Source organism: Micromonospora sp. WMMD1120 (assembly GCF_029626235.1).
Taxonomy (GTDB): Bacteria; Actinomycetota; Actinomycetes; order Mycobacteriales; family Micromonosporaceae; genus Micromonospora.
Genome location: NZ_JARUBO010000005.1, coordinates 5,134,070 through 5,247,003 on the forward strand (window position 1 = coordinate 5,134,070; position 112,934 = coordinate 5,247,003).

Here is a 112,934-nt window from a genome sequence, read left to right on the forward strand (position 1 = left end):
GGACCGTCCAACCGCTACGGTCAGATGATTTTCGGCACCCCGCCGAACCAGTTCACACGAGAGGGCACGACGTGCAACGTCATGGCTGCGTGATCCGACTCCGTCCGGAGCAGCGGGAGACCTACCTGCGGCTGCACTCCGCGGTGTGGCCGAGCGTCGAGAAGACGCTGCGCGAGGCGAACTTCCGCAACTACACCATCTTTCTGCACGGCGACCTGCTCTTCGGCTACTACGAGTACGTCGGTGACGACTACGAGGCCGACCAGCGGTTGATCGCCGCCGATCCGCAGACCCAGGAGTGGTGGAAGCTGACCGACCCGTGTCAGGAGTCGATCGCCGAACCTGGCTCGGGGGACTGGTGGGCCCCGATGCGGGAGGTCTGGCACCTGACCGACGAGGCGGTCGGAGAGGGGTGACAACCCGGCCCCCGTATTGAAGACTATCTTCATCTCGCCGAGATGGATCGGTCAATCTTTACGGAGGAAGCGTGGTCACGAGAAGAGCCCTGCTCGTCGCCGCCGGCGCGGCGGTGGTCGGTGCCGCACCGCTGGCCGGCCCGGCCGCTGCCGCGTTGCCGGAGCTGGACATGGAGGCGCTGATCAAGGCGGCGCAGATCGACCCGCGTCGGCCGGACACCGCGCTCACCGCGGGCGCCAGGGACAGCGTCCTGCTGGTGGAGCGCGCACTTGAGGCGAGAGGGCTGCTGTCGTCGGCGTACGTCGACGGGCACTTCGGCACCAGCACGGTCGCCGCGTACGCGGCGTACCAACGGTCCCTCGGCTACACCGGCCTCGACGCGACGGGTCTTCCCGGTCCGTCGTCGCTGCGCTCGCTCGGCGAGGGGCGCTACACGGTGGTCAGGGCGATCTCGCCCGGCAGCGTGGTGACACTGCGCGGTGCGCAGGTCAACACCCGCACCAGGTCGATGTTGTTCGAGGCCGAACGCCTCCTCGGTCGTCAGCTCGTTATCACCCAGGGCTCGTACAGCAGCGGTGTGGGCGCGTCCGCCGGAACGCACGACGGCGGCGGGGCGCTCGACCTCTCGGTCAGCAACCTGTCCTCCGCCGTCCGGACGGACATCCTGCGCCGACTGCGCACTGTCGGCTTCGCCGCGTGGCTGCGCACCCCCGAGCAGGGGGACTGGGGCTACCACATCCACGCCATCGCGCTCTCCGACACCGACCAGTCGACGGGCGCGCAGAACCAGGCGGGAGACTATTACCTCGGTCGTAACGGCCTGGCCAACCGGGGTGCCGACGACGGGCCGGTGGTCAGTCCCAAGCGGACCTGGGAGGAGTATCAGCGCGCCCTGGGATGAGGGTGGTCAGCCGTGAAGGGTTCTCCAGACGGCCCAGTCGCTGGCGGCGCGCAGGCTGGCCCGGTTCCGGGCGCCGGCGTGGACCTGCGTGCCGACGGGCGCGTGACCCGGCTCGTGGTCACCACTGGTGGGCCACGTCGAGCACGATCCGGCTGTGGGTGCCCGGTCCGGCGAGCACGAGCACGCGGAACGGCAGCCGGGCCCGTACGCCGACCGCGAAGGTGCTGTAGCCCTCGAAGCTGCCGCCGAACACGATGTCGCGCAGCGTCGGGTAGCGCAGCAGGTTCGCGACGTGCTCACCGACCGCGTAGGGCACGGTTGCCTGGTGTTCGTCGTCGTAGCCCGGGGCCCGCAGCGAGACGCGCAGCAGCGCGCCCCCGGCGGTGTACGGCGACAGGGGCAGCCCCTCGCCCTCGGTCCACGTCTCGCCGTAGCCGATCGCGTAGCCGTCGACCGGGCCGGCGAACTCGAACACCACCCGGTCGTAGCAGTCGTGCCGTCCGGTGCGTACCTCGGTCAGCGGGGCGGTGCTCAGCGCGCCGGCCGCTTTCTCCGCGCTGCCCCAGGTGATCCCGCAGTACGGCGCCGTGGTGGTGCCGGCCGCCGCGGTGCTGGCACCCGCGCCGGCGACCAGCCCGGCGAGGACGACCGTCAGCGCGGTCAGTGCGCTCCTGATCCTCATCGTGGTTCCTCCGTTCGGTGGTCGGGGCCACGTCGCGGCGACGGCGCCGGTGACCCTCTGCCGCCACCGTCGCCCCACCCCGGCACGGGAGTTTCGCCGTGGCGTAACCGCCGGGTAACAGCCGCCGGCGGCCGCGGCTGAGGGCGCAGTCGGACTTCCGACTGCGGATACGGAGCGAGCGCCTGATCGCGGACAGACGAGGTCTTCCTCCAGTCATAGCCTCCATTGCCGACGGACCGCGTGCGACGCACGCCGACGATCCGCGAAGACCGAAACGGGGGAGGAATACTGTGCGCAATTCCAGCGGGCGAAGGCTCGCGACCGTACTGGTGATCACAGGGTCTCTTGCCATTCCTGGCGGGGTTCCGGCCCGGGCCGCCGCCGCGGAGACGGCGGTGTGTCCAACGCCCGGCGCTCTTGTGGCCGCTCTGCGGGACGATCCCCTCACCGACGAGGCGGCCGGCAATCCGGCAGTGCTGGAGGGCGTGAGCTGCGCCCTGCCCTGGGCCACCGCTGTCGTTCCGGCGGAGGGCGAGTACGACGCCTCGTTCGTGCTGTTCCGCTACGAGGACGCGGGGCAGCGATGGCAGCCACTCAACGTCGGTTCGGGCGGGGTCTGCGACGAGTCGGTGCCGGCCGAGATCGCGGCCCAGCTCGACGGATGCCAGTTGAACGACCCCGGGGACGAGCTGCCCGACGACGATCCGGTGGAGGAGACCGAGGAGCCCTCGGCGCCCGAGGCGTCCCAGGGCTCCGACGGCGGCTTCTCCACCCTGGCCTCGTCGATCGGCGGGTCGATAACCCGTGCCGAGGTCATGCAGCGCGCCCAGGGTTGGGTCGACCATCAGCCCGGCCCGTACAGCCAACGTGCGTTCTCCTGGGATCCCCCGCGCACCCGCAAGTACCGGCGTGACTGCTCCGGCTACGTGGGCATGGCCTGGCACCTCAACGCCGACCCGAGCACACGGACGCTGCACCAGTTCTCGACCCAGATCAGCAAGGCGGACCTGCAGCCGGGCGACATCCTCAACCTCGCCGCGAAGCACGTCGTCCTCTTCAAGAGCTGGAAGACCGACCGCCGGCACTTCACCTACTACACCTTCGGGTCGACGCCGGTGAAGATCCGGACGGCGGCGATCGACGCCGGGACCATCGACAGCCACCGGGCCACCAGCTACGTGGCGCGGCGGTACACGAAGATCGTGAAATCCTCCACGCCGCCCGCCCCGCCGAAGCCGGCCGGCCGGGCAGCTCCGACGGTCGCGTACGACCAGGGCGACGGCACCATGCGGATGTACCGGTGGTTGTCCGATGGTGATTCGTTCAACCGCACCAGTGACTACGATTCCGGCGCGTTCCGGCTCAGCGTGGTGGGCGATCGGGTGGCGTCCGGTGATGTGGATGGTGACGGTCGCGACGACATCGTGATGGCGTACCAGCAGCCGGACGGGACGTTCTCCTACTACGTGTGGCGCAACGGTAATTCCGCTGCCCGGGTGTGGTACGACAGTGGGCCGTTCAATCTCGGTAATGTCGACGGCCGCCTCGTGCTCGGTGATTTCAACGGCGACCGTAAGGCCGAGCCGGCGATGGCCTACGACCAGGGCGACGGCACGATGCGGATGTACCGGTGGTTGTCCGATGGTGATTCGTTCAACCGCACCAGTGACTACGATTCCGGCGCGTTCCGGCTCAGCGTGGTGGGTGACCGGATGGCGTCCGGTGATGTGGATGGTGACGGTCGCGACGACATCGTGATGGCGTACCAGCAGCCGGATGGGACGTTCTCCTACTACGTCTGGCGCAACGGCAATTCCGCTGCCCGGGTGTGGTACGACAGTGGGCCGTTCAATCTCGGTAATGTCGACGGCCGCCTCGTGCTCGGTGATTTCAACGGCGACCGTAAGGCCGAGCCGGCGATGGCCTACGACCAGGGCGACGGCACCATGCGCACGTACCGTTGGCTGTCTGACGGTGATTCGTTCAACCGCACCAGTGACTACGACTCGGGCGCGTTCCGGCTCAGCGTGGTGGGCGATCGGATGGCGTCCGGTGATGTGAATGGTGACGGTCGCGACGACATCGTGATGGCGTACCAGCAGCCGGATGGGACGTTCTCCTACTACGTCTGGCGCAACGGCAACTTCGCCGCCCGGGTCTGGTACGACAGTGGGCCGTTCAACCTCGGTAACGTCGGCGGGCGCCTCGTGCTCGGTAACTGGTAGGCGTCGACCCCCTTCGGGCACGCCCACGGCGCGGCCTCCGCTGACCACGCGGAGGCCGCGCCGCCGTCTCGACAGCCGCCGGCCGCGCCGGTATGACGCTTCCGCTATGACACTCGTCGACTCTCCACGTCCTAGCATTGACACACATCAATGACCGGCGGCCGTGGGTCGCCGGGCGACCGCAGGGGAGTGCGCGATGGTTCGACGACAACTCAGACGTGTGGCGCTGGCCATGCTGGTGGCGACAGTGGCGGCGGCCGGGGTGCAGTTCGCCACCGGCGCTCCGGCCGCCGCCGTCCGGACGGTCTACTACGACGCGAGCCGCACCGGAGAGTTCCGCACCAACTTCGACCAGGCCGCGCAGATCTGGAACAGCCGGGTCAGCACCGTCCGGCTCCAGGCCGGCACCCCGGCCAGCATCACCATCTACGTCGATGACGGCTGGCCCCGCGCGCAACCGACCGGCCTCGGCTCGGGTCGGATCTGGATGGGCCGCACGGCCGTCAACCAGGGCTACGACCGCAACCGCATCGCCGCCCACGAACTCGGCCACATCCTGGGCCTGCCGGATCGCCGTACCGGCCTCTGCACCGACCTCATGTCCGGCAGCAGCGCCCCGGTCTCCTGCCGTAACGCCACCCCCAGCTCGGCCGAGGCGAGCCGGGTGAACTCGCTGTTCGCCGGCACCCTGGCCGCGCCGGCCAGCACGACGTACACCTGGGACGGCGCCTCGGACGTCGCCCCGATGGTGGTCGGCGGCCGGCCGGCCACGGAGAACTACCCCTTCATGGTGTACGTCTCCGGGTGCACCGGAACGCTGATCAAGGGCAACTGGGCGGTCACCGCCAGGCACTGCTCGACGCCGTCCTCGGTGCGGGTGGGCAGCGTCAACCGCACCAGCGGCGGCACCGTGGTCCGGGTGACCCGCGCTGTCAATCACCCGAGCGTCGACGTCAAGCTGCTGCAACTCGCCAGCTCGGTCAGCTACGCCCCGGCCCCGATCCCGACCACCTCCGGCGCGGTGGGCACCGCCACCCGGATCATCGGTTGGGGTCAGACCTGCGCGCCCCGGGGCTGTGGGTCGGCCCCGGCGGTCGCCAACGAGCTGGACACGTCCATCGTGGCCGACAGCCGGTGCTCGGGCATCAACGGCCCGTACGAGATCTGCACCAACAACACCAACGGCAACTCCGGCGCCTGCTACGGCGACTCGGGCGGACCGCAGGTGCGCAGCGTCAACGGGGTGTGGAACCTGATCGGCGCGACGAGCCGGGCCGGCAACAACAACTCCACCTGCGCCACCGGCCCGTCCATCTACGTCGACCTGCCCTCGATCCGCTCCTGGATCTCCACCCAGGTCGGCGGCCTCTGACCGGCAGCGACACCACGAGCCCGGGGGCGCGTCGGCGGCGCGCCCCCGGGCTGCCGTCCGCCGCTCAACCCGCCGAGTAGGCGCCCTCCCGGCGCGGAATCGCGTCGTCGTACGCCCCGACCGGCCCGCTGTAGCGGGCCCTGCCCTTCGGGTACGGCCAGGGGTTCGCGACACAGCCGTGCAGGCCCAGCGTCTGCTGCTGCATCACCGGCGCCGGCCGGCCCTTGCCCGGGCAGCGTTCGTGACCGAACCCGAGCTTGTGACCCACCTCGTGGTTGACCATGTACTGCCGGTAGGTGGCCAGGCTCGCGCCGTAGCCGGGCACGCCCTTGACCCACCGCGCCACGTTGAGGACCACCCGGGCCCCGTTGCGGCAGGAGGTGTAGCCCTCCGGTTGGTCCTGGCAGAGGGTGTCGCGGGTGCCGGGGGTCGCGAGGTAGATGGTGAAGTCGGTCGGGTCGTCGGCGCCGACCCGGCGCAGCCGCCACGCCCCGCCGGCCGTCCAGCCCCGTGGGTCGTTCAACGTCGCGGAGATCGCGCCGGCCACGTCCGCCACCGGCAGGCCGTGGATGTCGCGCTCCACGGCGACCCGGTAGCGCAGCAACCGGCCGGCGGTCCCGCTTCCCGGGGCCGTTTCGGCGCGGGCCACCGACCACCGGTTGCCGCCGGTGGCGGGGTAGCTGACCGGGACGGCAGGCGCGGCGCTGGTGGTGCGCGGGGCAGGCCTGGTCGACGGGGCGGACGCGGCGGGCACCGTGGACCCGTCGGACCATCCTCCGGCGCTGACGGGCTGCCCCGCGGCCGGTCCGGTGCAGCCGGTGAGCAGCGCCACCATCAGCAGCGACACCGCCGGGGCGGTTCGCCGCCGGCCGGTAACCTTCGTCCACATGTCTCTCCCCTCGGGCGTCGCACGGCGGCGGCGCAGGGAGGAAGACGGGTGACGGCGGCGAAAGGTTGAGGGGACCACGACTCAACCTTTCGCCGGTCTGACCCGTCTCAGGTGGTGTGGCACGGGGGAGGTTCCGCGGTGGCGCGCGATGACGCGGCGTTCGTCGAGTTCGCGCGGGCGGCGTCGGCGCGCCTGGTGCACGCCGCGTTCCTGATGACCGGCGACCACCACCAGGCCGAGGACGCCGCGCAGACCGCCCTGGTGCGCACCTACGCGTCGTGGTCGCGGATCCACGACGACGACGCCTACGGGTACGCCCGCCGCACCCTGGTCAACCACCTGGTGGACGGGTGGCGACGCCCGTTGCGGGAGTACCCGACCGACGAGGTGCCGCAGCAGCGGCGCGGTGACGTGGCCGACGAGGTGGCCACCCGACGCTGGTTGGTCGCCATCCTCGGCGCGCTCAGCCCACGGGAGCGGGCCATCGTGGTGCTGCGCTACTACTTCGACCTTCCGGAGGCGCAGGTGGCCCGGGAACTCGCCGTGTCCGTGGGCACCGTGAAGAGCACCAGCTCCCGGGCGCTGGAGAAGTTGCGGAGCGCCGCGCCCCGGACGGCCGACGAGGAGGCGCGCCGATGAACGAGCTGGAACGGCTCCGCCACGCCATGCGGGCGACAGAGCGGCCCGACGCCGTGCTCGATCTCGACATCGTCATCCGGAAGGGGCGGCGGCTGCGTACCCGTCGGCGGGTGGGCGCGGCCGCGGCGGCGACGCTCGCCGTCGGGCTGGCGTCGGCGGTCGTCCTGGTCGCTGTCGACGCGTCCGGGCCGGGCACGGGGGTGCCGTCCGCCGAGCGTCCGCCACCGGTCGCCGTCGCCCCGCCGTCGGTCGGTGTCTCGCCGACGACGCCGGAGCCGACGCCCCCGCCCACGGCGGCCCGCGACGTGCCGGCGCCGAAGACCCTGGGCCAGGTGATCGACAGTGGTGTGCGCTACGGCGTCGACCAGCGGGTCTTCTACGTCGTCCAGGTGTCGGTGCCCGGCGTGCCGAAGGTGACCATCGGGCTGGCCGCCGGCCGCCGCGCCCCGGACGGCTTCCTGACGACGGACATCCTGGTCAACGACGTCGAGGGGGCGGACCGTAGCGCGGGGTTCCACCAGATCGGCTACGACGAGAGCTCGTCGACGACGCCGGTGCCCACCTTTGGCTACTTCGTCGGCCCCGCCCACCGGGTCATCGGCACCGTGGACGGTCGACAGGTCGACGCCCGGCTGGCGCGCTGGAGCTTCGACAAGGAGGTGGTGATCTTCTGGTTCGACCCGACCGAGTTGAAACCGGGGCAGCGGCTGGACGGCATCGTCGCCCAGGACGCGCGCGGCCGCCGGCTCTGACGAGGCGTCGGCCGGACCTGCCGGTCAGGCCAGCCGCCGCTCGATGGTCACCGTCGTCCCCTCGGCGGTGGAGACCAGCCGCACGTCGCCGTAGGCGTTCATCAGCAGCGCGCCGCGGCCCCGGTCCATCGCCGGTCGGCGGTCGCGCCAGGTGCCGAAGTCCCGTACCGAGATCCGGATCAGGCCACCGCCGACCTGGACCCGCAGGCTCACCTCGGGGCGGCTGGGCCGCTGCGCGTGCTCCACGGCGTTGTTCATGGCCTCGGACGCGGCGAGCAGGAGATCCTCCAGCACGTCCGGGTCGGCGTCGAGGTCGCCCAGCGCCTCGCGGACGTCGCGACGCATCGTCGCCGCCGAGGTGGGCGCGGACGGGTAGGTCCAGCGGCGGTCCAGGACGTCGCCCAGACCGTCCGGGTCGTCCGGCGCCTGGGTGGCGGCGGACGGGGCACGGACGGGTTCGATCGCCGGGCCCGCGGCACCGGCCGGGGCGGGACGCGCGGTGGCCCCGGTGGCCGTCGGACCGTCGCCGCCGACCGTCGTGGTGCGGGAGCGGTCGCGGGCGCGCCGGATGCCGGCCCGGACCCGGGCGATCAGCTCGGCCGCCGCGAACGGCTTCACCAGGTAGTCGTCGGCGCCCAGGTTGAGGCCCTCCACGCTCGCCTCCCCGCCGGCGCGGGCGGAGAGCACCAGCACCGGCAGCCACCGGGTCGCCGGGTCGGCGCGCAGCCGGCGTACCAGGTCGAAGCCGTCCAGGACCGGCATCATCACGTCGGTCAGGACGAGGTCGGGCGGGTGGCTGTGGATCTCGTCGAGAGCCTGGCGGCCGTCGCTGACGGTCCGCACCCGCCAGCCCTGGCCGGTGAGCAGGCGGGTCAGGTACGCCCGCATGTCGGCGTTGTCGTCGGCGAGCAGGATCTCCGCGCCGGCCAGCTCGTCGACGGGCGCGACGGACGCGGGGTCGGGCTCGACCGGAGCGTCCCCCGGCGCGGTGAGCCACCCCATCGCCTCCGCGACGGCGGCGCGGGCCGCGTCGCCCCGTCCGTCCGCCGCCGGGCCGGCGAGCGGGTTGCGCCGGGCCGCCGACCAGGGCAACGTGACGGTGAACGTGGTGCCGACGCCCACCTGGCTCGTCACCCGGACGTCGCCGCCCTCCAGCCGGGCCAGCTCGTGCACCAGGGCCAGGCCGATGCCGGTGCCCTCGTGACTACGGGAGCGGGCGCCCCGTACCCGATGGAAGCGTTCGAAGAGTTTCGGCAGGTCCCGTTCGCCGATGCCGATGCCGGTGTCGGCGACGGTGAGGCGCAGCTCCTCGTCGTCGGCGTCGAGGGCGACCCGGATCCGACCGATGAACGTGTACTTCAGCGCGTTGGACAGCAGGTTCGTGACGATCCGTTCCCAGTTGACCGGGTCGACGGCGACCGGCCGGGGCAGGGGCCGGCAGCTCACCTCGAGGGTCAGCCCGGCCCGCTCGACGGCGGCCCGGAACACCCCGGCGAGTTCGGCGGTGAGCGCTGCCAGGTCGACCATCCGGGCGTCGCTGCGCGCGCGCCCGGCCTCCAGGCTGGAGAAGGTGAGCAGGCTGTTGACGAGCGTCAGCAGCCGGGTGCCGTTACGCCAGGCGGTCTCCACCCGCTCCCGCTGCGTCGGTGTCAACGGTGCTGTGGCGTCGGTCAGGGCGTCGCTGAGCGGGCCGAGGATGAGCGTCAACGGCGTACGGAACTCGTGGCTGACGTTGGCGAAGAAGTCGGTCTTCACCCGGTCCAACTCCGCCAGCGCCTCGGCCCGGCGCCGTTCCTCCTCGTACTCCTGGGCGTTGCGCAGCGCCACCGAGATCTGCTGGGCCAGGAGCTGGTGGAAGGACCGGTACGCCTCGTCGAGGCCTCGGCTGGGGCTGACCCCGGCGAGCAGCACCCCGAGCGGCTGGTCCTCGTCGGCCGAGGGCAGCGGCAGCGCCAGCGCGGTGCGCACCGGGTCGTCCCACGGGCCGGCCGGCAGTGTCAGCCGGTCGGCGACGTCGGTCACCTGGGCGGCCCGGCCCTCGGCAGCGTCGCGCAGCCCCCAGCCGCTGGCGACCGGACCCGGTCGGGTCAGCTCCACGCTGCCCGGCAGCGCGGTGGCCAGCCTCGGGTCGCCGCCGGCGACCCGCCGCAGCGCCGCGCCGTCGCGCAGGTAGACGGCGGCGAACGGGACGTCCAGCGGGTGGCCGCCGATCACGTCGAGCAGTCGAGCGGCGGTGGTGTCCACGTCGACGGTCCGGCCGTCGCCGAGCACTGACAGGTCGCGCAGCAGCCGCAGCCGGCGTTCACCGACGACCTGGTCGGTGACCTCGCTGCACACCGTCAGGACGCCGACCGTGCGACCGTCGTCGTCGCGGGCCGGCGCGTGCGAGACGCTGAAGTACGCCTCCTCGCGGTAGCCGGCCCGCTCCAGCAGCAGACGCAGCGCGGGCACCCAGCTCGCCACCCCGGTCGCCATGGCCTGCTCGATCAGCGGGGCGAGCACGTCCCAGCCCTCGGCCAGGGTCACCCGCACGTCGCCGCCGAGGGCTGCCGGGTGCTTGTCCCCGATCAGGGCGGAGTACGCGTCGTTGTAGAGCTGGGAGAAGTTCTCGCCCCAGAGCAGCAGCATGGGGTAGCGGGAGGAGAGCACCATCCGGACGGCGCTGCGCAGGCTCTGCGGCCACCCGTTCACCGGGCCGAGCGGTGTGCGGGCCCAGTCCAGCTCCGCCATCAACCGCCCGGTCTCACCGCCGCCGCTGAACAGGTCGGTGCTGGGTCGTGTCACGCTCGATCCGACCCCATCGCAAGCCCCCGTTTCCGGGCCTGATGACCCCTGCCGCATTACCTACCCATCCTGACACTTCTACTCACCTGTGCCGACGCCGGTACCCACCGTCGAACCGCTGGTGGTTCGGGACGAACGACCGATGCTGCGAACATCGATATCTGTAAGTGTCTCGGGTATCCCTCCGACCCCGAGGAGCCCCCATGAGAGGCAGAACGCTGAGCGCGGGAGTCGCGCTCGCCGTGTTCGCCACGATGACGGTGACGCTGGCCGCCCACCCGGTGACCGCAGCACCCACGACCGCGTCGACGCTCGCCCGGCCGATCGCCGCGACGGTGGCCGCGTTGGCCGCACCGGACATCTCGGTCACCAACGTCCAGGCGCACCTGACCCAGTTCAACTCCATCGCCAGCAGCAACGGTGGCAACCGGCGGGCCGGCTCGGCCGGCTACACGGCCTCGCTCAACTACGTCAAGAGCAGGCTTCAGTCGGCCGGCTACACGATCACCGAGCAGTACTGCTCCAGCTGCACCTACCCCTCGAACAACCTCATCGCGGAGTGGCCCGGCGGGCCGGCCGACCAGGTCGTCATGTTCGGCGCCCACCTGGACGGGGTCTCGGCCGGTCCGGGCATCAACGACAACGCCACCGGCTCGGCCACGCTGCTGGAGAACGCGCTGGTCCTGGCCGCGCGGAACCCGACGGTGACCAAGCGGGTCCGGTTCGCCTGGTGGACCGACGAGGAGCAGGGGCTCAACGGCTCCCGGTTCTACGTCAACTCGCTCAGCTCCACCCAGCGCGGCTACATCAAGGGCTACTACAACTTCGACATGGTCGGCTCGGTCAACGGCGGCTACTTCATCAACCGGGTCTCCTCGACCACGGCGGCGCCGCTGAAGGCGTACTGGGACTCGCTCGGTCTGCAACCGGAGGAGAACGTCGAGGGTCAGGGCCGCTCCGACGACTACTACTTCCAGCAGGCCGGCATCCCGACCTCGGGCTACGCGGCGGGCGCCAGCGCCCGCAAGACCAGCTCCCAGGCGGCGAAGTGGGGCGGCACCGCCAACGCCGCGTTCGATCCCTGCTACCACAGGTCCTGTGACACCACCGCCAACGTGAGCGCGACGGTGCTGAACCGGGCGGCCGACGGTGTCGCGTACGCGCTGTGGCAGCTCGCCGTGGGTGGTGGCAGCGGCTGCACCGGGGGCCAGGTGGTCGGCAACGGCGGCTTCGAGAGCGGCAGCACGCCGTGGACCGCGTCCTCCGGAGTGATCACCAACGCCAGCGGTCAGCCGGCCCGGACCGGGTCGTACAAGGCGTGGCTCAACGGCAACGGCCGAAGCGGCACCGAGAGCCTGACCCAGTCGGTGACGCTGCCGTCCGGGTGCGCCAGCTACACGCTGTCGTTCTGGCTGCACATCGACACCGCCGAGACCACCAGCTCCACGGCGTACGACCGGCTGACAGTGCAGCTCGGCTCCACCACGCTGGCGACGTACTCGAACCTGAACGCGGCGTCCGGCTACGTCCAGCGCAGCTTCAACGTCGCGGGCTCCGCCGGGCAGACGGTCACGCTGCGCTTCAGTGGCACCGAGGACTCGTCGTTGCAGACCAGCTTCGTGATCGACGACGTGACGTTGCAGGCCAGTTGAGCGCGTCGGGTGGGGCGTGCGTCGCACGCTCCCACCCGGCCTCTAGTCAGGTCCGTCTATCTCTGGTAGAAATCTTTCAAGGCCGGCCCCTGATTCGCAAAAATCCGCCTCACGCGAACGGGAGTGCCATGTCACCCACTCGATCCACCCTGCGCCGCCGCGTGCTCACGCTTCTCGTGGCCAGCCTGGCGTCGGTCTGTGTCACGTTCGGCCTGGCCGCTCCGGCCTTCGCCATCAGCCACTCCAGCGCCACGTCGCAGCTACGCGCCGCCGGCATCTCCTGGACCTCCAGCGGCAACTGCAGCGACCGCTACGTGTCCACCTGTACCTCGTTCGACGGGGTCCGGCAGGCCACCATCGACGGCATCATCACCTTCAAGCGGGCCAGTGGCTGCGCGATCACCATCACCGCCGGAACCGAGGTCGGGCACGCCTCGGGCACCTACAGCCACTGGAACGGCTACAAGCTCGACATCGCGCTGAGCACGTGCATCCAGAACTACATTTCGGCGAACTACACCTATGTCGGCTACATCTCCGGGTTCGGGTACCAGTATCGGGCGCCGTCGGGCAACCTCTACACCAAGGAGGGTAGCCACTGGGACATCCTCTTCTACACCTGCGGCGGCTGCTGACCGCGGATGTGCCGGGGTGCGCGGCGGGAGCTGACCGCGTAACCCGACAGGGGCGGGCCGCCGCCGGCACGTGCCGGCAGCGGCCCGTCGCGGGTCAGGAGAGCTGCGGGTAGAGCGCGGCGACGCCGCCGGGGAATCCGGCCTGCACCCGCCGGCTGACGTCGTCGGCCACGATCTCGTACGCGTCGGACTCGATGCCGTCGACGGCGATCCGGGCGATCTCGGCCGGGTCCGACTTGGGGCTGGTGATGGTCGCCGCCATGTCGGTGTCCAGGTAGCCGACGTGCAGACCGGCGACGCGGACGCCCCGCTCGGCGAGCTGGAGGCGCAGCGCGTTGGTCATCGCCCACTCGGCGGACTTGGCGGCGCCGTACGCCGCGTGCAGGGGGAAATTCACCCAGGAGAGCACGGAGAGGACGTTGAGGATGGTGCCGCCGCCGTTGCCGGCGATGACCGGCGCGAACGACCGGATCACCGACAGCGTGCCGAGGTAGTGGGTCTCCAGCTCCAGCCGGATCTGGTCCATGTCGCCGTCGAGCAGGTCCGTCCGGGTGTCGATGCCGGCGTTGTTGACCAGCAGGTTCACGCCACCGGCCAGCTCGGCGGCGGCGGCCACCGAGGCGGGGTCGGTGAGGTCGAGCCGGACCGGCGTCACGCCGGGCAGGTCCACGCTGTCGGGGTTGCGGGCGCCGGCGTAGACGGTGGCGCCCCGGGCGGTGAGTTCGGCGGCGAGGTGGCGGCCGAAGCCACGGTTGGCGCCGGTGACGAGGGCGGTGCTTCCGGAGATCTTCATGCCGGCCAGGCTATCGGGCTGACTTTTGTTAAGCAAAGTCAGATGGGTCACCAGGGCGACCGTCGGCGACGGGAATACGACCCGGATGCGACCGCACGGCGCCCGGTGACGACTCGTATCCTTTCCGCGAACATCCGAACGAGCCGAGAAGGGAGACGGTGTGAGCAACCAGGCCGAAACGTTGGAGTTCCAGGCCGAGGCGCGGCAACTCCTCCAGTTGGTGGTCCACTCGATCTACTCGAACAAGGACGTCTTCCTGCGGGAACTCATCTCGAACGCGTCCGACGCCCTGGACAAGCTGCGGCTGGCCACCCTTGTCGACAAGGACCTCGTCGCCGACACCGACGACCTGCACGTCGCCCTCGAGGTCGACCGGGACGCGCGCACCCTGACCGTGCGGGACAACGGCATCGGCATGACCCGGGACGAGGTCGTCCAGCTCATCGGCACGATCGCCAAGTCCGGCACCGCCGAGCTGCTGCGCCAACTGCGCGAGTCCGCCGACGCCCACGCCAAGCAGGACCTCATCGGCCAGTTCGGCGTCGGGTTCTACGCCGCGTTCATGGTCGCCGACCGGGTCACCCTGGTCACCCGCAAGGCCGGCGAGACCGGCGGCACCCGGTGGGAGTCCACCGGCGAGGGCACCTACTCGATCGAGGCTGTCGACGAGGCGCCGCAGGGCACCGCGGTGACCCTGCACCTCAAGCCCGCCGACACCGAGGACAACCTGCACGACTACACCGCCGAGTGGACGATCCGCCAGATCGTCAAGCGCTACTCCGACTTCATCGCCTGGCCGATCCGGATGACCGTCGAGCGGCCCGGCGCCGAGGGCGAGCCCGCCACCAGCGAGACCCAGACCCTCAACTCGATGAAGGCGCTCTGGGCGCGGCCCCGAGACGAGGTCGACGCCGCCGAGTACAACGAGTTCTACAAGCACGTCAGCCACGACTGGGCCGACCCGCTCGAGGTCGTGCACATGAAGGGCGAGGGCACCTTCGAGTACGAGGCGCTGCTGTTCCTGCCCAGCCACGCCCCGCTGGACCTGTTCTCCCCGCAGGGCCGCCGCGGTGTCCAGCTCTACGTCAAGCGCGTCTTCATCATGGACGACTGCGAGGCGCTGGTCCCCACCTACCTGCGCTTCGTCAAGGGCGTCGTCGACGCGCACGACCTGTCGCTGAACATCTCCCGGGAGATCCTCCAGCAGGACCGGCAGATCCAGATCGTCCGCCGCCGTCTGGTCAAGAAGATCCTCTCCACCGTCAAGGACCTGAAGGCCAACCAGCCCGAGCGCTACCGCACCTTCTGGACCGAGTTCGGCGCGGTGGTCAAGGAGGGGCTGATCGACGACACCGACAACCGCGACACCCTGCTGGACATCATCTCCGTCGCCTCCACCAACGACCCGGCCGAGCCCACCGACCTGGCCGGCTACGTCTCCCGGATGAAGGACGGCCAGAACGACATCTGGTACGCCACCGGCGAGTCCCGGGCCGCCATCGAGAACTCCCCGCACCTGGAGGCGTTCCGGGCCAAGGGGCACGAGGTGCTGCTGCTCACCGACCAGGTCGACGAGGTGTGGGTCGAGCGGGTCGGCACGTACGACGGCAAGACGCTGCGCTCGATCGCCAAGGGCGAGATCGACCTGGACACCGACGAGGAGAAGAAGCAGGCCGAGGCCGAGCGGGAGCAGCAACGGCAGGAGTTCGCCAGCCTGCTCGAGTGGCTGGGCACCACCCTGACCGACAGCGTCCGGGAGGTCCGGTTGTCGTCCCGGCTGACCACCTCACCGGCCTGCGTCGTCGGCGACGCCCACGACCTCACCCCGACGCTCGAGAAGATGTACCGGGCGATGGGGCACGAGATCCCCCCGACCAAGCGGATCCTGGAGATCAACCCGGGTCACCCGCTGGTGTCCGGGCTGCGCAAGGCCCACGAGCAGGGCAGCGATACCGCTGCCCTGACCGAGACCGCCGAGCTGCTCTACGGCCTGGCGGTGCTCGCCGAGGGCGGTGAGCTGGCCGACCCGGCCCGCTTCACCCGCACGCTCGCCGACCGTCTGGCCCGTACGCTGTAGTCGACGCTCCGGCCGACGGCCACCCGCCCAGCGGGAGCCGTCGGCCGGAACGGTCGACGCCCGGCGATGACGCCGTCAGGCCGCCGAGGCGGACGCCCGAGGTTCGCGCGGCGACCCCACCGCCCCGGCGGAGCGCGCCCAGCGCGACGCCGACACCGCCTCGCCCGGCCAGCCCGTGCGGCTCTCCGCCTCGACTGTCAACTCGACCGACGTGGGCGTGTCGCGGGCCAGCCGCAGCGACTGCTCCGCGCTGGTGCGGGCCGCGCAGGGCCAACCCTGGCCGGCGCACTGGAGGTTGCGGCAGTGGCCCTCGTCGTCCGGCTCGTGGGCGTTGAGCACGTCGATCGCCAACTGCCAGAGCAGCGGATCGGTCACGTCGTGCGGACGCTCGGTCGTGCGGCTCGGCCGGTTGCTGCTGTCGTCGGACATCGTGGGCCCCCCTCGTCAGGCTGTACCCGACAAGGGTCACCCGTGAGCCGCCGGCTAAACCGCCGACCTGCTGTGATGTGTTTCCGATCGCAGGAAATCCGGCCGTCAGTCCGGCAATAGCGGCATCTCGACCCCCGGGTCGCGGCCGAGCAGCACGGCCCGGGTCAGCGCCGCCGAGCCGAACCGGTCGCGGACCGCGTCGACGGCGGCGTCCAGTTCGGTCCCCGGGTCGGGGCGGAACGGGAGTTCCGGCTGGACCGGGTTGTCGTCGAGGTTGCCCACCGACACGCCGATCAGGGTGACGCCCCGCCTGTCGATCTCGGGCTGGGCTGCCCGCAACAACGCCCGTGCCGCCGCGAGCACCGGCGCCGTGTCCGCAGTGGCCTTTCCGATGGTGTGCGAGCGGGTGGCCCGGGCGTAGTCACCGAAGCGTAGCCGCAGCATGACCGTCCGCCCGGCCCGCCCCGCCGCCCGCATCCGTCGGGTGACCCGGTCGACGAGACCGGCGAGGGTCGCGTCCAGTTCCGCAGCGGAGCGCGGGGCCCGACCCAGCGCGTGTTGTGCGCCCATCGAGCCGCGTCGCCGGCCGACCTGCACCGCGCGCGGGTCGCGGTTGTGCGCCAGGGCGTGCAGGTGCCGGCCGGCGCCCGCGCCGAGCAGCGAGACCAGCGCCGCCTCACCCAGGCGAGCCACCTCTCCGACCGTACGGATCCGACGTTCGCGCAGCCTGGCGGCGGTGACCGGGCCGACGCCCCAGAGCCGTTCGACCGGCAGCGGATGCAGGAAGGCCACCTCGGCGTCCGGTGCGACCACCAGCAGCCCGTCCGGCTTCGCCACTGCACTGGCCACCTTGGCCAGGAACTTGGTGCGGGCCACGCCCACGGTGATCGGCAGGCCGACCTGTTCGCGGACCTCCCGGCGCAGCCGTTCGGCGATGTCGGCCGGCGGCCCGACCAGCCGGCGCAGACCGCTGACGTCCAGGAACGCCTCGTCGATGGAGAGCCCTTCGACGAGCGGGGTGGTCCGCCGGAAGATGTCGAACACCGCGCGGCTCGCCGCCGTGTACGCCGACATCCGCGGTGGCACGACTATCGCGTCCGGGCACAGCCGGCGGGCCTGCTGACCGCCCATCGCGCTGCGCACCCCGCGCGCCTTCGCCTCGTAACTGGCGGCCAGCACCACGCCACCGCCGACGATGACCGGCCGCCCCCGCAGGCGCGGGTCGTCGCGCTGCTCGACCGACGCGTAGAAGGCGTCCAGGTCGGCGTGCAGGATGCGGGCACCGGGCGACACGTACACATGTTCGCATGACGGCCGGTCGTCACGGCGGTGAGCTGCGCGAACGCCCGATCAGTCGAGGCAGAACTCGTTGCCCTCCGGGTCGGCCATGACCAGGTGGCCGGCGCCGAGCGGGGGAGCGGGCTCGTGTCGGCTCAGCCGCCGGGCGCCGTGCCCGACCAGCCGGTCGGCCTCCGCCTCCAGCGCCGCCATCCGCTCGTCACCCTGCAGCCCCGGGGCGGCCCGCACATCCAGGTGGACGCGGTTCTTGACCTGCTTACCCTCCGGCACCCGCTGGAAGAACAGCCGGGGCCGCGAGCCCTCGGGGTCGACCACCGCCGAGGCGTCGTTGCGCTTCTCCGGTGGCACGCCCATCGCGTCCAGTGCCTGCTCCCACGACGCGAACCCGCCCGGCGGGCCCTGCATCTCGTAGCCCAGCGCCTCGGCCCAGAAAGTCGCCAACCGGGCCGGGTCGGCGCAGTCGATGGTGATCTGCACGTCGCGTACCACCGCGGCCTCCTGCCTGCTGATCTGATCGGTCATGGTGCCAGCCTGCCCTGGGCATCTGACAGTTCGGGCCGGACGGTGAAGTGTCGCACCGACACCGAGCTGCCGTCCGGTGCGGTCCACGAGGCCGTACGGGTCCCGGTGTGGTGCCACCCGGTGCGTTCGTAGAGAGCGACGGCCGCCGTGTCGCCCACCGCCACCTCGAGAACCAGGTCCGTCGCACTGTCGGTCGCCCACTGCCGGGCTCGGGCCAGCAGCGCACCGCCCAACCCCGTTCCCCGGGCGGCCGGCGACACGAAGAGGCGGGCCACCTCGGCGGTCGGTCGGGCGGACCGCCCCTGCGCCGGGGCGGCAACCCGATGCACGGCGATGTGCCCCACGATGGCGCTGGCGGCGTCGACGGCGACCCAGGCGCGTGTCGGGCGCGGCTCGCACAACCAGCGGCGCGGGTCGACGGGCCAGTTCATCGGGTACCCGTCGAGCCGGTGCACCTCGGCGAGCACCGCGACGCATTCGTCGAGGTCGGCGTCGTGCCGACGGCGGATCAGAGGTGGGCTCACAGCTCGTCGAACGGGCGGGCGTAGCGGAACTCGCCCCGGATCGACCTCCGCCAGGCGTGCATCGGACGGGCCATGAAGTACTGCGGGCCCCACGGCTGCGGCGGCGTGACGCCCAGCTCGACGGCGGGCCCGAACCCGAAACGCGGGTAGTAGTCGGGATGCCCGAGCAGCACCACGAGAGGCTCCTCGCGGGCGTCCGCCGCGCCGAGCACCGCGTGCATCAGGGCACTGCCGACGCCGCGCCGCTGCCACTGCGGCAGCACCCCGAGCGGGCCCAGGCCCAGCGCCACCGGCTCACCGCCCACCCGGCCGCGGGTGGCCACCACGTGCCCCACCACCTGGCCGTCCGGATCGACAGCCACCAGAGAGTACGCGGGCAGCCAGCCCTCGTCGGCCCGCAGCGCGTCGACGAGCGTCGCCTCCACCGGCACGCCGCCCCCGCCGTCAGTGGTGGCGAAGGCGGCGGAGTGCACCGCCCGGATCGCGTCGACGTCGGCGGGTGTCTCGCGTCGGATCAGCACCGCGCCACGATACGGCCGCGCCCGCCGGGGTCTCCACGTGTTTATCGCACCGCCGCACGGCGACGCGGTCGCCTCGCCCCGGTGCCCGGCCGAGGCTCAGCCGACGGCGGTGGCGGACGGTGGGGCGGTGCCGCCCCGGGGCGCCTCCGGCGCCATCAACCGGATGATCTCGGCCTGGTCGGCGGGCGACGGCAGTCCCCATCCCGGCCGGTAGCCGTACACCTGGTGCAGTGGGGTGGAGCCGGTGCGGCCGTCCAGGATCTCGACGGCGTCGGTGTCGATCAGGCCGGGGTGTTCGACGCCGCACGCCTCGGCGACCTTGGTCAGGTCCCGGCGCAGCGTGGCCAGGTAGTTGGCGGCCCGGACCGACTTCAGTGCCGGGTCCAGGCCCCGGGCCAGCCAGGCGTTCTGCGTCGCGACGCCGGTCGGGCAGGTGTCGGTGTGGCACTTCTGCGCCTGGATGCAGCCGATCGACAACATCGCTTCCCGACCGACGTTGACCAGGTCGCAGCCGAGCGCGAACGCGACTATGGCGTTGTCCGGCAGGCCGAGCTTGCCGCCCCCGACGAACACCACCTGCTCGTGCAGGCCGCGCTCGGCGAAGACCTTGTAGACCCGGGAGAAGCCCTGCTGGAACGGCAGCGACACCGAGTCGGTGAAGATCAGTGGCGCGGCGCCGGTGCCGCCCTCGCCGCCGTCGATCGTCACGAAGTCGACGCCCCGGCCGGTGTCGCGCATCAGCGTGGCCAACTCCTGCCAGAACGTCAGATCGCCGACCGCGGACTTGATGCCGACCGGCAGGCCCGTCTCCGCGGCCAGCAGTTCCACCCAGTCGAGCAGGCTGTCGCAGTCGGAGAACTCGGCGTGCCGGGAGGGGCTGACGCAGTCCTGACCGGCCGGGATGCCCCGGGTGGCGGCGATCTCGGCGGACACCTTCGCCCCGGGCAGCAGACCGCCGAGGCTCGGTTTGGCGCCCTGGCTCAGCTTGATCTCCAACGCGCGTACGGGCGCGCCGGCGACCAGGTCCTTCAGCCGGTCGAGGCTGAACCGGCCGTGCTCGTCGCGGCAGCCGAAGTACGCGGTGCCGAGTTGGAAGACCAGCTCACCGCCGTTGCGGTGGTACGGCGACAGACCGCCCTCGCCGGTGTTCTGCAGGCACCCGGCGAGCGCCGCGCCCTTGTTGAGCGCGGCGATGGCGTTGCCGGAGAGCGAGCCGAAGCTCATCCCGGAGATGTTCACCACCGACTCCGGCCGGAACGCCCGGGGTCGTCCCCGGGCCGCGCCGAGCACCTTGGCGCAGGGCAACCGCACGTCGTGCCCGGCGGTCGGCGTGGACGGCGGCACGGCCCGGCCGAACGTGCGGTGCTTGATGATGGGGTAGCCGGGGGTGTACTCGATGTCGTTGTCGGTGCCGAACCCGAAGTAGTTGTTCTGCCGCTTCGCCGACGCGTACACCCAGCGGCGCTGGTCCCGGGTGAACGGCCGCTCCTCGTTGTTGCCGGCCACGATGTACTGCCGCAGCTCCGGGCCGATCGACTCGAGCAGATAACGGGCGCGACCGAGCACCGGGAAGTTGCGCAGCAACGCGTGGTCGCGCTGGATCAGGTCACGCGCGGCGAGCGCCGCGAGGGCGGCGGCAGCGGCGGGTACGGCTCGACGGGCCCAGGTCATGTCGGGGACTCTTTCCGCCCACGCGGCGGCTCAAACCGGCAGTGCCGCGTACCCGCTGGTGGTGGGCCTGGCGGCGGCGCGGGCCGGACCCGCGCCGCCGCCGGTGCAACCTCAGCGGTGTCGGTACGACTGGCGGACCGACCCACCGACCAGGACGCACCACGTGCTCGTGCTGACCTTGCCGTTGCGGGGCAGGCCGTGCAGCGCCTGAAGGTCCTGCACCGCGGCCCGGGTGGCATGGTCGTACGCCCCGGTGACGGTGACCGCGTACCCCTTGGTGGCGAGCATCTCCTGCACCGCGGTGACCGGCGCTCCGGTGGCGTGCTGGTCCAGCTCCGGCGCCAGGGTTTCCCAGGTCGGCGGGGTGAGCGTGGCGTCGACGTCCACCGGGATGCCGTTGCGGGCCTGCCAGTCCTGCACGGCGGCCACCGTCGCGGCGTCGAACGTGCCGCTCACCGTCACCGCGTAGCCCCGCTGCACGAGCAGGTGCTGCACCACCCGGACCGACGGGGAGTTGACGAAGCGCCACAGGTCCGGCCAGCGACGGGCCGGCACGTCACCGAGCGCGGTGCCGAGGGCGGCGTGCACCCGCCGGCGCAGCTCCGGGAACTGCCGGTAGAAGGCGGCGCCCGGGCACTCGGTGGTGCGGAAGTCCCAGTGGCCGAAGATGTCGTACGCGTGCAGCCCGTACTGCCGGCAGATCGCGACGCAGAGCTTGACGAGTGAGTCGGTCAGCGCCTCCGGCGGCGTCTCGGTGACGTAGGTGCCCTCGTTCTCGATGCCGATGGCCCGTCCGTTCTCGCCTGGGCAGTGCGCCGCGATCATCTGCCGGTCGCCGGCTTCGAGGCGTTCCAGGCTGCCCCGGCGGCCCTCCAGCACGTAGCCGCCCCGGCTGACGGTGAAGTGCTGGCCGGTGTCCGACCAGCCGTTGCCGTCCATGTGCAGGTCCTGGCAGTCGTGGGCCAGCTTGACGGCCTGCTCGCGGGAATAGTCGGTGACGTTCGGAAACGCCATGTGGTGCACGATGATCTTGTTGGTGGCGATCGCGCTCACCGACAGCGGGTCCTTCGGCGGGCGGGCCGCCCACTCGTCGCAGCTGATGATCCAGTCCAGGTCGGTGCCCGGCGCGGCCTGGGCCGTGCCGGCGAAGGCGAGTTCGCTCCCGACGACGGCGACGGTGGCGGCGCCGAGACCGGCCCGCAGCAGCGTCCGGCGGTCCAGTTCGGAACGATCGACGTGCATCACATCTCCTCCTGCGGCCGACGGCGGGGGTGAAAAGTAACTCCAATGGCCGCACGCTCAACGAAGAATATTGCCAACCACCCTCGCGCGCCAGACCCCGCCCGGCACGAGTGGGCGGCGTTTACCGGTCGCGCCCGACCACGAAGGTCGGCTAGCCTGACCGCCGATTCGGGGGTGGACCATGAAGCTTGGTGAGGCGCTGGCAGATCGCGCCGAGGCGGTACGACGGGTCGAGCAACTGCGGACCCGGATCAACGGCAGCGCCCGCTACCAGGAGGGCGAACTGCCCTCGGAGGACGCCGCCGCGCTGCTGACCGAACTGGACCAGGTCCTCGACGACCTGGAGACGCTGATCCGGCGGATCAACCGGACCAACGCCGCCGTGCCGGTCGACGGCGTCGGCACGCTCACCGACGCGTTGGCCCGGCGCGACGTCCTGCGGTTGCGGCACTCCGCCGTCACCGCCGCCGCCGACGCGGCGGCCGGCAGTGGACGCGGCCACGTGACCCGGCAACTCCGCTCCGAGCTGAAGATGCTCGCCGCGCTTCCGGTCGCCGAACTCCGTGCCCGCGCCGACGGGCTCGCCCGGGACCTGCGCGAGCTGGAGGTACGGATCCAGCGCACCAACTGGGAGGCCGACCTGCTGGACTGACCGAGGCGGGAAGCACTGTGGAGCAGGTAGCCGTCGTGGAGGCGTGTACACCCAGGGTCGGGCTGTAATCCCGACACCTCTCCTGGCGCGCGGTGGGCAGCGCGGGGTTCGACTCCCCACGGTACGACGCAGCCCCGCACCGAGGACAGGTGACGCCGCAGCACGCACCACACATCACCACGTACAGATCCACGACGGCGAGGGTGGGCTCGGGGCACTCCACAGCCGCGGGTCGGCGTTTCCCCGCGAGTCACGCTGGGTAGGTCGGGACCGACCAACCCGACTGTCCCGCGTAGAGGAATGACCAATGAGTGACAAGGTCAGCGACGCGGTGGGCGACGCCCTCCGCTCGGTGATGCTCTTCCTGCCCAAGGCCGTCGCCTTCGTGGCGATCCTGGTGGCCGGATGGCTGATCGCCAAGGCCGTCTTGAAGATCGTGGAAAAGGTCCTGGAGCGGGTGGGCTTCGACCGCGCCGTCGAACGCGGCGGCGTCCGTCGGGCGTTGAGCCGCTCCCGGTACGACGCCAGCGACATCGTCGCGAAACTCGTCTACTACGCGGTGCTGCTGTTCACCCTGCAACTCGCCTTCGGCATCTGGGGTCCCAACCCGATCTCCGACCTGCTCGGCGCGGTCATCGCGTGGCTGCCCCGCGCCTTCGTCGCGATCGTCATCGTCGTGGTCGCCGCCGCCATCGCCAGCGCGGTCAAGGACATCATCAGCGCGGCGCTCGGCGGCCTGTCGTACGGTCGGGTGCTGGCGAACATCGCCTCGGTGTTCATCCTCGGCCTCGGCGTCATCGCCGCGCTGAACCAGATCGGGGTGGCCACCGCGGTCACCACCCCGGTGCTGATCGCCGTGCTGGCCACCATCGGCGGCATCCTCGTCGTCGGCGTCGGTGGTGGGCTGATCCGTCCGATGCAGAGCCGGTGGGAGGGCTGGCTGACGCGCGCCGAGCGGGAGTCGCGGCTGATCGCCGAACACGCCGAGGCGTACCGGGCCGGACGCCGCGACGCCGAGGCCGAGCTGGCCCGCGCGTCCACCGCCGGCAGCGCGCCGGCCGCCGCGCCCGCCGCGCCGTCGTTCGCCGACCCGGAGGCCACACAGATCGTGACCCGACCGGTCGACGCCGACACGACGCAGGTGGTCGGTCGACGCGACGACGCCGACACGACGCAGGTGGTCGGTCGACGCGACGACGCCGACACGACGCAGGTGGTCGGTCGACGCGACGACGCCGACACCACGCAGGTGGTGGGTCGGAGCGACGACGCCGACACGACCCAGGTGGTGAGCACCGGCGGTGTGGTGCCCGGTCAGCGCGTCAGCGACGACACCGAGGCCACCACCGTCATCCCGCCGGTCGACAGGCGCTGACAACTCACGACGTCCGCGGGGCGGGGTCCGGTCCGGACCCCGCCCCGCGGACGTCGTCCGACGACCGCAATGCGCTGGCTGGCGCCGCGGCGAGCGTCTAGCATCGCGGCATGACCTGGCGACATTGATCCCGCACCCGATCCCGTGGGCCACCGCGGGCACCGCACGTCCGGTGTCCGTCTCCGCTCCCACGGGAAGGTCCCATGATCCAGCTCGCCACCCGCGTTCCCGACCCGGCGGTCCGCCGGCTGACCACCACCCTCTACGGGTACGCGTTCTTCAGCGACGTCGTCCTGCTCTACCCGCTGTACGTGGTGTTCTTCGCCGACACCGGGCTGTCGGTGGGGCAGATCGCGTCGCTCTTCGTCATCTGGTCGGCCGCCGGCATCCTGTTCGAGGTGCCCTCCGGCGCGTGGGCCGACGTGGCGTCGCGCCGACTGCTGCTGTGCCTCGCCCCGCTGGTGAGCGCTGCCGGCTTCGCGCTCTGGGTGCTGGCACCCTCGTACCCCGCCTTCGCTCTCGGTTTCCTGCTCTGGGGCGCCGGCGGCGCGCTCGCCTCCGGCGCCCTGGAGGCGTTGGTCTGGACCGAGTTGGACCGGCTCGGCGCCGCCGGCCGGTACGCCCGGGTGCTCGGGCGGGCGCGGACGGCGGGCGTGCTGGGGGTGGTGGTCTCCGGGGTGCTCGCCGGTCCGGTGCTCGCCGCCGGGGGCTACCCGGCGGTGGGCGCGGCGAGCGTGCTCGCCGGCCTGCTCGCCGCGGCCGTCGCCGCCCGGTTCCCGGAGCACCGACCGCCGGCCGGAGTCGTCAGCGCAGTCGCCGACCCGGACGACGACGGGGACCTGGGATGGTGGGACACGCTCCGGGCGGGGGTGGGGCAGGTGCGTGAGCGTCCGCCGGTACGGTCCGCCGTGCTGCTGGTCGCCGTGGTCGCCGCCGACTGGGGCGCCCTGGACGAGTACACCCCGTTGGTGGCCCTGGACACCGGGGTCGGTGCGCAGGCCGTACCCCTGCTGCTCCTGCTGCTCTGGGCCGGGGTGACCGTCGGTGGGCTGCTCGCTCCGGTGGGGGAGCGGTGGGGCGTCCGGGGGTACGCGGCGCTGCTGGCCCTGGTCGGCCTCGCACTGGCCGGCGGCGCGCTGCTGCGGCACCCGGCGGGGTTCGTGCTGCTCGCGGTGGCCTTCGGCGCGGCGCAACTGGCGACAGTGCTGGCCGACGCGCGACTCCAGGCGCGGATCACCGGCGACAGTCGCGCCACCGTCACATCGCTGGCCGGGATGGCCACCGACGTGCTGATCATCGTGACGTACGCCGGCTACGGCCTGCTCGCCACGGTGGCCGGCAACGCGGTGGCGTTCGCGCTGACGGCCGCGCCGTACCTGGTGCTGGCCCTGGCGCTGCTGACCCGCCGGCGGCGTCGGGCGGCCGTGCCCACCGGTGTCGCCGCAGCGCTGCCGGCCGGCCCGGACTGACGCCCCTCAGGGCTGGTCGCCGTCGAGGTAGACCCACCGGCCGTCCTCGCGGACGAACCGGCTGTGTTCGGTCAACGTGCCGGGCCGGCCCGCGTCCCGGTAGTGAGCGTGGAACGTCACGGTGCCGGCGGTGTCGAACAGGCCACCCCGCTCGGTCCGCACGATCTCCAGGCGGGTCCAGCGCTGCCCCGGGTCCAGGTCGAGGGAGGTGGGCCGGGTCGACGAGTGCCAGCTGCGCAGCAGGTAACCGGAATCGCCGAGGGCGAACGCGCTGAACCGGGACCGCATCAGGGCCTCGGCCGTCGTCGGGGCGTCGCCCGCGTGCATCGGGCCGCAGCAGTCCGCGTACGCCCGGCCGGAGCCGCACGGGCACACCCGTCCCGTCGTCGCGTCCGCCCGCCGGCGTCCCGCACCCTTGCCCACGTCGCTATCCTGCCGCACCAGCCCCGGGGCCCGGGTCGGAGCCCCTGCGCCGCAGCTCGACCGGGGCTGGGACACACGCCCTAATCCAGCGGCACCGGCAGCGGCACGGGCCGCTTGGCCACCCGGTCATCGCCCGACGACCGGCCGCGCAGGTGCCGGACCAGCCAGGGCAGCAGGTGCCGGCGGGTCCAGGCCAGCTCCGCGCCCCACACCTCACCCCGACGTCGCCGCACCGCCGTCGGCAACGGCCGCGTCCAGGAGTCGTCGAACCCGGGCAGACCCGCCGTGTACGCCAGGGCCGCGGCGATCCGCTCGTGTCCGGCGCTGTTGGCGTGCAGCCGGTCGTCGCTCCACAGCCGGGGATCGGAGGCGACGGGGTGGGCGCCCAGGTCGACGAGTGTGGCGCCGGTCCGCGCGGTGGCGGCCCGCAGCGCCTCGTTGAGCGCCAGTACGCGACCCCGGAGCGGCCGGGCCAGCGGCATCACGGGCGCCGGGTCCGGCATCGTGAACGTCAGCACCGTGGCACCCTGCTCGACGAGTGCCTGCTGCATCGCCGCGACATCAGCGGCGACCTTGCCCGCGTCGAAGGAGGGGCGCAGCACGTCGTTCATGCCCGCGACGACGGTGGCCAGGTCGGGGGCCAGATCGAGGGCGGGCTGGAGCTGTTCGGCCCGGATCAGCGCGGTGGTCCGCCCCCGGATGGCCAGGTTGGCGTACTCCAGGCCGCCCTGGGCGCGGGCGACCGCCAGGGCGAACCGGTCGGCCCACCCCCGGTAGCCGCCGAGACCGTCCGGGTCGTCGAGCCCTTCGGTGGTGCTGTCGCCGATCGCCACGTACCGCTGCCACATCACCCGCGCGAGGCTAGCCCCTCGTCGACCCGGGGTGGACCGCCGGTCACCTTCCTCTCCGCGCGCCGCTGAACGCCCGGGGCGGGCCTCAGAGCCAGCCGGAGCGGCGGAACAGCCGGTGCAGGGCCAGGGCCGTGAGCGCCATCAGGGCCAGGGCCGCGGCGTAGCCGTAGCGCCAGGCCAGCTCCGGCATGTGGTCGAAGTTCATGCCGTAGATGCCGGCGATGCCGGTCTGCGTCGCCGCGATGGCCGCCCATGCGGCGATCTTGCGCATGTCGTTGTTCTGCTCGACGGCGAGCTGGGCCAGCCGCGACTGGACGATCGAGGTGAGCAGGTCGTCGTACGCGGCCACCCGGTCCACGGCCCGGCTCAGGCGGCCGTCGACGTCGACGAACCAGCGGTGCAGGGCGCGCGGCGGGCCGTCGGGTTCGAGCAGCGTACGCATCGGCGCCTGCAGTGGCAGCACCGCACGTTTGAACTCCACCACCTCCCGTTTGAGCTGGTAGACGTGCTGGATGTCAGCGCTGCGACCGCGGGCGAACACCGCCTCCTCGACCCGTTCCAGGTCCCGTTCGACGTGCCCGGCCACTTCGAGGTAGGAGTCGACCATGCGGGCGCAGACCGCGTACGCCACCGCCCACGGACCGGTGGCCAGCAGCGTCGGGCGGCCCTCCAGGTCGGCTCGGACACTGGTCAGCGCCCCTGCCGCCCCGTGCCGGACGGTGATGGCGAAACGGTCACCGAGCAGCACCATCACGTCCCCGGTGTCGATCACCTCGGAGGTGTCGGTCAGCTCGTCGTGCTCCACGTACCCGGCGGTGCGCAGCACCAGCAGCGTCACCGGCCCGTGGCGCTGCACGGTGGGCCGGTGTCCGTCGGCGAGCGCCTGTTCGACAGTCAGCTCGTCGAGGCCGAAGGTCCGGCCCACCGCGGCCAGCACCGCCGGGCCGGGGTCGTGCAGTCCCAGCCACACGAACGCGTCGCGACCGCGCCGGGTCCGGGCGTACGCGTCGGCGTAGTGCTGTCGGCCGGGCTCCCGCTGGCCGTTGACGTAGACGGCGCAGTCGACGACGGCGTCCGGGTTGGACCGGCGAGGGCCGGGGGAGTCGTCCTCGACGCGTCCGAGCAGTCGACGGGCCAGGGCGCGTACGCCTCGACCGGCCCGCTCCCGTACCACCGGCTGATCCACCCCGTGCCTCCCCGTCGCCAGCGCACTGTCACCGCATTCTGCCGAGCGGGCTCCGGCGCTCGACAGTGGGGCAGCGCGACTCAGGCGGTACGGGTGGCGAAGACGATGATGTTGTCGACGTAGTTGCCGGTCGCGGCGTCGAACCGGCCGCCGCAGGTGATCAGGCGCAGCCCGGCGACGTCCGCCGGGCCGTACACCAGTGTGCTGGGGAAGTTCTCCTTGGGGTACGCGCGCACCTCGTCCACCGTGAACGTGGCGACCCGCGCGTCGGCGCGGGTGACCTGGATCTGCTGGCCGGCGCTCAGGCGCCCGAGGTCGAAGAAGACCGCCGGCCCGGACGGCGCGTCGACGTGTCCGACCAGGACGGCGTTGCCGGCCTCGCCGGGGCTCACCCCGTGCCGGTACCAGCCGGCGAGGGTGGGCCGGTCCAGGGGCGGCACCTCCAGCACCCCGGCGGTGTCCGTGCCGACCGACACGACGTCGGCGTGGACGTCGATGGCGGGGATCCGCACCCCGACCGGCGCGGCGCGGGGCAGTGGCGCCAGGTCCGGCGGGGGTGCGGCGCGTCTCGGCGCGTCGGCCGGCGGTCGTGGCGGCCGGGGCGGGTCGGCGGTGAGGCCGACCGCGATCAGCCCGAGCCCGCTGACGCCGAGCAGGGCGACCACTGCCGGTAGGGTTCGCCGCCACCACACGTGGGTGTCTCCGTTCGCGGTCGTCGGGTGCCCGCGCCGGTGTGACCGACGCGGGCACCCGTCTCAGGGATGGAACGGCCGCCGATCAGGCGACAGTGGACACCGGACGACGCCGGCGGATCAGGATCACCGCGCCGGCGAGGGCGGTGCCGAGCAGCGTGCCGCCGGCGGCCAGGGCGCCGGTGTCGCGGTCGTCGCCTCCGGAGCCGGCCGGCGCCGCTCCGATCGGGGTGACGGTGAACGTGGCGGTGCCGGCCGGGCTGCCGTCACCGCAGGTCGCCGCCACCGTGTAGGTGCCCAGGGTGAATCCGGCGGTGAACAGTTCGGCGCTCAGGCCGCCGCCCGCGGCGGCCGTGGTGGATCGGACGTTCTGGTCGCGGTTGGGGCCGGTGACCCGGAAGAGGGCGTCGCCCGACTTCGGGTTGCAGGTCGTCGCGGTGAGCACGACGGTCCCGCCGACCGGTGTGCTGGCCGGTGACACCGTGGTGTCGGCCAGTGCGGCGCCCGGCAGCAGGAGCGTGCCGAGACCCACGCCGAGCGCCGCCGAGCAGAGTGCTGTTGAGACCTTCATACGCGTCTTCCCTCACTTTTCGTCCGCTGAGTGCGTGGGACGTCGTTCGGGTGGCCAACTCCGTGACTAGCACCGGTGTGCCCAACACTAGGGGGGTTGGGCCCTCGATCAGGTGAAAATGAGAAATCCCCGTTGCCGTCACGTGTCCACCCGAAGGCGGGAAGAGCTGCGGAAAGACCCCCTCGTCGGGGATGCGCGGATCGACCGGCCTGAGCCGGGCCGCCAACTCAAGCCGCCGTGCTCCGTCGCCGCCCCGCCCCGGCACGCGCGCGCTGCCGTACCGTGTGGCAGCGTGGTGTCGTGACCGACACCGCGCCACTGGACGTCGACCTCGCGCTGCTCGGGGGTGGCGGCGCGGCGTCGCTGCTGCTCGCCGCGCTGGACCGGCACCGCGTCCGGGGCCTGCGGATCGCCGTCGTCGACCCGGTCCGTCGGCGCGGCCAGGACCGCACCTGGGCCTTCTGGGGCCGTCCCGACCCGGACCTGGAACCGCTGCTCAGCGCGAGCTGGTCGCAGGTCGAGGTCGCGACGGCGGCGCGCCGTCGTGTCCTGGACCTGGCCCCGCTGCGGTACGCCATGCTCCGCTCCGGCCCGGTCTACGACCGGGCTGCCGAAGCCGAGCGCCGGCTGGACGTCGTCCGGATCGCCGCGCCCGCCGACGAGGTCCGTGACGAGGGCACCCGGGTGCTGGTGCGTACCGGCGGCGGGGGCGCCATCCGGGCCGGCTGGGTGCTCGACTCCCGCCCCCGGCCGCCGGCCCGGGCGGGGCGGACCACCTGGTTGCAACACTTCCGGGGCTGGTGGCTGGAGGCCGACCGACCGACGTTCGACCCGGCGCGGGCGGTGCTGATGGACTTCCGTACCCCGCAACCGGCGCGGGGCGTCTCGTTCGGTTACGTGCTGCCGGTGGACGACCGCTACGCCCTTGTCGAGTACACCGAGTTCTCGCCGACGCTGCTCGACGACGCCGGATACGACGCGGCGCTCGCCGGCTACCGGGACCTGCTCGGGCTGGACCCGGCCGGGTTGCGGGTGCGCGAGGTGGAGAACGGCGTGATCCCGATGACCGACGCGCCGTTCCCGGCCCGACCCACCCCCCACGTGGTACGGCTCGGCACGGCCGGCGGCGCGACCCGCCCCTCCACCGGCTTCACCTTCTCCGCGATGTACCGCCAGGCCGACCAGGTGGCCCGCGCGCTGGCGGCGGGCCGGGCGCCGGTGCCGGCGGCCGCGTACCCGAGTCGGCACCGCTGGATGGACGCGGTGGCGCTGCGTGCGCTGGACCGGGGCGGGGTGGGCGGCCCCGAGTTCTTCGACCGGCTCTTCGACCGCAACCCGGCCGAGCGGGTGCTGCGCTTCCTCGACGGCATGACCACCCCGGCCGAGGAGGTGGCGGTCATGAACTCCACCCGGCTGCTGCCGATGATCGCCGCGACCGCCGGCGACGCCGCGCACCGCGTCCGCGACCGGCTGCGTACGACCCGGCCGGCCCCGGCCATCCCGCCGGCCGTGGTGGGGCACGCCGACGTGCCCGCGCCCCCACTGGCTCAGGACGACGCCCGCTCCCGGTAGTTTGCCGGGCATGGTGGACGCGGCGGCCGGCAGGGGCGTGCAGATCTGGACCGACGGGGCGTGCAGTGGCAACCCCGGGCCGGGTGGGTGGGGCGCGCTGCTGCGCTACGGCGATCACGAGCGCGAGCTGTGCGGCGGCGAGGCCACGCCCACCACCAACAACCGGATGGAGCTGATGGCGGCCATCCAGGCGTTGGAGAGCCTGAACCGGCCGGTCACCGTCGAGCTGCACACCGACAGCACGTACGTGCGCAACGGCATCACCGGTTGGCTGGCCTCGTGGAAGCGCAACGGGTGGCGGACCGCCGCCAAGCAGCCGGTGAAGAACGCCGACCTGTGGCAGCGGTTGGAGGCGGCCTGCGAACGGCACGAGGTCACCTGGCTGTGGGTCAAGGGGCACAACGGGCACCCGGAGAACGAGCGCGCCGACCGGCTCGCCAACAAGGGCATGACCGAGGCGCGGGCCGCCCTGGCGGGGCGCTGACCTCGACGTCAGCGGGTCGCGTCCGGGTGCCCCGGCATGCTCGACCCGCCGCCGCTGCTGCCGGACGAGCCACCGACGACACCCGAGCTGTCGGGCTCGGTCACGATGTCCGGGCGGGCGTCGGTGTCCGCCGGCGCGGGGACCTCGGTGTCCGCCTCGACCTGCACCAGCGGCACCTGGCCGGCCTCGTCCTCGCTGTGCTGCGGGTCGCCCGGCAGCTCACCGTCGCGCTTTCGGTAGCCCACGCCGTGCCCCCCGTCGATGCCGGTCAGCGTCGGCGCTGGCTACCCGGGGTCGTCCCGGCCGAAACCTCGCGGTCAGCGGCGCCGTCCCCGCCGGCCGGGTACGGGGGAGCGGGTCGGCTGACGAACCGGGGTGAGCGGCAGCGCCGTCCAGTGCGTCGGTCGGGTGAGCGTCCGCGGCAGCCTGGTGTGCGTGTCACCCCGTGCGGCGTCCAGTTGGCTCTGGTGCAGGAAGAGCGTGCGCCGCAGGTCCGCGCCCCGAACGTCGGCGCCGCGCAGGTCCGCGCCGGTGACGTCGGCCAGGCCGAGGTCCGTTCCGCGCAGGTCGGCGCCGACGAGCAACGCCCCGCGCAGGTTGGCCCGGCGCAGGTCGACGCGCCGCAGGTCCGCCCCGAGCAGATGCGCTCCCCGGTGGTCGACGCCGCCGGGGGCGCGGGCCTCGTCGCCGGCCCGGGACAGCAGCGGGTTGACCCGACTCCGGTGGCCGGCGACGTCGACAGTACGAAGCTGCGCGGGGTCCCCCTCGGTCAGCGTCAGCGTCTCGGCGTGGGCGCGTTCCAAGCCGGCGCGCAGATCGTCCGGCGGATGCAGCGCGATCGCCTCGGTGAGATACCAGAGCAGTTCGTGCAGCGGTCGCAGCACGGCGAACGCCTCCGCCATCGCCGGCAACGTCTCCGGCGCGTCCCGCCAGTCGCGCCCGCCGAAGGTCACCTGGGCGACCTGCTGCCCGGCCCCGAAGCAGTCGAACACCGTGCAGCCGGGGAACCCCCGTTGCCGCAGCTCCGAGTGGATGCCGCAGCGGTGGTCCGGGCCCAGGTTGGGGCAGGCGTGGCCGGCCGGCTTGTCGATCGCGAAGTCCGCCGACGCGGCGAAGGCGGGCACCACGCAGCAGAGGCCGAAGCAGCGTCCGCAGTCGGCGCGCAGCCGCGCTGCCCCGAACGGCGGCGCGGGGCTGGTCGACACGCCGGCGGCCCTCCTGGTGGTGACGGTCGAGCGCAATTGTTCCCCGCGCCGAGCAGGCGGGTCGGTCGGGGGTCCCGCGCTGATGCGTTGACGGTGCCGGTCAGACCGATCTCCAGTCGTCGTTCGTCAACGCCGCGGCCTGCGGGCCCATCAGCAGCATGCCCCCGTCGACGGGCCAGGACGCGCCGGTGACGTAGCCGGCGGCGGGAGAGGCGAGCAGCGCGACGACCGCTGCCACCTCCCGGGCGTCGCCGGGGCGCCCCAACGGCACGCCGGGCCGTTCCTGGGTGAACGGGTCGACATCCTCCTGACCGGTCATGGGCGTGGCGATCTCGCCCGGAGCGACGGCGTTGACGGTGATCCCGTCGGCGGCGAGCTCCTGGGCCATCACCCGGGTCAACAGCCCCAGCCCGCCCTTCGCGGCGCAGTACGCGGCGGAGCCCACCCGGGGCGCATGCTCGTGCACGCTGGTGATGTTGATGATCCGCCCGCCGGCCCCGGTGGCCCGCATCCGTCGCGCGGCCCGCTGGGCGCACAGGAAGGGCGCGTCCAGGTCGACGGCGAGCACCTCGCGCCACTGCTCCCACCCGGTGTCGACGAACGGAGTCGAGGCGCCGGTGCCGGCGTTGTTGACCAGCACCCCGATGCCGCCCAGCCGGTCGGCCAACTCGTCCACCACCCCGGCGGCGCCCGGCAGTAGGGTCAGGTCCACCTCGGCGACCTCGCAGCGTCGCCCCGTCGCACGGACCTCGGTGGCCGTCCGCTCCGCGCCGTCGGGATCGCCGTACCAGGTGATGCCGATCTCGAAGCCGGCCTCGGCCAGCGCCACCGCGCAGGCCTTGCCGATGCCCGAGTCCGCGCCGGTGACGACCGCCGTCCTCGGGTAGTTCTCGTATCGCTGCGCCATGCTGCCGCACTACCCCGACAGGGTCAGCCCAATCGCCGACGGGGCCATGACGAGCCCGTCGGCGAAGTACCGTCGGCGGGTGCGGATCACCCGGTTCACCCACTCGTGCGTCCGCGTCGAGCACGACGGCGGGGTGCTCGTCGTCGACCCGGGGACGTGGAGCGAGCCACGCGCGCTGGTCGGCGCGGACGCCGTCCTGGTCACCCACGAGCACACCGACCACGTGGATGTGCTGCGACTCGCGGGACTCGGCGTCCCGGTGTACGCCCCCGAGGGCGCCCGGCTGCCGAATCTCGCGCCGTTGCCGGTGACCCGGGTCCGGGCGGGCCAAGACTTCACGGCGGCCGGCATCGCGGTCAGCGCGCACGGCGGTCGGCACGCCACAGTCCACGATGGACAACCCGACTGTCCCAACCTCGGGTATCTGATCGGTGACCAGCTCTACCACCCGGGCGACTCGCTGCACGTGCCGGACGTGCCGGTGCGCACAGTGCTGGTCCCGGCGCAGGGCTCGTGGCTGCGCCTGGACGAGGCGATCCGGTTCGGCCGCGAGGTGGGCGCGGCGGCGGCGTACCCGATCCACGACGCCCAGCTCAACGAGCGCGGCCTGGCCGGTGTCGCCGGTTGGTTCGCCGAGACGATCCCCGGCTACCGCCACCTCGTCCCCGGTGACACCGTCTGACCAGGTCCCACCCGTGCGCCTAACGATCACCCAGGGCGAGCCTGGTGCTCGGCTACGCGGCCCGCACGGCGACCGAGATCGCGCAGGGCATTGCCGAGATCGCCGCCGCCCTCCAGAAGCGCGACCGGCCCTCCTGATCGACGCCGCCGCGTCGCCGGCGCAACCCGTCCGGCCGCGATTCGTTGGTGCGACGAGGAGCGACGTGAGGAGGGCGATGACGGCGGGACGCGGCGTCGAGTTGCTGCGCCCGCCGATGAGTTCGGGCCGCGCCACGTTCCTGGAGCTCTTCTTCGACCTGGCGTTCGTGGTGGCCCTCACCCAGGTCTCGCACCGATTCGCCGAGCTGCACGACGACACCGGCTGGGCGCTCGTGCTCGGGCTCGCGCGTACCCTGCTGCTGTTCCTGGCGCTCTGGCTGATCTGGTCACACACCGTCTGGATCACCAGCCGGTACGAACCGGAGCGGTCGATCATCCAGGCCGTCGTCATCGGCACCATGCTCGCGGGCCTGGTGCTGGCGGTGGCACTGCCGGGCGCGATGGAGGAGCGGGCGCTGCCGTTCGCCGTCGCGTACCTGGTGGTGATGCTGGTGCGGCCGCTGGTGGTCGCCGCCGCGCTGCGTGGGCACCCGCGGCGGCTGGTGCCGTTCCGGTTGGCCATCTGGGGGACGGTGAGCGCTCCGCTCTGGCTGGCCGGCGCCTGGGGGCCGGACCACCTTCGGCTGCCGCTGTGGGCCGCCGCCGTCGCCGTCGACTATCTCGCCTGGGCCCTGGGCTGGCCGGTGCCGCGACTCGGGGCCTCGACGGTGGGCCGCTGGCGGATCGCCGGGTCGCACCTCGCCGACCGTCACCAGCAGATGGTCCTCGTCGCCCTCGGCGAGTCGATCCTGGTCATCGGCGTGGTGTTCGGCGGTGCGGACTATTCGGCGTCACGGATCGCGGCCTTCGTCGTCGCGTTCGCCACCAGCGCGCTGCTCTGGCGGATCTACTTCCACCGCGCCGGTCTGCTGCTCACCGAGGCGCTGGACCGGGCGAGCTTGCCCGCCCGACTGGGCACGGCCTCGGAGCGTACCCACCTCTTGGTCGTGCTCAGCGTGCTGGTCACCGCCGTCGGCTACGAGATGGTGATCGATCATCCATTCGGGCCGGCGCGGCCGACCTGGCTGCTGTTCGTCATCGGGGGTCCGGCGCTCTTCCTCGCCGCCCGGATGCGATTGCAGAACCAGATCTTCGGTCAGGCCACCCGGCCCATGCGGATCGGCGTGGTGGCCCTGCTGCTGTCCACACCGGCGTTGTGGCGTGCGCCGCCGATGGTCGCGCTGAGCGAGGTGGCCGTGGTGCTGGCGCTGGTCGCGCTCCTCGACGCGCGGGGCAGCCGGCGACACCCGTTGGACGTCCCGGCCGGGCCGCCCGGTCCCGAGGGCTCCGCCGATCGGGACATCGAGGCGTGAACGGCGGCGCTGGCCGCTATCGGGTGGGCGTGGACGAGTCCCGGTCGGCGTTGGCGCGCAGCAGCCCGTCGACGCCACGGGTGAAGGTCTCGGCCACCAGCGCGGGATCGAACAGGCAGCCGGCCGCCATCGCGCCGTCGCGCAGCATGACGAAGTGGCGCGCGGACGGGTCGGCCGACTCCTCGTGAACCTGCGCCAACAGCCCGGTGAGGGTGCCCAGGAACCACTGCCGGTGGGCGATGACCTCCTTGTGCACCGGGTGGTCGGTGGCGGGGTACTCGGCCGCCGCGTTCAGGAAGGCGCACCCGCGGAACGTGGGGGACTGGATGTTTGCCCCGATGGCGTCGGCGATGGCGCGGAGCGCGTCGACCGGCGCGGGGTGGGCGGCGGTGGCCGCGTCGACCATGCCGCGCTCGAGCTGCCGGATCTCCCGCAGGTACGCCAGGATGAGGTCGTCCTTGCTGGGAAAGTGCCGGTAGAACGTGGCCCGGGTCACATTCGCCTCGGCGACGATCCGGTCGACGCCGACGGCGTGGATCCCCTCGGCGTAGAAGATCCTGCTCGCCGTCTGGAGCAGCCGCAGTCGCGCCGCGGAGGGCCGGGCCTCGGATTCGGTGCGCGTCATACCGCCATCTTATCGGGTAGAACGTTCGGTCCACCGGGTTGAGGCGCTCCTCACTCCAAAGGTAGAACGTTCGGTCTTGACGGTGCGTCGTGTCGCGGGCATAGTTGGCGAGACAGAACGATCGGTATCGCAAACCGCTGCCGGACGTTCGCCATCCCACGCCTCCGCCGGAAGGGTCATCGTGACCACCATCGCTGCTTCGCCCGGTCTCTCCCGCCCCGCCGCCGCCCTGCGGCGGCTGTACTTCACCCGCTTCGCCTTCGCCATCGTCTGGGCGCTCGTGACGATCGCGACCGCCAAGGAGATCACCCCGCTCACCGTGGTGCTGTTCGTGCTCTACCCGCTGTTCGACGTGGGCGCGGCGATCTACGACCTGCGCGCGACGCGGGCCACCGGCTCGCCGACACTGCTGTACGTGAACATCGCCGTCAGCCTGCTCACCGCCGTCGGCATCGGCGTCGCCAGCGCCTCCGGCATTCCCGCCGTGCTGCGGGTGTGGGGCGCCTGGGCGGGCGTGGCCGGTCTGGTGCAGTTGGTGGTGGGTGTCACCCGCCGCCGGATGGGCGGCCAGTGGCCGATGATCATCAGCGGTGGCATCTCGGTGCTCGCCGGTGGCTCCTTCATCGCCAGCGCCGCCGCGGCGGACCCGGCGCTGACCAACGCGGCCGGCTACGCCATCCCCGGCGCGATCTTCTTCCTCGTCGCCGCCATCCGGCTCGGCCGCACCGCGAAGGGCAACTGACATGACGACAATCGAGTACGACGTCGTCGTGATCGGCGCGGGTCCGGTCGGGGAGAACGTCGCCGACCGGGTGGTCCGGGGTGGCCTGACCGCCGCCGTGATCGAGCGGGAGCTGGTTGGCGGCGAGTGCTCGTACTGGGCCTGCATGCCGACCAAGGCGCTGCTGCGAAGCGCGTCCGCGCTGCGGGCGGCGCGTCACCTCCCGGGCGCCCGGGAGGCGGTGACGGGCAACCTGGACGCCGCCGCGGTGCTCGCCCGCCGGGACTCGTTCGCCGCGCACTGGAAGGACGACGGGCAGGTGTCCTGGCTCGACTCGGCGGGCATCGCCCTGCACCGCGGCCACGGGCGGATCGTCGCGGCCCGGGTCGTCGAGGTCACCGACGCCGACGGCGGCACCACCAGACTGACCGCGCGGCACGCGGTGGTCGTCGCGACCGGCAGTGGCGCGCTGCTGCCGGACATCCCCGGTCTGCGCGAGGCGGCCCCCTGGTCCAGCCGCGAGGCCGCCTCGGCCCACTCGGTCCCCCGCCGACTCGCCATCATCGGCGGTGGCGTGGTGGCGTCCGAGATGGCGACCGCGTTCGCCGCTCTGGGGTCCTCGGTGACGATGCTGGCCCGGGACCGGGTGCTGCCGACGGTCGAGCCGTTCGCCAGTGAGCTGGTGACCGACTCGCTGCGCGCTGCCGGCGTCTCGGTACGCGTCGGCGCGGCGGCCGTCGCCGTTCGCCGCGACGAGAGCGGGACGGTGCACGTCGTCACCGCCGAGGGCGAGCCGGTGGACGCCGACGAGGTGTTGGTGGCTGTCGGCCGGACGCCGAACACCCAGGACCTCGGCCTGGAGACCGTCGGGCTGACCCCCGGCGCCTGGCTGCCGGTCGACGACACGCTGCGCGTCGTCGGCGGCGGGGGGTGGCTGTACGCCGCCGGTGACGTGAACCGGCGGGTCCTCCTGACCCACCAGGGCAAGTACCAGGCACGCGCGGTCGGCGACGTGATCGTCGCCCGGGCGACGGGGGAGGCGGTCGAGGACGGCCGCTGGGGCCGGCACGTGGCAACGGCCGACGAGCGCGCCGTGCCACAGGTGGTCTTCACCGACCCGGAGATCGCGTCGGTGGGGCTGACCGCGGCCGCGGCCGAGGCCGCCGGGCTACGGGTCCGCGTCGTGGACCACGACCTGGGCGCGGTCGCCGGGGCCGCGCTGCACGCCGACGGCTACCGGGGACGGGCCCGGATGGTGGTCGACGAGGACCGCGGGGTGATCGTGGGTTGCACGTTCGCCGGCCCGGACGTCGCCGAACTGATCCACGCCGCGACGATCGCCATCGTCGGCGAGGTCCCGCTGGACCGCCTGTGGCACGCGGTTCCGGCGTACCCGACAGTCAGCGAGGTCTGGCTGCGCCTGCTGGAGACCTACGGCCGGTGACGGTCAGCCCAGGAACACCTGGACGAGGACCAGCACGGCCAGCAGCGCCGGCCCCCGCGAGCCCTGCCGCAGCAGGTCGACGGGGATCATCCCGAACGGCGTGTTGACGGTCGCGCCACCGTAGTCGATCGGCGGGCGGGTGCCGGCCCGGAACGCGGCTGCCACCACGCCGAGCGCCAGCGTCGGGGCCAGCCACGCCGGGCCGGGGTCGACGGTCGGCACCGTCAGCAACCACCACAGGCCCGCGCCGACCGCCGGCACCACCACGTGGATCCCGCGCAGCAGCGCGTCGCTGCCGCCGAGGGCCCGGCGCAGCCCCGGCGACCGGCTGACCGCCCGCAGGCCGCCGGTCAGCCGGTCGGCGGCGAGGTACGCGAGGACCACCTGCGCGGCCCCGGCCAACCCCGGCAGGGCGAGCGCGGCAGCGTACTGCACGCCGAGCAGCGTCGCCCAGATCAGCACCGCGCTCGGGTGCCGGCGCAGCCGGCGGACGTCGGCCTGGATCAGCGCCCACCAGGCGGGGCCGGGCAGGAACCGGCGGCTGCGCACCCGGCCGATCCGACGCCACCGCCGGCTCTCCACCAGCCCGGCGAGCAGGCTCGGGTCCAGCAGGATGGTGGCCGTGGCGGCGGCGTTGGCGAACTGCGCGCCGGTGGTCAGCGTGGCGCGGTCGACCCGGGGCAGCGCGCGTACCGCGAGGATCGTCCCCACCACCGCCAGCGGCGCCGCGACCGCGACCAGCGCGAGCGTCGGCGTCGCCGCCGGGCGGGGCAGCCCGTCGCCGATACCGCCGGCGAGCACCACGGCGGCGGTGATCACCGCCGCCGCCACCATCGGCACCGCGCCGGCCAGCGTGGGCCACCGCCGACCCGACCGGCTGCTCTGGGCCACGACGCTGAGCGCCAGCGCGGACGCGCCCCACCCCGCGCCGGCCGCCGCCGCCCAGCCCAGGGCCGGCGCCTCGCCGACCCCGCCGAGCGCCGCCACGCCCACGCCGAGCCCGGCGGCGCCGGCCGCCGCCCCCAACAGCAGGAGGACGAAGCGCGGCGCCAGCCAGGCCCGCCGGTCCACCGGCGCGCTCGTCGCCCAGCTCTGCGTGGCCGGGGTGACCAGCAACGGGCCGAGCGCGCGCAGACCACGCCAGGCGAGACCGGCGCCGGCCAGCAGCGCGGCCACCACCAACCACCAGCGCACCCCCGGCTCCGCCTGCCCCACGGTGGGGGAGTTGAGCAGGTTACGGCTGGCGCTGATCGCGAACCAGCCGTACATGCCGGTGAACAGCACGATGACGTACGCGTCGCCCAGCACGTCGCCGAGCGAATGGTCGTGGTGCCGGCTGCGGGCCCGGCGCAGGCGTCTGCGCAGTTGCCGGGCGGTCGGCACAGCGGTGGGAGTCGCGGCGACGGTCGCCGGCGGGGCGCTCACCGGCCGATCTCGATGCGCTCGTCGACCACGGCGTCGATCAGCTCGGGGTCGTGCGAGGCCATCAGCACTGCCGTGCCGGCGTCCCGTTCCCGCAGCAGCCGGTCGGCGAGCCACTGCCGGCCCCGTACGTCGAGGCGCTGTTCCGGCTCGTCCAGGATCAACACCCGGCGGGGCCGGACGAAACACGACGCCAGCGCCAGCCGGCGGCGCTGCCCGCTGGACAGGGTCACCGGCAGTTGGTCGCGGGCCGGCTCCAGACCCAGCTCGGCGAGGACCTCCCCGACCGGCTCGGCGTCACCCCCGTGGGCGTACGCGACCAGCTCCAGGTGCTCGACCACCGAAAGGTCAGGAAAGAAGTCGATGTCGTCCAGGGCCGCCGCCACCATGGCCCGCACCTGCGGATCGGTCTCGTCGGCCCGGCGACCCTGCACCAGCACCTCGCCCTCGTCCGGCCGGTCGGCGCCGACGACGCAGCGCAGCAGTGTGGTCTTGCCGCTGCCGTTGGGGCCCAGCACCACGGCGATCCGGCCGGCCGGGAGCGTGAAGCTCACGTCGTCGAGCACGACCAGGTTCCCGAAGTTACGGCTGAGGCCCCGTACGGTGAGCGCGTCCACGATCACAGAGTCTCGCAGAGCCCCGCCAGCGACCAACCGGGGCGACCTAGGTCACGCGGTCGTCAGTGTCCACCTCCAGTCGCGCGGCGGCGGCGGCGCGGCTCGCGTCGTCGGCGACGTCCTCGGCGACGGACGCCGCCTCCTTCCAGTGCCGCCGCGCGTCGGTGTGCTCGCCCAGCGCGGCGCACGCGTCGCCCAGGTAGAGCAGGGTACGGGCCAGTCCGGCGGTCGGCTGCGTCTGCCTGCGCAGCCGACGGCTCTCGGTCAGCAGCTCGTGCGCCGTGCGCGCCTGCCCCGGGCTGCTGCGCAGCAGCGTCGCCCCGGCGTTGAGCAGGGCGGTGGCCCGGCTGGTCGGATCGTTCACCGACTCGTACTCGCGCAGCGCGGCCCGCCACGCCTGGGCGGCGTCCAGGTGCTCGCCGAGCGCGGCGTGCACCAGCACCAGGTTGGTCAGCGCCGCCGCGTACCCGCGCGCGTCACCCACCGAGCGGAACGTGTTCGCCGCCCGCACCAGGTGGTGGTGCGCCGCGTCCAGCTCACCCCGGGCCAACTGCGCCGCGCCCAGGCCCAGGTCGGTCAGGGCGTGCCCGGCCCGGTCGGCCCCGGAGCGGTGCCGCCGGGACATCTCCAGGTGCTCCACCGCGTCGTCGAGCTGCCCCAGGTCGAGCAGGGCCAGACCGAGGTTCATCCGGGCCTGGGCGGTGCCCCGGCGCCCCCGTTCGTTGACGGCGAGGGTCAGCGCGGCGGCCGCCCCCTGCGGGTCGTGCCGGCGTCGGCGCAGCACACCCAGCTCGTTGTGCGCCCACCCGGCGATCTCCGGACGGTCGTCCGCGGTCGGGGTGGCCAGCACGGTGCGGCAGACCTGCTCCCACTCGTCCAGCCGCTCGGTGTACGCCAGCCACCCGCACAGCGCCACGGCCAGCCGGAACCACCACCGGCGCACCCGCCGCGGCAGCGTCTCGGCCGCGCCCGCCGGCACCCCTACCACCGCCCGCAGCAGCTCCTGGTGCAGGTCGAACCAGCCGTACGGGTCGTCGTCCAGCGGCAGCGACCACTCCCGGTCCGGCGGGGCGCCGAGCACCGCCAGGTTGGCCGCGTGCCGCTCCGCCCGGCGCGCCAGGTGCCGGGTCAACCGGGCCTGGGCGGCGACCCGGGCCCGCACCGGGTCGGCGTCGCGCAGGTGCAGTCGGGCGCTGGCGGCGAGCAGGGGGCGGATCTCGTACCGGTCGCCGGGCGCGCCGTCCACGAACGCGGCGGCGGCCAACCGGTCCAGCAGGTCGGTCACCCGCTCGGGGTGCCGCCCGGCCAGCGCGGCGATGGTCGGACGGTCCACCGGGGCGGGAACCAGCGACATCAGCCGGTACAACCGGCGGGCCTCGCGGGGCAACGCCCGGTAGGCGGTGTCCCGCTCGGTGACCAGGCGGGCCGCCGGTGAGACGGCGAGCCGTTGGTGCGGTGGCGTCTGCACCGCGCGGCGCAGCGCGTCCAGCACGTCGGCGTGCCGCCAGCCGTGCTGGGCGGTGCGGTAGCCGAGGGCGCGGACGGTGCGCGGTTGCCGCCCGCACAGGTCGACGATCTCGGCCACCGCCGGATCGGTACGCGGGTCGGGCCGGTGTACCCGGGCGGCGGGCGCCGCCCCGCCCGCTGTCGCGAACAGCTCCACCGCCTCGGAGGTGCCCGGTTCGGCGATCCAGTGCGCGACGACGCCCTTCAGACCGACCAGCGCCGGACCGCCGGCGAGCAGCAGCCGGCAGGTGCGGGCGGTGGGCGGCAACAGCGGGCGCACCTGGTCCGGGCGGTCGACGTTGTCCAGCACCAGCAGGATCGCGCGCCCGTCGAGCTGGCCGCGCAGCGCGTCGGCGGCGGCGGCGAGCGCGTCCGGTCGGCCGGAGGTCGGTGCCGCGGTGCCCAGGATGCGGGCCAGCGCGGTGAGCACCTCTTTCGCCGAGCGGGGCCGACCACGGCGGCGCAGATCCAGGTAGAGCTGCCCGTCCGGGAAGTCCTCCCGGCACCGGTTGGCGGCCTCCACGGCGCAGGCCGAGGTGCCCACCGCCCGCCGGCCCAGCACCGCCACCGCGTGTTCCCGGGCGAGCAACCCGACCACCGTCTCGACGTGCTCGCCGCGACCGGTGAACTCGGCGGTGTAGGGCAGGGTCGGCGTACCGGTGGTCGGCGCGGCGAGCACGTCCGTCGGTTCCGGGTCGACCTGCCGGTCGGCCCGGCGGCGGCGCACCTCGTACACCAGGTAGCCGACGACGCTGCCGGCGGCCAGCACGATCGTCGCCGGCCCGAGCAGGTCGGCGGCCAGCTCGGACAAAAGGTTTCCGGCAAGGTTGCTGGCCACGTTGGCGAGGATGCTGCCGACCACCCCGCCGATGGCGATCAACGCCGGCCAGCGCGAGCCACCCCGCCCCCCGCCCGGCCGGGTCACCGCACGCCCCCGGAGACGAGCCCGGCGACCAGGTGCCGGCGGGAGAGCACCACGAGCACCACCGGCAGCACCGAGGCGAGCACCGAGCTGGCCGCCAACGTGCCACTGTTGCTCACGAAGCTGCGGGTCTGCTCGGCCAGGAACGGGCCGAGCGGCGACGCCCCCGACGCGCTGAACAGCCGACCCACCACCAGGTCGTTCCAGACCTGCACGAACTCCAACACGGAGACCGCCACCACCGCGGACAGGTTGTGCCGGGCCAACCGACGCAGGGTGTGCCACCATCGGCGACCACCCAGCCGGGCGTCGCGGACCTGCTCGACAGGCAGGTCGGCGAACGCGTTGCGCAGCACCAGCACCGCGAACGGCACACCGAGCGCGGTGTGCACCAACGCCAGCCCCTGTGCGGTGCCGGAGGAGAGCACCAGCCCCAGCACCTCGTTGACCGGCCCGGCGATCACCTGCACCGGCACGACGCTCGCCGCCAGCAGCAGCAGACCGGTGGCCTGCGCGGCCGGCCCGGTCAGCCAGGCCAACGGGTACGCGGCCAGCAGCGCGACCACCAGCACGGTGGCGGTCACCGCGGTCGCCAGCAGCAGCGTGAAGCCCAGCGTGCGCCACAGCTCCGTGCCGGCGATCAGCTCCCGGTAGGACTCGACGGCGGGTGGCCGCGACCACCAGCCGTGCGCGGCGGCGTCCACCTGTCCGTGCGCCGAGGTGGCGACCAGCACCACCAACGGCACCAGCCAGACGACCGCCGCGCCCGCCGCCAGCAGCCGGAACACCCGCCGGGGCGGGGCCACCGGGCCGGGCTGCGCGACCGGCTCGACCGGCGGTGGGGGCCACGCCTGTCGGACGAACAGGGCGGCCACCAGGATGCCGCCGACGACCGCGACCAACCACACCACCCCGAGCGCGGCGCCCTCGCCGGTGGTCGTGCCGCCCGACGTCTGCCAGATCCGCAGCGCGAGCACCGACGCCTCGTCGCGGACCGACCCGGGGGTCATCACCAGGATCAGGTCGAACGTGCGGCTGGTGCCGACCGCGACGAGCGCGAAGACCACTGCTGTCGTCCGCAGCAGCAGGGGACGCCACTGCGCGTCCCACAGCACGTGCCGGCGTTTTCCGCCGTACGCCCGGACCGCGTCGGCGAGACTCGGTGGCAGCGCGTCCAGCGCGGACCGGAAGACCAGCACCGCCAGCCCCACCCACGCCCAGACGAACGCCGACATCAGGGCGACGGTGACCAGACCCGGCCCGAGCATCTGCGGCGCGTCGTCGGCCGCACGCCCGGTCAACCGGGTCGCGACCAGTGTGGCCAGCCCCCGGCTCGGGTCCGGGTCGTACATCAGCCGGAAGATCACCCCGGTGACGACCAGCGGCAGCGCCACCGGCACCAGCAGGATCAACCGGACCAGCCCGCCCTCCTGCGAACGCCGGGACGCCACGGCCAGCAGATAGCCCAGTGCCGTCACCACTGCCGGCACCAGCAGCGCCCAGAGGACGGTGCGGCCGACCACCGCGCCGGTGTCCGGAGCGGCGAGCGCCGTGCGGAAGTGCGCCGCGCCGACCCACCGACCGTCGGTGGTGACGCTGGCGTGCACGGTCCGCAGCACCGGCCACAGCACCAACCCACCGAGCAGCACCGCGGCCGGCAGCAGCAGCGCCGATGTCGCCCCCGCCGCCGGGTACGCCCGCCCGCGCCGCGGCGGCCCGACGTCGTCGAGGACCGCCACCTCACCGAGGACCCGCCCCGGGCTCATCGGCCGCGCTCCGCCGTACGGGCCGCCTCGGCGAGCAGGCCGGTGGCGCGGCGGATCGCCTCGCTGGCGCGTACGCCGTCGGTGACGTCGGCGAAGAAACCCTGCATGATCCGCCAGATGCCCACGCCGTCCGAGCCGGTGAACGCGCCCGGCAACTGGTCGGACAGGTCGAAGCGCAGCGTGCCGGGCTCTCGCAGCTCCAGGGCCAGCCGCTGGCCGACCCGGCTCTGGTAGCTGGTGATCGTCACGTTGGTGTTGGGCGACAGGTAACCGCCGGCCCGCAGCCAGGGCTGGAACGAGTCGGCGCGGCTGAGCCACTCGACCAGCTCGACACCGCCCCGGTTGCCGGCGAACGCCACGGCGGCGTCGCCACCGACGATCAGCGGAGCGCCACCGGGCTGGTCACCGGGGAACCGGAACGTCGTCGGCGCCTCCGCCCCGCGCTGGAACGGACCGACGACGTCGGCGGTGAAGTCGGCGCCGACGAGCAGCACCGCCCGCCGGGCGTGCACCACCTGGATCACCGCCTCCTCGTACTGGGTGAGCAGGGCGCGCCGGCCGCCGCCGACGAACGCGCCCGGGATGCTCCAGAGCCCGGCGAGCCGGTCCAGGGCGTCGCGCACCGAACGGCCCTGCCAGTCGGCGCCGGGTCGGGCGAGAGCGGTGTAGTCGTTCGGCGCGACGTCGGCCAGGACGTTCTCGAACCAGTCGGTCAGCACCCAGCCATCGGCGGCGCCGATGGCCAGCGGGGCCGGCCCACCGGCGCGCCGCGCGAGCGCGCCGAGCCGCCGCGTCTGCTCGACCAGCGCGTCCCAGGTCGCGGGTTGCTCGGGCAGCATGGACGGCAGGTGCCACACCAGCGACTTGTGCGCCGCCTTCACCCACACCCCGTACCGCTGGCCGCCGGCCGTGAGCAGCTCGCCCAGCCCGGTGGGCACCGCGTACTCGGTCGACGGGCGCAGCGGGCTCAACCAACCCCGCCGGGCGTACTCGCTGACCAGGCCGGGGCGCGGCAGGATCGCCACGTCCGGGCTGGTGCCGGCCAGATGCCGGGCCCGCAGGAACGCGTCGATGTCGTTGCCGGCGCTGACCACCCGCACCGAGCCGGGATAGCCGTCGACGACCTGACGGAACCGGTCCAACTCGCTGGTGCTCCAGACCACCGCCACCTGCACCGACCGGTCGCCGCCCGTGCAACCGGCGGCCAGCGCGGTGGCGCCCACGGCGGCGGCGCGCAGCAGGGTACGACGGCTCAGCCGCCCGGTCGGCCTCACCGCGACGCCCCGCTCGGCTCGGTGACCAGCTCGTGCCGCAGCGGGATCTCGGCCAGCGTGGCCGGGTCGGCGGTGCAGACCAGCACCGCCACGCCCGGCGCGTCCGGCGGAGACAGCCGGGGCACCAGGTCACCGAGGCGGCTGTCCCCGGCCGAGCCGGCCGGCAGGTCGATCACGAGCACCTCGGGCAGGCAGGCCGCCGCCCGAGCGAGGGCCACCCGGAACCGCTGGGCGGCCGAGATCTGGTGCGGCAGCAGGGTCAGCGAGAGCGCCAGCTCCAGCCGGTCGACGACGGTGGCCGTCCAGTCGTCGGCCACCTCGTGCACCCGTTCGCGTTTGCGCTGGCCGTACTCGATGTTGCGGCGCACGGTGAGCTGCGGCAGCAACGCCCCGCCGGCCGGCACGTACCCGATCTGCCGGCGCGGTGGCGGCAGGGCGGTGACGTCGCGCTCACCGACCAGGACGCGCCCGGTCACCGGTGCGGCGAGCCCGGCCAGCACCCGGGCCACGGCGGTGCCGTAACGGGGTGGCGCCACCAGGGCGGCGAGCGTGCCGGCGGGGACGTCCAGGGTCACCGGCCCGGTGCCGGGGACGGCGACCAGTGCGTGTAGCCGTAACGTGACCCTCACCTCCGGTGACCGCTGCTGCCCGTCCCAGGGTGGCACACCGCGCCGACCGTCGATGTCATCGACCCTTCCACTGTGGAGATCAGGGCGGCTCGTCCGGGCGGACCGGGCGTTGCGGTGTTAGGGTCCGACCACCGCCCGGGGAGGGATGTCATGGCCTCCGACCACGTCGACGTGCTGATCATCGGCGCCGGCCTCTCCGGCGTCGGGGCCGCCTGCCACCTGCGCCGGGAGTGCCCCGACAAGACCTACGCGGTGCTGGAGGCGCGCGACGCCATCGGCGGCACCTGGGACCTGTTCCGCTACCCCGGCGTCCGCTCCGACTCCGACATGTTCACCCTGGGCTACTCGTTCCGGCCGTGGACCGCCCCGCAGGCCATCGCCGACGGCGCGGCCATCCGGGAGTACGTGCGGGACACCGCCCGGGAGTACGACGTGCCGCGGCACATCCGCTTCGGGCACCGGGTGCTGCGCGCCGAGTGGCACACCGACACCGCGCGCTGGACGGTGACCGCCCAGCGCGCCGACACCGCCGAGACCGTGGTGGTGACCTGCTCGTTCCTGTTCGCCTGCACCGGCTACTACCGCTACGACGAGGGCTACACGCCGCCACTGCCCGGCGTCGACGCGTACGCCGGGCGGGTGGCGCACCCGCAGCACTGGCCCGACGACCTCGACCACACCGGCAGACGGGTGCTGGTGATCGGCAGCGGGGCCACCGCGGTCACCGTGGTCCCGGCCCTGGCCCAGCGGGCCGCGCACGTGACGATGCTCCAGCGCTCACCGACGTACATCATGCCGTTGCCCTCCCGCGACCGGCTCGCCGACGCGCTGCGACGCCGGCTGCCGGCGACCGTGGCGTACCCGGTGGTGCGCGCCAAGAACGTGCTGCTGGCCACCGCCACCTTCCAGCTCAGCCGGCGCGCGCCCGCCCTGGTGCGGCGGGCGCTGCGCCGGGCCGCGCGGGTCCGGCTCCCGGCGGGGTACGACGTGGACAGGCACTTCGCACCCCGCTACGACCCCTGGGACCAGCGGCTCTGCGTGGCGCCCGACGGCGACCTGTTCACCGCCGTGCGGGAGGGCCGCGCCTCGGTGGTCACCGACACCATCGACACCTTCACCCCGCACGGCGTGCGGCTGACCTCCGGTGTCGAGGTGCCGGCCGACATCGTTGTCACCGCGACCGGGCTCAACCTGCTCGCCCTCGGCGGGCTGACGCTGCGGGTGGACGGCGTCGACGTGGACCTGGCGCAGTCCGTCGCCTACAAGGGGATGATGCTCTCCGGGGTGCCGAACTTCGCCCTGACCCTCGGCTACACCAACGCGTCGTGGACGCTCAAGGCCGACCTGGTCGCCGGCTACGTCTGCCGACTCCTGCGGCACCTGGACCGCACCGGAGCGCAGGTCGTCACCCCGCTCCCACCGCCCGGGGCCGAGCGGGCGCCACTGATCGACCTCCGCTCCGGGTACGTGCTGCGCGCCGCCGACGCGCTGCCCAAGCAGGGCGCCGCCGCGCCCTGGCGGCTGTACCAGAACTACGCCCGCGACGTGCTGCTGATGCGGCACGGCCGGCTCACCGACGAGGGTGTGCGGTTCTCCCGCGCCAGAGCAGAGGAGCCCGATCGTGCGGAGGTTTGACTTCGTCGGCGCGACAGCGGTGGTCACCGGGGCCGCCAGCGGCATCGGCGAGGCGTTGGCGCACGCGCTGGCCGGCCGGGGCAGCGACCTGGTCCTGCTCGACCGCGACGCCGAGCGGTTGGACGCCGTCACCGCCGCGATCCGCGCCGCGCACCCGGGGCGGCAGGTCGCCACGTACCTGGTGGACCTCGCCGACGCGAGCGCCACCGCCCGGGTGGCCGCGGAGATCCGCCAACGGCACCCACGGGTACGACTGCTGGTGAACAACGCCGGCGTGGGCCTCGGCGGCCGCTTCGACCAGGTGACGTTCGAGGAGTTCAGCTGGGTCGTCGACGTCAACTTCCGGGCCGTGGCGCAGCTGACCCACGCGCTGCTGCCCACCCTGCGGGCGGAGCCGGGCGCGCACCTGGTCAACGTCTCCAGCCTGTTCGGGCTGATCGCGCCCGCCGGGCAGGTCGCCTACTCGGCGAGCAAGTTCGCCGTACGCGGTCTCACCGAGGCGCTGCGCCACGAGCTCGTCGACGACGGCATCGGGGTGACCTCGGTGCACCCCGGCGGGATCCGCACCCGCATCACCGCGAACGCCCGGATCGGCAGCGGGGTGTCGCACGACGAGTACGCGGCCGGTCGGGCCCAGTTCGAGAAGCTGCTCACCATCGCGCCGCAACGGGCGGCCGAGGTGATCCTGCGCGGCGTCGAGCGGCGGCGGGGCCGGGTGCTGATCGGCTGGTCGGCGAAGGTGCCCGACCTGCTGGTCCGGCTTCTGCCCGGCTCGTACAACCGGTTGCTGGTCACCGGCCTGAACCGGGGGGTGACCCGCCCGGCGCCGCCGGCCTCCGCCGTTCCCGCGCAACGCCCCGGCGACGTCGGGTCGGCGCGCGAGGCACCGTGACCGGGCACCCGGTCACGGTGGGTTGCTGCCCCGCTTCTCCTCCTGCGCCAGCACCGCCTCGCGGTGCTCCGGCTGGTCGCGACGGGCCAGCTCGGCGGCGAGCCGCGGATCGGCCACCAACCGGGCCCGGTTACGGTGCAGGAAACTCTCGAACCCCCCGGTGTACGGGCAGGCCAGATCACCGAGCGCCCGCCCCGGCAGGTAGCGGCAGCCGGAGCAGTAGTCGCTGATCTCGTCGATGTCGCCGCCGTCCACCGCGTACGGTCGGGTGTCCACCCGGGCCAGGTCGGCGTACTGGCTCATGCCGACGACCGTCGCGTTCATCACCCAGTCGGCGCCGTCGACGAAGCAGCGCTGGAACCAGTCCGCCAGCTCGGCCGGGCGCCAACCGCGCTGCAACGCGTAGTTCGCCAGCACCAGCAGGCGCGGGGTGTGGTGGGTCCAGGCCCGGTCGCGCACCGCGCCGAGCACGTCGGCCAGGCAGCGGGCCTCCACGGCGTCGGCGTCCAGGTCGGCGAACCACTGCGGCAACGGTTCGGTCGCGGCCAGCCAGTTGGCCCCCCGGAAACCCGGCTCGACGTACCAGTAGAGCTGCCACAGGAACTCCCGCCAGCCGAGCAGCCCTCTGATGAACGGCTCCACCGCCGTACGCGGGGCCGCTCCGCTGCGCCACGCCTGCTCGGCGGCGCGCAGCACCGGCTCCGGGTCGAGCAGCCCCAGGTTGAACGAGGACGACAGCACGGAGTGCGCGAAAAACGGGTCGCCGACGCTCATCACGTCGACGCAGCGGCCGTAGTCGGGCAGCCGGTGGGTCAGGAAGTGCGCCAGCCGCGACTGCGCCTCGGCGTGCGTCGCGGGGTGCTGCCGGGGACCGTCCCGGCCGACGAACCGCACCCCGTCGGCGGCCCACCGGTCCAGATCGTGGCGGACCTGGGCGTCGATGTCATCCTCGACGATCGGCGGGGGTGGTGGCGGCGTCTCCGGCGCGTCGCGGGCCTCGGCCCGGGGCCGCCGTCCGGTCGCGGCGCTGAGGACGCCGTGCCGGCGGCGGGCGTGCCGGTAGAAGTCGGTCATCCGCAGCGTGCCGCGTCGGGCGCGGTCGGCCCAGTCGGCGAAGTCGGCCTGGCTGGTGACGAAGCCGCGCGGCGGCAGCACCGTCAGCCCCGGCACCGAGCGGGCGAAACGCAGCGCCGCCCGGGAGTGGGGATGACACACCTCCACCGGCTCGGCGACCCGCGCCAGTGCCTCCCGGAAGGTGTCGGTACGCAGCAGCAGCGCCCGGTCGCCCAACTCGGCCGCGCGGTGGCGCAGCGCGGAGAGGATCAGGTGCGCCTTCTGCCGGTGCAGAGGCCGTCGGCGGAAGAGTTCTCGGACCTCCACCAGCAGCACCGGCTGGTCGGGGTCGTCGAGGAAATGTGGCCCCAGTTGATCGGCCAACAACCATCGGCGGCGATACATGCCATGATTCTGCCCAAGTCCCGGCCCTCGCGCCCGCTGTTACGCCGGCGCGCTCGCCCCGGCGTCGCGGCGCCGCAACACCACGGTGAGGGTCACGAGCGCCACCAACAGGGCCGCCAGCACGTACACCGGGGCCGGCGCGAGCGGCGCGAGCAGCGCCAGCAGCGCGACGACCGGGAACGCGACGGCGACCACGCCGTGCTGCTGCCGACGGACGTGCAACACCCAGACCGTGAGCAGGAAGACGGCGACCGGGATCGCCACCGCGTACCCGGCGGCCCGCCCGGAGATGTGCGTCAGCCGCCGCTCCAGATCCGCCCAGACCGCCAGGCCGGTGCCGACCGCGGCGATGGCCGCGAAGATCAGGTAGTGGCCGTAACCCCAGATCAGGGAGTACGGCATCCGGTCCGGCGCCTCGCTGGGCCGGTCGAAGTAGAGCCACCACAGCGCGTAGACGATGACCGCCCCCGCCGCCGCGAGCGACCACAGGCCGGGCTCACCGGCGTCCAGTCCGCTCTGGATCGCCACCGAGATGGACAGCACCGCCTCGCCGAGCACGATCAGCGTGAACAACCCGTACCGTTCGGCGATGTGCCGGGGGTGCCACGGGGTCATGCCGGGACGTTCGGCGACCGCCGGCACCAGCAGGTCGGCGAGGACCAGCACCAGGAACGGCGCCAGGCCCCACCCGCCGGGCAACAGCAGCCGCAGCAACCAGCCGACCTGCACCACCGCCACGCCGATCGCGTAGCGCCGCGCCGCCGCACGGTGGGCGGGGTCGCCCGCCGCCGCCCGACTCCAGTGCGCGACGGCCGCGAGTCGCATCACCACGTACCCGTAGGTGATGACGGCGAAGTCGCCGTCGGCGAACGCGCGTGGCACGCCCGCCGCCAGGATCAGCGCCCCGGAGATCTGCACCAGCGTGGTGATCCGGTAGACGTCGTCGTCGGTGTCGTACGCCGAGGCGAACCAGGTGAAGTTCACCCACGACCACCAGATCGCGAAGAACACCATCAAATAGCTGACCACCGCGTGGCGCAGGTGACCCTCGGCCAGGTCGTGGTGCAGGCTGCTGCTCGCCTGCGCCACGGCGACCACGAAACACAGGTCGAAGAAGAGCTCCAGCGGGGTCGCCGTGCGGTGCGGCTCGTCCCGCCGACGGGGCCGCATCGGCCGGTAGAAAGGCCGCACCGGACGGCTGGTGGGCAATGCGGCTCCTCTGGCCCGGCTCAGTGCCGCCGGCGACCGTGGCTCAGCCCTTCCAGCACCAGGGTCAGCCCGGCCCCGACCAGCCAGACGTCCTTGGCCAGGCCCGCGCCCTGCTGCGTCGGGCGTATGCCGCCGGGTCGGCGCATACCCGGCGTCTTCAGGTAGAGCTGCACCAGGCCCGCGCCGAACGCGGTCAGGCCGAGCCCGACCAGGGGGGCCGGAACGATCGGCGCGATCAGCGCGGCGCCCAGGGCGATCTCGGAGTACGCCAGCAGCTTCGCGAAGCGCGCCGGCTCCAGTTGACCGAGCTGCGGCATGGCGGCAACCGCCATCCCGTGCATGCCCTCCGCGGCGGCGCCCTCCAGGTTGCGCTTGCCCAGGCCCGAGTCGAGGAAGTACGCGCCGATACTCACCCGTAGCGGCAGGTGCGCGAGTTTCATTGTCACTCCTGATGGCCGTGATCGACCGCGCTGGCGTACCCAGGACCGCCTGCGATAACCCCCCGCGGCCCCTGGGCTGGCCGTGGTGATCGCGGTAGGTTCGCCGAGGGCCCACCACCGATCCTGTGGCACCCGCCCACCCCGGCGCGCCGGCCCTGCCGCGCAGACCACCAGCAGGAGGCGAAGTGAGCCAGGAAGTCCGGGGAGTGATCTCCCGCAGCAAGGGCGCGCCGGTCGAGGTCACCACCGTCGTGGTGCCCGATCCCGGCCCCGGTGAGGCCGTCGTTCAGATCCAGTCCTGCGGGGTCTGCCACACCGACCTGCACTATCGCGAGGGCGGCATCAACGACGACTACCCGTTCCTGCTCGGTCACGAGGCGGCCGGGATCGTCGAGCAGGTGGGCGAGGGCGTCACCGACGTCGCGCCGGGCGACTTCGTGGTGCTCAACTGGCGGGCCGTCTGCGGCGTCTGCCGCGCCTGCCGTCGGGGTCGCCCGTGGTACTGCTTCGACACCCACAACGCCAAGCGGCGGATGACCCTCACCGACGGCACCGAGCTCGCCCCGGCGCTGGGCATCGGCGCGTTCGTGGAGAAGACGCTGGTGCACGCCGGGCAGTGCACGAAGGTGGACCCGGCCGCCCGACCGGCCGCCGTCGGCCTGCTCGGCTGCGGGGTGATGGCCGGACTGGGCGCGGCGATGAACACCGGCAACGTCACGCGCGGCGACTCGGTCGCGGTGATCGGCTGCGGCGGCGTCGGGGACGCGGCGGTCGCCGGCGCGGCCCTCGCCGGCGCCACCACGATCGTCGCGGTGGACACCGACGGCCGCAAGCTGGACTGGGCCCGCAGGTTCGGCGCCACCCACACGGTGAACGCCTCGGAGACCGACCCGGTCGAGGCGATCCGGGCGGCCACCGGCGGCTTCGGCGCGGACGTGGTGATCGACGCGGTGGGCCGACCGGAGACCTGGCAGCAGGCCTTCTACGCGCGGGACCTGGCCGGCACCGTGGTGCTGGTCGGCGTGCCGACCCCGCAGATGCGGATCGAGCTGCCGCTGCTGGACGTCTTCGGTCGCGGCGGCGCGCTCAAGTCCAGCTGGTACGGCGACTGCCTGCCCAGCCGGGACTTCCCGATGCTCACCGAGCTGTACCTGCAGGGCCGCCTCGACCTGGACGCGTTCGTCACCGAGGAGATCAGCCTCGACCAGGTCGAGAACGCCTTCGACCGGATGCACCACGGCGACGTGCTCCGCTCGGTGGTGGTGTTCTGATGACCGCCCGGATCGACCACGCTGTCACCTCGGGCACGTTCTCCCTCGACGGGCAGACGTTCGACGTGGACAACAACGTGTGGGTGATCGGTGACGACGACGAGTGCGTCGTGCTGGACGCCCCGCACGACGTGCCCGCGATCCTCGCCCTGGTGGGGGACCGCCGGGTCCGGGCGATCCTCGCCACCCATGCCCACGACGACCACGTACGGGTGGCGCCCGAGCTGGCCGAGGCCACCGGCGCGCCGGTGCTGCTGCACGCCGCCGACCGGGTGCTGTGGGACCTGGTCCACCCGTACCTGCCCCCGCACGGAGAGCTGCACGACGGGCAGAGCATCGACGTCGCCGGCACCACGCTGCGGGTGCTGCACACTCCCGGGCACAGCCCCGGCGCGTGCAGTTTCCACGCTCCGGAGTTGGGTGCGGTGTTCACCGGGGACACCCTGTTCGCCGGTGGTCCGGGCGCGACCGGCCGTTCGTACAGCGACTTCGACACCATCGTGGCCTCGATCCGCGCCCGCCTGCTGACCCTGCCGGCGGAGACGGTCGTGCACACCGGCCACGGCGACGACACGACGATCGGCGCGGAGGCCCCGCATCTGGGGGAGTGGCTGGCCCGGGGCCACTGACCCCGTCCACCGTGGAGTTAGGATCCAGCGCATGGTCGCCGAGCCGCCCGTCCCCGTCGTCCGCCAGTTGCGCCTCGTGGTGGAGGCTGACGACCACGAGGCCGCCGTCGCCTTCTTCCGGGACGCGCTCGGCCTGCCCGAGGAGGCGGAGTTCGTCAGCGACGGAGACGCCCGGGTCATGATCCTTCAGGCGGGTCGCGCCACCCTCGAACTGGCCAACCCGGCCCAGAAGCGCCTTATCGACGAGGTCGAGGTGGGTCGACAGGTCGCGCCGCGCATCCGGGTGGCCTTCGAGGTGGACGACGCCGAGGCGACCACCGCCCGTCTGGTGGCCGCCGGCGCGAGCGAGGTGGCCCCACCGACGCGTACGCCGTGGGATTCGCTCAACTCCCGCCTGGACGCGCCCGCCGGCCTGCACATCACCGTCTTTCAGGAGCTGGGGGCGCGGACCGGTCCACAGCAGGGGATGCCCGGTCGTGACAGCGACGACTGAGCCGAGCGGTCTGCGGGCCGGAGCGGTCACGCCGGCGCAGGCCGCCGCGTTGGCGTACGTGCGTGCGGTGGCGTTGCGCGAGCGACACACCGCGCTCACGGCCATCGCGCGGGAACTCGCCACCCGGCCGGATTAGGTGCTCGAGGCGGTTGTCCGACACGGCGGCGTTGGCCGACGACGGGGTCTATCTCAGTCAGTTCGTCACCGGGATCTCCAACGGGAAGCTCTCGGCGTACCCCGGCAGCGACCCTGACCAGTGGGAACGGCGGTGGACGCGGCGTTGGTCGGCCCGGCGGCGGCCTCGGCGGTCACCGAGCCGCGACGGTGGGCGAACCGAGGGCCGATCACCGACACCCTTTAGCACCTCAAGCAGGTGTGGCACGTCCTCGTCCGGTTCGGTGAGCCGCACGAACGCTTCACCGACCGTGATGGCTCGCACGTCCACTCACGGTAACGACAGACCGCCCAGCGCTCACCCCCCACCACATCACCCACCGCCCTTTGCTCTGCCGCCCTATCCGCACCACGGCAGGTGAGCTGCGACGGCACTGTTCCAACCGACTGGCCGGGCCTCGTGACCAGCGTGACGGACGGTAGCTGGCGCTCATAGGTAGGCAGAGCAAAGGGCGGGAGGTGGGGCTTTGGTACCGCGTCCGAAATCACCGAGAGCCACCATTGTTCCCGGCTGTCATCGGCTGTCACCGGCTGTCACCGGCGTCACGCCTCGTCCGAGCCGGAGTGCCATGTCCGAATCCACGCCGTGACCGGGGCCGCAGACCGCCGCCGGCCCGGCATTTCCGGAATGACCGACACGTGAACCTCGTTGTGTCCCCCGTACCGCCGGAGCCCAAACCCCTTTCCGCGGTCATCTCCCGAGGAGTGTTCACCCCGGAGCGCTCCGCACGATCGAAAGGGCAACCATCGTGAAGGTCGACTTCACTCGATGGCTCCCCGCCATCGCTAAGGATTCGTACCGCAAGACCGCGCTCAGCGTGGCGGGTGTGGCGGCCCTCGGTGGTCTGGCGCTCGCGCCGACAGCGACCGCCGCCCCGGTCACCACCGGCCCGCACCAGGGCGCCGTCTCCGCCATCGACCTCGCCACCGGCAAGGCCGCCACCCGGGCGCAGCAGGACGACCAACCCGTCGAGTCCGGGCTGACGACCGGCTCCGCCACCGGCAAGCCGCCGGCCGGCAAGCCGAGCCGCGCACAGCTCATCCCGCACGGCATCGAGGGCGCGCAGTCCCGCGTACCCCTCGACGACGCGCAACTCGCCAACGCCCGGGCGATCGTCGACGCCGCCAAGAAGACCGGCGTCGGTGACCGGGGCGCGGTGATCGGCGTCGCCACCTCGTTGCAGGAGTCGAAGCTGTACAACCTCGGCCACCTCGGCGCCTACAACGACCACGACTCGCAGGGGCTGTTCCAGCAGCGCCCGTCGTCCGGTTGGGGCACGCCCGAGCAGATCACCGACCCGGAGTACGCCGCCACGGCGTTCTTCACCGCCCTCAAGAACGTCGGCGGCTGGCAGGACCTGCCGCTGACCACCGCCGCGCAGACCGTCCAGGTCTCCGCGTTCCCCTACGCGTACGCGCAGTGGGAGGAGCAGGCCGCGGACATCGTCCAGCAGCTCTGGTGACACCCGTACACACTCGCCGGCCGGTCCCCACACGGGGCCGGCCGGCGTCGTCGTACCTTCTCCCTCAGCAGGCGGGGTAGAGGCGGCGGGTGCCGACGCCAGCGGCGTACGCCTCACGGTCGCTGAACCGGCACCCGTAGTCGGGCCGGGCCACCACCGCGGGATCGGTGACGGTGTCGCCGGCCGGGCGCTTGCCGGCGCGTACCCAGGACACCAGGTCGTCCCAGGCGGCGCCGGCCTCGGCCGGGGTGAACTCGCAGTGCTGCGTGGCCCGGATGGCCCGCTGGACCAGCAGCTTCCCGCGACCGTGCCGAGCGACGTCGGTGGCGTACGCCTGCTCCATGCTGAACGGCACGAACAGGTCGCCGAGCCCGTGCAGGCTGAGCACCGGGGCGGTGGGGCGTCCAGCGATCCGCGGCACCTCGGTCAGCGTCGGCAGGAGCCGCTGCACGACGTTCTCCGGGGCGACCCGCCGCACGCTCGCGTTGACGTCGACCGGGCTGTTCGGCGTGTAGCGGGTGAGCAGGTTGGTGGAGAGCTGCCCGGGTCGCTGGGCGGGGGAGTCGCCGCCACTGGTCACCGTGATCGAGAAGAGGAAGTCCTTCCAGAGCGCGAACGCCGCGTCCGCGCCCGGACGCGGTCCGCCGGAACGGTTCACCGTGATCGCCCGCAACTGCTTGCCCCGGTCCGTGGTGGTGTCCGGTCCGCCGGGGGCCAGCCCGGCCAGACCGAGCGCCGCCTGGATGCGGGGTACGGCGTTCGTCAGGTAGTCGGCCGGCGTCGGGTACGCAGGCACCCCGGCGAGGGCCTGCGCGACCAGGTTGTAGTCGAGGTAGAAGTCGAGCAACGTCTGGTCGCCCAGCACCCCGCACATCGGCAGCGCCCCGTCGTAGTAACCGGGATACTGCTCCAGCGAGCGGCCGATCACGTACCCACCCATCGACACCCCGGCGAGGTACGTGTGCTGCGGCGGGCGCACCGTCCGTGCGAAATGGTCGGCCAGCTCCCGGGTGCCCAGCACACCGGAGCGGATGTTGAAGCCGTTGCGGTCGTACGAGGAGGACGCCCAGGCGTACCCCTGCTCGAGGAGGCGCTGACGCAGCCCGAAGGCCGGCGGCTCGGGGGAGAGCACGGTGCCCTGCCCGCGGTAGCCGTGCGCCCACAGCACCAGGTCGCCGTTCCACCGCGCGGGAATCTCGATGAGGTAACCGGCATGGCGGTGCACGCCCTGGCGTACCGTCGTCGGCTTGCCTCCGACGACCAGCGGGGCCAGCGGCGGGTTCTCGATGGTGTAGCCGGGCAGCGGCTGGCCGCCGCTCGGGTCGCGACCGGTGGCGGTGGCCGGCGCGGTGCCGACCAGGCCGACCACGAGGGTCAGCGTCGCGGTGGCGGCGAGCAGTCGGCGGAGGGTGCGAACGGGTGCGGACAGCATCGATGCTCCCCATCGGGCGGATGTCGCCCTCCCGGGCGATCAGGCGGGACGGTTGCCTACCGGCCGGTAGCGTCCTGAACCTAGAACCGCCGTCGACCAGAGTCAATGGACTGGCTGACCGGTCGGTCAAGCGGTCCCTGTCCGGCCGATCAGGGTTGGACCCGCCCGCTGCCGGTCAGGTTGACTGATCGCCGTGAACGAGTCGATCTGGAGAGCGGCCCAGGTGTCGCGCGACTGGCTGGACGCCGCGAACGGCACAGGGCAGACCGAGTTGACCTGCCGCATCCTCAAGGTGACCGAGGAGGCCGGCGAGGCGTCGGCCGCCTGGATCGGTCTGCTCGGGCAGAATCCACGAAAGGGCGTCACGCACACCCGCGAGGATGTGGCGGCCGAGTTGGCCGATGTCGCCTTCACGGCGTTGGTCGCGATCGAGAGCCTGGGCCTGGACGCGCGGGCGGTCCTGGACGCCTGCGCCGCGAAGGTCCGCTCCCGCCTCGCGGCCTGAGCCCGCGGCTGGGCCCGCGTGATCCACTCGACTTCTTTGATGCCGGGCTGTCGCCGCGTCAGGATGCCCCGGTTTTCACGACGTCGAGTCGATCATGTAGGTCCGGACCGATTCGAGCGCAGCAGTGGCGGCCATCTGAGTGGTTTGCCCGGATTCGAAGGTTCTTGGGTGGTGACCGATGCCATCCGTGGGCCGGAATCGTGGCCGGGCCGGGGTCGTTACACACCCTGACAATCGCAGGACCACAGCCGGCCCCGCCGGGAGGTGGTCGCCCCCGGGAATGGCCCCGGTCGGCCGGTCGTTACACCTGGACCCCGGCGCCACGAGCCCCCGCTCGAAGGCCGCCGACCCCGGCGTGACAGGCCCCCGCCTGACCATCGCCCACCCCCGGCACACGTCGTGTGCCACCCCCAAGACTTTCGCAGCGCCGGACGAGGTGCTCACACCCCTGCCCCCAGGGGTGTCCCTACCCCCGAAGGAGCTCACCCCATGAACACGATCATGCGTAAGAGCGTGCTGTCCGTCGCCGGTCTCGCCTTCGCCGGTGGCATCTTCGCCGGCCCCGTCGCCGCCCACGCGGCCGGCCCGGTCGACACCAAGCCGGCCGCCGCTACCGCGGTCATCACGCAGGCGCCGAAGCCGCAGGGCGAGCAGTCGCACATCACTCTGAACGATGAGCAGACCGCCAACGTCAAGGCGATCATCGCCGCGACGAAGAAGGCCGGTCTGCCCGAGCGGGCCGCGGTGATCTCGATCGCGACGAGCCTGCAGGAGTCGAAGCTGGAGAACCTGGGTCACCTGGGTGACGCCAACGACCACGACTCGCTGGGCCTGTTCCAGCAGCGCCCGTCCAGCGGTTGGGGCACCCCCGAGCAGATCACCGACCCGGAGTACTCCACCACCGCGTTTCTGAAGGGCCTGAAGCAGGTCGACGGGTGGCAGGACATGCCGCTGACCGACGCCGCGCAGACCGTGCAGGTCTCGGCGTACCCGGACGCGTACGCCCAGTGGGAGCAGCAGGCCACCGACCTCGTCGCCCAGCACTGGAACAGCTGACCCCGGCACCACCGCACACCGACCGATGGCCGGCACCCCGCACCCGGGGGTGCCGGCCAACGGCGTCTGGCGACGTAGCGCAGTGGCGCGGTGGGCCCGGCGTGATCCGAACAGCGGACGGGTACGTACCTCCGAGCGGGGACCGGCGGAGGGATGAGGGATGTCCGCAGTGGGGTACGGCACGGACGGTGAACCGCTGGCAGAGCCGGAGCCTGCCGATGACGAGATTTCCGGTAGCCGGCGCTGGTCGGTGGGCGCGCGACTGCTGACGGCTGCCGCGGCGGTCGTACTGATCCTCGGCACGGCCGCAGTGGTCGTGATAATCGCCCAACCGCAGCGGCTCGGAATGACGTACTCCAGCACACCCGACGGAGGCCAGCCCGACGGCGCCCGACCCGACGGTGACGCTGCCGGTGCGGACGCCGAATCCACGGTCACCGCGCCGCTCGCGGGGTGGCGGACGGGCGCCTTCGTGCTCGCGGACGGGTTGACCTCGTTCGACCTGCAGGTGGCCGACCTCGGCGACGATCTCTACCGGATCAGCAGTCCAGCCGGTTCGGCGGTCGCGGCGCGCCCGGCGGTGCTGGGGGGGACGGTACGCCTTGGCGTGGTGGACACCGGCGCCTCCGGCGCGCGAACGGTACGGGTGCTGCTCAACGAGCGGGTCGAATGGCGTCTGCGGTTGGCCGGCGGGGTGGGCAGCCAGAGGTTGGACCTGACCCGGGCCCGGCTGCTGGGCGTGGAACTCGCCGGCGGGTCCGCCCGCACCGAGGTCCTCCTGCCACCGATCACCCCCGCCGCCGTGGCAAGCCCCGCATCCGCAGGGGGCCCCGCCACCGCCGGACGCCCCGCCGCCGCGGGAACGACCGCCGCCGCGCGGAACTCCGCCGGGCCGGGCAACCCCACCACGATGACCGTACGACTCACCGGCGGAACCAGTCAGCTGGACGTGCGGGTGCCCGGGGAGACTCCGGTGCGGGTCCGGGTGGGAGCAGGCGCGGGCTCGGTCTCGGTACGCGAGGCACGCTGGGACGGGGTGGCCGCCGGTACGCTGCTCGGCACCCCCGGATGGGACCGCGCGACCGAGCGGGTCTTCCTCGACCTGGTCGCGGGCGCGAACAGTGTGACGGTGACGTCCAGCTGAGGTGGAAGCGCCGCAGCCGCCGGTGGGCGTGAGCGTACAGTCGGGCGGTGGAGCGTACCGAATCGATGCTGGCGCAGACCCGACCGCCCGGTGTGGCCGAGGTCGATCCCGGCAGTGTGTTGTTGCCCGGCCACGACGTGCCGTTGGGTCGGTACACCACGGTGCGGCGGCTGCTGCCGCAGCGGGCGCGGCGGATGGTCGGCGCGTGGTGTTTCGTTGACCATTTCGGTCCGGACGATGTGGCGCAGCGGCCCGGCATGGAGGTGCCGCCGCACCCGCACACCGGCCTGCAGACGGTGACCTGGCTGCTGGAGGGGGAGATCCTGCACCGGGACAGCCTCGGCAACGTGCAGCCGATCCGCCCCGGTCAGCTCAACGTGATGACGTCCGGCAACGGCATCGCCCACTCGGAGCGGTCGCCGGCGGTGCACCCGCCGGTGATGCACGGCGTGCAGCTGTGGGTGGCGCTGCCGGACTCGGCGCGCGCGGGTGCGGCCGATTTCGCGCACCACGCCGACCTGCCGCGCTGGCGCGACGGCGACCTGGACGGCACGGTGCTGGTCGGCGAGTTCGCCGGGCGGCGCTCGCCCGCGGTGGTGCACACCCCGCTGGTCGGGGTGCAGCTCGAGCTGGGTGGTTCGGCGCCGGCGACGCTGTCGTTGCGACCCGACTTCGAGTACGCGGTGCTGGCGATGTCCGGCTCCGCGGAGGCTGCCGGCGTGGGTTTCGAGCCCGGTGCGCTGCTCTACCTGGGCTCGGGCCGCGACGAGCTGACCGTGCGGGGTGGGGCCGGGGCGCGGTTGCTGCTGTTGGGTGGGGCGCCGTTCGAGGAGCCCCTGGTGATGTGGTGGAACTTCGTCGGCCGCTCGCACGAGGACATCGTCGCCGCCCGGGAGGACTGGATGGCCGGGGCGCAGCGCTTCGGTGTGGTCGCCGACGATCCGGCGCCGCCGCTGCCGGCGCCTGCCCTGCCCACGACCCGCCTCAAGGCCCGCGACCGCACCGGCGGCCTGCACGGTTGACCGCGACGCCCCCGCGCGCCGGGCCGGCGCGACGCGCAGCGCCGCCCGGTTGGCCCGCTCCCTGCACGAGGACCGGGTGCGGGTGTTGCGGGCCAGTGGTCAGCGTGGTGACGTGGCTGCCCTGGCGGACGTGGTGGGCGACCTGGCGCGGACCGTGGTCGAGCGGTACCGGGGCGATCTGCGCCGGTTGCGGGCGACGGCGAAGCACGACCCGGCCCGGGAGCGCGGGCTCCTGGCCGAGCTGCCCGGTGTCGACGATCAGGTCGTCGAGCTGTTTCTGCGCGAGGCGCAGGCACTGTGGCGTGAGGTGGCCCCGGTGGCGGATCGGCGGGCGTTGGCCGCCGCCCGGCGGCTCGGCCTGGGCCGGTCGGCAGCCGACCTGGCCGGCCTGGCCAGCGGCGAGTCGGAGCGGTTGGCCTGGCTGGTGGGGGCGCTGGCGCGGGTGGATCTGGAGCGCCGGTACGCGGAGGTGACCGGTCGATCTTGACGTGTGGTGGCCCACATTTCGTCAAAGTCTAACCAAACGGAGGATGGTCTGTCGTATGGTTGTACCCGGCAGTGGTGGCCGCCTGGTTCAGGCAGCCCTCCACCGCCGGGTGATCGCGCCCGGTTCGGACGCGGTTCACCGCCTGGGCAGGCATGTGTGGCGCCCTGGGTCGCGGTTCGTGACCAGGGGCGCCCGCCTGTCCCGGCGATTCCCGCAGCCCGCGCGGCAACCCCGCCCCGGGTGGCTCAGCCGGCAAGGCCCGCCAGCAGGTTCACGGTCACGGCGATGATGAACGCGCCGAACAGGTACGACACCATCGAGTGCCGCAGCACCGTACGCCGCATCTCGTTGCTGGTCAGGTTGGTGTCGGAGACCTGGAACGTCGCCCCGATGGTGAACGCGACGTACGCGAAGTCGGAGTAGCGCGGCGGCTCGGGCTGGTTGAAGTTCACCCCGCCGTCCGGTCCCGTGTAGTAGATCCGGGCGTACCGGGCGGCGAACACGGTGTGCACCACGAACCAGGAGAGCACCACGCTGAGCACGCCCAGCCCGCTGTGCAGTTCCCGGTTCAGGCCGGCTGGCGCGTCCTGCGCGTTGGCCACCACCAACCCCACGGCCAGCAGGCTGGCGAGGCAGGCGACCAGCAGCAGCGCGTCGCGGATCGCCCGGTTCGGGTCCTCGTGCACGGCCAGTTGGGCGGTCCGCTCGGCGTCCATCGGCCAGAGCTTGTACCAGACCAGCACGAGCCAGCTCAGCGCGCCCACGTCCCATCCGGCGAGCGCGGCCAACGGCAGCGGGAGCAGCAGCGCGAAGGCGCAGCCGGCCACGACGCCGACCACCGCCACCACGGCGATCTGCCGCGCGGCGGGGAACCGCACCTCCGTCGGTCGGGACGAACCGCCGGTGTAGGTCATTCGCGCCGATCCCGTCGCCGGGCCGTGGACGTCACCGTTGCGGTCAGATACCGCGCAGATGCTGCGAGACCCGGTTGTGTTTCCTGTCCCGGGCCTGCTCGGCCCGCTGGGCCGGGCCCACCTCGGGGGCTGCCTCGATGCCGGCCGAGCGGGCCACCTCGGTGCCGTTGGCGTAGTCCACCGGCGGCAGGGCGCGCAGCGCCTTCAGCACGTCCGGCGGCGCGCCCTCGCGTTCGGCCTCGCGGACCACGTCGTCCTTCTCGGCCGGGTAGTCCAGGCTCGACAGGTACTGCAGGACGTCGGCGTAGCTCGCCATGGCGTGGGCTCCCTCGGGCATCGATGGGGTGACGACCGGCGGCGGTTACCCGTCCGCCGGCCGGTCACGCCCGTGCCGGCGTCGTTTTTCGACCGCCGCCGTGGGTACCCGCAGGCGCCGACGCGAGCCCGAGGGAGTACGCGATGAACTACGACACCTTCGTCGACCAGGTTTCCCAGCGCACCGCGACGTCCTCCGAGCGGGCGGTCGAGCTGACCCGGGCCGTGTTGGAGACGTTCGCCGAGCGGCTGACCGGGGGCGAGGTCCTGGACCTGGCCGCCCAGCTGCCCCGACCGCTGCAACTGGTGCTCAGGCCGAGCCCGAGCACCGAGCAGGCGGACCGGTTCGGAGCCGCCGAGTTCGTCGCCCGGGTCGCGCTGCGCGCGGACGCGCCGGAGCCGGCCGCGCGTGACGCCATCCGGGCGGTCTTCACCACACTGCGCGAGGCGATCACCGGCGGCGAGTTCGACGACGTGGCGACCCAGTTGCCCCGGGACTACCGGGACCTCGTGGAGCAGGCGATGGCGCCCGGCGCGACACTGCGCCGCTCGTGATCGTCGCCGTTCCGGCCTCGCACAGCGGTTTACCAGGGCAACCATCGATGTCCCGCTTGGCGTGGCCAATCTGCCTGGCCTAACCTTGTCGTGCGAGGGGAGTACTTCCCAAAAACCATTCCGGTCAGTACGGCACGCCCGGCGTGCCTCGGGTGGTTGCCCACCAGGTGGTGGGTGAAGGAGACCTCGAACATGACGGTGTTCGAGGAGACTCCAATGAGCGAACTGTCGTACCTGTCCGCCGCCAGTGACCTGTCGTCGGTCGGCACGCCCACGTTGTGGGCCGTCACCATCGCCGGCGTGCTCCTGCTGTTGGTGCTGGACTTCCTGGTCACCCGGAAGCCGCACGAGGTCTCCATCCGGGAGGCGATCGGCTGGTCGGCGTTCTACATCGCGCTGCCGCTGGCCTTCGGCGCCTGGATCTGGTCCCGCTACGGCTCCCAGCAGGGAGTGGAATACCTCACCGGTTACCTGGTGGAGAAGTCGCTCTCGGTCGACAATCTCTTCGTCTTCATGCTGCTGCTGGCCGCGTTCGCGGTGCCGGCGGTGCTCGCCCAGCGGGTGCTGCTCTACGGCATCGCCGGCGCGCTGGTGCTGCGGGCCGTCTTCATCGCCCTCGGCGCGGCCGCGTTGCAGACCCTCGACTTCGCCTTCCTGCTCTTCGCGATCATTCTCATCGCCACCGCGGCGAAGCTGCTGCGCGACGCCATGTCCGGGCACCAGCAGGAAGTCGACATCAACAAGATGCGCTCGGTGAAGCTGCTGCGCAGGATCATGCCGGTGGTAGACGACTACCACGGCACCAGGATGACCGTCCGGCAGGGCGCGAAGCGGGCCCTCACCCCCTTCGCGCTGGTGGTGGTCGCGGTCCTGGCCACCGACGTGGTCTTCGCCGTCGATTCGGTGCCCGCCGTCTACGGCATCACCGAGGACCCGTACCTGGTCTTCGCCACCAACGCGTTCGCCCTGCTCGGCCTGCGGGCGCTCTACTTCGTCCTGCACGCGGCGCTGAGCCGGCTGGTGCACCTCAGCTACGGCCTGGCCGTCATCCTGGCGTTCATCGGCCTCAAGCTGGGTCTGCACTGGGCGCACGGCATCTGGGACGGCGTGCCGGAGATCCCCACCCTGGCCTCGCTCGGTGTGATCATCGGCGTGCTGGTGGTGGTCACGGTGACCAGCCTGCGGGCCACCCGGGGCGGCGACCTGCCCGCCGACCGCGAGGTCGTCGCCGACCGGCACTGACCGCGCCGCGCCGGACAACCACGGGGTACGCGGGAAAGCTCCCGCCCCCACCGGCGCGGGTGGTACGACTGTGCCATGGGAATCGTGTCACCGGGCTTCCAGGGCCGGCCCCGCACACAGGAGCCGGCCCTGCCACCCGGTCAATACCTGACCGAGGACTTTCCGGTGCTCTCCGCCGGCCCGACGCCGCGCGTGTCACTGGACACCTGGGAGTTCGTCATCTCCGCCGAGAACGGCAGCGAACACCGCTGGTCGTGGCAGGAGATGATGGCCCTGCCGCAGGAGACGCCGACGGTGGACATCCACTGCGTCACCCGCTGGTCCAAGCTCGGCACCACCTGGCAGGGCGTCTCACTGGACACCCTGCTCGCCGACGTCGACACCGGGGCGCACTTCGCGCTCGCGCACTCCTACGGTGGTTACACGACGAACCTGCCGCTGGACGACCTGCGCGGCGGGCGGGCCTGGGTGGCGCACACCTTCGACGGCGCCCCGCTGCCCGCCGAGCACGGCGGTCCGGCCCGGCTGCTGGTGCCGCACCTGTACTTCTGGAAGTCCGCCAAGTGGGTACGCGGCATCCGGCTCAAGACGATGGACGAGCCGGGGTTCTGGGAGACCGCCGGCTACCACGACTACGGCGACCCGTGGCGCGAACAGCGGTACCAGGGTGACTGAGCGCGCCGTGGCCAGCCCGCCCCGCACTGCCAACCGCTGGCGGGTCGCCCGGCTGGTGGAGCGCCGGGTGGAGACGTCGAGCGCGCAGACGTTGGTGCTGGAGGTGCCGGACTGGCCGGGTCACCTGCCCGGGCAGCACGTCGACCTGCGGCTGACCGCCCCGGACGGCTACCAGGCGGCCCGGTCGTACTCCATCGCCGGGCCGGTCGTCGACGGCCCGGGAGGCCCGCGCATCGAGGTGACGGTGCAGCGCGTGCACGACGGCGAGGTGTCGCCGTACCTCATCGATGTCTTTGGCGCCGGGGACCCGGTGGAGGTCCGCGGCCCGCTCGGTGGCTGGTTCATCTGGCGGCCCGAGGAGACCGCGCCGGTGCAGCTCGTCGCCGGCGGCTCCGGGATCGTGCCGTTGATGGCGATGATCCGGGCCCGTCGGGCCGCCGGCAACAGGGCGGCGTTCCGGCTGATCTACTCGGTGCGCACCCCCGGCGACGTGATCTACGCCGACGAGCTGCGCCGGCGGGTACGTGACGACTTCGGCCTGGACGTGGCCTACGTCTACACCCGCGAGGCCCCGGAGGGTTGGCGCGGTGAGCCGCACCGGATCGGGCTGGCCGACATCAACACCCACGGGTGGCCGCCGGACCTGCAACCGCTCACCTACGTCTGCGGTCCGACCGCGTTCGTGGAGACCGTGGCCGACCTGCTGGTGGGGCTGGGGCACCCGGCCCGGCGGGTCAAGACCGAACGCTTCGGCCCGACCGGCTGATCCACCCACGCACTGTCGAGGAGACTTCGATGACCGAGATGTCGTACGTGGACGGCAACATGCTCGACGGCCCGATGCGCGAGCTGTTCACCGTCGACCTGAGCAGCGCGGTCGGCCGCTGCGAGAACTGCGGGATGACCGGCTCGATGGCCAGCACGCACGTCTACTCGCACGCCCCGGGTCTGGTCGCGCGCTGCCCGTCCTGCGAGGCGGTGATGATGCGTCTGGTCCGTGGTCCGGACCGGGCCTGGCTGGACCTGCGCGGCACGACCTTCCTCCAGGTGCCGATGCCGATGCAGCAGCCGTTCTCCGGGCCGCTCTGACGCCGGTCGCCCGTACGCGGTCGTCGGCTACTGTGCCGTGCCGGCGAGCAGCCACCGGTGGACCGGGATCTCCAGCAGCACCTGCTCGCTGACCGGCGTCACCTGCCGGCGGATGTCCCAACTGTCGTACTTGCCGGCGAACGCCGTCACCACCGGGGGCGGGAAACCGTCCCGGTGCACCCGGGCGGCGCCCTCCGCCACCACTGGCGCGTCGCCGCCCTCCAGCGCCACCGACACCCGGGGGTCGGCCGTGACGTTGCGCGCCTTCACGCTGCGGTTCCCGCAGCTGATCCAGAACGTCGCGTCGGCGTAGACGAACCAGACCGGCGTCAGGTGCGGCGACCCGTCGCGCCGCAGCGTGCACAGCCAGACGTTGCGTTCGGTGGCCAGCCGCGCCGCCACGTCGGGCGGGAGAGTCGGCGAGGTGGGGTCCATCCGCCCAGTCGACCACGACCGCGCCGGTCGGCCGGAGCCAGGTATCCGCTCCGCTGTCCGGTGCGGGTGTGATCATGCTGAGGTGAGATACCTGCGTACCGGTGGTCCCGCCGCCATCCGCCGGCCCCGACCCACCGACCGCGACGAGTTCGTCGCCGCCGCGCGGCGCAGTCGGGACCTGCACCACCCGTGGCTGGTCGCGCCGGACAGCCCCGAGGAGTACGACCGCTACCTGAGCCGGGTCCGTCGCCGCGACACCGCCGGTTACCTCATCTGTGACCGGGCCAGCGGGGCGATCGCCGGGTACGCGAACATCAGCGGGATCGTGCTGGGCGCGCTCCGCGGCGGTTACCTGGGTTACGCGGCGTTGCGGCCTTACAACGGCACCGGGCACGCCTCGGCGGGCGTCGCGCTGGTGATCGACCACGCGTTCACCGCCGTCGGGCTGCACCGGCTGGAGGCGAACATCCAGCCGGGCAACGAGCCGTCCCGGCGGGTGGCGCGCAAGCTCGGTTTCCGCTTGGAGGGGTACTCCCCGGACTACCTGTTCGTCGACGGCGCCTGGCGCGACCACGAGCGCTGGGCGATCACCGCGCCGACCTCCGGCTGACGACCACCGTCCGAGCCGAGCGGGTCACGGTGTCGCACGTTTGTCGCGCGCTGCGACGGGAAACGGCCCGCAATGACGAAACCTCGTGTGGTGATCGTGGGGGCCGGGTTCGCCGGTTACCACGCGGCGAAGACGTTGAGCCGGATCGCCCGGGACCGGGCCGAGATCGTGGTGCTGAACTCCACCGACTACTTCCTGTACCTGCCGTTGCTGCCCGAGGTGGCCGCCGGCGTGGTCGAGCCGAAACGGATCGCGGTGCCGCTGACCGGCACGCTCAAGAACGTCCGGGTGGTGATCGGCGAGGCCGACCACGTCGACCTGCAGAACCGCTGGGTGGGTTTCACCCAGGCGGAGGGCGACAAGAACCGGCTGGCGTACGACCGGTTGGTGCTCGCCGTGGGCAGCGTCAACAAGCTGCTGCCCATCCCCGGGGTGACCGAGTACGCGCACGGTTTCCGGGGCCTGCCCGAGGCGGTCTACCTGCACGACCACATCGTCCGCCAGATCGAGCTGGCCGAGCAGGCCGAGGACCCGGCCGAGCAGCAGGCGCGGGCCACGTTCGTGGTGGTCGGGGCGGGTTACACCGGGACCGAGGTCGCCGCGCACGGGCAGTTGTTCACCGACGCGCTGCACGCGCAGCGGCCCCGGCTCACCGTCCGACCCCGCTGGATGCTGCTCGACGTGGCGTCCCGGGTGCTGCCGGAGCTGGACAAGCGGATGTCGGACACCTCGCACCGGGTGCTCGACCGGCGCGGCGTGGACGTCCGGATGGGCACGTCGGTGGCGGAGGCGACGGCCGACGGGGTGAAGCTCACCGACGGCGAGTACGTGCCGACCTGCACCCTCGTGTGGTGTGTGGGGGTGCGCCCGGACCCGTTCGTCAACGAGTTGGGCCTGCGCACCGACCGTGGTCGGCTGGTGGTCGACGAGTTCCTGAACGTCCCCGGCTACCCGGAGGTGTTCGCCATCGGCGACGCCGCGGCCGTTCCCGACCTGGTGAACCCGGGGAAGATCTGCGGGATGACGGCGCAGCACGCGCAGCGGCAGGGCAAGCGCGCGGCGCACAACATCGCCGCGTCGTACGGGTTCGGCAAGCGCAAGCCGTACAAGCACCACGACCTGGGCTGGGTCGTGGACCTGGGCGGCAAGGACGCGGCGGCGAACCCGTTGCAGATCAACCTGGCCGGGCTGCCGGCCAAGGCGGTCACCCGCGCGTACCACCTGATGGCGATGCCGGGGAACCGTACCCGCGTCGGGGCGGACTGGGCGTTGGACGCCGCGTTGACCCGCTCGGCGGTCCAGCTCGGCCTGGTTCCGGCCAACGCGGTGCCGTTGGAGAGCACCACCCCCGAGGTGGCCACCCGGGCCCGCTGAGCGCCACTCAACGGCGGTCGCCGCCGGCGACGTCGTCATCGGTCACCGGCCGCGCGCCGGCGACGAAGGTGTCCAGCGCGCCGGCGTGCAGCAGACCACCGGGCACCGGGTCGCGCAGGGCGTCCACCGCCAGCCGGGCGACCGGCAGGCCGCTGGGGCGCGACGTCGCGGCCAGCACCAGGTTGCCGTAGCGCCGGCCCGTCCGGGGCCGAACACCGCACCGCCGACGCGATCCGCCGCACGTACTCGAAGTGCAGGTGCCGGGGATCCTCGACGTCCACGTACGACTGCTCGACACCGGCGGACAGCAGCGTTCGGCCGGTGCGCCGGACCGGGTCGACGACCAGCTCCAGCCGGTCGGCGGCGCGGTTCATGACCGGCACGCTAGCCGAGCCACCGGACCCGGCCCACCGCTGCCCCGGCACGGCCGGCGGGCCGGGCGGATCTCCGGTGTCGCCCGGTTCCGCGCCGGCCCGCCGGTGGCGTCGTGGCCGGTCAGCCGCCGGCCATCCCGGCCCCCACCTCGTCGATCGCGTCGTCGATCCGGTGGGCGAGGTCCACGTCGAGCGACGTCACCCCGTCGGCCTGGTTGGTCCGTACGGTCAGCACGGCGGCGGTGTCACCCGGGCGTCCGATGCTCGGGCCCCGCCCGGTGTCCTGGCGCAGCCGGTCGAGCCGGGCGAGCACCCGGTCCAGGTTGTCCGCCGGCAGCGCGACCACCCGGTGCAGGCCCTGGCTGTCGCCGGTCCAGTACGGCAGGTCGTCGAGCGCCGCGTCGATCTCGTCCGGGCTCAGCGTGGGCGTGGTGGTGGACGCGCCGATGAGGCCACCACCGGCCTCCGGCGGGTTCAGCAGGTCACGCAACCCGTCGGGCACGTGCAGCGACTCGACCAGGTCGCCGTCCTGCTCGGCGAGCGCGGCGATCGTCGCCTCCGCCTGGTAGCGGGCCTGCTCCGGGGTGTTGCCGCTGATCCGACCCACCTCGGCCAGGAAGCCGGGCAGGTCCTGGTGCCGTTCGACGCCGTCGACGGGCAGCACGTCGTGCAGCGACGCCGGCACCGCCGCGAGCAGCCGCTGCCGCTCGGCGGCCTCCAGGGCGAAGGCGAGGACCAGCACGGTGGCCTCGGTGCCCACCTTGGCCGTCCGGAAGTCGACACCGGCGCGACGCCGCACCCCGTCGACAAGGTCGTGGTAGCCCACGCCCCGCACCCCGGCCGCGCCACTCGGCGGGGACGGCTGCGGCCGCGGGTTGTCGGCGCTGCCCATCGGCGGGGGTGCCGGCCCGCCCCGCGTACTGTCCGGTTTGCGGGCTCCGGCCGCCGGTGGCCCGGCTCGCTTGCCCTGGTCGAGGCTCGTGATCTGCTTGGTCGCGCTCAGGCTGGCGCCGACCTCGCTGGGCTGACGGCTCTGTTCGCGGGCCTGCCGGGCCAGCGCCCGACGCCGCTGGTTGTCGCCCTCCATCTGCTTGCGCATGAGAGCATCCCTTCCGCTGGGGACAGTGGCTGCGGCCGTCGCGTTCCCACCGTCGTCGAGCACGAAACGGACGCCGCCGGCCCGGTCGGCCCGGGGTTCGGGACGCTTCATCCCGGCGGGGTGAGGGGTCGTCACCCGCACCGCCCGCACGATCGGGGTCAGGACCACAGTTCTTCCGAGGTACGCGGAAGGAAGGTCGTCATGAAGCAGATCGTCGAGATCGTCCCCGCCCGGCCCGGCTGGTACGCGCGCTGGCAGCTCACCCCGGAGGTCACCAGGTGCTATCCGGTGAGCCTGTGGGCGTTGCTGGAGGAGGCCGACGGGACCGGCCGTGAGGTGGTGGGCATGGACTGCATCGGCCAGTGGCCGGGTGCGGACGACAACGAGGCGGGTGGGCAGTTCGTCCGCTATCTGTACCAGACGCCCGATTCGGGACAACCCGCGGACGTCGACTCGGCGCCGACCGGCGAGCTGCGCGCGGACGGACCCCGACTCCAGCCGATGACGGCACCCTAGACATTGCTCCGGCCCCCGGCCCCAGGTCCCAGGGTCGGGGGCCACCCCGCCCCCGGAGGTGGCCCGTGGTGGCGGCCGGCGGGATCAGCCGAGGGCGCGCAGGTCGTCGTCGGTGTGTCGCTCGGTCAGCAACTCGGTCAGACCCGTGCGGTCGAGCATGCGCTGGAGTTGCGGCTTGACCCCGGTCAGCCGGACCGCCCCGGCGACGCGGTGCACCACCAGTAACGCGCTGAGCCCGGAGGAGTCGCACAGGTGCACGCCGGTCAGGTCGATGAGCACCTCGCCGTCGACGGGCAGGTCGGCCGCGGCGGCGATCAGCTCGGGCGCGGTGTCGTAGGCGAGCTCACCGGTCAGCCGAAGTCGGACGTGTCCGGCATCGAGCCGGATCGTCTCGATGGTCAACAGCTGCTCGGGCATACCACCATGCTCGCAGTTGCGGTGCCGAACGGCAAAGCGAAGGGCGCCGCCGGCGCGCCGCCAGGGCGCGCTGGTGGCGCCGACCGCCACCTGCCGCGAGATGCCACCGGACGCGTCCCGGCGTAGGGTGGGCGGAGAGGTTTGACCACAGACGCCGGTGCCGCAGCGGGATCGGGTGGACGACAAGGAGTGAGGCTCAGCTGGTGACTGCTTCCGACGTCAGGGACACCGACCCGGGCGAAGGACGGATCTCCACGCCGAGCACGACGCGGTCGACGGCGTGGTCCGCCAACGCTCCGTCCCGCCCCGCCTCCCTGCCGCCACTGTCCCCCGACCGGGACTCGTCCACCCCCGACTGGTTCGAGGTCGTCGAGCACTTCCGCGAGGGTCTGGTGGTCTGCGACGCCGACGGTGTCGTGCGTCACGTCAGCCCGGTGGCCGAGCGGCTGCTGCCCGAGGTGACGCCCGGCACGCTGCTCAGCGCGTCCGGGGTGCCGGGTCTCGCCGACGGTGACGCCGGCGCGTTCACCCACCACGGGCGCCGGCTCACCGCGCGCCAGGTGCCGCTCTCCGGCGGACGCTGCTGCTGGTACGTCGAGGACGTCACCGACAGTGTGGACAGCGCGGACGCGCTGCTCGCCGAACGGGCCCGTGCGGCGTTCCTGGCCGTCGTCGGTGACAAGCTGGGCAACCCCCTGCATCCCGACCGGGCCGCCGCCGCGGTCGTCCGACTCGCCGTGCCGACCCTCGCCGAGGTCGCCGTGCTGGTGCTCGCTCCGCGCGCCGGCCGGGCGCGCTGGTGGCGGGCCTCGCGGGCCGACGACGACACCCCGACCGTCGACACCGGCGTGTTGACCGGCGGCGACCTGCCGGCGGCCATCGGCGACGGGCTGGCCGGCGTCGAGCCGCACACCGTGGACTGGCTCGTCGAGCAGGCCGTCGACGCCGGTTGGCTGCCCGCGCTCGCCGGCGCCGAGACCGTCGCCCGGGTCGTGCCGCTGCCCGGCCGGGCCGCGCCGGTCGGCGCGCTGCTGGTGGCCCGCCGGGCCACCCGCTGGTACGACGAGACCGACGTCGACCTGGTCCGGGCGTTCGCGGCGCGGGCCGGCGCGGCGTTGACCACCGCCCTGCTCTACCGCGACCAGGCAGAGGTCGCCGACACCCTCCAGGCCAGCCTGCTTCCGGTCGAGCCGGCCGAGGCCACCGGTGTGCAGTGGGGCACCGCGTACCGTCCCGCGCAGGCGGGTTTGCGCATCGGCGGCGACTTCTACGGCTCGCACCGGCTACCCGACGGCGGCTCGGTCTTCTTCCTCGGTGACGTCTCGGGCAAGGGCGTCGAGGCGGCCGTCTTCACCGGGCAGCTACGCCAGTGCCTGCAGGCGTTGCACCGGTTGGAGTCGCGCCCGGCACGGTTGCTGCGACTGCTCAACGACGCGCTGCTGGAGACGACGCAGGCGCACGGGCAGGGTCGCTTCGCCACCATCGTGCTCGGCGTGGCCCGTCCGGAGCGCGACGGTGGCCTGACCCTCACCATGGCCGGCGGAGGGCACCTGGCACCCCTGGTGCTGCGCGCCTCCGGCGAGGTGGAGACGGTGCCGCTGCGCGGCATGCTGATCGGCGTGGTGCCCGACCCGCGCGTCGGCGAGGTGACGGTGCGGCTGGCCCCGGGCGAGACCTGTCTGCTCTACAGCGACGGTGTGACCGAGGCCCGGGGTGGCCGCCGGGGCGACGAGCAGTTCGGCACCGAACGGTTGGTCAGCGCGGTGACCGGCTGCCAGCGGATGCCCGCGCCGGCCCTAGCCGAACGGATCGAACAGGTCACCTGCGACTGGCTGGGCCAGGGCGACCACGACGACATCGCGGTGCTGGCGCTGCGCGCGGCCGGCCCCGGCGGGCGCGGCGTCCGGCACCTGCACGCGGTGCCCGCCCCGGCGGTCGTCGACGGAGCAGGGGAGGCGGACGCGTGACCGCCGCCGCGGCCGCCGTCGTCCCGAGCGAGGCGTACGCCGGTTACCTGGACTGTCTCACCGACGCCGACGAGTTCGCCGCCACCGAGATGGCGATCGACCTGCTCGACGCGGGCGTGCCGGCCGAGCGGGTGCTGCTCGACCTGGTCGCGCCCGCCCAGGCCGAGGTGGGCGAGCGGTGGGCCCGCAACGAGTGGAGCGTCGCCCAGGAGCACGCCGCCACCCACATCAGCGAGCAGGTGATCGCGGCGGTGGTCGCGCACGTCAAGCCCGCGTCCACCCGCGGGCGGGTCGTGGTCGCCTGCATGGACGGCGAGTGGCACGCGCTGCCGCCCCGACTGGTGGCCGAGGTGCTGCGGTTGCGCGGGTGGCAGGTGACCTTCCTCGGGGCCAGTGTGCCGGCCGCGCACCTCGTGTCGTACCTGCACCGTCACGACGCGCACGCTGTCGCGCTGGCGTGCGCGTTGCCGATGCGCCTGCCGCACGCGCACCGCATGATCGAGGCCTGCCGTCGCTCGGACGTACCGGTGGTGGTCGGTGGACGGGGCTTCGGCGCGGACGGTCGCTGGGCGCGGCGGCTCGGCGTGGCCTGGGCGCCGGACGCGCCGGCGGCGGCCGAGTTGATCGCCGACGAGCGGGCGCTGCGCGCCGTGCCCCCGGCGCAACTGGCCCACCTGGCCGACGACGAGTACACCAGCCTGGTCCGCCGGCGCGCCGAGCTGATCGACAGCGGGTTGGCGCGGTTGCGCGAACGGGTGCCGGCGGTGCGCGCCTACACCCCGGCCCAGGTCGACGCGACAGTCAGCGACCTGGGTCACATCGTGGACTTCCTGGCCGCGGCGGTCTACGTCGACGACGCGTCCCTGTTCACCGAGTTCGTCGAGTGGCTGGCGGAGATCCTGGTGAGCCGTGGGGTGCCGGCGGGCGCCGTCGCCCTGCCCCTGGAGCACTACGCTGTCGCGTTGCGGGACTTCCCCCGGGCCGAGCGGGTGCTGGCCCAGGGCCGTGCGGCGATCCGTCACTGACCTGGGTGTCCGCTGCCCCCGCGGTGGCCGGCCGGTGCCCGCCGTGGGCGACCACCGCGCTTGGCGGCGGCCGGGTCAGCTCTGCGTATACTTGCCGCACTGCAAACGTCCACCGGAGGGTGGGGCGAGGGGGAGACGGTGTCGTTCAGCGTCGGTTACGTCGAGCGCGACGGCGATGGCGCCGCTCTGCGACTCGCGGGTGAACTGGACCTGAGCACCGCCCCCGAGTTGTCCGCCGCCATCGACAGGCTGTTCGACGCCGGGGAGACCCGGGTGCTGCTGGACCTCACCGACCTGACGTTCTGCGACTCCACCGGCATGGCGGTGTTCGTGCGGGGCGACAACCGGGCGTCCGCCGACGGGGGCTGGCTCCGGCTCACCGGCGTCCACGGCCGGGTCGAGCGGGTGCTGCGCGTGACCGGCCTGGCCGACGTGTTGCGCTACGAGCCCGAATCGGTCGACCCGGGCGCTCACAGCGTCCCCTGATGGGCTAGATTTCCCCGCCGACGCGGTGACCGTCAGGTCCCGTCCCCGCCGAACCCGAGGCAGGTAGTGATGGGCCAAGACAGCACGCAGCCGGTACGCATCCTGGTGGTCGACGACGACCCGGGTGACGTGCTGATGATCGAGGAGGCGTTGGCGGACTCCGACGTCGACAAGGTCATCGACGTGGTCAGCGACGGCGAGGAGGCGATGGAGTTCCTCCGTGCCGAGGGCCGCCACCAGGGCGCCCGACGGCCGGACGTGATCCTGCTGGACCTGAACATGCCCCGGATGGACGGTCGGCAGGTGCTCGGCGCGGTCAAGCAGGACGAGGACCTGCGGACCATCCCGATCGTCGTGCTGACCACCTCCAACGCGGACACCGACATCGTCGGCAGCTACACGTTGCAGGCCAACGCGTACGTCACCAAGCCGATCGACCTGGACGACTTCAACGACGTGGTCCGCCGCATCGACGAGTTCTTCGGCCGGGTCGTCGTGCTGCCCAAGCGACCCTGACGCGGGTCCCGCGCCCGCGCGGATGCTGACCATTTTCCCCGAACCCGTCCGCCGGCCGCCGTCGCGGTCGAGGATCCAGGTGGGGGACGTGTCAGCAGCTGCCTGGGGGGCGACAACATGAGATTCTCCGTGGTGGAGGTCGGTTACGACCAGCGCCAGGTCGACCACTGCCTGGACGAGCTGGGAATCCGCCTGGCACGTCTCGCGGCACGGGCCGAGAGCGCGGCCGGGGCGGACCGCGAGTGGGAGGAGATCCGCCAGGAGTCGGCGGCGCTCAGCGGGCTCCTGCGACGGCTGGATCTGGGCGACGCCGCCGTCGCCCGGTACGCCGACGACGCGGTACGCCGCGAGGCCGCCCAGATCCTCGCGCAGGCCCGGGTCGCCCTGGACGAGGCCCGCGAGGAGGCGCGGCGGGTGCGCGAGCAGGCGTACGCGGACGCGGTGCAGACCCGACGTGACGTCGAGGCGGCGCTGGACGCCCGGCGACGGCGAGAGGTGCGGGTCGACGAGATCCTGGGCCAGGTGACGGCGGATCAGGTGCCCGCCGACACCCCGACCGCGGCTGCCGCCGTACCGCCGTCCGGGCGACGCTGACGGCTCGGCGACTCAGCTGGTGAGCGCCGCCGCGACGACGGTCGCCCGGTCCTCGTGCTGCGCGTACGCGTCGGGGAAGGCGGAGATCTGCACGGACTGGGCGGCGGCGGTGACGCTCATGTCCTGCCAGCCGGGGATCTCGTTCAGGGCGCTGTAGAAGGCCCGCGCGGCGTACGACGGGCGCATCAACTGCGCCACGGTGCCCCAGCCGCTGCTCGGCCGCTGCTGGAACAGGCCGACCGAGTCGTGGTCGGAGCCGCTGCCCTGGTTCGGGTACTCCGCCGACTCGGGGAGCACGTCGCTCGCCAGGTTGTATAGGTTGCTCTCCTGCATGGCGGTCGCCAGCGCCACCACCAGGGCGCGACGCGGCATCTTCATCTCCAGGCCGACGTCCACGATGATCTTCGCGTTGTCCATCTGCGCCTGGTCGAGGCCGGCGACCGGCCGGGGACGGCGGGGCTTGACCGGCTTCTTCGGCGCCTTGCGGACGGCGGTGGGGGTGGGTGTGGGGGTGACCGCCGGGCTGGGTAGGACCCGGGCGGGGGCGAGATCGCGGTCCAGCGACCGGGAGGCGCGCTCGTCGGCGATGGAGACACGGTCGGCGACCGCCTCGGCGAGTGGCTCCACGGTGCGGGGCGCGTCGTCGTCTCCCCGGGCGGAGGAGACCGCGACGAGGCCGAGACAGCAGGTCATGCCGGTGGCCAGCGCCACCCGGACCGGAGTCGAGCGCAGCAGGGGACGCCGGGGCGGCTCGGGGGCGCGGTGACGGCCTATCGTCCGTTCGGTTGATGCGGCGTCGACCGACAGGATCGTCGGGCGCGCGTCGGTCAGCTTCTGGGCGGAGGGGTCGTCGGGATGCACCTGACGAGGCTAAAGACCTGAATGCCCGATGCCACCGGCTCCTTCTGTGGCATGAGCCACATTTTGCCCAGATCATGCCGACTTTAAGGCGAAAAAGCCGGCGAAGTGATCTGACCTCGCGGATCGGGCCAGACGGTTATTTCCGATTTGCGGGGCCAGAGCGGCGCGATGGACGGCCGTGTGGCGGTGCCTGTGCTCGTCTCGTCCCCCTCGGCCGAACACCTGACGCCTCGTTCCGCCGAACGGACCGGTCGCTACGCCGGCTGCCCGACACCCTCTGGGCGAGAGGGCCTGCCCGAGCCTGATCAACTCGAGTTCACGGAAGTCGGGCCATCCCAGCGCACCCGATGCCCCGACTTCAGGAAACCCGAGTCGATCATGCGCGGCGGGGCGCGGCAGGGCGGCGCGCGGCGGGGCGCAACGCGGCGGCGCGGGGCGCGGCGCGGCGGCGCGGGGCGCGGCGCGGCGGCGCGGGGCGCGGCGGCGCGGGGTCAGTGCCGGCCGTTCTCCGCCGGCGTGACGGTCAGCCGGTGCCGGCTGGCGTCGGTGCTGGAGAAGGGCCAGAGCCGGTCCGCGTACTCGACCAGGTCGGCCAGCTGGTCCCGGCTCAGGCCGGCGGAGGAGATCTCGGCGTGCACGTCGGCCCGGTAGCGGCCGTCGTTGTCGCGTCCGAGCTTCGCCTCCGCCCGGACCTGCACGGTGTGTGCTTCGTCGGTGATCTCCCCGGCGACCTCGACCGCTGCGTGGTGCAGGCAGGAGGCGAAGGCCGCGGCCAGCAACTGTTCCGGGGTGAGCCCGGTGCAGTGCGGCGCCAGCGGTGACGCCAGCGCGGTGGAGAGGCTGCCATCGTCGGTGCGTACGTGACCGCCCTTGGCTGTCGCTGTGGCCTCACGCAGCCAGGAACTCTGATCCGGCATCGCGTTTCTCCCGTCGCTCACCGGCTCGGCTACCCGGCAGCCGCCCGGCGAAACGCCACTGAGCGCAGGGTCAGCCGGTACGCCCCGGCCCGTCCGCCGGCTCGCCGGCGCTGACCGTCTCCGGGACCGACATCGCCTCCGCCACCGCGATCGCCTCGGTGGCCTCGGCGGCGGCCCGTTCGGTCCACGGGGACGGCAGGGTCGGCTGGCGGGTCGTCGGCAGGGTCATCGGCACGTACACCCGGGCGTCGACGGCCTCGGCGAGCAGCAACGCCGCGACCAGGCTGGTGGGGCGGCGCTCGGGGTCCTCGGCGAGGCAGGAGTGGCACAGCTCGGCGACCTCCGGTGGGAGCCCGTCGATCGGCGGCAGCGGCTGCGGCGCCTGCCGGCGGCGTACGCCGAGGAGTTCGCTCGTGGTGGCCGCGTGGTACGGCAACCGGGCGGTGAGGCTGTAGTAGAGCAGCACGCCGAGCGCGTACATGTCGGCGGCGGGGGTGGCGGGAGCGCCGTCGAGCTGCTCGGGCGCCAGGTATGCCGGGGTGCCCACCACCATGCCCTCCGGCATCGGGTCGGGCGCGCCGGCCGGGATGGCGATGCCGAAGTCGAGCACCTTCACCCCGGCCGGGGTGAGGATGACGTTCGCGGGTTTGACGTCACGGTGCACGATGCCCTCGGCGTGCGCGGCGGCCAACGCCGCGGCGACCTCCGCGCAGACCCGTGCCGCTATGCGCCAGTCGAGCGGACCGGCCCGCAGGTGCACGGCGAGCGTCTCGCCCTCGGCCAGCTCCATCACGATGTACGGCACCGGCTGGCCGGACCGGGCGGAGGAGGTGCCGAAGTCGTGCACGCTCGCCACGTTCGGGTGTTCCAGGCGGGCCGCCCAGCGGGCCTCCGCGCGGATCCGCTCCACCGGACCCCGTCGCTCGTCCGGGCCGGGCGCGATGAGCTTCACCGCGACGGGTCGGTCGAGAACCTGGTCGTGGGCCCGCCAGACCTCGGACATCCCACCGACGCCGATGCGCTGCTTGAGCTGATACCGCCCGTCCAGCGTACGCATCGACCACTCCTCGTCCCCGCCCCGCCGGCGGCGGGTGCTCCGATCGCGGTACCCGGCCGCCGAACTGGGCAAACCGCCGTCCGACGCACTCACGGCCGGTAGCCCCGCACGTCGCTGCGCCGCGACGGTGGGTGCGGTAGCTTGCGAGCCAGGGCCGGCATCACTCACCGTGCTGGCACGGTCACCCGAAGGGCGGTGCGATGGGCGAGGTCACCGTACGCTTCGTCGGTGGGCCGGCGGACGGCCTGGTCCGGCGGCTCCCGGCCGGGTCGGACGGCGCACCGCCGCGACGGTGGATCATGCGCCATCCCGACCGCACCGGCCCCGTGCAGCCCGGCCCCGACCACCTCTACGAGCGCGACCGGCCGGACGAGGCGGGCGGGTGGAGTATGCGGTTCGTGCGCACCGACGCGTACGGGGTGTCCGAGTGACGGGGCAGGGCTGACCGGTGACGGCACGCCGGCCGGGCCGGGCGGCCGACGTCCAGCGGCAGACGGCGTCGCGGCGGCCGGGTCGCACAGCCGACGCACAGTTCCCGCAGGGCCCGGCTTCAGGGTCGCCGACGACGATGGCCGGCATGGTCATGAACGGGCAGATCGCGCCGGGCCGGATCGAGCTGCGTCGCCCCGACGGGGAGCCGGTGCGGGTGCTGGTGGTCGATGACGAGCCGACCCTCACCGACCTGCTGTCGATGGCGTTGCGGTACGAGGGTTGGCAGGTGCGCAGCGCCGGCGACGGCATGAGCGCGCTCAGCGCCGCCCGGCAGTTCCGGCCGGACGCCGTGGTGCTCGACGTGATGCTGCCCGACCTGGACGGCTTCCAGGTGCTGCGCCGGCTGCGGGAGGACGCCCCCACCGTGCCGGTGCTCTTCCTGACCGCCCGCGACGCGGTCGAGGAGCGCATCGCCGGGCTGACCGTGGGCGGCGACGACTACGTGACGAAGCCGTTCAGCCTGGAGGAGGTGATCGCCCGGCTGCGCGGACTGCTGCGCCGTTCCGGGTTCGCGGTGGCCGCCCGGGAGGACGCCATCCTCACCGTCGGTGACCTCAGCCTGGACGAGGACAGCCACGAGGTACGCCGGGGCGGTCAGGTGATCACCCTGACCGCCACCGAGTTCGAGCTGCTGCGGTATCTGATGCGCAACCCGCGCCGGGTGCTCAGCAAGGCGCAGATCCTCGACCGGGTGTGGAACTACGACTTCGGTGGCCAGGCGAACGTGGTGGAGCTGTACATCTCGTACCTGCGCAAGAAGATCGACGCCGGTCGGGCGCCGATGATCCACACGTTGCGCGGCGCGGGTTATGTCCTCAAGCCCGCCGAGTGACCGCCACCCGCTGCGGGGCGTCCGGCGCTGGCTGGCCGGGCGCTCCCTGCGTACCCGATTGGTCTTCGCGCTGCTCGCGCTGCTCGCGGTGGTCAGCGTCGCGATCGGCGGGCTGACCACCGTGGCGTTGCGGCACTTCCTGGTCGCCCGCCTGGACGCGCAGCTCGCGCCCACGACGATGATGCGGGGCCCCGGGCGGCCGGCCTTTCCCGGCAACGCGCAGGGGCCGGCCATTCCCGCCGGGTCGCCGTCCGGCACCGTGGTCGCGGTGATCAGCGACGGTCGGGTGACCAGCGCGCGGACCCTGACCGAGAGCCCAACGGGCGACGACCCGTTCCCGGACGAGCAGGCGGTGCCGGTGGGGGAGGTGGCGGTGCTCGCGGACCTGCCGGTCGCCGCCGAGCCCCGCACCGTCGACCTCGGGACGCGCGGTGAGTACCGGGCGGTGGCCCGGCAGTACTGGGACGGTCGGACACGCGTCGTCGCGTTCCCGCTGTCCGGCGTGCAGGAGACCATCTGGTGGCTGGTGGCCGCGCAGGCCGGGGTGGCCGCCGCCGGGCTGCTCGTCGCCGGCGCCGTCGGCGCGCTCATCGTGCGGGCCACGCTGCGCCCGCTGCACCGGGTGGCGGCCACCGCCACCCGGGTCACCGAGCTGCCTCTGGACCGGGGTGAGGTGGCGCTCGCCGTCCGGGTTCCGGCGCCGGACACCGACCCGGGCACCGAGGTCGGGCAGGTCGGCGCGGCGCTGAACCGGATGCTGGGCCACGTCGCCGACGCGCTGTCCGCGCGGCAGGCCAGCGAGACGCGGGTACGCCAGTTCGTCGCCGACGCCAGCCACGAGCTGCGCACGCCCCTGGCGGCGATCCGGGGGTACGCGGAACTGGCCCGCCGGGGCCGCGACGAGGTGCCCGAGGACGTGGCCCACGCGCTGCGTCGGGTCGAGTCGGAGAGCATCCGGATGACCCGCCTCGTCGACGACCTGCTGCTGCTGGCCCGCCTCGACGCGGGTCGCCCGTTGGCTGTCGAACCGGTCGACCTGACCGCCCTGGTGCTGGACGCGGTCGGCGACGCCCAGGCGGCCGGCCCGGAGCACCGCTGGCAGCTCGACCTGCCCGAGGTGGCGGTGGAGGTGCCCGGCGACGCCGCCCGGCTGCACCAGGTGGTGGCGAACCTGCTCGCCAACGCGCGGGTGCACACCCCGCCGGGCAGCACCGTCACCACCACGCTCGCCGCCGACGCGGGTCACGCCGTGCTCAGCGTCGCCGACGACGGGCCCGGGGTGCCCGCGCCGCTGCGACCGGAGGTGTTCGAACGCTTCGCCCGGGGTGACAGCTCCCGGTCCCGCTCGCACGGCAGCACCGGTCTGGGTCTGGCGATCGTCGCGGCGGTGGTCGAGGCCCACCACGGCACCGTCACGCTGCACAGCCAACCAGGCCACACAGTCTTCACAGTCCACCTCCCCCACCCCCCGCCCCCGCCCCCGCCCCCGCCCTCGCCCCCGCCCTCGCCCTCGCCCCCGCCCTCGCCGATCTTGCACTAACTGCGTCGACAAAAGCCAACTAAAGGGGCATTACGGCAACCCTTAGTGCAAGATCGACGGGGGCGGGGACGGGGGCGGGGGCGGGGACGGGGGGTGGGGTGGGGGCGAGGGGTTTGCGGCGGCCTCGCGTACCTGGCGGCGGGCCTCGGTCCGGGGCACTCCGCTGGCGCGGAGCAGGTCGTTGGCGACGGTCCGCAGCTGCGAGACCACCACCGTGCCGGAGAAGCCCAGCCCCTGCCGGCACGCCGTGCCCGCCTCGCGGACGGCGTGCAGCACCCGGGCGCGGGCCTGCACGGGCTCCTGCGCGGCGATGACATCGCGGTGCAGCAGCCGGACCGCCTCGCCCAGGTGCTCCACGGCCGCCGGCAGCGCGTCCGGCACCGGTTCGTCGTCGCGCAGTGTGGTGACGATCCGGCGGACCAGGCCGCGGCTGGTGCGCAACGCCCGCTCCAGGTGGGTCACCCCGCGCCGGTACGCGGCGATCGCGCCCCGGCGATGCCACCGTACCGGGGACAGCCGCACCACCTCCTCGGCGGCGGTGGCCACCTGGGCGAGCCCTCTGAGCTTCGGATCGGCGGCGCGCATCCGGTCCAGCGCCGCCTGCGCCCGGTCGCCGTTCGCCGTCGCGAGGGCCCGCGCCGAGGAGGTCATCTCCCGGGCGAACAGGTCCAGGGTGGGCTCGGCGACCCGGCGTACGGTGCGCAGCGGGTTGATCGGCAGGAGCACGAGCATCACCAGCAGCCCGGCCGCCCCACCGACCAGCGCGTTGATCGTGCGCGGCAGCTCCAGGTCGGGCGCGGTCGGGGTGAGGGTGGCGATCAGCACCGCCGTACCGCCGGCCTGGGTCATCAGCGCCCCGGTGCCGCGGACCAGCACCGCACCGGCGATCGCCAGGAAGACGATCACACCGGTCTGCCACGCGCCGGTGCCGAACAGGCCGATCAGCAGGTCGCCCACGCCGATGCCGAGGACGACTCCGACGACCAGCTCGAACGCGCGCGGCGCCCGACTGCCGAGCGACGCGGCGATCACCGCGACGGCCGCGGCGGGGGCGAAGGTCGGCTCCGGGTTGCCGAGCACGTTGCCGGCCACCACCCAGGCCAGCGCGGCGGCCAGGCCGGCCTGCACCGCCACGACGAGGTACGTCCGCAGCCGCCCGACGCCGGCGCGCACCGCCTCGGTGACCCGAGCGCGCCGTGTGCCCGTGCTGGTCATGCCGGGTGGGCCATCGTCGAGGTCAGCGCGACCACCCCCGGCAGCCGGGTGTCCTGGCGCAGGAACTGCGCCACCACCGGCACCGGCGAGCGCAGCAGGCAGCCGTACGGCCGGTCGAGGCGTACCGCCTCGGGGTCGATCAGGTCGTTGACCCGGACGTGCCGGATCCGCCGCGCGTCGACGCCGATGGCGTACGGGCCGACCGGCTCGGCGTCCTCGTAGAAGATGTGCATCTCCACGTCGGCCCGCTCGTCGCTGGCGTTGAGCAGGCAGATCTGGTCGAAGCTGGTGAATTCCGGTTCCGGGCCGTCGCTGGGGAACGGGATGTGCCCGCCGGGCACGACCCACAGGCGGGCGCCGACGTCGGGCATCAGGTTCCCTCCAGCAGTCGGGTGAGGTCGGGGCTGGCGAAGACGCCGTCCGGGTCGAGGCGGTGGCGAACGGCCTGGAAGTCGTCCCAGCGCGGGTAGAGCGGGCGCAGGTCGCGGGCGGTCAGCCAGTGTTTCTTGCCCCAGTGCGGCCGGCCCCCGTACTGGCGGAACACCGCCTCCATGTCCCGGAAGTAGTCCTCGTACGGCAGGGACGTGTTCTGCAGGCAGGCGATGGTGGTGGTGGGCCGGCCGTACGCGTTGCTGAGCCAGATGTCGTCGGCGGCGATCGAGCGCACCAGCACCCGCCAGCCGGCGACCCGGCGGTGCCGTCGCATGATCCGGTGGCGCACCTCGGCGAAGCAGGCCGGGAAAGCCTCGGACGGCAGCATGTACTCGATCTCCTCGAACCGCAGGTCCCGCGCCTTCGGGATGATGCGGTGCGCCGGTCCGGAGCGGATCTCGCGGGGCGCGCCGCCCGGACCGGGGTCGGGCGCCCTCGGCGCGGCCCACACCCGCCCGTCGGGTGTCTCGTCGGCGCGGTTCATGGTGCGGATCTGCGTCTGGTCGCCGCGCGGGTACCAGTAGAAGTCCATGTTCCGGTTGGTGTGCTGGAGTTCGGCCAGGTGGTCGAGAGTCCACTCCAGGTCCGCGCACCACGCCCGGCGACGCAGCTCGTAGTGCGGCTGCACGTCCAGGGTGAGCTGGGTGACGACGCCGAGCGCGCCCAGCGACAGCCGGGCCGCCGGCAGCAGGTGCGCGTTCTCGTCGGCCGAGATGTCCAGCACCTCCCCGGTGCCGGTGACCAGGCGGACGCCGGTGACCTGGGTGCTGAGGTTGCCGAAACCGAGGCCGGTGCCGTGCGTGCCGGTGGCGGTCGCCCCGGCGATGGACTGGTAGTCCACGTCGCCGAGGTTGTCCATGGCCAGGCCGGCGTCGTACAGGCCCTCGCCGAGAGCCTTGAGCTTCGTCCCGGCCCACACCCGCGCCCGCTCGTCGTCCTCGTCGATGACGCCGGCGAGCCGGTCGAGGCTGAGCAGGATGTCGTCGGTGCGCGCCAGCGGGCTCGACGAGTGGCCGGAGCCGACCGGGCGGATCGTCCGGCCCTCCCGCCGGGCCCGGACGACCAGGTCGCGCACCGCGTCCTCGTCGGCCGGCTCGGCGTACTCCCGGGGGGTGAACGAGAGGCTGCCGGACCAGTTGACGAACCGCCGCATGGCGGGGACTACCCGGCGGGGCGACCGGTAGTCGCCGGGTCGGCGTTCACCAGCTGACCCTGTGTCGCGGCTGGGAGTCCGCCGATGTGCGAGCGACGGCGACGACCACCGGCGTACGGTGATGGACAAGTCCGGCTTTCTGGGTTAAAAGCCTCACCGCTGCATGCTCGGGACGCCGGTGTCGAGACGGCGAGGGCAAGGAGCGATCGGTGGAACATCTGGCCTACCTGGACGCGGGATCCGGCAGCCTGATCGTGCAGGCGGTCGTCGGCGGGGTGGCCGGCGCAGCGGTCGCCGCCAAGCTCTACTGGCGACGGCTCGTCGACCGGTTCCGCCGTCAACCCACCGACCAGCGCTGAGCGGGCCCGTCCCCACGATGGCGATCTCACCCACCGGGGTACGCCCCGAGCCGGCCTCGTTCCGCGACCCCGCCAACCGGGTCTTCCACGTCGGCGACGAGGTGCTGCGCGGGCTCGACCCGCAGGCCGCTGCGCACTGGAGGGCACTGGCCGGCAGCACGTTCTTCCCGGCCCTCGTCGCCGCGCGCAAGGTCTGCGCCACCGAGGACGCCCCGCCGACGCTGGTGCCCGCCGCGACCGGCGCACCGTGGGCCGCCGTGCTGCGCCACGAACGCATCCCGTTCGTCTCCCACCCGTACGAGTGGTCGTTCGGCATGCTGCGCGACGCCGCCCTGCTGCACCTGGAGATCCTGCGCGCCGCGCTGGACGAGGGCTTCACCACCAAGGACGGCTCGGCGTACAACCTCCAGTGGCGCGGGGCCGAGCCGGTCTTCATCGACATCGGCTCGTTCGAGCCGCTCCGCGACGGCGAACCGTGGGCCGGCTACCGGCAGTTCTGCCAGACCGTGCTCTATCCGCTGATGCTCACCGCCCACCTGGGCGTCGACTTCCAGCCGTGGTTGCGCGCCCGGGTCGACGGCATCGAGGCCGACGAGCTGCGACCACTGTTCGGCGGGACCCGCCGGCTGCGGCCCGGCGTGCTGACCCACCTGCACCTGCACGCCGCCATGCAGCAGCGCAACGCCGCCACCAGCACCACCGACGTCCGCGACCAACTGCGGGCCGCCGGCTTCTCCCGGGAGCTGCTGGTCGCCAGCGTACGCGGCATCGAGAGACTGGTCCGCAAGCTGGACCGACGCCCGACCGGCAGCCACTGGTCGGACTACCAGAACGCCTGCCACTACGCGGTCCGCGACCGGGTGGCGAAGGAGCAGTTCGTGGCCGCCGCGGTGGCCGCCGGCGCCCGCCCCCGACTGGTGCTCGATCTCGGGGCCAACGACGGCCGGTACGCGCGGCTGGCCGCCGGGCACGCCGACTACGTGGTCGCCGTCGAGCAGGACCCGACGGTCGTCGACGAGCTGTACCGCAGGGTGCGCGCCGAGGGGCAGCGCCGCATCCTGCCGCTGGTGCTCGACCTCGCCGACCCGTCCCCGGGTGGTGGCTGGCGGGGAGTCGAGCGGGCCGGCTTCGCCGAACGGGCGTCCGCCGACGTGGTGCTGGCCCTGGCCGTGGCGCACCACCTGGCGATCGGGCGCAACGTGCCGCTGCCGGAGGTCGTCGACTGGCTGGCCGGCATGACCGCTCCCGGTGGCGCGCTGGTGGTGGAGTTCGTGCACCCGGAGGACCCGATGGCCGCCCGGCTGCTCGCCAACAAGCCCGCCGGTCTCTTCCCGGACTACCGGCGCGACGCGTTCGAGACGCTGCTCGCCGCCCGGGGGCAGATCACCGAACGACTGGAGCTGCCCTCGGGCACCCGGACCCTCTACCGGGTGGTGCGGAGTGCCTGATCCGGCTCCGGCCGACTTGGCTGGTTCGCCGGGCCGCGCCTCGCAGCCGGGGGAGCGGGGCTGGCGCGGGGAGCGGGGCCGGCTGCTGGAGATCGTCGCCCTGGTCGGGCTGGTGATCACCCAGCCGTTGCTGGACGTCCTCGGCCGCAGCCCGGACTTCTTCCTCTTCCACCGCGCCGACCGTGGGCAGATCCTGCTGCTGGTCGCGGTGGTGACACTGGTGCCCACCCTCGCGCTGGCGCTGCTCGGCGCGCTGACCCGACTGGCCGGCCGGACCGCCCGCGCGCTCACCCACACCGCGCTGGTCGGGCTGCTCCTCGCCGCGCTCGCGGTGCAGGTGGGCCGTCACGTGACGCCGCTTCGGGGCGTACCCCTGGTGGTGGTGGCGCTGCTGGCCGGCGCCGCGGGCGCGGTGGCGCACCGGCGGTGGCGGGCGCCGGGCCGGGTGCTGCGGCTGGCCGCCGCCGGGCCGGTGGCCTTCGTGGCGCTGTTCCTGCTCGCCTCACCCACCTCGGCGGTGGTGCTGCCGCGCGGCGAGGGCGGCGCGGCCGGCACCGCGCAGGGCGCCGGGGTGCACCCGCCGGTGGTCATGCTGATCCTCGACGAGCTGCCGCTGGTCAGCCTGCTCGGCGCGGACGGACGGATCGACGCGACCCGCTACCCCTCCTTCGCCGAGCTGGCCGGGGCGTCGACCTGGTACCGCAACGCGACGGGGGTCAGCGGGTGGACGCCCAACGCGCTGCCCGCGATGCTCACCGGCCGCTACCCGGCGCGGTCGGTGGCGCCGCACTACTCGCAGTACCCGGACAACATCTTCACCGCCTTCGGCGGCCTGTACGACATCCGCGCCGAGGAGAGCATCACCCGGCTGTGCCCGCCCAGCCGCTGCGAGCAGCCGGCCACCCCGGAGCAGGGGCTCGGGGTGCTGGTCCGGCAGACCGGCAGACTGCTCGGCCACCTCGCCGGCCCGACCGAGAGCGCCGTGGACCCGGAGGACTCCTACCGGGAGCAGACCCGCGCCGAGGCCGGCCTGGACGCCGCCGAACCCGTGCCGGCCGACCCGAAGTTCCGCTGGGACAGCCTGGACGACAACCAGCCGGCCCGGTTCACCAGCTTCGTGGCCGGGCTGAAGCCGACCGCCCGGCCCACACTGCACTTCCTGCACCTGCTGATGCCACACTCACCGTGGGCGTACCTGCCGTCGGGAGCCCGCTACGACGCCCCCGAGGACCTGCCCAACGACGGGGCCGGCTGGGTCGACCTGGCCCGACAACGGCACCTCGCCCAGCTCGGCTACACCGACCGGCTGATCGGCGCGACACTGCGTGCCCTGCGCGCCAGCGGCCTCTACGACCAGGCCCTGGTCGTGGTGACCGCCGACCACGGAGTCAGCTTCCGGCCGGGCGCGCAGGGGCGCGGGATGGACGCCGTCCGGGCCGCCGCCGGTGAGGTCGCCTGGGTGCCGATGTTCGTCAAGGAGCCCCGCCAGCCCAGCGGCCGGGTCGACGACCGCAACTGGGAACACGTCGACCTGCTGCCCACGATCGCCGACGAGGCCAACATCCGGCTGCCCTGGCGCGTCGACGGCCGCTCCGCCCGGCAGGCCCCGCGCGCCGACGGCACGAAACACTTCTACGACCGCCCCGGGGAACCGGTCACCTTCCCCGGCGGGGTGCCCACCGCGCCGCCGCCGCCGACGCCGCACCCGCTGGTCGGCACCGAGGTGCGCGCCGGCCCGACCGCCGGCAGCAGCGCCCGGGTCGCCGACCTGGCGGCGTTCACCGCCACCGACCCGGACACCGGCACCCTTCCGGCGCTCGTCTGGGGCGACGTCCCGGACCGCGTCCCGGACGGCACACTGCTCGCGGTCGCCGTCAACGGCCGGATCGGCGCCGTCGTCCCGGTGGTGCCGCCCGATCCGGGCGGACGCCGGTTCGCCGCGCTGCTCACCGACGACTCCCTGTTCCGGGCCGGAACCAACAGGCTCGACCTCTACCAGGTCGCGACGGACGGCACGCTGCGCCGCCTGACCCTGTCCTGACCAGCCCGGGGTACGGGTCCCGCCCCGCCCTTCGGGCTCGTCCCGACGGGTGGGAGGTTGGTTTCCCGGCGGTCCGGTCGGGAATCGGGTGACGCATACCTCACCGCAGAACCACGGCGGGCGTTGTCCCACAGGCCGCAATTACGGTAGAAGCGAAGGCAATTCAACGTAGATCTGCCGGCGAAGCGAGGAACCACATGACGGAAGTCAAGCTCGATCACCCCGGTGGGCAGCTGTCGATGCCGGTACATCCTGCGGTCGAGGGCCCCGCCGGTATCGGGGTGAGCAAGCTGCTGAAGGAAACCGGGATGACGACGTACGACCCCGGTTTCGTCAACACCGCCGCTGCCTCATCCGCGATCACCTACATCGACGGCGACGCGGGCATCCTGCGTTACCGGGGATACCCGATCGAGCAGCTGGCCGAGAAGTCCTCCTTCCTGGAGGTCTCCTACCTGCTCATCTACGGTGAGCTGCCGACCGAGCAGCAGCTGACCGAGTTCACCGAGTGGATCCGGCGGCACTCGCTGCTGCACGAGGAGATGCGCCGCTTCTTCGACGGCTTCCCCCGGGACGCCCACCCGATGGCGGTCCTCTCGTCCGCGGTGAGCGCGCTGTCCACCTTCTACCAGGACAGCCTGGACCCGTTCGACTCCGAGCACGTGGAGATCTCCACCGTCCGGCTCATGGCGAAGGTCCCCACCATCGCCTCGTACGCGTACAAGAAGTCGATCGGCCAGCCGCTGCTGTACCCGGACAACTCCCTCGGGTACGTCGACAACCTGCTGCGGATGACCTTCGGTGTGCCGGCGGAGCCGTACGAGGTCGACCCGGTGATGTCGAAGGTGCTGGACATGCTCTTCGTCCTGCACGCCGACCACGAGCAGAACTGCTCCACCTCGACGGTGCGCCTGGTCGGCTCCAGCAACGCCAACCTGTTCGCCTCGGTGTCCGCCGGCGTGAACGCCCTGTTCGGCCCGCTGCACGGCGGCGCCAACCAGGCGGTGCTGGAGATGCTCCAGCAGATCCACGCCGGTGACGGCGACGTCCGCTCCTTCGTCCGCAAGGTCAAGGACAAGGAGGACGGCGTCAAGCTGATGGGCTTCGGCCACCGGGTCTACAAGAACTACGACCCCCGGGCGGCGATCGTCAAGAAGGCCGCGCAGGACGTGCTGGGCCGGATGGCCAAGCCGGACCCGCTGCTGGACATCGCCATGGAGCTGGAGGAGATCGCGCTCGCCGACGACTTCTTCGTCTCCCGTCGGCTCTACCCGAACGTGGACTTCTACACCGGCCTGATTTACAAGGCCATGGGCTTCCCGACGAAGATGTTCACCGTCCTCTTCGCGCTCGGCCGGCTCCCCGGCTGGATCGCGCAGTGGCGCGAGATGATCAACGACCCGGAGACCAAGATCGGCCGTCCGCGGCAGGTCTACGTCGGCGCCGCCGAGCGGGACTACGTCCCCTTCGCCGACCGCTGACCGTCCGGCCCGTCGCACCACCGCAGGCCGTCGACCCACCAGGGTCGGCGGCCTGTCGCCATCGGGTCGAGTTGGCCGGTCCGAGGTGAGTCGGTGGTCCCTGGCCGGCTCGGCGGCTGCGCCTGGCCGCCTCCCGTCATGTGCCTGTAGAGCTGCCCCAAATCTGGGGCACGGCAGAGGCCCGTCCCGCGTCCCGCCCTCGGCTGAACCGCCGTTCGTGCCGTCTATCCCGCACCGTCTGCCTGGCAGCGCCTGTCCGGCACCGTCTGCCCCGCACCGTCTGCCTGGCACTGCCGTTCACGCGCCTCCTTGGCACTGCCCGTTCACGCGTCTGCTTGGCACTGCCCGTTCACGCGCCTGGCTGGCACTGCCCGTTCACGCGCCTGGCTGGCACTTCCCGTCCACGCGCCTGCCTGGCACCACCCGTCCACGCCCTGGCACCTCCCGTCCACGCGCCTGCTTGGCACTGCCCGTCCACGCGCCTGCTTGGCACTGCCCGTCCACGCCCCTGGCTGGCACCGCCTGCCCCATATCTGGGGCAGCTCTACAGCGCTTGCAGGGGAGACGTATGGCCCGCCGCCGCGCCTGGTCGGCGCGGTGCGGTGCGAAGGGGCAGTGGGCGCGGGGCCGCCGAACGGCCGGGCCGGGAACGAGCGGGCCGGGAACGAGCCGCGAACGAGCGCAGAACGGCTGGTGGGGGCAGAACGGCCAGGGTTCAGAAGGCGGAGACGTCCTGGGTCCGCTCGCTGCGGGTCAGGGCGCTGATCAGCGCCGACTGACCACGGCGGCGCACCGCCAGTCGGACCAGCAGGTCACGTACCGGGTCGAAGACCTCCGCCGGAAACTCCGGTGTGGCCACGCCGATGCTCACCGCTAGGTCGTCGGAGTGCACCACGATCTCCAGTTGACGCGTGAGCAGGAAATCCCCGCGCCGCAGGGCCCAGCCCTGCCACGGAATCGGTACGACGTCACGGGCCGCGACCCGCGCCAACAGGTTGCCCGCCTCCTCCACCGCGAACGCGGACCGGGCGTGCAGGTCGGCAGGCCCGCGTGCCGCGTCCGCCTCGTCGTCGCTCTCGGCTACCGACTTCTCGTCCGGGGTTCCCTCGCGGACCCAGGCGGCCCGCTCGTAGTGGTCGTCGGCCGACTCCAGCAGGGGCAGCTCGGTCGGCATCGGCAGCAACTCTGCCGCGCGGACCGCCTGACGGCCCAGGTGGCAGGCCAACCCGCCGACGGTCAGGTGCGGCAGGGCACTCGGGCGTGACCACTGATCCACCACCTCGGGGCGGCGGATCAGGTTTAGAGCGATCGAGGCGGCAACCGGGAACGCCGTATCCAGGGCGTCGACAGGACGAGACATCCGCACATTCTGGCACTGCCCGCCGGCCACCGCCGGGTGCCCAAACCGGAGTGTGATCGACTCGGGTTGCAGGAAGTCGGGGTATCGAAGCGTCTCCGATACCCCGACTTCACGGAAGGCGAGTTGATCACGCGCTCGGCGCGAGGGGCTGGGCGCCCGTCGGATCAGCGCAGGCCGGCGGCGGCCAGGAGGTTGCCGTCGGGGAGCGCGGGAAGGGTGCGGCCCTGGGACATGCGCCGCTCGGCGCGTTCGGCGGTGAACGCCGCGTCGGTGGCGATGGCGGCGGCGTAGCTGGCGGCGGTCCGCTGGGCGATGGCGGCCCAGCCGTACTGGTCGTGGACCATCCGGCGGGCGCGGCGGGCCATCACGCGGGCGCGCTCCGGGTCTGCCAGCAGCGCGTCGACGGCGTCGGTCAGGCTCTCCGGGTCGTGCGGGCGGAAGGTCATTCCGGTGTCGCCCGGCTCGACGATCTCGGCGAGGCCGCCGGTGGCGGCGACGGCCAGGGGAGCGCCGGCCGCGGCGCCCTCCAACGCGACCATGCCGAACGGCTCGTAGATGCTCGGCACCGCGAAGCAGTCGGAGGCGGCCATCAGCGCGGGGAGGTCGGTGCCGCCGAGGAAGCCCGGCATGGTGACCATGCCGCCCAGGCCACGGCGATGCACCTCGGCCTCCAGCTCGGCGCGGTACGGGCCGTCGCCGGCGATCACGGCGCGCAGCCCGGGGTGCCGCTCCCGCAGCCGGGGGAGGGCGGCGATCAGGTGCTGGACGCCCTTCTCGTACACCAGTCGGCCGGCGAAGGTGACCAGCGGGCCGTCGCCGGCGAACCGGGCGCGGGCGGCGGCGACCGCGCGGGCGGGCACCCGCCAGCGGTGCGGCTCGACGCCGTTGGCGACCACGTCGACGCGGGTGGCCGGGACGCCGAACAGGGCGTTCACCTCGTCGCGCATGTAGCCGGAGCAGACGATCACCCGGTTGGACTCGCCGCTGAGCCACTGCTCGACGCCGTGGATGGTGCGGTTCATCTCCTCGGGCAGCCAGCCCTGGTGCCGGCCGGCCTCGGTGGCGTGGATGGTGCTGACCAGCGGGACGTCCAGGTGGTCGCGCAGCGTCATCGCGGTGTGCGCGACCAGCCAGTCGTGGGCGTGGATGACGTCGTAGGAACCGGCCTGGGTGGCGCGCAGCGCGGTCCGGGTGAGGGTGTGGTTGAACGCCATGGTCCAGGCCAGCAGGGAGTCGGTGGCCAGGGGGAACGTCACCGGGTCCTCGGGGGCGCGCAGGATGCGCACGCCGTCGGCGTACTCCTCCAGGGGTGCGCCCTCGCTGTGCCGGGTGACCACGGTGACCTCGTGCCCGGCGGCGGCCAGCGCGACCGACAGGGCGTGCACGTGCCGGCCGAGGCCACCGACGAGCACCGGCGGGTACTCCCAGGACAGCATGAGGATGCGACGGGTCTGCGGGGGGATGCCGGGGCCGGGCGGCACCGGCGCCGGCGCTCCGGGCTGCGCGGACGGACCGGGCGGTGTCGAGAGCGGGGGCCGGGAGGTGAGGGTGGGCCGGTGGGCCCGGTCCTTGGTGGCGGTGCTGTGCTCGTCGACCCGCAGGGTCACGTCGATCTCCGTCCAGGCAGGGTGGTGCGCGCCGGCGTCGGTGGCGGCGGAGTGAGCGGTGTCAGGGCGGCCGAGGGCCTGGCGGGCGCGCGCGGACGCTTGCCCCCGAACAAGGAAAGGCCATCGGAGCGCGGACCGCATCTCGAAAACGGTCATCGTGACGGACAACACCCGAGGGTTTAACGCGCATCAGACGGGTGGTTTCCGGTCACCGCCTGAAAGGATGGATTGGCGCGGCCGGGCCGGGGGCACTACCCGCTTGCGTGCGGGCGGCGTCGGCCGGCGCACCTCACCATGGGCAAGGGAGCGACATGCAGGTCTGGCCGGGCGAGCGGTACCCGTTGGGCGCCACCTACGACGGGATGGGCACCAACTTCGCCATCTTCTCCGAGGTCGCCGAGCGGATCGAGCTGTGCCTCTTCGACGAGTGGGACACCGGGGCGGAGCGCCGGATCGAGCTGCGCGAGGTGGACGCGTACGTGTGGCACGCGTACATCCCGGGCATCGAGCCGGGGCAGCGCTACGGCTACCGGGTGCACGGCCCGTACGACCAGGCGAACGGGCTGCGGTGCAACCCGCACAAGCTGCTGATCGACCCGTACGCGAAGGCCATCGACGGGGACGTGACGTGGGACCCGGCGGTCTACGACTACGACCTCGACGACCCGGAGCGGATGAACGAGACCGACTCGGCGCCGTTCATGCCGAAGTCGGTGGTGGTGAACCCGTACTTCGACTGGGGCAACGACAAGCCTCCGCGCACGCCGTACCACCACTCGGTGATCTACGAGGCGCACGTGCGCGGGTTGACCATGCGGCACCCGGACATCCCGGAGGAGCTGCGCGGCACGTACGCGGGGATCGCCTCCCCGCCGATGATCGACTACCTGACCCGGCTCGGCGTGACGGCGATCGAGCTGATGCCCGTGCACCAGTTCATCCACGACCACCGGCTGGTCGACCTGGGGCTGCGCAACTACTGGGGTTACAACACCATCGGCTTCTTCGCCCCGCACCACGGCTACTCCGCGCTGGGCCGGCTCGGCCAGCAGGTGCAGGAGTTCCGGGGCATGGTCAAGGCGCTGCACGCGGCCGGCATCGAGGTCATCCTCGACGTGGTCTACAACCACACCGCCGAGGGCAACCACCTCGGGCCGTCGCTGAGCTTCAAGGGCGTGGACGCGCCGAGCTACTACCGGCTCAGCGAGGAGGACCGCCGTTACTTCGTCGACTACACCGGCACCGGCAACAGCCTCAACGTGCGCGCGCCGCACTCGCTGCAACTGATCATGGATTCGTTGCGGTACTGGGTGACCGAGATGCACGTCGACGGCTTCCGCTTCGACCTGGCCGCCACCCTGGCCCGGGAGTTCTACGAGGTGGACAGGCTCTCCACCTTCTTCGAGGTGGTCCAGCAGGACCCGGTGGTCAGCCGGGTGAAGCTGATCGCCGAGCCGTGGGACGTCGGCCCCGGCGGCTACCAGGTGGGCAACTTCCCGCCACTGTGGACGGAGTGGAACGGGAAGTACCGGGACACGGTGCGCGACTTCTGGCGCGGTGAGCCGGCCACCCTCGCCGAGTTCGCGTCCCGGATCTCCGGCTCGGCCGACCTCTACCAGGACGACGGCCGCCGCCCCTTCCACAGCATCAACTTCGTCACCGTGCACGACGGGTTCACCCTCAACGACCTGGTGTCGTACAACGACAAGCACAACGAGGCCAACGGCGAGGAGAACCGCGACGGCGAGAGCCACAACCGGTCCTGGAACTGCGGGGTCGAGGGCGAGACCGACGACGAGGCGGTGCTCGCGCTGCGGGCCAAGCAGCGGCGCAACTTCCTGGCCACGCTGATGCTGTCGCAGGGCGTGCCGATGATCGGCCACGGGGACGAGCTGGGCCGCACCCAGCGCGGCAACAACAACGTCTACTGCCAGGACAGCGAGTTGTCCTGGATCGACTGGGACAACGTCGACGAGCAGTTGCTGGAGTTCGTCCGGACACTCACCGCGTTCCGCAAACGCCACCAGGTGTTCCGCCGCCGCCGGTTCTTCACCGGCCTGCCCGTCGGCGGGCGCGACGTCGACGCCCCGCTGCCCGACCTGGCCTGGCACACCCCGGACGGGCGGGAGATGACCGGCGAGGACTGGGGCAACGACTTCGGCCGCTCGGTCGCGCTGTTCGTCAACGGCGAGGGCATCCGCGAACGCGGCCAGTACGGCCAGCGGCACCACGACGCCTCGTTCCTGCTCTGCTTCAACGCCCACGACGCGCCACTGGACTTCACGCTGCCCGGCGGCGAGTACGGCCAGAAGTGGGAACGGGTGATCAGCACCGCCGAGCCCGAGCCCGACGACGTCACTGTGATCAGCGCGGGCGGCACCATCCGGGTGCCGGACCGTTCCCTCGTGGTGCTGGAGAGGATGCTCTGAGATGGCGGCCACCCCGGTCACGTCCACCTACCGCGTCCAGGTCCGCCCCGGCTTCGACCTGGACGCCACCGCCGCGATCGTCGACTACCTGGCCGACCTCGGGGTCAGCCACCTCTACTCCGCCCCGCTGCTGACCGCGTCGCCGGGCTCCGCGCACGGCTACGACGTGGTCGACCACCGGGCGGTCAACCCGGAGCTGGGCGGGGAGGCCGCCCGGCAACGCCTGCTGCGCGCGCTGAGCGACAAGCAGCTCGGCCTGGTCGTGGACATCGTGCCCAACCACGCCGGGGTCGCCGTCCCGCCGGCCAACCCGGCCTGGTGGGACGTGCTGCGCCGGGGGCGCGCCTCGTCGTACGCCGACTGGTTCGACATCGACTGGGACCGCGGCCGGCTGCTGCTGCCGGTGCTCGCCGACGACCCGGCCGCCCTGGACGACCTGAAGGTGGTCGACGGGGAGCTGCGCTACCACGAGCACCGCTTCCCGATCGCCGACGGCACCGGCGACGGCGACGCCCGCGCGGTGCACGACAGGCAGCACTACGAGCTGGTCTCCTGGCGGCGCGGTGACGCCGAGCTGACGTACCGCCGGTTCTTCGCCATCGCGAGCCTGGCCGGCCTGCGGGTGGAGGACCCGGCGGTGTTCGCCGCCACCCACGAGCTGATCCTGCGCTGGGCCGCCGCCGGGGAGGTCGACGGCATCCGCGTCGACCACCCGGACGGCCTGCGCGACCCGGCCGGCTACCTCGCCCGGTTGCGCGCGGCCGCGCCGGACGCCTGGCTGGTGGTGGAGAAGATCCTGGAGTACGGCGAGGAGCTGCCGGACTGGCCGGTGGACGGCACCACCGGCTACGACGCCCTGGCCATGGTCGGTGGGCTCTTCATCGACATCGACGCCGAGGGCGACTTCACGGTGCTGGACACCCAGCTGACCGGGGAGCGCACGTCGTGGGAGGACCTGACCCACACGACCAAGCTGGCCGCCGCCACGAAGCTGCTCGCCGCCGAGCTGACCCGGTTGGCCGCTCTCGCTCCCGAGGTGCCCACCGAGCAGGCCCGCGCGGCGCTCGCCGAACTGGCCGCCGCGTTCGACGTCTACCGGGGCTACCCGCCGCACGGCGCCCGGCACCTCGCCGCCGCCCGCTCCGAGGCCGGTCGCCGCCGCCCCGACCTGGCCGGCGCCCTGGACGCGGTCACCAGGCGGCTGCGCGACCCGGACGACGAGCTGGGCATGCGGTTCCCGCAGCTCACCGGCGCGGTGATGGCCAAGGGCGTGGAGGACACCGCGTTCTACCGGTGGACCCGGTTCGTGGCGCTCAACGAGGTCGGCGACAGCCCCACCCGCTTCGGGGTGCCACCGGCGGAGTTCCACCGCTTCGCCACCGCCCAGCAGGTGCGCTGGCCGGCGAGCATGACCACCATCTCCACCCACGACACCAAACGCAGCGAGGACGTCCGGGCTCGGCTCGCCGTGCTCAGTGAGCTGCCGGACCGTTGGGCGGAGCAGGTCAAGAGCTGGATGGAGTACGCTCCGCTGCCCGACCCGGCGTTCGCCCACCTGCTCTGGCAGACCGCCGTCGGCGCGTGGCCGATCGAGCGCGAGCGGCTGCACGCGTACGTCGAGAAGGCCGCCCGGGAGGCCGCCGCCTCGACCAGTTGGGCGGACCCGAACGTGGCCTTCGAGCAGGCGCTGCACGACGTCGTCGACCTGATGTACGACGACCCGAGCCTGCACGACGAGCTGACCGAACTCGCCGCCGCCATCGCCCCGGCCGGCTGGTGCAACTCACTCGGGCAGAAGCTGATCCAGCTCACCATGCCCGGGGTTCCGGACACCTACCAGGGCACCGAGCTGTGGGACTACTCCCTGGTCGACCCGGACAACCGCCGGCCGGTCGACTTCGACGTACGCCGGGAGATGCTGGCACGCCTCGACGGCGGCTGGCGTCCCCCGGTCGACACCGACGGAGCGGCGAAGCTGCTCGTCGTGTCGCGGACGCTGCGGCTGCGGCGGGCGCACCCGGAGCTGTTCACCACCTACCGGCCGGTGGCCGCGCAGGGGCCTGTGAGCCGGCACGTGCTGGCCTTCGACCGGGGCGGAGCGATCAGCGTGGCGACCCGCCTGCCGTTGGGCCTGGCCCGTGCCGGCGGGTGGTGTGACACACATCTGTCGCTTCCCGTTAACGAGGTGAAGGACCTGTTCACCGGTCGGGTCTACAGTGGCGGGGAGATTCCGCTGGACAATCTCCTGGCGGACTATCCCGTTGCTCTGCTGGCTCCTCCCACCGCCGCCGAGGAGGCCGCTTCATGACCGAGTTCACCGTGTGGGCGCCGGACGCGACGCGGGTGCGACTGCGCCTGGGCGACGACGCCGACCACGAGATGCGCGCCGCCGACGACGGCTGGTGGACGGTCGAGGTGCCCGACGCCGGCCTCGACTACTCCTTTCTGCTGAACGACGACGAAACGCCCCTGCCCGACCCCCGCTCGCCGTGGCAGCCTGCGGGTGTGCACGGGCCGAGCCGCCGCTACGACCACGCCGCCTTCGAGTGGGGCGACTCCTCGTGGACGGGCCGGCAACTGCCCGGCAGCATCCTCTACGAGCTGCACATCGGCACGTTCACCCCGGAGGGCACCTTCGACGCGGCCATCGACCGCCTCGACCACCTGGTGAACCTCGGCGTCGACCTGGTCGAGCTGCTTCCGGTCAACGCCTTCAACGGCGAACACAACTGGGGGTACGACGGCGTCTGCTGGTACGCCCCGCACGAGCCCTACGGCGGCCCGGACGGACTGAAACGGTTCGTCGACGCCGCCCACGCGCGCGGCTTGGGGGTGATCCTCGACGTTGTCTACAACCATTTCGGGCCCTCCGGGGCCTACGCGCCGCAGTTCGGCCCGTACCTCACGGAGCATTCGAACGCCTGGGGGCGTTCGCTCAACCTGGACGGCCCGCACTCCGACGAGGTGCGCCGCTACATCATCGACAGCGTGCTCATGTGGCTGCGCGACTACCACGTCGACGGCCTACGCCTGGACGCCGTGCACGCCCTGCCGGACACCCGGGCGGTGCCGCTGCTCGAAGAGCTGGCCATCGAGGTCGAGTCCCTGTCGACGCACCTGGGGCGGCCGTTGTCGCTGATCGCCGAGTCCGACCTGAACGACCCCCGGCTGATCACGCCCCGGGAGGCGGGCGGGTTCGGCCTGCACGCGCAGTGGAACGACGACGCCCACCACGCGCTGCACACGCTGCTGACGGGGGAGCGGCAGGGCTACTACGGCGACTTCGGCTCGCTGGAGACGCTGTCGGACGTGCTGACGGGTGGGTTCTTCCACGCGGGCACCTGGTCGAGCTTCCGTAACCGGCACCATGGGCGTCCGTTGGATTCCCGCGTGCCGGGGCACCGGCTTGTCGCCTACTTGCAGAACCATGACCAGATCGGGAACCGGGCCACCGGGGATCGGATCTCGGCCTCGCTGTCGTCTTCGCTCCTGCGGGTGGGGGCTGTGTTGCTGCTGACGGCACCCTTCACTCCCATGTTGTTCATGGGGGAGGAGTGGGCTGCCTCCACGCCGTGGCAGTTCTTCACCTCGCACCCGGAGCCGGAGCTGGCCTCTGCGGTGCGGAACGGGCGGCGGCGGGAGTTCGCGTCCCACGGGTGGCCGGAGGGGGACGTGCCGGACCCGCAGGACCCGGAGACGTTCACGCGGTCGCGGTTGGACTGGGCGGAGCTGGACAAGCCCGAGCATGCCTCGATGTTGGCTTTCTACCAGCGGTTGATCGCTCTGCGGCGGTCGTGTCCGGACCTGTCGGACCCTCGGTTGCAGTCGGTGTCGGTGCAGCACGGGGACCAGTTCCTGCTGATGCGACGGGGGGAGACGCTGGTGGTGGCGAACTTCGCTGGGCGCGGGCAGGGGGTGTCGCTGCCTGGGGTGGCTCGGCGGGTGCTGCTGGCGACCGGGGAGGGGGTCACGGTGATGCGGGACCGGATCGAGCTGCCAGCGGAGACGGCGGCGATCGTGGCGCTCTAAGATTGATCGCGACTCGTGTGCAGGGTGATGCAGGCCGATCACGGCGTGAAGTGCGCCTCGAAATTGTGCGTGCGTAGGCCGGCGGGACCTCGTGGCAAGCTCGGCCCGTGACGAGGAGCATGCTGATCACGGGTGCAACTGGTGGTATCGGCGCTGCAGTGGCTCGGGCTGCTGCCGACCGAAGCTACCGGGTCATGGCCGCAGGCCCCGACACTGGCCAGATCGACCGGCAATGTGCGGAGATGCCGGGGAGCATCCAGGTCCGGCTTGATCTGCGAAGCCCTGAAGGCCTTGCGACGTCGCTGCCGGCACTGGATCGCCTGGACGCGCTCGTGCACTGTGCGGGTGTTGCCGAAGTAGCCAGCGTCGAAAAGACGCCGCACTCGATGTGGCTGGAGACGTTGACCGTCAATGTGGTGGCCGCCGCGGAGATCACCCGCAGGTTGCTTCCGGCCCTGCGCCGGGCGGCTGGCCACGTCGTTTCATCAATGCGGCACCGGGGCTGCATGCCGTACCCCGATGGTCGGCCTATGTGGCGAGCAAGACCGCGTTGCGCGAGTTGGCCGACTCCTTGCGGGCGGAGGAAGCCCTCTACGGGCTGCGGGTGACGACCATTCAGCGGGTGGCACGGCGACCGACCTGCTGGCGAAGGTCCGCGCGCGGTTTGGACGCCCCTATCACGCAGTCGACTGCATCCAGCCCGCTACGTTGGCGTCGGTGGTGTTGACCCTTCTCGACATGCGCGACGACGCCTACCTGCCGGAGGTCTCGGTCCTGCCGACGCCTCGTCGATGACAACTCAGCTGCCGTTTACGGCCAGGCGCCCTCGACCAGCGCGGCGAATGCGACAGAGTCGGATGGCCGCGCCGCGCGGATCGCGGCAGCACACGACCGCGTGGGCTGCGTCATTATCTCGATCGCCGGACTCGTCGCCACTAATCTAACGGCCTACCTGTTCGAGATAGCGCTGCCGAATGGTGTCTAAGCGCTCCTTGGTTCGTTCGACCTCCCAGAAGGCCCAGCCGTTGCTGGCTACGCCGACCGCGTCTTCCATCGCTTTAGTCGGGGCGCTTGCGACACCGGAGGCGGTCTCGATGCTTCCTTCTGGACGGACTCGGGCATAGTACAGTTCGCCACGTCTGCGGCCGATGAGCCGGTCTCCCACACCTACCAAGCCTGCCTGAACCAAGTCCTGGAACCTGACTCCGTAGCGGGTGCGCTTCCCGGGCGCGAGAGGGCCAGGCGCTGGCGGCGGGGCCAGCCCGAGCGCGTTCAGGCTCCATATCTTCTTGGCGATCTCGTAGTAGAGTCGACCGCGCGCCTCGATAAACGGCTCCAGCGGGGTGCTTGCGTCATAGGTAGCGATCATGTCGTACAGGCCTTCACCTGTGAGGAACTTTCGGAGCCGGACATTGCCTCGTTGAAAGAAATCCGGGTTGAGCATCCCGGCCAGCAGAGTGTCCTTCCGGTATGACGCGAGCTTCTCCTCCAAGAGCATCCCGCCGTAGCTACCGTTGTCCGGACCGTCCAGGAGCAGGAGCGCTCCGAGCCGATTCCGCAGGAAGCCGTAGTAGCGGGCGTCGGGCGCCTTGTGCGCGTACTTCGACGCCGTGCTAGTGAAGAGGTGCTCGATCTCGAAGTCGCGGTCGTGGTCTCGGCGGAGAAGGAAGCGGTCGGTGGGATCTGCCTCGCCGTTGGTTGCACCCATTTCGACCCATGCGGTCAGGCGAGCCAGCACATAGTGCACGAATCTGCGTTTGGTGTCGTAGCGTAGTTCCGGGATGAGCTGCAGCCGGACGGGCCAGTCTGCAGCGTGCTCCCCGAGGGCGCGGCTGAGCTCCTGTACCGACTCGGACAGTCGCACGACAGGCGTGACCGCTGACACGAGCTCATCAATGTGTCGCTGCTCGACCGGTTCGTCGCCAAGCGTCTGCGTCACGTAGAAGAGATCGAGGAAATTGGCCACCAAACCGGCCTTCTGCAGCCGCTCCGTCTCCGAGTCGCCGGATCGCAGGGCAGCGAGCGTGAGGTCGAACTGTTCGGCTATGCCGTTGAATGTGTTGTACCGCACGGCCTGCAGATGTGGGGTGATCCGGGATCGTGCTAGCAGCAGCGTGGCGTACGTGGTGTGGAAGGGGTACAGGACCTCGGTGATAAGGCGGACCCGGTCCCCGTTCTTGCGATTCGGCCAGATCTCTGCCTCGTGTGCCCGCACCCATTCGTGTGTCGCGTCGTTTAGGCTCGGCCCCGGCTTGTGCGCGGCCGCAGGAAACCTCGCTCGGAAGACGGACCGCAGGTAGGCGAAAGCGGCGCCCTTTTCAACATCTTCCAGAGTCGACACCATTGTGGTCCATGCGCCTTCTAGCTCACGTGGGTCCGCTTCGGCATCACCAAGCAGGAAACGCTTGAGGTGGTCCATCGGTGAGAGTCGGACGCCGCAGTCATTGATCGATTGAAACATCTCTTCTGCCCGGTCGCGGTCGCCTGCGTCCATCACGACCAGGGAGACCCGGTAGAGCAGCCAGTCGATGAACATGACTAGGAGATCGCCGCGCAACTGTGCAGGGTAGTGAATGTCGATGTACTGGTACGCCTGCCAGATGCGCCGGACAGGAGGCCGTGCGCTGGCGGCGTCGAATCCACGGCCGTTAAGCAGAGCATTGAAGCAAGCGCTGTACTCGTCGACGTCCACACGGAACGTCCGCCTGCCGAACCGTTCGGACATGATCAAGGTCAAAAGCTTGCCGGCCTTGCTGTTTGCCTTCGGAGTTCCCGCTGCCTGCCGATGCAAATAGATCAACAGTAGTAGGAGCGTGATGATCCGCTGCTGGCCGTCAACCAGCGAGATCCGCCCGTCCGCGCTGCAAACGATGTATGGGCCGAGGAAGTACGGATCGTATGTTTTTACATCGGCCAGTGAGTGTTCGTCACTCCACTGATCGAAGAACTTTCGAGAGAGGTCGTTCATCAGCCGCGCTACTTGTGGTTCGTCCCAGACGTATTCACGCTGATAGTAGTCGAGAGAGAACGACTCTGTACCGAACAACACGTCGATGGATTGCTCGCGGGCACTGACTAGCTTCTTGGTATTGCGCCTTCTGGCCATGACGGCCCGACCTAAAGGGCCACAGTTGCTTTGGTCGCCACGATAGGCTCACCCCTTCCGCGCCAGATATATCCGGAGCGTACAACCCGAACGACGGTTCCGGGTTCGGGAGTACCCGACTCGGCCTCGTGCGAGTCCGGGTCAAATAGGAGACTCTCGCCGGGCTGGCCGAGCGGCCAAAGCCGCTTGCGCCGTGCCTCATCCGTGAGCAGCTTCACGACTTCCGTGATCGTGTCACCGCGAGACTGCAGGACCTCGACTGCCGCGGCAAGATCGGCAACCAGCCTGGCCTCCTCAAACTCGTGCTCCCATCCGCAGGCGGTCGTCTCGCTGGGGTCAATCGCAGCAGCCACGTTCTGCACAAGGTGTTGGGCGACCCAAGGCGGCACCTTCTTCAGTAGGTGGCCGGCCAGCACGTCCAGTGAGCTTCGAGCAGACTGCTTCTCGGTCGACCAGCCGTACTTGTTATTCATGGTAGTGATCTGTGGATGCCACTTGACGCCGCGTTGGAAAAGCCTCCAGCGATGATCGACGTCGGTCTTATTGGCGCCTGCCTCAATCACCTGGGCCTTGACCGCTTGCGCGTTGAGTGGCTCGGACGCGGTTCGAATCACATCGAGAAAGACTGCTCCTGGATCCTCCGCGAACTGCTTGACGAGGGTTCCTGCGTCCAACACGTACCGCCCCCCAGGCCCGAGCTGCATGGAGCTTGCATGCTATAGCCATGTGTCGACGTGCATCACTGTCTGATGCGCGACAGCCGCTTCATCTTACGATTGACCCGCCTTCTTGCTATGACTCGGGCACTGGTCGCCCGTTTGCTTGAATCGAGGCACCCGGCGCAGGATTTCTGTTCTTCACTTGGCGCCTGGGGCGAGGCTCGTGAAGCCGGACCATTCTCCTCTTTTCGTCGACGACCTCTGCGCGGAGGAGAGACGGCTGATCAAGCTTGGTTCAGGCGGCGCTGCGGTAGTCGTGTAGGAATTCGATGGATTCGTCCTGTTGGGATGCTTTCAACGTCTGCTCGAATTTTCCTGTGTTTGCCGTCATGGACTTCTGTCAGGTCGACAACGCGCTGCCGTTGGTGGGCTTGCGCTATGGCATGACCACCTCCGCGTTACTAACGTAGCCGTCGTCGGCCATCAACGGCTGGCCGTCAGCGACGCCCTCGCCGCCACGCTAGGCGGCCAGCCGGGCCATTTTGCGCTAAGCGCGACTGGGTCTGGTGCCTCTCGGGGCACTCAGGTTCGCCACTTGGATGCTCCTTCGGTGTACCGTCCGAACGTGCAGGATTGCAGGGCCTGGCCGCTGCCCCGATCCTCTACCTGGGGGTGGGCGTAGGCATGGCGAAGAAGCCGGACACCATCGGTGCCAGGATCCGGTACTGGCGGATGCGTCGAGGCGGGATGACCCAAGCCGTCCTCGCTGGGCTCGCTGGCGTCACCCAGTCGTACGTGTCGCAGGTCGAGTCAGGTCGGAAGACGATCGACCGTCGGTCCACTCTGGTCGCCCTCGCCGCCGCGCTTCAGGTCACAGTGGCTGACCTGCTGGGTCAGGGCACCGAATCCGGTGATCCGGCCCGCGAGAGCGCCGCCGAGTGCGTGCCGGCGGTCTGGTCGGCCCTGATCGAGATCGAGGACGGCGAGCGCCGCCCGTCGATCTTCACAGCGGAACGCCTGACGGCCGAGATCGCCCGCGCCGATCAACTCCGCAACTCGTGCAACTACCCGGCCATGGCCCGCATGCTCCCGGGCTTGCTCCTCGAATCCGCCGCCGTCGGCGGTGCCGCGCTCGCCCAGGTCGCTTACCTGGCCTCCACCTGCCTTCGGCACCTTGGCTACCGCCATTTGGCCCTCAATGCCGCGCGGGTGTCCGTTTCCGCTGCTGAGGACATCGACGATCGAGCGTGGCTGGGTGCATCAGGGTTCATCTACGCGCAGAGCCTGCCGATCGAGTCCGCCCCCTTGGCAGCCAGATCCGCTGACCGGTCGCTGGCGGAGCTTCAGGAGGACGCCTCCGACGTCCGGGTACGCCAGATGCTCGGTCAGCTTCACCTCATGGCAGCGCTGGCTTCGACCGTGGACGCTCGCCCCGACGTCGCTCGTGACCACCTCGCTGAGGCCGCGCGTGAGGCGGCGAGCCTGGGTGATCCGGCTGACGGCGGCGGCTTCAACGGGTGCTGCTTCGGGCCGACCAACGTCGGGCTCTGGAAGATGTCCATCGCGGCCGAGCAGGGCGAGTCCGGCAAGGTGATCGAGCTGTCCAGGACGATCCGGCCGCAGGTGCTTAAGGCGTCGAACCGCCAACTGTCGTACTGGCTCGACATTGGGCGAGCGCTGGCGGACGGCGGTCGCCGGGATTCGGAGGCGTTGGCCGCATTCATCCGGGCCGAGCAGGCCGCACCGATTCCGTTCGCCATCAACCCTCTCGCCCGCGACGCCGTGGCGACCCTTGCGCAGCGTGCCCAGCGCCGAGCCATCCCTGACGAGTTGCGCCTGCTCGCCGGCCGTATCGGCGTCAACCTGGCCGCATAACTGGCAGTAATCACCACATCACGAATCCGGCCTACTGTCCGGTTTGGGACGTGACCACGTCCTGATGGCTCGGCGCGGCTGAGTTGCTGGGCCTCCATCGGAGGAGGCGGGGATGAGCGGCGGCGACGACAACGCTCCGGAGCACGACAGCGAGGCGGCCGAGCGGGAGGCTGCCAAGCAGCGCCTCCTGGCGCAGGCCGAGGCGGAGCGCGTACCCGTGGAGGACACGACCCGCGCGGTCCCGGATCGGCGGTGGCGGCGTGACCAACGATGACCTCCCGATCGGCCGCCGGGTCGCGAGCTGGCGGGTGCGGCGGTCGATGACGCAGCAGATGCTCGCCGACCGGTTGCGCAGGTCGAAGAGCTGGGTGGACAAGGTGGAGCGGGGTGTGCGCGCCCTGGACCGGTACTCGGTGATCCAGGAGCTGGCTGACGTTCTGCGGGTCGACCCGGCGGTGCTGCTCGGTCAGCCGCCCAGTGCTCCGACGGGTACGCCGGACGGGGTGGACGACATCCGGGCGGCGCTCGCCCGCTACGACACCCGGCAGACCGCACCGCGAAGCGAGGAGCTGAGGCGGCAGGTCGGGCACGCCTGGTTGACCTACCAGCACGCGCACTACGGGCAGTTGGTGCGCGCGCTGCCGGGTCTGCTGGACGCCGCCCAGGCCGCGCAGAAAGCAGAGGTGTTGGTGCAGGCGTACCGGATCACCTCGTCGCTGTTGGTCAAGCTCGGCGAGGCCGACCTCGCCTGGCTGGCCGCCGACCGTGCGATGTCCGCCGCCGGCGACGACCCGATCCTGGCGGCAAGCGCCACCATCTCGATAACCGAGGCCCTCCGCGCCACCAACCGTAACCCCCTGGCCCTGAAAGCGGCCCTCCCAACAGCCAACCGCCTCCTCGCGCCCCAGTCCCACCCCGTCGATCATGAGGTTGGCGGGTCTGGTGGAGATCAAATCGCCCGTCAACTTCATGATCAACGAGGTGGGGGTGGGGGTGTGGTCGTGGGGTTGCCGTGGGAGTGGGCGGTGGGTGGGACGTTGCTGGTGCAGGCGGCGCTGGCCGCCGCCGGATGTGGCGAGAACCGCCGCGCCGACGAGCTGACCGACCGGGCCGCGGGCGTTGCCGCACACCTACGGGGGTACGACGACACGCACCGCACCAGCTTCGGGCCGGTCGCCGTCGAGCTGGCCCGGGTTCTCGTTGCGGCACAACGGGGTGACGCCGAAGAGGCGTTATGGAGGCACTCAAGCGTTGTGCGGCGGGAGGGGTGGCGGCGGTTACCGGCCGAGTATCGGGGTGCGTACCTGGTCGACGTCGCGCGGGCGTACCTGCACCTGGGCGACGTGCGCGGGGCGGCACGGGCCCTGGTGGACGCGGACAGTGTCGCGCCGGCTGAGGTTCGGTGCCGGGCGTCGGCGCGTACCGTCATCGCGGATGTCGCCCGCGCGCAGCCGGCGCCGGCCGGTGTGACGCGACTGGCGACGCTGGTCGGCCTCACCCGGTGAGACTCAGTCGGGACCTGACCAGTTACGTGCCCGGGACCTACCTGGTCGCGGTAGCTTGGTCTGAGACGCCTGAGAAATGCTCAATCGTGGCGGTTCGTGGCGGCGATGGCAGCGATATCGACGCCTGGCGCGACATCACGATCGCCACCGATGTCGACAAGCCCTGAGCGTTGGCCGCGAGCTTTTTCGAACGTCACCATCTGACGGGAAAGCGATCATGATCGCAGCTTTGGAGGGGTTCACCCAGCAGCTGGTGCCGGCGAATGGCATCAAGATCAACGCTGTCACGGGAGGCTCCGGCCCGCCGGTCCTCCTGCTGCACGGCTGGCCGGAAACGTGGTGGGGTTGGCACCGTGTGATGCCGCTGCTGGCTGCGCGTTTCAGCGTGGTGGCCATCGATATGCGCGGCGCGGGCTTCTCCGACTGCCCCCTCGGCGGCTATGACAAGGCGACGATGGCGCGCGACGCGCACGAGGTCATGGTTGCCCTCGGGCATGAGCGCTACGCCGTGTGCGGACACGACATCGGCGGGATGGTCGCCCTGCCGCAGGCCGCCATCTATCGGCAGGCTGTCACCCACCTGGCCGTCCTCGACGTTCCGCTGCCCGGCTGGACCGGATGGGAGGCGGCGACCGGGAAACTCTGGCACTTCAGCTTCCACACGAACCGGGATCTTCCCGAGCGCCTGATCCACGGCCGTGAGTACGACTACGTGTCGACCTTCATGGCTGAGCGGTTCTACGACCACAGCACCTTTGATCCGGCGGACATCGACATCTACGCGAAAGCGATGGCGCTTCCTGGTCGCACCCGCGGCGGCCTGGAGTGGTACCGGACCCTCGCCGCCGACCATGCGGCCGCGCTCGAGTACAAGAAGCAACCGCTTGAGGTGCCAGTGCTGGGTCTCGGCGGGGACCAGCGCTTCGGTGCGCAGATGGTGCCGATGCTCAGGGAGTTCGCCGGCAACGTGACGGGCGGCCCGATCGCGGGGTCCAGCCACTACCTCGCCGAGGAACGGCCGGATGACGTCGCCGCCGCTCTGACCGATTTCCTCCAGGCCACGTGACCCTCTGCGACCGCGCCGATCGGCTCATCAAGAAGGGAAAGCTGTCATGAGCGCACCTGCCATTCGCGGCGTCAACCACATCGGCATCACGGTGCCCGACATCGAAGCCGCGAAGACGTTCTTCGTGGAAGCCTTCGGCGCCCAGGTGATCTATCAGTCCTTCGGGCCGCAGGACCCGCCGAGGCAGGGACCCGAGTTCGAGCGGGCCGTCGGCGCCCACCCCGGAACGGTCGTGCGCGCGCAGGCGATGGTCAAGATCGGAACCGGACCCGACTTCGAGCTCTTCGAGATGCACGGCCCCGAACAAGCCGAGCCGGCGCGACCGAGCGACTTCGGCATCACGCACTTCGGCCTCTACACCGACGACATCGACGCATCGGTGGAGCGCTTGAGAAGGGCCGGAGGCACCCCCCTCACGGAGCCTCGCCCTATTCCCTACACGACCGAACAAGGCCCGGGGAACAAGGTCTGCTACTGCCGCACGCCGTGGGGCACGACGATGGAGTTCATCACCACGCCGGACCGGATGCCGTATCACGACCAGACGGATGTGCGCAGGTGGCAGGACGAGGACTAGGTGCGACAGGACGTCATGCGGCCTCGTGCTTCAGGGCGGGTCCGAGGAGCAGCCCGCCGTCCACGATGTGCTCGGCGCCGGTGATGAAGGCGGCGTCCGGCGAGGCGAGGAACAGCAGCGTCGCGGTGATGTCGGCGGGTTGTCCGAGCCGGGGGACGGCGAACGGCTCGGGGTTGTAGAAGTCGGCGATCGGGGCGTCGGCGCCGGCCGCTGGTTCGGTGATGAACGCGGTGGCGATGACGCCGGGGTGGATGGTGTTGACGCGGATGTTGTCGCGTCCCAGTTCGAGGGCGGCGGTCTGGGTGAGCCCGCGGATGGCCCACTTGCTGGCGACGTAGGGCGCGTAGAAGGCGGTGCCTCCGGTGCCCATGATCGAGGCGATGTTGACGATCACCCCGCCGCCCGCTCGCCTCAGCGCCGGTGCGGCGGTCTTGATGCCGAGGAACGTGCCGGTGAGGTTGGTGTCGAGGATGCGCGCCCACACTTCCTGGTCGGTGGACTCGATCAGGGCCGGCGGGTTCTGCACTCCGGCGTTGTTGACCAGGATGGTGAGCGCGCCGAAGGTCTCCTCGGTCGCCACGACGGCGTCGGCCCACGACGTCTCGTCGCGGACGTCGAGGCGTACGAAGAGTGCTCTGTCGCCCAGCTCGGCGGCGAGGGCGGCGCCGCGCTCGGCGTCGGTGGCGGCGATAACCACGTTGGCGCCCTCGGCGTGGAAGGCGCGTACGTGGCTGGCGCCCTGCCCACCCGTGCCGCCGGTGACGAGAACGGTCTGAGCGGTGAAGCGGGACATGCGGTCCTCCAGGAGCTGGCAGATGGTGAGTCGAACGACTCGCCATACCGACGGTACGTCGCCGTGAGTGGTGAGTCAACCCACTCACCTCGCTATGATGGCCGCATGACGACCTATCACCAGCGGGTGGCTCGGGAGAAGCGCGCGCTGATCGTGCGGGCCGCCACGCAGCTGTTCCTCGAGTTCGGCTACGACCGGGCGTCGCTGGCGCGCATCGCCGAGGAAGCCGGGGTGTCGAAGGCGACGCTGTTCAAGCAGTTTCCGACGAAGGCAGCCCTGTTCGATGCGATCGTCATCGACTCGTGGGCCGGTGGTGATGACGCCGAGGTGCCGTCAGCGGGTGACCTGGCGGCCGGCCTGACCGCGCTCGGGCGGCACTACGCGGCGCTGTTGGGCCGGCCGGGGATGGCCGATCTGTTCCGCATCGTCATCGCCGAGTTGCCCCGTTTCCCCGAGTTGGCCAAGGCGCACTTCGCGGAGGGCAAGCTGCCGTACTTCGAGACGGTTCGGGCCTACCTGGTGGCAGAGCGCGACGCCGGGACGGCGGACATCGCGGACCCGCAGATGGCCGCCACGCAGTTCCTCGGGATGATCTCCAACTACCTGTTCTGGCCGAGCCTGCTGGTCCCGGGATGGACGGTGACCCCGCAGCGCGTGGTCGCGGTGGTGGACGAGGCCGTCCGCACCATGGTCGCGCGGTACGGCCGGCACGAACACCGATAGACGGTGGAAGCTCCGCCAGGGTGGCATCCCCGCGCCCTGAACGGGGCGGGGTTTCCGGGAACGTGAGATCCGGGCATGTATGCCGGCACTGCTGGAGGGGAGAGACGGCAATGCTGGTGTACGGCTATCTCGGCGCGGTGCTCATCGGTGCGCTCGTCGGCCTGCTCGGGCGACTCATCCTGCCGGGGAGGCAGCGGATCGGCATTGTCGCCACGTTCGTCCTCGGCGTCGGCTCTGCGGTGTTGGGCACAGTGGTCGCCAGGGCGCTCCATGCCGACGACGACGCCGGTGTGAAGGTGTGGGTGCTGCGCTGGGACTGGATCGTGCTCGCGATCCAGGTCGGCCTCGCGGTCATCGCCGTGGCGCTGGCGAACATGCTCACCTTCACCCGGCTTGCCGGCGGTGACGAGACGCCGCGTCGGCGGGTCCGTCGCAGCAAGGCCAAGCGCGAGTCGTGAACGCCGATCATGCCCGCTGCCGCGGTGGGCGCAACGTTCACGATCCCGGTCAGGGAGCCGTCGGCCGCGTCCCACGCCGGTCGAGCCTGTCGCGGATCGTGAAGACGACGAGTGCGAGCGGCACGAGAACCCAGAGCTGAAGCACCGCGTACCGGCGCAACTCCCGGTCGATGTCGACGCCGGCCAGTTCCGCATCGAGGGCGCCCGGCCGCATCAGGGCGAGCGCGTACCGGGACAGCGGCGCGTAGTTGAGGCCCGCGGTTCCTCGGCTGCCGTGCATGTCGATGGCGGCGAGGTGACGGACGTTCATCAGATCGATGGTGCCAACGGCGGGCAACCCGTGCGTCGGCAGCGGCGGCCTGAGCGGGTCACCGCGCAGGGCGTCGAGGACTTCACCGACACCCTGACCGCCTACGTGCCGCCGGTCATCGACGCCGGTCGGGGTCGGCGCAGAGTTGCGAGGTCAGGGTGGCCCGGGTCCACTCTTCCCAGGCGTCCGGTGACCAGTCACGGTCGCGGACGAAGATCAGGTAGAGCTCCGGGCTGAGCAGGCCGAACAGCAGGTCCGCCGCCATCTCGACGGAGAGGCCGGGGCGGGCGTCGGGCTTGCCGATCAGGGCTTCGGCCGCCGCGTACTGCACCGTGTAACGCGGGTCGGCACCGTCCGGCCACTGTGCGGCGATCTCCGGGTCGGTGGCCGCGGCAGCCGCGATCAGGGGCATGATCGGGGCGACCCGGCCCAGGATCTCGCGGGCGCCGTGCACGTGCGCGCGTAGTTGCCCGGCCGCTGTGGGCTCGGCGCACGCGGCGCGGAACCACTCACGGTCCATTGTGGCGACCGGCTCGGTGTCCCCGGCGATGGACGTGTCGACGACGTCCTTGAACAGCGTGCGCTTGTTGCGGAAGACGAAGTAGACCGTCTGGACGGCCACGCCCGCGGTGTCCGCGACCTCCTGCAGGCTCGTCGCCCCGTAACCCTGCGCGACGAACAGCTCGCGAGCCGCCTCGATGACCTTTGCGCGGGTGCGCTGCGAGCGCTCGGCCCGCTTGTCCGGCCGCTTGACCGTGTTCATGGCGCGAGTTTATCTTTAGAGGAATTCACTAGAGTTGAACTCTAAATACTTGGAGGAGACGATGACCCAGCCCGACGCCACCCGGAGGCCGGGACCGGCTCCGACGCAGCGAGACCCGGAGGAGGAAGCCGTCCACCGCGCCCTCGAGAGCTACTACCGCGCCGGCAAACCGCCGTGGGACACCGGCGTGCCGCCGCCCGAGCTGGTCGACCTGGTGGAGGGGCACGGCGCGTTGCCGCCCGGCCGCGCCCTCGAACTCGGCTGCGGCACGGGGACCAACGCCATCTACCTCGCACGTCAGGGCTGGGAGGTGGCCGCCGTCGACCTGATCGACAACGCCGTCGACCAGGCCAGGGAGAAGGCCGCGGCGGCGGGAGTGACGGTACGGGTGTGGCACGGAGACGCCACCCGCCTCGACGAGTTGGATGTGCCGGGCCCCTTCCACCTGTTCTTCGACCTGAGCTGCTACTGCGGAATACCCCTGCACCGCCGCGACGCCTACGCCGCGGGGCTCACCCACCGCGCCGCCCCCGGAGCGCTGCTGCTGATGTTCGGGTACGGTCCCGAGTCGCTCGACAACCCGACCTCCGAGATCGCGTCGTGGGCGGCCGGCGTCACCGCCGACGAACTGCGCGCCAGGTTCCCCGGCTGGGCGCTCATCGACGTCACCCCGGGCACCAACCCGATGCCGACCTTCTGGTTCACGCTGCGCCGCGACGCCTAGTGATCGCGTCCTGCTCACCTGCGCATGTCGGGGCGATCACTCGAAGAACTTGATGCTGAACCCGGTGTCGGCGGTCGGGCCGGGCACGTTGGCGCGGCGGTAGGTGGTGTTGCCCCACCAGCAGAAGGTGCCGGTGTACCAGTACCGGTTCGCCCACGAGTACGCGGTGCCCTTGGGAACGGCGTGGAACATCAGCGGGAACCTCGGCCCGGCGGGCGGGCTGGTGGCGATGTCACCGTTGAGCAGCACGAAGCTGTGGTGGCCGGGGCCGTTCACGTGCAGTGTGGGATCCCAGCCGGCCATCATGGTGGACCGGTTCGAGCCGAACAGGCAGCCGTTCGACTTGTACCAGTCCCACACGTACGTCGGGTCGCCGCCGGCGCGCAGCCGCAGGTCGGCGAGGCAGTACTGGTCACTCCAACTGCCGTTCGCGGAGTAGACGATGTGCAGTTGACCGTTGGGGTCCCGGATCGCCTCGGGCGACTCGTTGATGTACGGGTTGCCGACGACACGCTCCCAGCTCTCCCGTGGTTGGGAGATGACGTACCGGTTGCCGGTCGGGGTGAGCGGGTCACTCATCCGGCTCAGGTAGATGTTCTGCTCGATGTTGGTGTCGCCGGCCCAACCGGACCAGACGAACCACCGCTGACCGTTGAAGGTGAACAGGCTGCCGTCGATGGCCCACTTGCCGCCGGGCAGCGCGAGCTGCCGCTCGGCGGTGTAGCCGCCGGCCGGCGACGCCGAGTGGATCACGTACATCCGGTGGGCGGCAGCGCGCCCGGCGGTGAAGTAGATGTAGTAGCGGCCGCCGTCGGTGACGATCTCCGGGGCCCAGACCTCACCGAGGTCGCGGGTGTCCGTCCACACCTGACGCGCGGGTGCGGCGGCGAGCGCGTCGGGTGATGCCGCCTGCCGTACGGCGATCCCGTTGTTGAGCGACTGCACGGAGATGTAGGTGGCGCCGACGCGGATCACGCTCGGGTCGGCGGCCCGTAGGCTGGTCTGACCGGCGGTCGCCGGGCCGGCACCGGCGGCGGACAGGCCGGTGGCGAGCACGGCGGCCACGAGGGCGGAGAGAATGCGGTTACCGACGTCCACGATCGGGCTCCTGTCCTCGGCGTGAGCTGGCAGCCAGCAT

Annotated in this window: 111 protein-coding genes and 1 pseudogene; 62 read left to right on the forward strand and 50 right to left on the reverse strand. The window is 72.3% G+C overall.

Going from position 1 to position 112,934, the window contains the following annotated elements:
- Positions 1-89: 89 nt before the first annotated feature.
- Positions 90-416: an L-rhamnose mutarotase gene (locus O7634_RS23530; RefSeq protein ID WP_278152298.1), complete on the forward strand. Its 327-nt coding sequence runs from the start codon at positions 90-92 to the stop codon at positions 414-416.
- Between the two features lie 71 nt (positions 417-487).
- Entirely contained in the window at positions 488-1,318 is an 831-nt protein-coding gene (locus O7634_RS23535) for a peptidoglycan-binding domain-containing protein (RefSeq protein WP_278152299.1), read from the forward strand.
- A 118-nt stretch (positions 1,319-1,436) separates the two neighbouring features.
- On the opposite strand, the gene O7634_RS23540 is transcribed toward O7634_RS23535, so the two are convergent.
- On the reverse strand, positions 1,437-2,000 hold the full coding sequence (locus O7634_RS23540) for a hypothetical protein (protein ID WP_278152300.1): 564 nt from the start codon (positions 1,998-2,000) through the stop codon (positions 1,437-1,439).
- 419 nt (positions 2,001-2,419) lie between these two features.
- Here O7634_RS23540 and O7634_RS23545 point away from each other — a divergent pair, with 419 nt between their 5' ends.
- Both O7634_RS23545 and O7634_RS23550 read left to right on the forward strand, forming a co-directional pair.
- Positions 2,420-4,225 (forward strand): VCBS repeat-containing protein, encoded by a 1,806-nt coding sequence (locus tag O7634_RS23545; protein ID WP_278152301.1) that lies wholly within the window; start codon positions 2,420-2,422, stop codon positions 4,223-4,225.
- 196 nt (positions 4,226-4,421) lie between these two features.
- On the forward strand, positions 4,422-5,597 hold the full coding sequence (locus O7634_RS23550) for a snapalysin family zinc-dependent metalloprotease (RefSeq protein ID WP_278152302.1): 1,176 nt from the start codon (positions 4,422-4,424) through the stop codon (positions 5,595-5,597).
- 64 nt (positions 5,598-5,661) lie between these two features.
- On the opposite strand, the gene O7634_RS23555 is transcribed toward O7634_RS23550, so the two are convergent.
- Positions 5,662-6,486 carry a DUF3152 domain-containing protein gene (locus O7634_RS23555; RefSeq protein ID WP_278152303.1) on the reverse strand — a complete coding sequence of 275 codons (825 nt, stop codon included), beginning with the start codon at positions 6,484-6,486 and terminating at the stop codon, positions 5,662-5,664.
- Positions 6,487-6,624: 138 nt separating this feature from the next.
- Between O7634_RS23555 and O7634_RS23560 the strand changes: the two genes are divergently transcribed.
- Positions 6,625-7,125: a SigE family RNA polymerase sigma factor gene (locus O7634_RS23560; protein ID WP_278152304.1), complete on the forward strand. Its 501-nt coding sequence runs from the start codon at positions 6,625-6,627 to the stop codon at positions 7,123-7,125.
- On the forward strand, positions 7,122-7,877 hold the full coding sequence (locus O7634_RS23565; protein WP_278152305.1) for a hypothetical protein: 756 nt from the start codon (positions 7,122-7,124) through the stop codon (positions 7,875-7,877). The genes O7634_RS23560 and O7634_RS23565 overlap by 4 nt, the downstream gene beginning before the upstream one ends.
- Positions 7,878-7,901: 24 nt before the next feature.
- On the opposite strand, the gene O7634_RS23570 is transcribed toward O7634_RS23565, so the two are convergent.
- Positions 7,902-10,661, reverse strand: coding sequence for an ATP-binding protein (locus tag O7634_RS23570; RefSeq protein ID WP_278152306.1), 2,760 nt, complete (start codon positions 10,659-10,661; stop codon positions 7,902-7,904).
- A 203-nt stretch (positions 10,662-10,864) separates the two neighbouring features.
- Between O7634_RS23570 and O7634_RS23575 the strand changes: the two genes are divergently transcribed.
- Entirely contained in the window at positions 10,865-12,313 is a 1,449-nt protein-coding gene (locus O7634_RS23575) for a M28 family peptidase (RefSeq protein WP_278152307.1), read from the forward strand.
- 128 nt (positions 12,314-12,441) lie between these two features.
- A complete protein-coding gene (locus O7634_RS23580) occupies positions 12,442-12,948 on the forward strand; it encodes a hypothetical protein (protein ID WP_278152308.1) in 507 nt (168 codons plus the stop codon).
- 94 nt (positions 12,949-13,042) lie between these two features.
- Here O7634_RS23580 and O7634_RS23585 read toward each other — a convergent pair whose 3' ends face one another.
- Positions 13,043-13,741, reverse strand: coding sequence for an SDR family oxidoreductase (locus O7634_RS23585; protein WP_278152309.1), 699 nt, complete (start codon positions 13,739-13,741; stop codon positions 13,043-13,045).
- 160 nt (positions 13,742-13,901) lie between these two features.
- On the opposite strand from O7634_RS23585, the gene htpG reads away from it, so the two are divergent.
- Positions 13,902-15,818 carry a molecular chaperone HtpG gene (gene htpG / locus O7634_RS23590; RefSeq protein WP_278152310.1) on the forward strand — a complete coding sequence of 639 codons (1,917 nt, stop codon included), beginning with the start codon at positions 13,902-13,904 and terminating at the stop codon, positions 15,816-15,818.
- 75 nt (positions 15,819-15,893) lie between these two features.
- Here the strand turns inward: htpG and O7634_RS23595 are convergent, their stop codons facing one another.
- The 7 genes from O7634_RS23595 to O7634_RS23625 form a co-directional block, all read right to left on the reverse strand.
- Entirely contained in the window at positions 15,894-16,247 is a 354-nt protein-coding gene (locus O7634_RS23595; RefSeq protein WP_278152311.1) for a hypothetical protein, read from the reverse strand.
- 105 nt (positions 16,248-16,352) lie between these two features.
- A complete protein-coding gene (gene dinB / locus O7634_RS23600) occupies positions 16,353-17,540 on the reverse strand; it encodes a DNA polymerase IV (protein ID WP_278152312.1) in 1,188 nt (395 codons plus the stop codon).
- A gap of 57 nt (positions 17,541-17,597) precedes the next feature.
- Positions 17,598-18,068, reverse strand: a complete 471-nt coding sequence (locus O7634_RS23605) for a VOC family protein (RefSeq protein ID WP_278152313.1) — start codon at positions 18,066-18,068, stop codon at positions 17,598-17,600.
- On the reverse strand, positions 18,065-18,592 hold the full coding sequence (locus O7634_RS23610) for a GNAT family N-acetyltransferase (RefSeq protein ID WP_278152314.1): 528 nt from the start codon (positions 18,590-18,592) through the stop codon (positions 18,065-18,067). The genes O7634_RS23605 and O7634_RS23610 overlap by 4 nt, the downstream gene beginning before the upstream one ends.
- Positions 18,589-19,113, reverse strand: a complete 525-nt coding sequence (locus O7634_RS23615; RefSeq protein ID WP_278152315.1) for an N-acetyltransferase — start codon at positions 19,111-19,113, stop codon at positions 18,589-18,591. The genes O7634_RS23610 and O7634_RS23615 overlap by 4 nt, the downstream gene beginning before the upstream one ends.
- 96 nt (positions 19,114-19,209) lie before the next feature.
- On the reverse strand, positions 19,210-20,784 hold the full coding sequence (locus O7634_RS23620) for an FMN-binding glutamate synthase family protein (RefSeq protein WP_278152316.1): 1,575 nt from the start codon (positions 20,782-20,784) through the stop codon (positions 19,210-19,212).
- A gap of 111 nt (positions 20,785-20,895) precedes the next feature.
- Positions 20,896-22,026 (reverse strand): N-acetylmuramoyl-L-alanine amidase, encoded by a 1,131-nt coding sequence (locus O7634_RS23625; RefSeq protein WP_278152317.1) that lies wholly within the window; start codon positions 22,024-22,026, stop codon positions 20,896-20,898.
- Between the two features lie 181 nt (positions 22,027-22,207).
- Here O7634_RS23625 and O7634_RS23630 point away from each other — a divergent pair, with 181 nt between their 5' ends.
- The 3 genes from O7634_RS23630 (at position 22,208) to O7634_RS23640 (ending at position 25,522) form a co-directional block, all read left to right on the forward strand.
- Positions 22,208-22,678 carry a DIP1984 family protein gene (locus O7634_RS23630; protein ID WP_278152318.1) on the forward strand — a complete coding sequence of 157 codons (471 nt, stop codon included), beginning with the start codon at positions 22,208-22,210 and terminating at the stop codon, positions 22,676-22,678.
- A gap of 307 nt (positions 22,679-22,985) precedes the next feature.
- Complete coding sequence (locus O7634_RS23635) at positions 22,986-24,053, forward strand: hypothetical protein (protein ID WP_278152319.1); 1,068 nt, start codon at positions 22,986-22,988, stop codon at positions 24,051-24,053.
- 203 nt (positions 24,054-24,256) lie between these two features.
- Positions 24,257-25,522 (forward strand): MFS transporter, encoded by a 1,266-nt coding sequence (locus O7634_RS23640; RefSeq protein ID WP_278152320.1) that lies wholly within the window; start codon positions 24,257-24,259, stop codon positions 25,520-25,522.
- A gap of 6 nt (positions 25,523-25,528) precedes the next feature.
- Here O7634_RS23640 and O7634_RS23645 read toward each other — a convergent pair whose 3' ends face one another.
- The 5 genes from O7634_RS23645 to O7634_RS23665 form a co-directional block, all read right to left on the reverse strand.
- The gene (locus O7634_RS23645; RefSeq protein ID WP_278152321.1) at positions 25,529-25,945 is read right to left on the reverse strand and encodes a YchJ family protein; all 417 of its coding nucleotides are present in this window, start codon (positions 25,943-25,945) and stop codon (positions 25,529-25,531) included.
- A gap of 80 nt (positions 25,946-26,025) precedes the next feature.
- On the reverse strand, positions 26,026-26,793 hold the full coding sequence (locus O7634_RS23650; protein ID WP_278154055.1) for an SGNH/GDSL hydrolase family protein: 768 nt from the start codon (positions 26,791-26,793) through the stop codon (positions 26,026-26,028).
- Positions 26,794-26,881: 88 nt separating this feature from the next.
- Positions 26,882-27,982 carry a magnesium and cobalt transport protein CorA gene (locus O7634_RS23655; RefSeq protein WP_278152322.1) on the reverse strand — a complete coding sequence of 367 codons (1,101 nt, stop codon included), beginning with the start codon at positions 27,980-27,982 and terminating at the stop codon, positions 26,882-26,884.
- An 80-nt stretch (positions 27,983-28,062) separates the two neighbouring features.
- Complete coding sequence (locus O7634_RS23660; RefSeq protein WP_278152323.1) at positions 28,063-28,647, reverse strand: class F sortase; 585 nt, start codon at positions 28,645-28,647, stop codon at positions 28,063-28,065.
- A gap of 112 nt (positions 28,648-28,759) precedes the next feature.
- Positions 28,760-29,245: a hypothetical protein gene (locus O7634_RS23665; RefSeq protein WP_278152324.1), complete on the reverse strand. Its 486-nt coding sequence runs from the start codon at positions 29,243-29,245 to the stop codon at positions 28,760-28,762.
- A 282-nt stretch (positions 29,246-29,527) separates the two neighbouring features.
- Here O7634_RS23665 and O7634_RS23670 point away from each other — a divergent pair, with 282 nt between their 5' ends.
- Both O7634_RS23670 and rnhA read left to right on the forward strand, forming a co-directional pair.
- Positions 29,528-30,817 carry a lycopene cyclase family protein gene (locus tag O7634_RS23670; RefSeq protein ID WP_278152325.1) on the forward strand — a complete coding sequence of 430 codons (1,290 nt, stop codon included), beginning with the start codon at positions 29,528-29,530 and terminating at the stop codon, positions 30,815-30,817.
- A 10-nt stretch (positions 30,818-30,827) separates the two neighbouring features.
- On the forward strand, positions 30,828-31,301 hold the full coding sequence (gene rnhA / locus O7634_RS23675; protein WP_278152326.1) for a ribonuclease HI: 474 nt from the start codon (positions 30,828-30,830) through the stop codon (positions 31,299-31,301).
- An 8-nt stretch (positions 31,302-31,309) separates the two neighbouring features.
- Here the strand turns inward: rnhA and O7634_RS23680 are convergent, their stop codons facing one another.
- The 3 genes from O7634_RS23680 to O7634_RS23690 form a co-directional block, all read right to left on the reverse strand.
- Positions 31,310-31,546, reverse strand: a complete 237-nt coding sequence (locus O7634_RS23680) for a preprotein translocase YidC (RefSeq protein WP_278152327.1) — start codon at positions 31,544-31,546, stop codon at positions 31,310-31,312.
- 72 nt (positions 31,547-31,618) lie between these two features.
- A complete protein-coding gene (locus O7634_RS23685) occupies positions 31,619-32,506 on the reverse strand; it encodes a pentapeptide repeat-containing protein (protein WP_278152328.1) in 888 nt (295 codons plus the stop codon).
- A 100-nt stretch (positions 32,507-32,606) separates the two neighbouring features.
- A complete protein-coding gene (locus O7634_RS23690; protein WP_278152329.1) occupies positions 32,607-33,413 on the reverse strand; it encodes an SDR family oxidoreductase in 807 nt (268 codons plus the stop codon).
- A gap of 79 nt (positions 33,414-33,492) precedes the next feature.
- On the opposite strand from O7634_RS23690, the gene O7634_RS23695 reads away from it, so the two are divergent.
- Both O7634_RS23695 and O7634_RS23700 read left to right on the forward strand, forming a co-directional pair.
- The gene (locus O7634_RS23695; protein WP_278152330.1) at positions 33,493-34,095 is read left to right on the forward strand and encodes an MBL fold metallo-hydrolase; all 603 of its coding nucleotides are present in this window, start codon (positions 33,493-33,495) and stop codon (positions 34,093-34,095) included.
- 214 nt (positions 34,096-34,309) lie between these two features.
- A complete protein-coding gene (locus O7634_RS23700) occupies positions 34,310-35,545 on the forward strand; it encodes a low temperature requirement protein A (RefSeq protein WP_278152331.1) in 1,236 nt (411 codons plus the stop codon).
- Between the two features lie 16 nt (positions 35,546-35,561).
- On the opposite strand, the gene O7634_RS23705 is transcribed toward O7634_RS23700, so the two are convergent.
- Entirely contained in the window at positions 35,562-36,170 is a 609-nt protein-coding gene (locus tag O7634_RS23705; RefSeq protein WP_278152332.1) for a TetR/AcrR family transcriptional regulator, read from the reverse strand.
- 181 nt (positions 36,171-36,351) lie between these two features.
- On the opposite strand from O7634_RS23705, the gene O7634_RS23710 reads away from it, so the two are divergent.
- The gene (locus tag O7634_RS23710; protein ID WP_278152333.1) at positions 36,352-36,912 is read left to right on the forward strand and encodes a hypothetical protein; all 561 of its coding nucleotides are present in this window, start codon (positions 36,352-36,354) and stop codon (positions 36,910-36,912) included.
- A 1-nt stretch (position 36,913) separates the two neighbouring features.
- Positions 36,914-38,335, forward strand: coding sequence for an NAD(P)/FAD-dependent oxidoreductase (locus O7634_RS23715; RefSeq protein WP_278152334.1), 1,422 nt, complete (start codon positions 36,914-36,916; stop codon positions 38,333-38,335).
- Between the two features lie 3 nt (positions 38,336-38,338).
- Here the strand turns inward: O7634_RS23715 and O7634_RS23720 are convergent, their stop codons facing one another.
- Genes O7634_RS23720 through O7634_RS23745 form a run of 6 tightly spaced genes read right to left on the reverse strand, consistent with a single transcriptional unit; the run spans position 38,339 to position 46,471 of the window.
- A complete protein-coding gene (locus O7634_RS23720) occupies positions 38,339-39,760 on the reverse strand; it encodes a DUF6297 family protein (RefSeq protein ID WP_278152335.1) in 1,422 nt (473 codons plus the stop codon).
- Positions 39,757-40,374 (reverse strand): ABC transporter ATP-binding protein, encoded by a 618-nt coding sequence (locus O7634_RS23725; protein WP_278152336.1) that lies wholly within the window; start codon positions 40,372-40,374, stop codon positions 39,757-39,759. The genes O7634_RS23720 and O7634_RS23725 overlap by 4 nt, the downstream gene beginning before the upstream one ends.
- Before the next feature lie 46 nt (positions 40,375-40,420).
- On the reverse strand, positions 40,421-42,805 hold the full coding sequence (locus tag O7634_RS23730; protein ID WP_278152337.1) for a tetratricopeptide repeat protein: 2,385 nt from the start codon (positions 42,803-42,805) through the stop codon (positions 40,421-40,423).
- Positions 42,802-44,568 (reverse strand): ABC transporter permease subunit, encoded by a 1,767-nt coding sequence (locus tag O7634_RS23735; protein ID WP_278152338.1) that lies wholly within the window; start codon positions 44,566-44,568, stop codon positions 42,802-42,804. Before O7634_RS23735 ends, O7634_RS23730 begins: the two co-directional genes overlap by 4 nt.
- Positions 44,565-45,842, reverse strand: coding sequence for an extracellular solute-binding protein (locus O7634_RS23740; RefSeq protein ID WP_278152339.1), 1,278 nt, complete (start codon positions 45,840-45,842; stop codon positions 44,565-44,567). Before O7634_RS23740 ends, O7634_RS23735 begins: the two co-directional genes overlap by 4 nt.
- On the reverse strand, positions 45,839-46,471 hold the full coding sequence (locus O7634_RS23745; protein WP_278152340.1) for an ATP-binding cassette domain-containing protein: 633 nt from the start codon (positions 46,469-46,471) through the stop codon (positions 45,839-45,841). The genes O7634_RS23740 and O7634_RS23745 overlap by 4 nt, the downstream gene beginning before the upstream one ends.
- A gap of 150 nt (positions 46,472-46,621) precedes the next feature.
- On the opposite strand from O7634_RS23745, the gene O7634_RS23750 reads away from it, so the two are divergent.
- Both O7634_RS23750 and O7634_RS23755 read left to right on the forward strand, forming a co-directional pair.
- On the forward strand, positions 46,622-48,106 hold the full coding sequence (locus tag O7634_RS23750; RefSeq protein ID WP_278152341.1) for an NAD(P)/FAD-dependent oxidoreductase: 1,485 nt from the start codon (positions 46,622-46,624) through the stop codon (positions 48,104-48,106).
- Positions 48,093-48,998, forward strand: coding sequence for an SDR family NAD(P)-dependent oxidoreductase (locus O7634_RS23755; protein WP_278152342.1), 906 nt, complete (start codon positions 48,093-48,095; stop codon positions 48,996-48,998). The genes O7634_RS23750 and O7634_RS23755 overlap by 14 nt, the downstream gene beginning before the upstream one ends.
- Positions 48,999-49,010: 12 nt before the next feature.
- Here O7634_RS23755 and O7634_RS23760 read toward each other — a convergent pair whose 3' ends face one another.
- From O7634_RS23760 to O7634_RS23770, 3 genes are read right to left on the reverse strand one after another with little or no spacing between them, the layout of a single operon-like run.
- A complete protein-coding gene (locus O7634_RS23760) occupies positions 49,011-50,456 on the reverse strand; it encodes a cryptochrome/photolyase family protein (RefSeq protein ID WP_278152343.1) in 1,446 nt (481 codons plus the stop codon).
- A gap of 39 nt (positions 50,457-50,495) precedes the next feature.
- Entirely contained in the window at positions 50,496-51,665 is a 1,170-nt protein-coding gene (locus O7634_RS23765) for a low temperature requirement protein A (RefSeq protein ID WP_278152344.1), read from the reverse strand.
- A gap of 20 nt (positions 51,666-51,685) precedes the next feature.
- The gene (locus tag O7634_RS23770) at positions 51,686-52,105 is read right to left on the reverse strand and encodes a hypothetical protein (protein ID WP_278152345.1); all 420 of its coding nucleotides are present in this window, start codon (positions 52,103-52,105) and stop codon (positions 51,686-51,688) included.
- Between the two features lie 185 nt (positions 52,106-52,290).
- Here O7634_RS23770 and O7634_RS23775 point away from each other — a divergent pair, with 185 nt between their 5' ends.
- The 6 genes from O7634_RS23775 (at position 52,291) to O7634_RS23800 (ending at position 56,135) form a co-directional block, all read left to right on the forward strand.
- Complete coding sequence (locus O7634_RS23775) at positions 52,291-53,376, forward strand: S-(hydroxymethyl)mycothiol dehydrogenase (protein WP_278152346.1); 1,086 nt, start codon at positions 52,291-52,293, stop codon at positions 53,374-53,376.
- Complete coding sequence (locus O7634_RS23780) at positions 53,376-54,005, forward strand: MBL fold metallo-hydrolase (RefSeq protein ID WP_278152347.1); 630 nt, start codon at positions 53,376-53,378, stop codon at positions 54,003-54,005. Before O7634_RS23775 ends, O7634_RS23780 begins: the two co-directional genes overlap by 1 nt.
- A gap of 31 nt (positions 54,006-54,036) precedes the next feature.
- Positions 54,037-54,498 (forward strand): VOC family protein, encoded by a 462-nt coding sequence (locus O7634_RS23785; RefSeq protein ID WP_278152348.1) that lies wholly within the window; start codon positions 54,037-54,039, stop codon positions 54,496-54,498.
- Positions 54,482-54,634, forward strand: coding sequence for a hypothetical protein (locus tag O7634_RS23790; protein WP_278152349.1), 153 nt, complete (start codon positions 54,482-54,484; stop codon positions 54,632-54,634). Before O7634_RS23785 ends, O7634_RS23790 begins: the two co-directional genes overlap by 17 nt.
- Positions 54,561-55,034: a DUF3626 domain-containing protein gene (locus O7634_RS23795; protein WP_278152350.1), complete on the forward strand. Its 474-nt coding sequence runs from the start codon at positions 54,561-54,563 to the stop codon at positions 55,032-55,034. Before O7634_RS23790 ends, O7634_RS23795 begins: the two co-directional genes overlap by 74 nt.
- Positions 55,035-55,421: 387 nt before the next feature.
- Complete coding sequence (locus O7634_RS23800; protein WP_278152351.1) at positions 55,422-56,135, forward strand: hypothetical protein; 714 nt, start codon at positions 55,422-55,424, stop codon at positions 56,133-56,135.
- Between the two features lie 64 nt (positions 56,136-56,199).
- Here O7634_RS23800 and O7634_RS23805 read toward each other — a convergent pair whose 3' ends face one another.
- A complete protein-coding gene (locus O7634_RS23805) occupies positions 56,200-57,567 on the reverse strand; it encodes a hypothetical protein (RefSeq protein ID WP_278152352.1) in 1,368 nt (455 codons plus the stop codon).
- Between the two features lie 193 nt (positions 57,568-57,760).
- On the opposite strand from O7634_RS23805, the gene O7634_RS23810 reads away from it, so the two are divergent.
- The 5 genes and pseudogenes from O7634_RS23810 to O7634_RS23830 form a co-directional block, all read left to right on the forward strand.
- Complete coding sequence (locus O7634_RS23810) at positions 57,761-58,072, forward strand: MazG-like family protein (protein WP_278152353.1); 312 nt, start codon at positions 57,761-57,763, stop codon at positions 58,070-58,072.
- 489 nt (positions 58,073-58,561) lie between these two features.
- Positions 58,562-59,128 (forward strand): hypothetical protein, encoded by a 567-nt coding sequence (locus O7634_RS23815; protein WP_278152354.1) that lies wholly within the window; start codon positions 58,562-58,564, stop codon positions 59,126-59,128.
- A 160-nt stretch (positions 59,129-59,288) separates the two neighbouring features.
- Positions 59,289-60,272, forward strand: a complete 984-nt coding sequence (locus tag O7634_RS23820; protein ID WP_278152355.1) for a hypothetical protein — start codon at positions 59,289-59,291, stop codon at positions 60,270-60,272.
- Between the two features lie 47 nt (positions 60,273-60,319).
- A complete protein-coding gene (locus O7634_RS23825) occupies positions 60,320-61,294 on the forward strand; it encodes a pirin family protein (protein WP_278152356.1) in 975 nt (324 codons plus the stop codon).
- Positions 61,295-61,331: 37 nt separating this feature from the next.
- Positions 61,332-61,781, forward strand: a pseudogene (locus tag O7634_RS23830) (hypothetical protein); the annotation flags it as partial.
- A gap of 245 nt (positions 61,782-62,026) precedes the next feature.
- On the opposite strand, the gene O7634_RS23835 reads toward O7634_RS23830, so the two are convergent.
- Both O7634_RS23835 and O7634_RS23840 read right to left on the reverse strand, forming a co-directional pair.
- Complete coding sequence (locus O7634_RS23835) at positions 62,027-62,695, reverse strand: DUF1345 domain-containing protein (RefSeq protein WP_278152357.1); 669 nt, start codon at positions 62,693-62,695, stop codon at positions 62,027-62,029.
- 43 nt (positions 62,696-62,738) lie between these two features.
- On the reverse strand, positions 62,739-63,011 hold the full coding sequence (locus O7634_RS23840; RefSeq protein ID WP_278152358.1) for a DUF2795 domain-containing protein: 273 nt from the start codon (positions 63,009-63,011) through the stop codon (positions 62,739-62,741).
- 143 nt (positions 63,012-63,154) lie between these two features.
- Between O7634_RS23840 and O7634_RS23845 the strand changes: the two genes are divergently transcribed.
- From O7634_RS23845 to O7634_RS23865, 5 genes are all read left to right on the forward strand, one after another.
- On the forward strand, positions 63,155-63,565 hold the full coding sequence (locus O7634_RS23845; RefSeq protein WP_278152359.1) for a DUF2267 domain-containing protein: 411 nt from the start codon (positions 63,155-63,157) through the stop codon (positions 63,563-63,565).
- A 216-nt stretch (positions 63,566-63,781) separates the two neighbouring features.
- On the forward strand, positions 63,782-64,807 hold the full coding sequence (locus O7634_RS23850) for a TerC/Alx family metal homeostasis membrane protein (RefSeq protein ID WP_278154056.1): 1,026 nt from the start codon (positions 63,782-63,784) through the stop codon (positions 64,805-64,807).
- 75 nt (positions 64,808-64,882) lie between these two features.
- Positions 64,883-65,482 carry a sulfite oxidase-like oxidoreductase gene (locus O7634_RS23855; protein ID WP_278152360.1) on the forward strand — a complete coding sequence of 200 codons (600 nt, stop codon included), beginning with the start codon at positions 64,883-64,885 and terminating at the stop codon, positions 65,480-65,482.
- Positions 65,483-65,489: 7 nt separating this feature from the next.
- Positions 65,490-66,248 carry a ferredoxin reductase gene (locus O7634_RS23860; RefSeq protein WP_278154057.1) on the forward strand — a complete coding sequence of 253 codons (759 nt, stop codon included), beginning with the start codon at positions 65,490-65,492 and terminating at the stop codon, positions 66,246-66,248.
- Positions 66,249-66,277: 29 nt separating this feature from the next.
- Positions 66,278-66,571 carry a DUF6510 family protein gene (locus O7634_RS23865; RefSeq protein ID WP_278152361.1) on the forward strand — a complete coding sequence of 98 codons (294 nt, stop codon included), beginning with the start codon at positions 66,278-66,280 and terminating at the stop codon, positions 66,569-66,571.
- A 27-nt stretch (positions 66,572-66,598) separates the two neighbouring features.
- Here the strand turns inward: O7634_RS23865 and O7634_RS23870 are convergent, their stop codons facing one another.
- Positions 66,599-67,006 (reverse strand): TIGR03618 family F420-dependent PPOX class oxidoreductase, encoded by a 408-nt coding sequence (locus O7634_RS23870; RefSeq protein WP_278152362.1) that lies wholly within the window; start codon positions 67,004-67,006, stop codon positions 66,599-66,601.
- An 82-nt stretch (positions 67,007-67,088) separates the two neighbouring features.
- Between O7634_RS23870 and O7634_RS23875 the strand changes: the two genes are divergently transcribed.
- Together O7634_RS23875 and O7634_RS23880 are read left to right on the forward strand one after the other, a co-directional pair.
- Positions 67,089-67,616 (forward strand): GNAT family protein, encoded by a 528-nt coding sequence (locus O7634_RS23875; RefSeq protein ID WP_278152363.1) that lies wholly within the window; start codon positions 67,089-67,091, stop codon positions 67,614-67,616.
- A 72-nt stretch (positions 67,617-67,688) separates the two neighbouring features.
- Positions 67,689-68,990 (forward strand): NAD(P)/FAD-dependent oxidoreductase, encoded by a 1,302-nt coding sequence (locus O7634_RS23880; protein WP_278152364.1) that lies wholly within the window; start codon positions 67,689-67,691, stop codon positions 68,988-68,990.
- Between the two features lie 7 nt (positions 68,991-68,997).
- Here O7634_RS23880 and O7634_RS23885 read toward each other — a convergent pair whose 3' ends face one another.
- Entirely contained in the window at positions 68,998-69,168 is a 171-nt protein-coding gene (locus O7634_RS23885) for a hypothetical protein (RefSeq protein ID WP_278154138.1), read from the reverse strand.
- Between the two features lie 317 nt (positions 69,169-69,485).
- Positions 69,486-70,463 carry a DUF2267 domain-containing protein gene (locus O7634_RS23895; protein WP_278152365.1) on the reverse strand — a complete coding sequence of 326 codons (978 nt, stop codon included), beginning with the start codon at positions 70,461-70,463 and terminating at the stop codon, positions 69,486-69,488.
- A 201-nt stretch (positions 70,464-70,664) separates the two neighbouring features.
- On the opposite strand from O7634_RS23895, the gene O7634_RS23900 reads away from it, so the two are divergent.
- Positions 70,665-70,979 carry a hypothetical protein gene (locus O7634_RS23900; protein ID WP_278152366.1) on the forward strand — a complete coding sequence of 105 codons (315 nt, stop codon included), beginning with the start codon at positions 70,665-70,667 and terminating at the stop codon, positions 70,977-70,979.
- An 84-nt stretch (positions 70,980-71,063) separates the two neighbouring features.
- Here O7634_RS23900 and O7634_RS23905 read toward each other — a convergent pair whose 3' ends face one another.
- Positions 71,064-71,396, reverse strand: coding sequence for an STAS domain-containing protein (locus tag O7634_RS23905; RefSeq protein WP_278152367.1), 333 nt, complete (start codon positions 71,394-71,396; stop codon positions 71,064-71,066).
- 203 nt (positions 71,397-71,599) lie between these two features.
- Here O7634_RS23905 and O7634_RS23910 point away from each other — a divergent pair, with 203 nt between their 5' ends.
- From O7634_RS23910 to O7634_RS23930, 5 genes are all read left to right on the forward strand, one after another.
- On the forward strand, positions 71,600-73,363 hold the full coding sequence (locus O7634_RS23910) for a PP2C family protein-serine/threonine phosphatase (RefSeq protein WP_278152368.1): 1,764 nt from the start codon (positions 71,600-71,602) through the stop codon (positions 73,361-73,363).
- Complete coding sequence (locus tag O7634_RS23915; protein WP_278152369.1) at positions 73,360-74,388, forward strand: cobalamin-dependent protein; 1,029 nt, start codon at positions 73,360-73,362, stop codon at positions 74,386-74,388. Before O7634_RS23910 ends, O7634_RS23915 begins: the two co-directional genes overlap by 4 nt.
- A gap of 138 nt (positions 74,389-74,526) precedes the next feature.
- On the forward strand, positions 74,527-74,874 hold the full coding sequence (locus O7634_RS23920; RefSeq protein WP_278152370.1) for an STAS domain-containing protein: 348 nt from the start codon (positions 74,527-74,529) through the stop codon (positions 74,872-74,874).
- Between the two features lie 69 nt (positions 74,875-74,943).
- Complete coding sequence (locus tag O7634_RS23925; RefSeq protein WP_278152371.1) at positions 74,944-75,390, forward strand: response regulator; 447 nt, start codon at positions 74,944-74,946, stop codon at positions 75,388-75,390.
- 117 nt (positions 75,391-75,507) lie between these two features.
- Positions 75,508-75,984 carry an ATPase gene (locus O7634_RS23930; protein ID WP_278152372.1) on the forward strand — a complete coding sequence of 159 codons (477 nt, stop codon included), beginning with the start codon at positions 75,508-75,510 and terminating at the stop codon, positions 75,982-75,984.
- Between the two features lie 12 nt (positions 75,985-75,996).
- Here the strand turns inward: O7634_RS23930 and O7634_RS23935 are convergent, their stop codons facing one another.
- The 3 genes from O7634_RS23935 to O7634_RS23945 form a co-directional block, all read right to left on the reverse strand.
- On the reverse strand, positions 75,997-76,845 hold the full coding sequence (locus tag O7634_RS23935; protein ID WP_278152373.1) for a hypothetical protein: 849 nt from the start codon (positions 76,843-76,845) through the stop codon (positions 75,997-75,999).
- Positions 76,846-77,336: 491 nt separating this feature from the next.
- Positions 77,337-77,762, reverse strand: a complete 426-nt coding sequence (locus tag O7634_RS23940) for an OsmC family protein (protein ID WP_278152374.1) — start codon at positions 77,760-77,762, stop codon at positions 77,337-77,339.
- A gap of 70 nt (positions 77,763-77,832) precedes the next feature.
- Positions 77,833-78,819: a serine/threonine-protein kinase gene (locus tag O7634_RS23945; protein WP_278152375.1), complete on the reverse strand. Its 987-nt coding sequence runs from the start codon at positions 78,817-78,819 to the stop codon at positions 77,833-77,835.
- Positions 78,820-79,019: 200 nt separating this feature from the next.
- On the opposite strand from O7634_RS23945, the gene O7634_RS23950 reads away from it, so the two are divergent.
- From O7634_RS23950 to O7634_RS23960, 3 genes are all read left to right on the forward strand, one after another.
- Positions 79,020-79,250: a hypothetical protein gene (locus tag O7634_RS23950; RefSeq protein WP_278152376.1), complete on the forward strand. Its 231-nt coding sequence runs from the start codon at positions 79,020-79,022 to the stop codon at positions 79,248-79,250.
- 146 nt (positions 79,251-79,396) lie between these two features.
- Positions 79,397-80,143 carry a response regulator transcription factor gene (locus O7634_RS23955; protein ID WP_278152377.1) on the forward strand — a complete coding sequence of 249 codons (747 nt, stop codon included), beginning with the start codon at positions 79,397-79,399 and terminating at the stop codon, positions 80,141-80,143.
- The gene (locus O7634_RS23960; RefSeq protein ID WP_278152378.1) at positions 80,121-81,683 is read left to right on the forward strand and encodes a HAMP domain-containing sensor histidine kinase; all 1,563 of its coding nucleotides are present in this window, start codon (positions 80,121-80,123) and stop codon (positions 81,681-81,683) included. The genes O7634_RS23955 and O7634_RS23960 overlap by 23 nt, the downstream gene beginning before the upstream one ends.
- Positions 81,684-81,725: 42 nt before the next feature.
- On the opposite strand, the gene O7634_RS23965 is transcribed toward O7634_RS23960, so the two are convergent.
- From O7634_RS23965 to O7634_RS23975, 3 genes are read right to left on the reverse strand one after another with little or no spacing between them, the layout of a single operon-like run.
- Entirely contained in the window at positions 81,726-82,898 is a 1,173-nt protein-coding gene (locus tag O7634_RS23965) for an FUSC family protein (protein ID WP_278152379.1), read from the reverse strand.
- The gene (locus O7634_RS23970; RefSeq protein WP_278152380.1) at positions 82,895-83,269 is read right to left on the reverse strand and encodes a sensory rhodopsin transducer; all 375 of its coding nucleotides are present in this window, start codon (positions 83,267-83,269) and stop codon (positions 82,895-82,897) included. The genes O7634_RS23965 and O7634_RS23970 overlap by 4 nt, the downstream gene beginning before the upstream one ends.
- Positions 83,269-84,483, reverse strand: a complete 1,215-nt coding sequence (locus tag O7634_RS23975) for a D-arabinono-1,4-lactone oxidase (protein WP_278152381.1) — start codon at positions 84,481-84,483, stop codon at positions 83,269-83,271. Before O7634_RS23975 ends, O7634_RS23970 begins: the two co-directional genes overlap by 1 nt.
- 209 nt (positions 84,484-84,692) lie before the next feature.
- Here O7634_RS23975 and O7634_RS23980 point away from each other — a divergent pair, with 209 nt between their 5' ends.
- The 4 genes from O7634_RS23980 (at position 84,693) to O7634_RS23995 (ending at position 89,812) form a co-directional block, all read left to right on the forward strand.
- The gene (locus O7634_RS23980) at positions 84,693-84,842 is read left to right on the forward strand and encodes a hypothetical protein (protein ID WP_165947858.1); all 150 of its coding nucleotides are present in this window, start codon (positions 84,693-84,695) and stop codon (positions 84,840-84,842) included.
- 17 nt (positions 84,843-84,859) lie between these two features.
- Entirely contained in the window at positions 84,860-86,290 is a 1,431-nt protein-coding gene (locus O7634_RS23985; protein WP_278152382.1) for a class I SAM-dependent methyltransferase, read from the forward strand.
- Positions 86,291-86,306: 16 nt separating this feature from the next.
- Positions 86,307-88,331 carry a sulfatase-like hydrolase/transferase gene (locus tag O7634_RS23990; RefSeq protein ID WP_278154058.1) on the forward strand — a complete coding sequence of 675 codons (2,025 nt, stop codon included), beginning with the start codon at positions 86,307-86,309 and terminating at the stop codon, positions 88,329-88,331.
- 197 nt (positions 88,332-88,528) lie between these two features.
- Positions 88,529-89,812, forward strand: a complete 1,284-nt coding sequence (locus O7634_RS23995) for a citrate synthase (protein ID WP_278152383.1) — start codon at positions 88,529-88,531, stop codon at positions 89,810-89,812.
- A 715-nt stretch (positions 89,813-90,527) separates the two neighbouring features.
- On the opposite strand, the gene O7634_RS24000 is transcribed toward O7634_RS23995, so the two are convergent.
- The gene (locus O7634_RS24000; RefSeq protein WP_278152384.1) at positions 90,528-91,172 is read right to left on the reverse strand and encodes a maleylpyruvate isomerase N-terminal domain-containing protein; all 645 of its coding nucleotides are present in this window, start codon (positions 91,170-91,172) and stop codon (positions 90,528-90,530) included.
- A 164-nt stretch (positions 91,173-91,336) separates the two neighbouring features.
- A complete protein-coding gene (locus O7634_RS24005) occupies positions 91,337-92,608 on the reverse strand; it encodes a glycosyltransferase family 4 protein (protein ID WP_278154059.1) in 1,272 nt (423 codons plus the stop codon).
- A 482-nt stretch (positions 92,609-93,090) separates the two neighbouring features.
- Here O7634_RS24005 and glgX point away from each other — a divergent pair, with 482 nt between their 5' ends.
- Genes glgX through treZ form a run of 3 tightly spaced genes read left to right on the forward strand, consistent with a single transcriptional unit; the run spans position 93,091 to position 99,237 of the window.
- On the forward strand, positions 93,091-95,208 hold the full coding sequence (gene glgX / locus O7634_RS24010; RefSeq protein ID WP_278152385.1) for a glycogen debranching protein GlgX: 2,118 nt from the start codon (positions 93,091-93,093) through the stop codon (positions 95,206-95,208).
- Between the two features lies 1 nt (position 95,209).
- Positions 95,210-97,516 carry a malto-oligosyltrehalose synthase gene (gene treY, locus O7634_RS24015; protein ID WP_278152386.1) on the forward strand — a complete coding sequence of 769 codons (2,307 nt, stop codon included), beginning with the start codon at positions 95,210-95,212 and terminating at the stop codon, positions 97,514-97,516.
- Complete coding sequence (treZ, locus tag O7634_RS24020) at positions 97,513-99,237, forward strand: malto-oligosyltrehalose trehalohydrolase (protein ID WP_278152387.1); 1,725 nt, start codon at positions 97,513-97,515, stop codon at positions 99,235-99,237. Before treY ends, treZ begins: the two co-directional genes overlap by 4 nt.
- Before the next feature lie 940 nt (positions 99,238-100,177).
- On the opposite strand, the gene O7634_RS24025 is transcribed toward treZ, so the two are convergent.
- Entirely contained in the window at positions 100,178-102,343 is a 2,166-nt protein-coding gene (locus tag O7634_RS24025) for a DUF262 domain-containing protein (RefSeq protein WP_278152388.1), read from the reverse strand.
- Positions 102,344-102,354: 11 nt separating this feature from the next.
- The gene (locus O7634_RS24030; RefSeq protein ID WP_278152389.1) at positions 102,355-103,047 is read right to left on the reverse strand and encodes a hypothetical protein; all 693 of its coding nucleotides are present in this window, start codon (positions 103,045-103,047) and stop codon (positions 102,355-102,357) included.
- Between the two features lie 639 nt (positions 103,048-103,686).
- Here O7634_RS24030 and O7634_RS24035 point away from each other — a divergent pair.
- The 5 genes from O7634_RS24035 (at position 103,687) to O7634_RS24055 (ending at position 108,025) form a co-directional block, all read left to right on the forward strand.
- Positions 103,687-104,877 (forward strand): helix-turn-helix domain-containing protein, encoded by a 1,191-nt coding sequence (locus tag O7634_RS24035; RefSeq protein WP_278152390.1) that lies wholly within the window; start codon positions 103,687-103,689, stop codon positions 104,875-104,877.
- Between the two features lie 112 nt (positions 104,878-104,989).
- Positions 104,990-105,151 carry a hypothetical protein gene (locus tag O7634_RS24040; RefSeq protein WP_278152391.1) on the forward strand — a complete coding sequence of 54 codons (162 nt, stop codon included), beginning with the start codon at positions 104,990-104,992 and terminating at the stop codon, positions 105,149-105,151.
- Positions 105,138-106,382 (forward strand): helix-turn-helix domain-containing protein, encoded by a 1,245-nt coding sequence (locus O7634_RS24045; RefSeq protein ID WP_278152392.1) that lies wholly within the window; start codon positions 105,138-105,140, stop codon positions 106,380-106,382. The genes O7634_RS24040 and O7634_RS24045 overlap by 14 nt, the downstream gene beginning before the upstream one ends.
- A gap of 217 nt (positions 106,383-106,599) precedes the next feature.
- Positions 106,600-107,448 (forward strand): alpha/beta hydrolase, encoded by an 849-nt coding sequence (locus O7634_RS24050; RefSeq protein WP_278152393.1) that lies wholly within the window; start codon positions 106,600-106,602, stop codon positions 107,446-107,448.
- Between the two features lie 46 nt (positions 107,449-107,494).
- Complete coding sequence (locus O7634_RS24055; RefSeq protein ID WP_278152394.1) at positions 107,495-108,025, forward strand: VOC family protein; 531 nt, start codon at positions 107,495-107,497, stop codon at positions 108,023-108,025.
- 13 nt (positions 108,026-108,038) lie between these two features.
- Here O7634_RS24055 and O7634_RS24060 read toward each other — a convergent pair whose 3' ends face one another.
- A complete protein-coding gene (locus O7634_RS24060) occupies positions 108,039-108,818 on the reverse strand; it encodes an SDR family oxidoreductase (RefSeq protein ID WP_278152395.1) in 780 nt (259 codons plus the stop codon).
- A 105-nt stretch (positions 108,819-108,923) separates the two neighbouring features.
- Here O7634_RS24060 and O7634_RS24065 point away from each other — a divergent pair, with 105 nt between their 5' ends.
- Positions 108,924-109,541: a TetR/AcrR family transcriptional regulator gene (locus tag O7634_RS24065; protein WP_278152396.1), complete on the forward strand. Its 618-nt coding sequence runs from the start codon at positions 108,924-108,926 to the stop codon at positions 109,539-109,541.
- A 110-nt stretch (positions 109,542-109,651) separates the two neighbouring features.
- A complete protein-coding gene (locus O7634_RS24070; RefSeq protein ID WP_278152397.1) occupies positions 109,652-109,999 on the forward strand; it encodes a GlsB/YeaQ/YmgE family stress response membrane protein in 348 nt (115 codons plus the stop codon).
- Positions 110,000-110,048: 49 nt separating this feature from the next.
- Here the strand turns inward: O7634_RS24070 and O7634_RS24075 are convergent, their stop codons facing one another.
- Positions 110,049-110,309 carry a hypothetical protein gene (locus tag O7634_RS24075; RefSeq protein ID WP_278152398.1) on the reverse strand — a complete coding sequence of 87 codons (261 nt, stop codon included), beginning with the start codon at positions 110,307-110,309 and terminating at the stop codon, positions 110,049-110,051.
- A 115-nt stretch (positions 110,310-110,424) separates the two neighbouring features.
- Positions 110,425-111,072, reverse strand: a complete 648-nt coding sequence (locus O7634_RS24080; protein WP_278152399.1) for a TetR/AcrR family transcriptional regulator — start codon at positions 111,070-111,072, stop codon at positions 110,425-110,427.
- A gap of 61 nt (positions 111,073-111,133) precedes the next feature.
- On the opposite strand from O7634_RS24080, the gene O7634_RS24085 reads away from it, so the two are divergent.
- Positions 111,134-111,796: a methyltransferase domain-containing protein gene (locus O7634_RS24085; protein WP_278152400.1), complete on the forward strand. Its 663-nt coding sequence runs from the start codon at positions 111,134-111,136 to the stop codon at positions 111,794-111,796.
- Between the two features lie 36 nt (positions 111,797-111,832).
- Here O7634_RS24085 and O7634_RS24090 read toward each other — a convergent pair whose 3' ends face one another.
- Positions 111,833-112,894 (reverse strand): glycoside hydrolase family 43 protein, encoded by a 1,062-nt coding sequence (locus tag O7634_RS24090; RefSeq protein ID WP_278152401.1) that lies wholly within the window; start codon positions 112,892-112,894, stop codon positions 111,833-111,835.
- Positions 112,895-112,934 lie beyond the last annotated feature (40 nt).

Excerpts from the sequence above, each read along its gene's own strand:
- O7634_RS23960 (WP_278152378.1), top strand. The coding sequence starts at position 80,121 with ATGTCCTCAAGCCCGCCGAGTGACCGCCACCCGCTGCGGGGCGTCCGG.
- O7634_RS23850 (WP_278154056.1), top strand. The coding sequence starts at position 63,782 with ATGAGCGAACTGTCGTACCTGTCCGCCGCCAGTGACCTGTCGTCGGTC.
- O7634_RS23950 (WP_278152376.1), top strand. The coding sequence starts at position 79,020 with ATGGGCGAGGTCACCGTACGCTTCGTCGGTGGGCCGGCGGACGGCCTG.
- O7634_RS23650 (WP_278154055.1), bottom strand. The coding sequence starts at position 26,793 with ATGTGGCAGCGGTACGTGGCGATCGGCGACAGCACCACCGAAGGGCTC.
- O7634_RS23880 (WP_278152364.1), top strand. The coding sequence starts at position 67,689 with ATGACGAAACCTCGTGTGGTGATCGTGGGGGCCGGGTTCGCCGGTTAC.
- O7634_RS23735 (WP_278152338.1), bottom strand. The coding sequence starts at position 44,568 with ATGAGCCCGGGGCGGGTCCTCGGTGAGGTGGCGGTCCTCGACGACGTC.
- O7634_RS23945 (WP_278152375.1), bottom strand. The coding sequence starts at position 78,819 with ATGCGTACGCTGGACGGGCGGTATCAGCTCAAGCAGCGCATCGGCGTC.
- O7634_RS23585 (WP_278152309.1), bottom strand. The coding sequence starts at position 13,741 with ATGAAGATCTCCGGAAGCACCGCCCTCGTCACCGGCGCCAACCGTGGC.
- O7634_RS23835 (WP_278152357.1), bottom strand. The coding sequence starts at position 62,695 with ATGACCTACACCGGCGGTTCGTCCCGACCGACGGAGGTGCGGTTCCCC.
- O7634_RS23595 (WP_278152311.1), bottom strand. The coding sequence starts at position 16,247 with ATGTCCGACGACAGCAGCAACCGGCCGAGCCGCACGACCGAGCGTCCG.
- O7634_RS23870 (WP_278152362.1), bottom strand. The coding sequence starts at position 67,006 with ATGGACCCCACCTCGCCGACTCTCCCGCCCGACGTGGCGGCGCGGCTG.
- O7634_RS23635 (WP_278152319.1), top strand. The coding sequence starts at position 22,986 with ATGAGTGACAAGGTCAGCGACGCGGTGGGCGACGCCCTCCGCTCGGTG.
- O7634_RS24085 (WP_278152400.1), top strand. The coding sequence starts at position 111,134 with ATGACCCAGCCCGACGCCACCCGGAGGCCGGGACCGGCTCCGACGCAG.
- O7634_RS24065 (WP_278152396.1), top strand. The coding sequence starts at position 108,924 with ATGACGACCTATCACCAGCGGGTGGCTCGGGAGAAGCGCGCGCTGATC.
- O7634_RS24055 (WP_278152394.1), top strand. The coding sequence starts at position 107,495 with ATGAGCGCACCTGCCATTCGCGGCGTCAACCACATCGGCATCACGGTG.
- O7634_RS23995 (WP_278152383.1), top strand. The coding sequence starts at position 88,529 with ATGACGGAAGTCAAGCTCGATCACCCCGGTGGGCAGCTGTCGATGCCG.
- O7634_RS23905 (WP_278152367.1), bottom strand. The coding sequence starts at position 71,396 with ATGCCCGAGCAGCTGTTGACCATCGAGACGATCCGGCTCGATGCCGGA.
- O7634_RS23845 (WP_278152359.1), top strand. The coding sequence starts at position 63,155 with ATGAACTACGACACCTTCGTCGACCAGGTTTCCCAGCGCACCGCGACG.
- O7634_RS24060 (WP_278152395.1), bottom strand. The coding sequence starts at position 108,818 with ATGTCCCGCTTCACCGCTCAGACCGTTCTCGTCACCGGCGGCACGGGT.
- O7634_RS23605 (WP_278152313.1), bottom strand. The coding sequence starts at position 18,068 with ATGACCGATCAGATCAGCAGGCAGGAGGCCGCGGTGGTACGCGACGTG.
- O7634_RS23630 (WP_278152318.1), top strand. The coding sequence starts at position 22,208 with ATGAAGCTTGGTGAGGCGCTGGCAGATCGCGCCGAGGCGGTACGACGG.
- O7634_RS23785 (WP_278152348.1), top strand. The coding sequence starts at position 54,037 with ATGGTCGCCGAGCCGCCCGTCCCCGTCGTCCGCCAGTTGCGCCTCGTG.
- O7634_RS23955 (WP_278152377.1), top strand. The coding sequence starts at position 79,397 with ATGGTCATGAACGGGCAGATCGCGCCGGGCCGGATCGAGCTGCGTCGC.
- glgX (WP_278152385.1), top strand. The coding sequence starts at position 93,091 with ATGCAGGTCTGGCCGGGCGAGCGGTACCCGTTGGGCGCCACCTACGAC.
- O7634_RS23930 (WP_278152372.1), top strand. The coding sequence starts at position 75,508 with ATGAGATTCTCCGTGGTGGAGGTCGGTTACGACCAGCGCCAGGTCGAC.
- O7634_RS23970 (WP_278152380.1), bottom strand. The coding sequence starts at position 83,269 with ATGCCCGACGTCGGCGCCCGCCTGTGGGTCGTGCCCGGCGGGCACATC.
- O7634_RS23965 (WP_278152379.1), bottom strand. The coding sequence starts at position 82,898 with ATGACCAGCACGGGCACACGGCGCGCTCGGGTCACCGAGGCGGTGCGC.
- treY (WP_278152386.1), top strand. The coding sequence starts at position 95,210 with ATGGCGGCCACCCCGGTCACGTCCACCTACCGCGTCCAGGTCCGCCCC.
- O7634_RS23770 (WP_278152345.1), bottom strand. The coding sequence starts at position 52,105 with ATGAAACTCGCGCACCTGCCGCTACGGGTGAGTATCGGCGCGTACTTC.
- O7634_RS23750 (WP_278152341.1), top strand. The coding sequence starts at position 46,622 with ATGGCCTCCGACCACGTCGACGTGCTGATCATCGGCGCCGGCCTCTCC.
- O7634_RS23975 (WP_278152381.1), bottom strand. The coding sequence starts at position 84,483 with ATGCGGCGGTTCGTCAACTGGTCCGGCAGCCTCTCGTTCACCCCCCGG.
- O7634_RS23715 (WP_278152334.1), top strand. The coding sequence starts at position 36,914 with ATGACGACAATCGAGTACGACGTCGTCGTGATCGGCGCGGGTCCGGTC.
- O7634_RS24025 (WP_278152388.1), bottom strand. The coding sequence starts at position 102,343 with ATGGCCAGAAGGCGCAATACCAAGAAGCTAGTCAGTGCCCGCGAGCAA.
- O7634_RS23700 (WP_278152331.1), top strand. The coding sequence starts at position 34,310 with ATGACGGCGGGACGCGGCGTCGAGTTGCTGCGCCCGCCGATGAGTTCG.
- O7634_RS24000 (WP_278152384.1), bottom strand. The coding sequence starts at position 91,172 with ATGTCTCGTCCTGTCGACGCCCTGGATACGGCGTTCCCGGTTGCCGCC.
- O7634_RS24050 (WP_278152393.1), top strand. The coding sequence starts at position 106,600 with ATGATCGCAGCTTTGGAGGGGTTCACCCAGCAGCTGGTGCCGGCGAAT.
- O7634_RS23840 (WP_278152358.1), bottom strand. The coding sequence starts at position 63,011 with ATGGCGAGCTACGCCGACGTCCTGCAGTACCTGTCGAGCCTGGACTAC.
- treZ (WP_278152387.1), top strand. The coding sequence starts at position 97,513 with ATGACCGAGTTCACCGTGTGGGCGCCGGACGCGACGCGGGTGCGACTG.
- O7634_RS23565 (WP_278152305.1), top strand. The coding sequence starts at position 7,122 with ATGAACGAGCTGGAACGGCTCCGCCACGCCATGCGGGCGACAGAGCGG.
- O7634_RS23940 (WP_278152374.1), bottom strand. The coding sequence starts at position 77,762 with ATGCCGGATCAGAGTTCCTGGCTGCGTGAGGCCACAGCGACAGCCAAG.
- O7634_RS24075 (WP_278152398.1), bottom strand. The coding sequence starts at position 110,309 with ATGAACGTCCGTCACCTCGCCGCCATCGACATGCACGGCAGCCGAGGA.
- O7634_RS23625 (WP_278152317.1), bottom strand. The coding sequence starts at position 22,026 with ATGCACGTCGATCGTTCCGAACTGGACCGCCGGACGCTGCTGCGGGCC.
- O7634_RS23895 (WP_278152365.1), bottom strand. The coding sequence starts at position 70,463 with ATGCGCAAGCAGATGGAGGGCGACAACCAGCGGCGTCGGGCGCTGGCC.
- O7634_RS24030 (WP_278152389.1), bottom strand. The coding sequence starts at position 103,047 with ATGCAGCTCGGGCCTGGGGGGCGGTACGTGTTGGACGCAGGAACCCTC.
- O7634_RS23540 (WP_278152300.1), bottom strand. The coding sequence starts at position 2,000 with ATGAGGATCAGGAGCGCACTGACCGCGCTGACGGTCGTCCTCGCCGGG.
- O7634_RS23925 (WP_278152371.1), top strand. The coding sequence starts at position 74,944 with ATGGGCCAAGACAGCACGCAGCCGGTACGCATCCTGGTGGTCGACGAC.
- O7634_RS23640 (WP_278152320.1), top strand. The coding sequence starts at position 24,257 with ATGATCCAGCTCGCCACCCGCGTTCCCGACCCGGCGGTCCGCCGGCTG.
- O7634_RS24005 (WP_278154059.1), bottom strand. The coding sequence starts at position 92,608 with ATGCTGTCCTGGGAGTACCCGCCGGTGCTCGTCGGTGGCCTCGGCCGG.
- O7634_RS24080 (WP_278152399.1), bottom strand. The coding sequence starts at position 111,072 with ATGAACACGGTCAAGCGGCCGGACAAGCGGGCCGAGCGCTCGCAGCGC.
- O7634_RS23815 (WP_278152354.1), top strand. The coding sequence starts at position 58,562 with ATGAACACGATCATGCGTAAGAGCGTGCTGTCCGTCGCCGGTCTCGCC.
- O7634_RS24040 (WP_278152391.1), top strand. The coding sequence starts at position 104,990 with ATGAGCGGCGGCGACGACAACGCTCCGGAGCACGACAGCGAGGCGGCC.
- O7634_RS23760 (WP_278152343.1), bottom strand. The coding sequence starts at position 50,456 with ATGTATCGCCGCCGATGGTTGTTGGCCGATCAACTGGGGCCACATTTC.
- O7634_RS23665 (WP_278152324.1), bottom strand. The coding sequence starts at position 29,245 with ATGAAGGTCTCAACAGCACTCTGCTCGGCGGCGCTCGGCGTGGGTCTC.
- O7634_RS23780 (WP_278152347.1), top strand. The coding sequence starts at position 53,376 with ATGACCGCCCGGATCGACCACGCTGTCACCTCGGGCACGTTCTCCCTC.
- O7634_RS24070 (WP_278152397.1), top strand. The coding sequence starts at position 109,652 with ATGCTGGTGTACGGCTATCTCGGCGCGGTGCTCATCGGTGCGCTCGTC.
- O7634_RS23620 (WP_278152316.1), bottom strand. The coding sequence starts at position 20,784 with ATGACCTGGGCCCGTCGAGCCGTACCCGCCGCTGCCGCCGCCCTCGCG.
- O7634_RS23690 (WP_278152329.1), bottom strand. The coding sequence starts at position 33,413 with ATGGCGCAGCGATACGAGAACTACCCGAGGACGGCGGTCGTCACCGGC.
- O7634_RS23865 (WP_278152361.1), top strand. The coding sequence starts at position 66,278 with ATGACCGAGATGTCGTACGTGGACGGCAACATGCTCGACGGCCCGATG.
- O7634_RS23550 (WP_278152302.1), top strand. The coding sequence starts at position 4,422 with ATGGTTCGACGACAACTCAGACGTGTGGCGCTGGCCATGCTGGTGGCG.
- rnhA (WP_278152326.1), top strand. The coding sequence starts at position 30,828 with ATGGTGGACGCGGCGGCCGGCAGGGGCGTGCAGATCTGGACCGACGGG.
- O7634_RS23820 (WP_278152355.1), top strand. The coding sequence starts at position 59,289 with ATGTCCGCAGTGGGGTACGGCACGGACGGTGAACCGCTGGCAGAGCCG.
- O7634_RS23575 (WP_278152307.1), top strand. The coding sequence starts at position 10,865 with ATGAGAGGCAGAACGCTGAGCGCGGGAGTCGCGCTCGCCGTGTTCGCC.
- O7634_RS23985 (WP_278152382.1), top strand. The coding sequence starts at position 84,860 with ATGGCGATCTCACCCACCGGGGTACGCCCCGAGCCGGCCTCGTTCCGC.
- O7634_RS24035 (WP_278152390.1), top strand. The coding sequence starts at position 103,687 with ATGGCGAAGAAGCCGGACACCATCGGTGCCAGGATCCGGTACTGGCGG.
- O7634_RS23555 (WP_278152303.1), bottom strand. The coding sequence starts at position 6,486 with ATGTGGACGAAGGTTACCGGCCGGCGGCGAACCGCCCCGGCGGTGTCG.
- O7634_RS23705 (WP_278152332.1), bottom strand. The coding sequence starts at position 36,170 with ATGACGCGCACCGAATCCGAGGCCCGGCCCTCCGCGGCGCGACTGCGG.
- O7634_RS23900 (WP_278152366.1), top strand. The coding sequence starts at position 70,665 with ATGAAGCAGATCGTCGAGATCGTCCCCGCCCGGCCCGGCTGGTACGCG.
- O7634_RS23580 (WP_278152308.1), top strand. The coding sequence starts at position 12,442 with ATGTCACCCACTCGATCCACCCTGCGCCGCCGCGTGCTCACGCTTCTC.
- O7634_RS23805 (WP_278152352.1), bottom strand. The coding sequence starts at position 57,567 with ATGCTGTCCGCACCCGTTCGCACCCTCCGCCGACTGCTCGCCGCCACC.
- O7634_RS23855 (WP_278152360.1), top strand. The coding sequence starts at position 64,883 with ATGGGAATCGTGTCACCGGGCTTCCAGGGCCGGCCCCGCACACAGGAG.